Annotated in this window: 104 protein-coding genes and 12 pseudogenes (2 of these 116 cut by a window edge); 55 read left to right on the top strand and 61 right to left on the bottom strand. The window is 66.2% G+C overall.

Annotated features, from left to right (window positions below; translation table 11 throughout):
• The 5 genes in view from PIB19_RS06975 to PIB19_RS06995 are tightly spaced (at most 22 nt apart) and all read left to right on the top strand, a layout consistent with a single transcriptional unit that may run on beyond the window.
• Window positions 1-2,015, top strand: partial view of a type I secretion system permease/ATPase gene (locus PIB19_RS06975; RefSeq protein WP_271240931.1) — the 3' portion only. It extends 142 nt beyond the left edge of the window; only the last 2,015 of its 2,157 coding nucleotides appear in the window; its start codon lies beyond the left edge, outside the window; it ends in the stop codon at window positions 2,013-2,015.
• Window positions 2,012-3,199 (top strand): HlyD family efflux transporter periplasmic adaptor subunit, encoded by a 1,188-nt coding sequence (locus PIB19_RS06980; RefSeq protein ID WP_271240207.1) that lies wholly within the window; start codon window positions 2,012-2,014, stop codon window positions 3,197-3,199. The genes PIB19_RS06975 and PIB19_RS06980 overlap by 4 nt, the downstream gene beginning before the upstream one ends.
• Entirely contained in the window at window positions 3,196-5,862 is a 2,667-nt protein-coding gene (locus tag PIB19_RS06985; protein WP_271240208.1) for a Mur ligase family protein, read from the top strand. The genes PIB19_RS06980 and PIB19_RS06985 overlap by 4 nt, the downstream gene beginning before the upstream one ends.
• Window positions 5,838-6,305, top strand: coding sequence for a glutamate ligase domain-containing protein (locus PIB19_RS06990; protein ID WP_271240209.1), 468 nt, complete (start codon window positions 5,838-5,840; stop codon window positions 6,303-6,305). Before PIB19_RS06985 ends, PIB19_RS06990 begins: the two co-directional genes overlap by 25 nt.
• A 22-nt stretch (window positions 6,306-6,327) precedes the next feature.
• Window positions 6,328-6,774, top strand: a complete 447-nt coding sequence (locus PIB19_RS06995) for a winged helix DNA-binding protein (protein ID WP_271240210.1) — start codon at window positions 6,328-6,330, stop codon at window positions 6,772-6,774.
• Between the two features lie 7 nt (window positions 6,775-6,781).
• Here the strand turns inward: PIB19_RS06995 and PIB19_RS07000 are convergent, their stop codons facing one another.
• From PIB19_RS07000 to PIB19_RS23555, 3 genes and pseudogenes are all read right to left on the bottom strand, one after another.
• The gene (locus tag PIB19_RS07000) at window positions 6,782-7,180 is read right to left on the bottom strand and encodes a hypothetical protein (protein ID WP_271240211.1); all 399 of its coding nucleotides are present in this window, start codon (window positions 7,178-7,180) and stop codon (window positions 6,782-6,784) included.
• Window positions 7,181-7,242: 62 nt separating this feature from the next.
• Complete coding sequence (locus tag PIB19_RS07005) at window positions 7,243-7,368, bottom strand: hypothetical protein (RefSeq protein WP_271240212.1); 126 nt, start codon at window positions 7,366-7,368, stop codon at window positions 7,243-7,245.
• Window positions 7,369-7,415: 47 nt separating this feature from the next.
• A pseudogene (locus PIB19_RS23555) lies at window positions 7,416-8,234 on the bottom strand (C2 family cysteine protease); the annotation flags it as partial.
• A gap of 546 nt (window positions 8,235-8,780) precedes the next feature.
• On the opposite strand from PIB19_RS23555, the gene PIB19_RS07015 reads away from it, so the two are divergent.
• Both PIB19_RS07015 and PIB19_RS07020 read left to right on the top strand, forming a co-directional pair.
• Entirely contained in the window at window positions 8,781-9,425 is a 645-nt protein-coding gene (locus PIB19_RS07015; protein WP_271240214.1) for an Mbeg1-like protein, read from the top strand.
• 24 nt (window positions 9,426-9,449) lie between these two features.
• Window positions 9,450-10,343 (top strand): ankyrin repeat domain-containing protein, encoded by an 894-nt coding sequence (locus PIB19_RS07020; RefSeq protein ID WP_271240215.1) that lies wholly within the window; start codon window positions 9,450-9,452, stop codon window positions 10,341-10,343.
• Window positions 10,344-10,460: 117 nt separating this feature from the next.
• Here the strand turns inward: PIB19_RS07020 and PIB19_RS07025 are convergent, their stop codons facing one another.
• The 15 genes and pseudogenes from PIB19_RS07025 to PIB19_RS07090 all read right to left on the bottom strand — a co-directional run bounded on the left by PIB19_RS07025 (window position 10,461) and on the right by PIB19_RS07090 (window position 21,205).
• On the bottom strand, window positions 10,461-10,757 hold the full coding sequence (locus PIB19_RS07025; RefSeq protein WP_271240216.1) for a hypothetical protein: 297 nt from the start codon (window positions 10,755-10,757) through the stop codon (window positions 10,461-10,463).
• A 333-nt stretch (window positions 10,758-11,090) separates the two neighbouring features.
• The gene (locus PIB19_RS07030; protein WP_271240217.1) at window positions 11,091-11,549 is read right to left on the bottom strand and encodes a hypothetical protein; all 459 of its coding nucleotides are present in this window, start codon (window positions 11,547-11,549) and stop codon (window positions 11,091-11,093) included.
• Window positions 11,549-12,874, bottom strand: coding sequence for a FliI/YscN family ATPase (locus PIB19_RS07035; protein ID WP_271240218.1), 1,326 nt, complete (start codon window positions 12,872-12,874; stop codon window positions 11,549-11,551). The genes PIB19_RS07030 and PIB19_RS07035 overlap by 1 nt, the downstream gene beginning before the upstream one ends.
• Entirely contained in the window at window positions 12,867-13,475 is a 609-nt protein-coding gene (locus PIB19_RS07040; RefSeq protein ID WP_271240219.1) for a FliH/SctL family protein, read from the bottom strand. The genes PIB19_RS07035 and PIB19_RS07040 overlap by 8 nt, the downstream gene beginning before the upstream one ends.
• A complete protein-coding gene (locus tag PIB19_RS07045; protein WP_271240220.1) occupies window positions 13,472-13,990 on the bottom strand; it encodes a hypothetical protein in 519 nt (172 codons plus the stop codon). Before PIB19_RS07045 ends, PIB19_RS07040 begins: the two co-directional genes overlap by 4 nt.
• On the bottom strand, window positions 13,987-14,736 hold the full coding sequence (gene sctJ / locus PIB19_RS07050) for a type III secretion system inner membrane ring lipoprotein SctJ (RefSeq protein WP_271240221.1): 750 nt from the start codon (window positions 14,734-14,736) through the stop codon (window positions 13,987-13,989). Before sctJ ends, PIB19_RS07045 begins: the two co-directional genes overlap by 4 nt.
• A gap of 36 nt (window positions 14,737-14,772) precedes the next feature.
• Entirely contained in the window at window positions 14,773-15,168 is a 396-nt protein-coding gene (locus PIB19_RS07055) for a hypothetical protein (protein WP_271240222.1), read from the bottom strand.
• Window positions 15,169-15,179: 11 nt separating this feature from the next.
• Complete coding sequence (locus PIB19_RS07060; RefSeq protein WP_271240223.1) at window positions 15,180-15,377, bottom strand: hypothetical protein; 198 nt, start codon at window positions 15,375-15,377, stop codon at window positions 15,180-15,182.
• Between the two features lie 140 nt (window positions 15,378-15,517).
• Entirely contained in the window at window positions 15,518-16,636 is a 1,119-nt protein-coding gene (locus tag PIB19_RS07065) for a SctD/MshK family protein (protein ID WP_271240224.1), read from the bottom strand.
• Window positions 16,633-16,950 (bottom strand): hypothetical protein, encoded by a 318-nt coding sequence (locus PIB19_RS07070; RefSeq protein ID WP_271240225.1) that lies wholly within the window; start codon window positions 16,948-16,950, stop codon window positions 16,633-16,635. The genes PIB19_RS07065 and PIB19_RS07070 overlap by 4 nt, the downstream gene beginning before the upstream one ends.
• 82 nt (window positions 16,951-17,032) lie before the next feature.
• Window positions 17,033-17,320, bottom strand: a pseudogene (locus PIB19_RS23560) (hypothetical protein); the annotation flags it as partial.
• A gap of 37 nt (window positions 17,321-17,357) precedes the next feature.
• Window positions 17,358-18,500, bottom strand: a complete 1,143-nt coding sequence (locus PIB19_RS07075) for a secretin N-terminal domain-containing protein (protein ID WP_271240226.1) — start codon at window positions 18,498-18,500, stop codon at window positions 17,358-17,360.
• 14 nt (window positions 18,501-18,514) lie between these two features.
• Window positions 18,515-19,174: an FHIPEP family type III secretion protein gene (locus tag PIB19_RS07080; RefSeq protein ID WP_271240227.1), complete on the bottom strand. Its 660-nt coding sequence runs from the start codon at window positions 19,172-19,174 to the stop codon at window positions 18,515-18,517.
• Window positions 19,150-20,502 (bottom strand): flagellar biosynthesis protein FlhA, encoded by a 1,353-nt coding sequence (locus PIB19_RS07085; RefSeq protein ID WP_271240228.1) that lies wholly within the window; start codon window positions 20,500-20,502, stop codon window positions 19,150-19,152. The genes PIB19_RS07080 and PIB19_RS07085 overlap by 25 nt, the downstream gene beginning before the upstream one ends.
• A gap of 4 nt (window positions 20,503-20,506) precedes the next feature.
• Complete coding sequence (locus PIB19_RS07090; RefSeq protein ID WP_271240229.1) at window positions 20,507-21,205, bottom strand: lytic transglycosylase domain-containing protein; 699 nt, start codon at window positions 21,203-21,205, stop codon at window positions 20,507-20,509.
• A gap of 485 nt (window positions 21,206-21,690) precedes the next feature.
• Between PIB19_RS07090 and PIB19_RS07095 the strand changes: the two genes are divergently transcribed.
• The 14 genes from PIB19_RS07095 (at window position 21,691) to PIB19_RS07160 (ending at window position 31,555) form a co-directional block, all read left to right on the top strand.
• A complete protein-coding gene (locus PIB19_RS07095) occupies window positions 21,691-22,851 on the top strand; it encodes an EscU/YscU/HrcU family type III secretion system export apparatus switch protein (protein WP_271240230.1) in 1,161 nt (386 codons plus the stop codon).
• Window positions 22,851-23,132 carry a flagellar biosynthetic protein FliO gene (gene fliO / locus PIB19_RS07100; protein WP_271240231.1) on the top strand — a complete coding sequence of 94 codons (282 nt, stop codon included), beginning with the start codon at window positions 22,851-22,853 and terminating at the stop codon, window positions 23,130-23,132. The genes PIB19_RS07095 and fliO overlap by 1 nt, the downstream gene beginning before the upstream one ends.
• Before the next feature lie 43 nt (window positions 23,133-23,175).
• On the top strand, window positions 23,176-24,168 hold the full coding sequence (locus PIB19_RS07105; RefSeq protein WP_271240232.1) for a FliM/FliN family flagellar motor switch protein: 993 nt from the start codon (window positions 23,176-23,178) through the stop codon (window positions 24,166-24,168).
• On the top strand, window positions 24,168-24,830 hold the full coding sequence (sctR, locus tag PIB19_RS07110) for a type III secretion system export apparatus subunit SctR (RefSeq protein WP_056611202.1): 663 nt from the start codon (window positions 24,168-24,170) through the stop codon (window positions 24,828-24,830). Before PIB19_RS07105 ends, sctR begins: the two co-directional genes overlap by 1 nt.
• A 9-nt stretch (window positions 24,831-24,839) precedes the next feature.
• Window positions 24,840-25,109, top strand: coding sequence for a type III secretion system export apparatus subunit SctS (gene sctS / locus PIB19_RS07115; RefSeq protein WP_056611199.1), 270 nt, complete (start codon window positions 24,840-24,842; stop codon window positions 25,107-25,109).
• Window positions 25,110-25,126: 17 nt separating this feature from the next.
• Complete coding sequence (sctT, locus tag PIB19_RS07120) at window positions 25,127-25,882, top strand: type III secretion system export apparatus subunit SctT (RefSeq protein WP_271240233.1); 756 nt, start codon at window positions 25,127-25,129, stop codon at window positions 25,880-25,882.
• Window positions 25,879-26,247, top strand: coding sequence for a helix-turn-helix domain-containing protein (locus tag PIB19_RS07125; protein WP_025494935.1), 369 nt, complete (start codon window positions 25,879-25,881; stop codon window positions 26,245-26,247). The genes sctT and PIB19_RS07125 overlap by 4 nt, the downstream gene beginning before the upstream one ends.
• A 142-nt stretch (window positions 26,248-26,389) precedes the next feature.
• Entirely contained in the window at window positions 26,390-26,998 is a 609-nt protein-coding gene (locus tag PIB19_RS07130) for a hypothetical protein (RefSeq protein WP_271240234.1), read from the top strand.
• A gap of 74 nt (window positions 26,999-27,072) precedes the next feature.
• The gene (locus PIB19_RS07135) at window positions 27,073-27,996 is read left to right on the top strand and encodes a DUF6683 family protein (protein WP_271240235.1); all 924 of its coding nucleotides are present in this window, start codon (window positions 27,073-27,075) and stop codon (window positions 27,994-27,996) included.
• Between the two features lie 113 nt (window positions 27,997-28,109).
• Window positions 28,110-28,286: a hypothetical protein gene (locus PIB19_RS07140; RefSeq protein ID WP_271240236.1), complete on the top strand. Its 177-nt coding sequence runs from the start codon at window positions 28,110-28,112 to the stop codon at window positions 28,284-28,286.
• Window positions 28,287-28,415: 129 nt separating this feature from the next.
• On the top strand, window positions 28,416-28,835 hold the full coding sequence (locus PIB19_RS07145; RefSeq protein ID WP_271240237.1) for a hypothetical protein: 420 nt from the start codon (window positions 28,416-28,418) through the stop codon (window positions 28,833-28,835).
• A 64-nt stretch (window positions 28,836-28,899) separates the two neighbouring features.
• A complete protein-coding gene (locus PIB19_RS07150; RefSeq protein ID WP_271240238.1) occupies window positions 28,900-29,685 on the top strand; it encodes a hypothetical protein in 786 nt (261 codons plus the stop codon).
• A 143-nt stretch (window positions 29,686-29,828) separates the two neighbouring features.
• Window positions 29,829-31,160, top strand: a complete 1,332-nt coding sequence (locus PIB19_RS07155) for a phage tail tip lysozyme (protein WP_271240239.1) — start codon at window positions 29,829-29,831, stop codon at window positions 31,158-31,160.
• Between the two features lie 38 nt (window positions 31,161-31,198).
• Window positions 31,199-31,555, top strand: coding sequence for a hypothetical protein (locus PIB19_RS07160; RefSeq protein ID WP_271240240.1), 357 nt, complete (start codon window positions 31,199-31,201; stop codon window positions 31,553-31,555).
• Window positions 31,556-31,558: 3 nt separating this feature from the next.
• Here the strand turns inward: PIB19_RS07160 and PIB19_RS07165 are convergent, their stop codons facing one another.
• The 4 genes from PIB19_RS07165 to PIB19_RS07180 form a co-directional block, all read right to left on the bottom strand.
• Complete coding sequence (locus tag PIB19_RS07165) at window positions 31,559-31,963, bottom strand: hypothetical protein (protein ID WP_271240241.1); 405 nt, start codon at window positions 31,961-31,963, stop codon at window positions 31,559-31,561.
• A 150-nt stretch (window positions 31,964-32,113) separates the two neighbouring features.
• Window positions 32,114-32,515 carry a hypothetical protein gene (locus PIB19_RS07170; RefSeq protein ID WP_271240242.1) on the bottom strand — a complete coding sequence of 134 codons (402 nt, stop codon included), beginning with the start codon at window positions 32,513-32,515 and terminating at the stop codon, window positions 32,114-32,116.
• A gap of 91 nt (window positions 32,516-32,606) precedes the next feature.
• Window positions 32,607-33,431: a calcium-binding protein gene (locus tag PIB19_RS07175; protein ID WP_271240243.1), complete on the bottom strand. Its 825-nt coding sequence runs from the start codon at window positions 33,429-33,431 to the stop codon at window positions 32,607-32,609.
• A complete protein-coding gene (locus tag PIB19_RS07180; protein WP_271240244.1) occupies window positions 33,325-35,565 on the bottom strand; it encodes a pre-peptidase C-terminal domain-containing protein in 2,241 nt (746 codons plus the stop codon). The genes PIB19_RS07175 and PIB19_RS07180 overlap by 107 nt, the downstream gene beginning before the upstream one ends.
• Window positions 35,566-36,089: 524 nt before the next feature.
• Between PIB19_RS07180 and kdpF the strand changes: the two genes are divergently transcribed.
• Genes kdpF through PIB19_RS07210 form a run of 6 tightly spaced genes read left to right on the top strand, consistent with a single transcriptional unit; the run spans window position 36,090 to window position 43,890 of the window.
• Window positions 36,090-36,179, top strand: a complete 90-nt coding sequence (gene kdpF / locus PIB19_RS07185; protein ID WP_264941849.1) for a K(+)-transporting ATPase subunit F — start codon at window positions 36,090-36,092, stop codon at window positions 36,177-36,179.
• Between the two features lie 10 nt (window positions 36,180-36,189).
• Window positions 36,190-37,893, top strand: a complete 1,704-nt coding sequence (kdpA, locus tag PIB19_RS07190; RefSeq protein ID WP_271240245.1) for a potassium-transporting ATPase subunit KdpA — start codon at window positions 36,190-36,192, stop codon at window positions 37,891-37,893.
• A gap of 14 nt (window positions 37,894-37,907) precedes the next feature.
• A complete protein-coding gene (gene kdpB / locus PIB19_RS07195) occupies window positions 37,908-39,938 on the top strand; it encodes a potassium-transporting ATPase subunit KdpB (RefSeq protein ID WP_271240246.1) in 2,031 nt (676 codons plus the stop codon).
• A 12-nt stretch (window positions 39,939-39,950) separates the two neighbouring features.
• On the top strand, window positions 39,951-40,541 hold the full coding sequence (kdpC, locus tag PIB19_RS07200; protein ID WP_271240247.1) for a potassium-transporting ATPase subunit KdpC: 591 nt from the start codon (window positions 39,951-39,953) through the stop codon (window positions 40,539-40,541).
• Entirely contained in the window at window positions 40,538-43,198 is a 2,661-nt protein-coding gene (locus PIB19_RS07205; RefSeq protein ID WP_271240248.1) for a sensor histidine kinase, read from the top strand. The genes kdpC and PIB19_RS07205 overlap by 4 nt, the downstream gene beginning before the upstream one ends.
• Entirely contained in the window at window positions 43,195-43,890 is a 696-nt protein-coding gene (locus PIB19_RS07210; RefSeq protein ID WP_271240249.1) for a response regulator, read from the top strand. Before PIB19_RS07205 ends, PIB19_RS07210 begins: the two co-directional genes overlap by 4 nt.
• On the opposite strand, the gene PIB19_RS07215 is transcribed toward PIB19_RS07210, so the two are convergent.
• Window positions 43,887-45,809, bottom strand: coding sequence for a potassium transporter Kup (locus PIB19_RS07215; RefSeq protein WP_443018713.1), 1,923 nt, complete (start codon window positions 45,807-45,809; stop codon window positions 43,887-43,889). The two genes, PIB19_RS07210 and PIB19_RS07215, sit on opposite strands and share 4 nt — an antisense overlap.
• A 239-nt stretch (window positions 45,810-46,048) precedes the next feature.
• Between PIB19_RS07215 and PIB19_RS07220 the strand changes: the two genes are divergently transcribed.
• Window positions 46,049-46,276, top strand: a complete 228-nt coding sequence (locus tag PIB19_RS07220) for a hypothetical protein (RefSeq protein WP_271240250.1) — start codon at window positions 46,049-46,051, stop codon at window positions 46,274-46,276.
• A 24-nt stretch (window positions 46,277-46,300) separates the two neighbouring features.
• Here PIB19_RS07220 and PIB19_RS07225 read toward each other — a convergent pair whose 3' ends face one another.
• Complete coding sequence (locus tag PIB19_RS07225; RefSeq protein WP_271240251.1) at window positions 46,301-46,540, bottom strand: hypothetical protein; 240 nt, start codon at window positions 46,538-46,540, stop codon at window positions 46,301-46,303.
• Between the two features lie 97 nt (window positions 46,541-46,637).
• Between PIB19_RS07225 and PIB19_RS07230 the strand changes: the two are divergent.
• Window positions 46,638-47,797 (top strand): annotated as a pseudogene (locus PIB19_RS07230) (aminotransferase).
• Here the strand turns inward: PIB19_RS07230 and PIB19_RS07235 are convergent.
• Window positions 47,763-48,119 carry a hypothetical protein gene (locus tag PIB19_RS07235; protein ID WP_271240252.1) on the bottom strand — a complete coding sequence of 119 codons (357 nt, stop codon included), beginning with the start codon at window positions 48,117-48,119 and terminating at the stop codon, window positions 47,763-47,765. The pseudogene PIB19_RS07230 and the gene PIB19_RS07235 overlap by 35 nt on opposite strands.
• Window positions 48,120-48,399: 280 nt before the next feature.
• Between PIB19_RS07235 and PIB19_RS07240 the strand changes: the two genes are divergently transcribed.
• Complete coding sequence (locus PIB19_RS07240; RefSeq protein WP_271240253.1) at window positions 48,400-48,543, top strand: hypothetical protein; 144 nt, start codon at window positions 48,400-48,402, stop codon at window positions 48,541-48,543.
• Between the two features lie 53 nt (window positions 48,544-48,596).
• Here PIB19_RS07240 and PIB19_RS07245 read toward each other — a convergent pair whose 3' ends face one another.
• Window positions 48,597-49,376, bottom strand: coding sequence for a L,D-transpeptidase family protein (locus PIB19_RS07245; protein WP_271240254.1), 780 nt, complete (start codon window positions 49,374-49,376; stop codon window positions 48,597-48,599).
• Window positions 49,377-49,691: 315 nt separating this feature from the next.
• Between PIB19_RS07245 and PIB19_RS07250 the strand changes: the two genes are divergently transcribed.
• Window positions 49,692-50,345 carry a murein L,D-transpeptidase catalytic domain family protein gene (locus PIB19_RS07250; protein ID WP_443018739.1) on the top strand — a complete coding sequence of 218 codons (654 nt, stop codon included), beginning with the start codon at window positions 49,692-49,694 and terminating at the stop codon, window positions 50,343-50,345.
• Window positions 50,346-50,354: 9 nt separating this feature from the next.
• Here the strand turns inward: PIB19_RS07250 and PIB19_RS07255 are convergent, their stop codons facing one another.
• From PIB19_RS07255 to PIB19_RS07275, 5 genes are all read right to left on the bottom strand, one after another.
• The gene (locus tag PIB19_RS07255) at window positions 50,355-51,623 is read right to left on the bottom strand and encodes a glycoside hydrolase family 88/105 protein (protein WP_271240255.1); all 1,269 of its coding nucleotides are present in this window, start codon (window positions 51,621-51,623) and stop codon (window positions 50,355-50,357) included.
• A complete protein-coding gene (locus PIB19_RS07260) occupies window positions 51,605-51,727 on the bottom strand; it encodes a hypothetical protein (RefSeq protein ID WP_271240256.1) in 123 nt (40 codons plus the stop codon). The genes PIB19_RS07255 and PIB19_RS07260 overlap by 19 nt, the downstream gene beginning before the upstream one ends.
• A 231-nt stretch (window positions 51,728-51,958) precedes the next feature.
• Window positions 51,959-52,165 (bottom strand): cold-shock protein, encoded by a 207-nt coding sequence (locus tag PIB19_RS07265; protein WP_271240257.1) that lies wholly within the window; start codon window positions 52,163-52,165, stop codon window positions 51,959-51,961.
• A gap of 173 nt (window positions 52,166-52,338) precedes the next feature.
• On the bottom strand, window positions 52,339-52,809 hold the full coding sequence (locus tag PIB19_RS07270) for a chromate resistance protein ChrB domain-containing protein (protein WP_271240258.1): 471 nt from the start codon (window positions 52,807-52,809) through the stop codon (window positions 52,339-52,341).
• A complete protein-coding gene (locus PIB19_RS07275; RefSeq protein ID WP_271240259.1) occupies window positions 52,806-53,150 on the bottom strand; it encodes a hypothetical protein in 345 nt (114 codons plus the stop codon). Before PIB19_RS07275 ends, PIB19_RS07270 begins: the two co-directional genes overlap by 4 nt.
• Window positions 53,151-53,362: 212 nt before the next feature.
• On the opposite strand from PIB19_RS07275, the gene PIB19_RS07280 reads away from it, so the two are divergent.
• Both PIB19_RS07280 and PIB19_RS07285 read left to right on the top strand, forming a co-directional pair.
• Window positions 53,363-53,866 carry a CinA family protein gene (locus PIB19_RS07280; RefSeq protein WP_271240260.1) on the top strand — a complete coding sequence of 168 codons (504 nt, stop codon included), beginning with the start codon at window positions 53,363-53,365 and terminating at the stop codon, window positions 53,864-53,866.
• A 40-nt stretch (window positions 53,867-53,906) separates the two neighbouring features.
• Window positions 53,907-55,914: pseudogene (locus tag PIB19_RS07285) on the top strand (NAD(+) synthase).
• Here the strand turns inward: PIB19_RS07285 and PIB19_RS07290 are convergent.
• From PIB19_RS07290 to PIB19_RS07340, 11 genes and pseudogenes are all read right to left on the bottom strand, one after another.
• Complete coding sequence (locus tag PIB19_RS07290) at window positions 55,911-56,207, bottom strand: response regulator transcription factor (RefSeq protein ID WP_271240934.1); 297 nt, start codon at window positions 56,205-56,207, stop codon at window positions 55,911-55,913. The pseudogene PIB19_RS07285 and the gene PIB19_RS07290 overlap by 4 nt on opposite strands.
• The gene (locus tag PIB19_RS07295; protein ID WP_271240261.1) at window positions 56,093-57,499 is read right to left on the bottom strand and encodes an ATP-binding protein; all 1,407 of its coding nucleotides are present in this window, start codon (window positions 57,497-57,499) and stop codon (window positions 56,093-56,095) included. Before PIB19_RS07295 ends, PIB19_RS07290 begins: the two co-directional genes overlap by 115 nt.
• Window positions 57,500-57,595: 96 nt before the next feature.
• Window positions 57,596-58,624 (bottom strand): oxidoreductase, encoded by a 1,029-nt coding sequence (locus tag PIB19_RS07300; protein WP_271240262.1) that lies wholly within the window; start codon window positions 58,622-58,624, stop codon window positions 57,596-57,598.
• 224 nt (window positions 58,625-58,848) lie between these two features.
• A complete protein-coding gene (locus PIB19_RS07305) occupies window positions 58,849-59,166 on the bottom strand; it encodes a hypothetical protein (protein ID WP_271240263.1) in 318 nt (105 codons plus the stop codon).
• Window positions 59,167-59,195: 29 nt separating this feature from the next.
• Window positions 59,196-59,714, bottom strand: a complete 519-nt coding sequence (locus PIB19_RS07310) for a hypothetical protein (RefSeq protein ID WP_271240264.1) — start codon at window positions 59,712-59,714, stop codon at window positions 59,196-59,198.
• Between the two features lie 1,399 nt (window positions 59,715-61,113).
• Entirely contained in the window at window positions 61,114-61,524 is a 411-nt protein-coding gene (locus tag PIB19_RS07315; RefSeq protein ID WP_271240935.1) for a hypothetical protein, read from the bottom strand.
• Window positions 61,525-61,563: 39 nt separating this feature from the next.
• A pseudogene (locus PIB19_RS07320) lies at window positions 61,564-61,782 on the bottom strand (gfo/Idh/MocA family oxidoreductase); the annotation flags it as partial.
• The gene (locus PIB19_RS07325) at window positions 61,689-62,504 is read right to left on the bottom strand and encodes a Gfo/Idh/MocA family protein (protein ID WP_336297282.1); all 816 of its coding nucleotides are present in this window, start codon (window positions 62,502-62,504) and stop codon (window positions 61,689-61,691) included. The gene PIB19_RS07325 and the pseudogene PIB19_RS07320, both read right to left, overlap by 94 nt.
• Window positions 62,479-63,639, bottom strand: coding sequence for a Gfo/Idh/MocA family protein (locus PIB19_RS07330; RefSeq protein ID WP_271240265.1), 1,161 nt, complete (start codon window positions 63,637-63,639; stop codon window positions 62,479-62,481). The genes PIB19_RS07325 and PIB19_RS07330 overlap by 26 nt, the downstream gene beginning before the upstream one ends.
• A 10-nt stretch (window positions 63,640-63,649) precedes the next feature.
• Entirely contained in the window at window positions 63,650-63,991 is a 342-nt protein-coding gene (locus PIB19_RS07335; RefSeq protein ID WP_271240266.1) for a cupin domain-containing protein, read from the bottom strand.
• Window positions 63,992-64,207: 216 nt separating this feature from the next.
• Window positions 64,208-64,927, bottom strand: a complete 720-nt coding sequence (locus tag PIB19_RS07340) for a GDSL-type esterase/lipase family protein (RefSeq protein ID WP_271240267.1) — start codon at window positions 64,925-64,927, stop codon at window positions 64,208-64,210.
• A 343-nt stretch (window positions 64,928-65,270) separates the two neighbouring features.
• On the opposite strand from PIB19_RS07340, the gene PIB19_RS07345 reads away from it, so the two are divergent.
• Both PIB19_RS07345 and PIB19_RS07350 read left to right on the top strand, forming a co-directional pair.
• Window positions 65,271-66,707: a L,D-transpeptidase family protein gene (locus PIB19_RS07345; protein WP_443018740.1), complete on the top strand. Its 1,437-nt coding sequence runs from the start codon at window positions 65,271-65,273 to the stop codon at window positions 66,705-66,707.
• Window positions 66,708-66,721: 14 nt separating this feature from the next.
• Window positions 66,722-67,045, top strand: a complete 324-nt coding sequence (locus PIB19_RS07350) for a hypothetical protein (RefSeq protein WP_271240269.1) — start codon at window positions 66,722-66,724, stop codon at window positions 67,043-67,045.
• Window positions 67,046-67,174: 129 nt separating this feature from the next.
• Here the strand turns inward: PIB19_RS07350 and PIB19_RS07355 are convergent, their stop codons facing one another.
• The 5 genes from PIB19_RS07355 to PIB19_RS22930 all read right to left on the bottom strand — a co-directional run bounded on the left by PIB19_RS07355 (window position 67,175) and on the right by PIB19_RS22930 (window position 72,224).
• Window positions 67,175-68,206, bottom strand: a complete 1,032-nt coding sequence (locus tag PIB19_RS07355) for a cupin-like domain-containing protein (RefSeq protein ID WP_271240270.1) — start codon at window positions 68,204-68,206, stop codon at window positions 67,175-67,177.
• A gap of 5 nt (window positions 68,207-68,211) precedes the next feature.
• On the bottom strand, window positions 68,212-68,607 hold the full coding sequence (locus PIB19_RS07360; RefSeq protein ID WP_271240271.1) for a SapC family protein: 396 nt from the start codon (window positions 68,605-68,607) through the stop codon (window positions 68,212-68,214).
• Window positions 68,573-68,935: a SapC family protein gene (locus PIB19_RS07365; RefSeq protein ID WP_271240272.1), complete on the bottom strand. Its 363-nt coding sequence runs from the start codon at window positions 68,933-68,935 to the stop codon at window positions 68,573-68,575. Before PIB19_RS07365 ends, PIB19_RS07360 begins: the two co-directional genes overlap by 35 nt.
• 131 nt (window positions 68,936-69,066) lie before the next feature.
• Complete coding sequence (locus PIB19_RS22925) at window positions 69,067-70,617, bottom strand: TonB-dependent receptor domain-containing protein (protein WP_336297283.1); 1,551 nt, start codon at window positions 70,615-70,617, stop codon at window positions 69,067-69,069.
• Window positions 70,578-72,224, bottom strand: a complete 1,647-nt coding sequence (locus PIB19_RS22930) for a TonB-dependent receptor (protein WP_336297284.1) — start codon at window positions 72,222-72,224, stop codon at window positions 70,578-70,580. The genes PIB19_RS22925 and PIB19_RS22930 overlap by 40 nt, the downstream gene beginning before the upstream one ends.
• A 383-nt stretch (window positions 72,225-72,607) precedes the next feature.
• Between PIB19_RS22930 and lldD the strand changes: the two genes are divergently transcribed.
• The 4 genes from lldD to PIB19_RS07390 all read left to right on the top strand — a co-directional run bounded on the left by lldD (window position 72,608) and on the right by PIB19_RS07390 (window position 78,166).
• Window positions 72,608-73,765, top strand: coding sequence for an FMN-dependent L-lactate dehydrogenase LldD (gene lldD, locus PIB19_RS07375; protein WP_271240273.1), 1,158 nt, complete (start codon window positions 72,608-72,610; stop codon window positions 73,763-73,765).
• 42 nt (window positions 73,766-73,807) lie between these two features.
• Entirely contained in the window at window positions 73,808-75,271 is a 1,464-nt protein-coding gene (locus tag PIB19_RS07380) for a Gfo/Idh/MocA family oxidoreductase (RefSeq protein ID WP_271240274.1), read from the top strand.
• 610 nt (window positions 75,272-75,881) lie between these two features.
• The gene (locus PIB19_RS07385) at window positions 75,882-76,673 is read left to right on the top strand and encodes an IclR family transcriptional regulator (RefSeq protein ID WP_271240275.1); all 792 of its coding nucleotides are present in this window, start codon (window positions 75,882-75,884) and stop codon (window positions 76,671-76,673) included.
• Window positions 76,674-76,975: 302 nt separating this feature from the next.
• Entirely contained in the window at window positions 76,976-78,166 is a 1,191-nt protein-coding gene (locus PIB19_RS07390) for a dipeptidase (RefSeq protein ID WP_271240276.1), read from the top strand.
• Between the two features lie 92 nt (window positions 78,167-78,258).
• Here the strand turns inward: PIB19_RS07390 and PIB19_RS07400 are convergent, their stop codons facing one another.
• From PIB19_RS07400 to PIB19_RS07410, 3 genes and pseudogenes are all read right to left on the bottom strand, one after another.
• Window positions 78,259-82,953 carry a multidrug efflux RND transporter permease subunit gene (locus tag PIB19_RS07400; RefSeq protein ID WP_336297285.1) on the bottom strand — a complete coding sequence of 1,565 codons (4,695 nt, stop codon included), beginning with the start codon at window positions 82,951-82,953 and terminating at the stop codon, window positions 78,259-78,261.
• A gap of 78 nt (window positions 82,954-83,031) precedes the next feature.
• Window positions 83,032-84,300, bottom strand: a pseudogene (locus tag PIB19_RS07405) (efflux RND transporter periplasmic adaptor subunit).
• Window positions 84,297-84,695 carry a hypothetical protein gene (locus PIB19_RS07410; RefSeq protein WP_271240278.1) on the bottom strand — a complete coding sequence of 133 codons (399 nt, stop codon included), beginning with the start codon at window positions 84,693-84,695 and terminating at the stop codon, window positions 84,297-84,299. Before PIB19_RS07410 ends, PIB19_RS07405 begins: the two are co-directional and overlap by 4 nt.
• Window positions 84,696-85,136: 441 nt before the next feature.
• Here PIB19_RS07410 and PIB19_RS07415 point away from each other — a divergent pair, with 441 nt between their 5' ends.
• The gene (locus PIB19_RS07415; protein WP_271240279.1) at window positions 85,137-85,643 is read left to right on the top strand and encodes a hypothetical protein; all 507 of its coding nucleotides are present in this window, start codon (window positions 85,137-85,139) and stop codon (window positions 85,641-85,643) included.
• Between the two features lie 9 nt (window positions 85,644-85,652).
• Here the strand turns inward: PIB19_RS07415 and PIB19_RS07420 are convergent, their stop codons facing one another.
• Entirely contained in the window at window positions 85,653-86,264 is a 612-nt protein-coding gene (locus tag PIB19_RS07420; RefSeq protein ID WP_271240937.1) for a TetR/AcrR family transcriptional regulator, read from the bottom strand.
• Between the two features lie 160 nt (window positions 86,265-86,424).
• Here PIB19_RS07420 and PIB19_RS23565 point away from each other — a divergent pair.
• From PIB19_RS23565 to PIB19_RS07465, 10 genes and pseudogenes are all read left to right on the top strand, one after another.
• Window positions 86,425-86,520, top strand: a pseudogene (locus PIB19_RS23565) (CerR family C-terminal domain-containing protein); the annotation flags it as partial.
• Between the two features lie 6 nt (window positions 86,521-86,526).
• Window positions 86,527-87,045: a CerR family C-terminal domain-containing protein gene (locus PIB19_RS07425; RefSeq protein WP_271240280.1), complete on the top strand. Its 519-nt coding sequence runs from the start codon at window positions 86,527-86,529 to the stop codon at window positions 87,043-87,045.
• The gene (gene hlyD, locus PIB19_RS07430; protein ID WP_271240281.1) at window positions 87,042-88,049 is read left to right on the top strand and encodes a secretion protein HlyD; all 1,008 of its coding nucleotides are present in this window, start codon (window positions 87,042-87,044) and stop codon (window positions 88,047-88,049) included. Before PIB19_RS07425 ends, hlyD begins: the two co-directional genes overlap by 4 nt.
• Window positions 88,050-88,192: 143 nt before the next feature.
• Window positions 88,193-88,603 (top strand): ATP-binding cassette domain-containing protein, encoded by a 411-nt coding sequence (locus PIB19_RS07435; protein WP_271240282.1) that lies wholly within the window; start codon window positions 88,193-88,195, stop codon window positions 88,601-88,603.
• Window positions 88,600-89,916, top strand: a complete 1,317-nt coding sequence (locus PIB19_RS07440; protein ID WP_271240283.1) for an ATP-binding cassette domain-containing protein — start codon at window positions 88,600-88,602, stop codon at window positions 89,914-89,916. Before PIB19_RS07435 ends, PIB19_RS07440 begins: the two co-directional genes overlap by 4 nt.
• A 129-nt stretch (window positions 89,917-90,045) precedes the next feature.
• Window positions 90,046-91,176: an ABC transporter permease gene (locus PIB19_RS07445; RefSeq protein ID WP_271240284.1), complete on the top strand. Its 1,131-nt coding sequence runs from the start codon at window positions 90,046-90,048 to the stop codon at window positions 91,174-91,176.
• Window positions 91,177-92,280, top strand: coding sequence for an ABC transporter permease (locus PIB19_RS07450; RefSeq protein WP_271240285.1), 1,104 nt, complete (start codon window positions 91,177-91,179; stop codon window positions 92,278-92,280). It begins immediately after the preceding gene.
• Window positions 92,281-92,285: 5 nt separating this feature from the next.
• Complete coding sequence (locus tag PIB19_RS07455; RefSeq protein WP_271240286.1) at window positions 92,286-92,777, top strand: TolC family protein; 492 nt, start codon at window positions 92,286-92,288, stop codon at window positions 92,775-92,777.
• Window positions 92,726-92,974 (top strand): annotated as a pseudogene (locus PIB19_RS07460) (TolC family protein); the annotation flags it as partial. The gene PIB19_RS07455 and the pseudogene PIB19_RS07460, both read left to right, overlap by 52 nt.
• A 169-nt stretch (window positions 92,975-93,143) precedes the next feature.
• Window positions 93,144-93,602: pseudogene (locus PIB19_RS07465) on the top strand (TolC family protein); the annotation flags it as partial.
• Window positions 93,603-93,694: 92 nt separating this feature from the next.
• On the opposite strand, the gene PIB19_RS07470 reads toward PIB19_RS07465, so the two are convergent.
• Window positions 93,695-94,393, bottom strand: coding sequence for a FadR/GntR family transcriptional regulator (locus PIB19_RS07470; RefSeq protein ID WP_271240287.1), 699 nt, complete (start codon window positions 94,391-94,393; stop codon window positions 93,695-93,697).
• 221 nt (window positions 94,394-94,614) lie between these two features.
• On the opposite strand from PIB19_RS07470, the gene PIB19_RS07475 reads away from it, so the two are divergent.
• Window positions 94,615-94,872 (top strand): hypothetical protein, encoded by a 258-nt coding sequence (locus tag PIB19_RS07475; protein WP_271240288.1) that lies wholly within the window; start codon window positions 94,615-94,617, stop codon window positions 94,870-94,872.
• Window position 94,873: 1 nt separating this feature from the next.
• Here PIB19_RS07475 and nagE read toward each other — a convergent pair.
• The 5 genes and pseudogenes from nagE to PIB19_RS07500 form a co-directional block, all read right to left on the bottom strand.
• Window positions 94,874-96,569: pseudogene (gene nagE / locus PIB19_RS07480) on the bottom strand (N-acetylglucosamine-specific PTS transporter subunit IIBC).
• Window positions 96,566-99,025 (bottom strand): phosphoenolpyruvate--protein phosphotransferase, encoded by a 2,460-nt coding sequence (gene ptsP / locus PIB19_RS07485; RefSeq protein ID WP_271240289.1) that lies wholly within the window; start codon window positions 99,023-99,025, stop codon window positions 96,566-96,568. Before ptsP ends, nagE begins: the two are co-directional and overlap by 4 nt.
• Window positions 99,026-99,030: 5 nt before the next feature.
• Complete coding sequence (locus tag PIB19_RS07490; protein ID WP_271240290.1) at window positions 99,031-101,274, bottom strand: beta-N-acetylhexosaminidase; 2,244 nt, start codon at window positions 101,272-101,274, stop codon at window positions 99,031-99,033.
• A 173-nt stretch (window positions 101,275-101,447) separates the two neighbouring features.
• On the bottom strand, window positions 101,448-103,748 hold the full coding sequence (locus PIB19_RS07495; protein WP_271240291.1) for a TonB-dependent receptor: 2,301 nt from the start codon (window positions 103,746-103,748) through the stop codon (window positions 101,448-101,450).
• 124 nt (window positions 103,749-103,872) lie between these two features.
• Window positions 103,873-104,181, bottom strand: a pseudogene (locus tag PIB19_RS07500) (TonB-dependent receptor plug domain-containing protein); the annotation flags it as partial.
• Between the two features lie 221 nt (window positions 104,182-104,402).
• On the opposite strand from PIB19_RS07500, the gene PIB19_RS07505 reads away from it, so the two are divergent.
• The 4 genes and pseudogenes from PIB19_RS07505 to PIB19_RS22935 all read left to right on the top strand — a co-directional run bounded on the left by PIB19_RS07505 (window position 104,403) and on the right by PIB19_RS22935 (window position 107,313).
• Complete coding sequence (locus PIB19_RS07505; protein ID WP_271240938.1) at window positions 104,403-105,146, top strand: GntR family transcriptional regulator; 744 nt, start codon at window positions 104,403-104,405, stop codon at window positions 105,144-105,146.
• Window positions 105,112-106,181: pseudogene (locus PIB19_RS07510) on the top strand (SIS domain-containing protein). The gene PIB19_RS07505 and the pseudogene PIB19_RS07510 overlap by 35 nt, the downstream one beginning before the upstream one ends.
• The gene (locus PIB19_RS07515; RefSeq protein WP_443018714.1) at window positions 106,181-107,140 is read left to right on the top strand and encodes an N-acetylglucosamine-6-phosphate deacetylase; all 960 of its coding nucleotides are present in this window, start codon (window positions 106,181-106,183) and stop codon (window positions 107,138-107,140) included. The pseudogene PIB19_RS07510 and the gene PIB19_RS07515 overlap by 1 nt, the downstream one beginning before the upstream one ends.
• A complete protein-coding gene (locus tag PIB19_RS22935) occupies window positions 107,113-107,313 on the top strand; it encodes an amidohydrolase family protein (RefSeq protein WP_336297286.1) in 201 nt (66 codons plus the stop codon). Before PIB19_RS07515 ends, PIB19_RS22935 begins: the two co-directional genes overlap by 28 nt.
• 58 nt (window positions 107,314-107,371) lie before the next feature.
• Here the strand turns inward: PIB19_RS22935 and PIB19_RS07520 are convergent, their stop codons facing one another.
• The 4 genes in view from PIB19_RS07520 to PIB19_RS07535 are tightly spaced (at most 17 nt apart) and all read right to left on the bottom strand, a layout consistent with a single transcriptional unit that may run on beyond the window.
• Window positions 107,372-109,474, bottom strand: a complete 2,103-nt coding sequence (locus PIB19_RS07520; RefSeq protein ID WP_271240292.1) for a response regulator — start codon at window positions 109,472-109,474, stop codon at window positions 107,372-107,374.
• Window positions 109,440-112,421: a hybrid sensor histidine kinase/response regulator gene (locus PIB19_RS07525; RefSeq protein WP_271240293.1), complete on the bottom strand. Its 2,982-nt coding sequence runs from the start codon at window positions 112,419-112,421 to the stop codon at window positions 109,440-109,442. Before PIB19_RS07525 ends, PIB19_RS07520 begins: the two co-directional genes overlap by 35 nt.
• Window positions 112,422-112,426: 5 nt before the next feature.
• Window positions 112,427-113,566, bottom strand: a complete 1,140-nt coding sequence (locus PIB19_RS07530) for a HAMP domain-containing protein (RefSeq protein ID WP_271240294.1) — start codon at window positions 113,564-113,566, stop codon at window positions 112,427-112,429.
• 17 nt (window positions 113,567-113,583) lie between these two features.
• Window positions 113,584-113,659, bottom strand: the final stretch of a protein-coding gene (locus PIB19_RS07535) for a HAMP domain-containing protein (RefSeq protein ID WP_271240295.1). Its footprint extends 140 nt past the window's final position; only the last 76 of its 216 coding nucleotides appear in the window; the start codon falls outside the window, past its right edge; its stop codon occupies window positions 113,584-113,586.

The following is a 113,659-nucleotide window of genomic DNA, read 5'->3' on the forward strand; positions in this document are numbered from 1 at the left end:
CGGACCGGAGCGAGACCGAATGCGTCGCCGCGATCGCACGCGCCAATGGGCTCGCAGTATATTTCGTCGAGCGGAAGGCCATGCGGCTGACGAGCTGGCGACTGCCGGTGATCGCCTGCCTGTCGAGCGGCGATCTTGTGCTCATCACCGGGGTCGACGGCTACGACGCCGCGATATGCCATGTCGCCGGCGAGGGCGGGATGCAGACCCGCCTGCCCCTTTCCGAGCTCGAGGAATATGTCGAGCGCTACGCCGTGCTGCGGCCGCTCCGGTCCACGCCGGACGCGCGGGTCGACACCTATATCAAGCCGTTCGAGGAGAATTGGCTGCGCCGCATCCTGCTGCGCGACGGACGCGCTTATGGTCATGTCGCAGTCGCTTCGATCGTGACGAACTGCCTCGGCATCGCCGGAGTGCTGTTCTCGATGCAGGTCTATGACCGCGTCGTGCCGGCGCAATCGCTGCCGACGCTCTATATCCTCTTCACCGGCGTTCTGATTGCGATCGGCTTCGATTTCCTGCTCCGGCGCCTGCGCGTGAGCCTGATCGACATCCTGGGCAAGCGCGCGGACCTGCGCATTTCCGATATCGTGTTCGGCCATGCACTGCGCATCCGCAACCGCGCGCGGCCCACCTCGACGGGGTCGTTCATCGCGCAGCTGCGCGATCTCGATCAGGTGCGGGAGCTCCTGACCTCGACCACCGTCGCAGCGCTCGTGGACATCCCCTTCCTCCTGCTGTTCCTGACGGTGCTGTTCTTCATCGGCGGTTCCCTCGCGTTCGTGCCGATCTGCGGGCTGTTCCTGCTGCTGGTGCCAGGCGTGATCATCCAGCGCCGGCTGCGCGCGCTGGCGACCGAATCGATGCGCGAAAGCTCGCTTCGCAACGCGATGCTGATCGAGACGGTGCAGGGCATTGAGGACATCAAATGCCTCCAGGCCGAAGAACGCTTCCAGCGCCAATGGAACCACTACAACGCTGTCGCCGCAGAAGCGCAGCTCAAGCTGCGCGGACTCACCAACGGCCTCGCTGCCTGGACCCAGAATGTGCAGACGGGCGCCTATGCCACGATCGTGTTCGTAGGGGCGCCGATGGTGATCGCGGGCGGCCTCACGACCGGCACTTTGGTCGCCGCGGCGATGCTGGGCTCGCGAATGATGGCGCCGATGGCGCAGGTGACGTCGCTGCTCAGCCGCTTCCAGCATGCGCGTGTCGCGATGGGCAGCCTCGATCAGATCATGGCGCTGCCGGTGGACAGCCCCGACGCCGGGCATCGTATTCCGCTCGCCGCCGCAGCGGGCAGCTTTTCGCTCCGCTCGACGGTGTTCAGTTATGCCGATCCCAACGCGCCGCCGGCGCTGTCGATCGCGCAGCTCGATATCGCGGCGGGCGAGAAGATCGCAGTGCTCGGCCGCAACGGAGCGGGCAAGTCGACTCTGCTCCAGGGTCTCTCGGGGATGCTCGAGCCGACCTCGGGCGAGATCCTGCTCGACAATCTCGCGCTCCATCAGATCGACCCGGCCGATGTCCGCCGCGATGTCGGCCTGCTGACCCAGAACAGCCGGCTGTTTCATGGAACGTTGCGCGAGAACCTGCTGCTCGGCGCTCCCAATGCTACTGCCGCCGAGATCCAGGCCGTGCTGGCGTTGACCGGCTCCGATGCCTTTATCCGCCGGCTGCGCGACGGGCTCGAGCACGTGGTCCTCGAAGGCGGCATGGGCCTTTCGGGCGGGCAGGTCCAATCGCTGCTGCTTGCGCGGATGCTGCTGCGTCAGCCAATGGTGGCACTGCTCGACGAGCCGACCGCCGCAATGGACGAGACCGCCGAGCGCGAGTTCATTCAGCGCTTCCGCGGCTGGAGCACCGATCGCACGGTCATCGTCGCGACTCACCGGATGCGCGTGCTGGAGCTGGTCGACCGCATCATCGTCCTGGACAATGGCGCCATCGCACTGGACGCACCGAAGGTCGCCGCGCTCGAACGGATGCGCGCGGCGCCGAGGCAGGCCGCATGACCGCGCTCGCTTACCATAGTGCCGACGCGTTCGGCGACGAGGGCCGCGGGCGCCTTGCCGCCTCGACGCGGATCGTCTGGCTGATCGCTGCACTGTTTGCCGCGCTGCTAGCCTGGGCGACCTATGCCGCTCTGGACGAGGTCGCGACCGGCGCCGGCCGAGTCGTCCCCATCAAGAGCGATCAGGTACTGCAGTCGCTCGAAGGCGGCATCCTCGCGAAGCTGATGGTGCGGCAAGACGATATCGTGAACCCGGGCCAGATCGTGGCGCAGCTCGATCCCACCCAGGCGGGATCGACGATGGACGAGAGCACCGCCAAATATCGCGCGGTCCAGGCCAGCGTCGCCCGGCTCCATGCCGAGGTAAACGGCGTACCGCTCAAATTCCCCGCCGAGCTCGAGGAGTTCCCCGAGCTCAAGGCCGACGAGACTCGTCTTTACGGGGCCCGCCGCGGATCGCTGAACGACTCACAGGCGCTGATCGACAAGTCGATCTCGCTGGTCAGCAAGGAACTGGACATCGCCGAGCGCCTGTTCGCGGTCGGCGCCGCCAGCAGTGTCGAGATGCTCCGCCTCCAGCGGCAGCGCGCCGAGCTCGAACTCAAGAAATCGGACCTGCGATCGCTGTATGTGGTCGAGGCGCGGCAAGATCTCGCCAAGGCGACCGAGCAGATGGAAGCGCTCGAGCCGATCGTGCGCGGACGTTCCGATACGCTCAAGCGGCTGACGCTGCGCTCGCCGGTGCGCGGCATCGTCAAGAGCATCGAAGTATCGACGATCGGCGGCGTCGTTCCGCCCAACGGCAAGATCATGGAGATCGTGCCGCTCGACGATCGGCTGCTGATCGAAGCGCGCATGGCGCCGCGCGACATCGCCTTCATCCGGCCCGGCCAGCGCGCGAGCGTCAAGATCTCCGCTTACGACTATTCGATCTATGGCGGGCTCGAAGGAAAGGTGGTCAGCATTTCGCCCGATACGATCCGCGACGAAGTGAACCCCGACATCTTCTATTATCGCGTGTTCGTCCGCACGGGCGACGACGCTCTCGTGAACAAGGCCGGCAGGCGCTTCCCGATCAGCCCCGGCATGATCGCCACCGCCGATATCCACACCGGTAGCAAGACCGTGCTGCAATATCTGGTGAAGCCGCTCAACCGCGCCCGCGAAGGACTTCGCGAACGATGAACGCTCAGGAGCGCCTCGCGCGTCTGCGCGTCGCGACGCAAGCGGCGCCGGTGGTCACATGCGAGGCAGGCCCGCGCGTGATCCTGTTCCTGTCCTTCAGCGACGGGCGCACGCGGGCTCGCGTAGTGACGGGAACCGGCCCGGACGCCGATACGGCGTGGAACGTGGCGGCGGCGCGGCTTCCCGGCGAGGCGGATACACTGCGCTGGCTCCGTGCCGATTGGGTGAATGCCGTCGATCGCACGGACTGGCGCCAGCTTCGCGAACGTCTCGGGCGTACGAAGCGCAACTATTTCCGCCTCGGCGTCTCGCTCGACGGCGATCTCGCGCATGCGTTCCTGGAAACCGAGCTCAACGCCAATGCATGTTTCTACGGCGGCCGCACCGAGCCCTGCGCCACGCTAAACGAACGGAACTTCGCGACCTATGCGCAGCGCCGCCACGGCATCACGGCGATCGACTTCGCCGATGCGGTGCCGGTGTGGACCTTCTCGACCGGCGGCGCCTTTATCGGCGAGGACGGCGTGCTCCATCCGCTCGAACCGACCGGGCGCGACGGCGGGCGCCGCAGAGTCGCACAGCTCGGATCCGACACACTCACCGCCCTGATCGCGGACGGCAGCTTCTATCTGGCCCGTCAGGTCCGCGAGGATGGGCGTTTCGACTATGGCTGGCATCCCTGTTTCGACCGGCCGATCGCCGCCTACAATGCCTTGCGCCACGCGAGCTCGACCTATGCCATGCTCGAAGCGTGGGAAGTCACGCGCGATCCGGTGCTGCTGGCGGCGATCGAGCGCGCACTCGATGCGCTGACCAACCGGTTGATCCAGCAAGTGAAGCTGCCCGACGACGCGAGCGCGGCGTTCCTCGTCGATGAGGGCGACGAGATCAAGCTCGGCGGCAATGCCGTGTGCGTCCTCGCGCTCGCCAAATATGAGGAGCTGACCGGCAGCACCGCTTATCGCCCGCTGCTGGAGCTGCTCGGAGAGGGCATCCTCCACATGCAGGACGCAGGTAGCGGCCGATTCGTGCATGTCCTCAATCATCCCGCGCTCGACGTGAAACAGCCGTTCCGGATCATCTATTATGACGGCGAAGCGGCGTTCGCGCTGATGCGCCTCCATGATCTGACCGGTGACGGGCGCTGGATCGCGGCGGTCGAGCATGCCTTTGTCCACTTCCTCGCCGCGGGCCATGCGCGAGCGCACGATCATTGGCTCGCTTATGCCGCGGATGCCCTGACCAGGCACCGGCCCGACGATGCCTGGTTCCGTTTCGGCGTGGACAATGTCCGCGATTATCTCGACTTCGTCGCCAACCGCATCACCACCTTCCCCACCCTGCTCGAGCTGATGACCGCCAGCGAACGCCTGGTCTCGCGACTGCGCGCGGATCCTGCGCGGCACCCTCTGCTCGACGGCTTGGATCTGCCGGCATTCTACCGCGCACTGCACCTTCGCGCGCACTATCTGCTCAACGGTCATTTCTGGCCCGAGCTGGCGATGTTCTTCGCAAACCCTGCGCGGATCGCGGGAAGTTTCTTCATCCGCCACCACGGCTTTCGCGTACGGATCGACGATGTGGAGCATTATCTCTCCGGGTTGATCGCCTATCGCCGCTATCTGCTCGAACGGCCCCGCGGACACGAGACGGAATTGCCCCGCAGCGCGACCGGCTGGACCGCAGCCGGCGTCGCGGGTGCGACCGGCGGCCGATGGGTGACTCCGCCGCCCGACGGCTGGACCGCCGCGGGCTTGTGCATCTTCGCGCCCAGCTTCCGTCCAGGCGACATGGTGGTCGCCCGCAGCGGCGAGAGCGTGGCCGGCCTCGCGCCGCCCGCGCTCGCCGCGCTGCCCGCCGCACCCGCGGCGCTTCTCACCAGCGCGCCCGAAGCGTTGCCGCAGTCCGGCGTGCCGATCCTCGAGGTTGCCGACACCGGCGAGGCGATCCTGGCGCTCGGCCGTCATGCACGCGCGCAATATACGGGCAAGCTGATCGGCGTTACCGGAAGCGCCGGCAAGACCACCATGGTCGCGATGCTCGCACATGCGCTGACGCCCTATGGCGCAGTCGCCCAGACTCGTTTCAACGCGAACCTGCCGCACGGCACCGCGTGGAATCTGGCGTCGGCCGATTGGTCCACGCCGCACACCGTGCTCGAACTCGCGATCGGCCGGATGCGTCAGAATGCCGAACTCGCGCGGCCCGACGTGGCGGTCTTCACCAATATTCTTCCCGCCCATCTCGAATATCACCGCGACCTCGCGACGATCGCGTTGCGCAAGAGCGCAGTCTTCGAAGGCATGAGGCCAGGCGGCATCGCCGTTCTCAACCGCGACATGCACGAGTGGAACGCGGTGCGCGACCGCGCCCTCGCGCAGGGCCTCGAGATCCTTTCCTACGGTCTTGGCGCCGATGCCGCCTTCCGGCTGCTGCATTATGATGCGGCTTCCGGCGAGGTGCATGCGCAGACCCCGCCGGTGAAACCCGCTACCGGCTGGGCGCGCGCGGTGCGCATATGGCGCTCAACAGTCTCGCGGTTGCCGCAACGCTCGCCGCCCTCGGACAAGAAGCAGCGCCGGGCCTGGAGACACTCGCGCAGTTCGACTCGCTCGATGGACGCGGCGCCGAATGGCCGTTGGTCGTCGGCCACCGCCGCGTGACGATCATCGACGATTCCTACAACGCCAATCCGGGATCGATGGAGGCGGCGCTGCGCCGACTGGGCGATCTGCAAGGACGCGGTCGGGTCGCAGTGCTGGGCGAAATGCTGGAGCTCGGCCCCGAAGCCGCCGCCTATCACACCGCCCTGGCACCATTGATCGAAGCCTGCGGCATCCGCCAGGTGCACACGGTCGGAAATCTCTATGAGGAATTCCGCACGCGCGTCGGCCGGCAGCGCCATGGGCTCCACGTAGCGCAGGCCGAAATGCTCGAACCGGGGCTGCTCGCGATGCTTCAGGATGGCGATGTCGTGCTGCTCAAGGGATCGCACGGCAGCCTGATCCACCGCATCGCGGCGCAGCTGCGGCAATTGTCGCGGGAGCAGGCGAGCGCGGAGCGGATCGACCCACCCGTCCGTCCGGCCAAGGCTGCAGCCCGATGAAGAACCCCTCGATCCCGACGCGGTGACCCCGATACATGCCGAGGGTGCCCGGCCGGGCCAGCATGATCTGCTGCGGATGGCGCGCCATGCCCGCGATTCACGCAAGCGCATCGAGCCGCTCTTTCCCAAGAATCTCTTTCGCGATTCGGCATGGGACATGCTGCTCGAGCTGTTCATCGCCACCGAGCAGAACGAGCGGTTATGCGTCAAGGACCTGATCCAATTATCCGGCGACAGCTCGACCAGCGCGATCCGGCGGATCGACCAGCTCGAAGGTACGGGTTTCCTGAGGCGGCAGGTCGACGGTGACGATCAGCGCCGGGTCTGGGTACGCCTCACCGAAAAGGGATATCAGGCCCTGGCGGCGATGCTCCACCATCTTTTCGATGTGGACGATCGCCTTCCCACTTCGGGACCTCGCTCATTCGCACCGGAAACAAGGGGTGATTTATCCGATAGTCGAGAGTGAGTGGTGGCTATCGACCGTCCTTGAACTGCACCGCGAAATAAGCGACCGTTCCGCCCGTCGGCGAAGGCACCATCGCGACGAGCACACCGCGCCCGTCGCGGCCGCGCCATGCCTGTGCGAGCTTCTTGCCGGGATCGGCGCCGGGCAATGCGACGGAGCCGGCGCCGCGCTGGCGTGCCAGATTGTCGATGCGCTTGGCGATCGCCACCCAGGGAACGTCCTTGCCCACCTGAAACAAGCGCTCGCTTTCTATCGCGGCGGCGCCCTTGGACACGTCCTGCACCAGCGCATGCAGTGCCTGCCGCTCCGCCGCGCTTGCCCCCGGTTGCGAGCCCGCAGGCGCCGGCAGCGACGCGATGTCGAAGCCGCGCACGAGGCCCAAAAAGGCGAACAGACTCAAGAGCAACGCTTTCAGCAACGGTTTCCTCTAAGCCCAGCGTGCCCGCATATCGCGGGCGGCTCAACCCTTTAGCGTGGCGCGGGCCCCACGGTGAAGGCCTCGGCGCCGCCGGTATCGGCCAGCGTGCGCAACGGCACTTCCATCGTCGGGGACGCGGTATCGTGCCCTCCCCTACGTTCATGTTGGTGCTCCACGGATTGCGCACCGTCACCATCCACTCGCCGTCGGCATTCTTGTGGACGCCCTCGACGGTATAGACATGGTTGTCGACCAAGCCGTCCTGCGTGCCTTCATTCCCGCGGATCTTGTCCCACAGGCTGCGATTCTCGGGGACGGTCCACAATGTCACCGGGCGATCGTTGGAGAGTGCGGCGTCGACCTGCCCCGCCATCCGGTCGAGCGCCGAATTCTCGCTTTCGAAAAAGCCCTCCGAATAACGGATCTCGTCGCCGCGATCGCCGGTGATCGCCTGCATCGCGTCCTGCGGCCAGCCGCCATTGGCGATGGCGTTATAGCCCTCGGTCAGGCCGTCCGCCGGGTTGCTGTCATGGATCTTCGCATAGGCAGTCTCGGCGACCGCCGGCCAGATCGGACCGTCGAGGCCGCTATTGTCGGCGGTCGAACCGCCCTGCCGCGCGAGATTGTCCTCCAGCTCGGCTTGGGTGACCTGCACCGACTGGGGATTGCCGTCTCCATCGTGCAGCGTGACCGTGAAATTGCCGGTCTTCGCGTCGAAGCTGATCATGTTGCGGATCGCATCGGGCTGCTGCCGCGCCACAGCGCCCAGCGTCGCGACGAAATAGCAGTCGCCGAGCGCGTCCTGGCGAATGTCCGCCGCCTGCGGGCCCTTGGCACCATAGAGGTCGGCAGCGTCGAAGCGAACCTCGGCGGCCTTGCCCGCCGCACCGGCTCCGTCGATCGGTATCCGCATCCCCGGTATCGAGACCGAACTGCCCGCGAGCAGCGAATCCAGATTGAAGCGGTTTGCAACACCTGCTGCGGCGCCTGCGGCCTCGAGCATGCCGACTCTCCCATTCTTGCGCGGAGCTATGCCTTGCATGCACGTGCGCCGCGATAATCGGATCGATTATGGCGTGCGCCGCCCCCGCGCGGCATCTCCTGCACATCCGATCGAAGGACGGCGCGCGATGCAGGTAAACAGAGCAGCCCCCGTTTCTAGCGCGTCGACTCCCCGTCGACGCCGCCCTCGGCATCGAGAGGCGCCGAGGCCTATCGTTCGGATTGGCAGTCGCCGAGTGTCACGCCGGCGCTGCACACGACGCCATCGGTATCCACCTCCCCCGGGCCGATGGCGTCGACTCCTCCAGCAGCGGGTCGCGAACGATCAGGGCGCGGTCGTCCCGTTTGCGCCCGGCGCACGCAATGCCTCCGACGCCCAGCCGGTGCATCTCGCGGCGCTGTCGCCGGTCACCGGCGCAACCGCCCCTTCCGAACCGCGCCTCGCGGCGAACGATGCGCCCGATCTCGCACAGGTCCACACCAACGCGCTGCTCGCCAAGGACGTCTATAACGACGTCCCCAGCCCCCTTCGGGCTATCGCGCCGCCAGCGACGCCGATCTGGCGCGCCTGGGGCTCACTTCGGAGATGCTCGAGCAACCCGGCGAAAGCAGCTTCCGCGCGCGCGTCTATGTCAGCGGCGAGGTCGGGCAGGAACGCTACACCGTCGTCTTCCGCGGCAGCCAGGCCGGCGACGACTGGAAGAGCAATGCCCAGCAGGGCTTCGGCTTCAATTCGACGCATTATGCCAATGCGCTCGAAATCGGGAAGAAGCTCGCGCGCACCGATGCCGACGTGACCCTTGTGGGCCATTCGCTCGGCGGCGGCCTCGCGGCGGAGGCGGCGATCGCATCGGGCCGTCCCGCCGATACCTTCAACGCCGCGGGCCTCCACCAGAACACGATCGAGAAGGCGCAGGCAGTCGCGCAGGCGAACGGCCGCGGCCTCTCGTCGATCAACAATTACCGCGTTCCCGGCGAGATACTGACCACGCTGCAGGAAGGCGGTGATCGCGCGATCGGTGCCGGGCTCGGCGGGCTGATCGGCGGCGGCGGTGCGATCGTCGGCGCGGCGGTGGTCGATTTGCCCGAGGCCTATGGCGCGCAGCACGACCTGCCCAATGTCCGCCCCGAAGGTGCGCACTGGTGGGATCTCGATCAACCCGGTCGATCGCCACAGCATGGACTGGGTACTCGCCGGAACGGCGGCACAAGCCGGCCGTTGAGCGGTTGACGCACCGCCTGCGATAGGAAGAAGGTGCGGCGTGTGCGAAAACTGTTCCTGCTCAGCCCCGCGCTCCTGCTCATGACGATGGGCTGCGAAAGCGATGCGCGCGCCGATTGCTTTGCGTCGGGCACCGAATTGCCTTCCCGCCGCGATACGCTGACCGACCAGCGGCTGGGCGCCGCCGCCCGCAATTTCGCGGAGGCTTTGTTCGACGGCGATATCGAGCGCGCGGCGCAATTGCTGCGCAGCGATCCCGGCCTGGCCCGCCGTCGCGTGGGTGCGCATTACGAGATGCTGTCGGTCGCGCTCGCGACATGCCGGGCCGACGCGGTCGATCTCCTCATCCGCAGCGGCACATTGCTGAACGGCGTCGAAGAGCGCGGGATCCCGCTCCGGCTCGCGTTGCGTGCGAAGGATCCCGATCTCGCGCACCGCCTGCTCACCGCGGGCGCTAGCCCCAACCCCGCCGGCAATCCCAGCGGCCCGTTGCGGACCGCGATCACGCTCAACTCGCTCGGCGCGGTGCGCATGCTGCTCGATTTCCGCGCCGATCCGAACGTGATGGAAGCGACCGGCAACCGCCCGCTCCACACGGCGCTCGACATGGAGCATTTCCGCATCGCCGAACTGCTGCTCGATCGCGGCGCCGATCCCTGGGCGATCGACAGCGGCGGCGCCAATCTCGGCAGCGCGGCAACGACGCGGATGCTCACCGAATCCGCGGAAGAGGCCGAGGCGCAGCGTCGATTGGCGGCGCGGCTGAAGAAGCTCGGCTGGCCGGAGCCCGCTCCTTCACCCCGCGAGGTGCGCGAAGCAGCGGCTGGCGGCAAGTGGCCGCCGGCGGCGGCGCGGGCTGCAGGCGCGCAGCAGGTGCCGCCTGCGGTGTTGGCGCTGATCAAATCAAACGCCGCGGTCGCGCGCTAAGTCCCAAAATCCCCGTTCGTGCTGAGCTTGTCGAAGCACCATCCCTGCTTTTGCGGGCCGCCAGCGAGAGAAGAACTGCCCTTCGACAAGCTCAGGGCGAACGGGCTGGTTAGTGCCTCAGGCGAAAGTCGCCTCGGTCGAGAGGCTGCCCAGCGCGATCCCCGCGCCTTCGAACTGCGCCTCCAGTTCATGCAAGGTGCCGTCATAAGGCGGCGCGCGATCGCCGAGCAGCAGCGCCACGTCGAGCGTGCCCGCGGCGTTGCGCACCAGCCGCGCCCCGGTGGCCGGCCAGGCCCGGTCGCCGAACGTCACCAGGATTTCCTTCGCGCCCTTGCCGTTCTCGCGCGTCCAGAGATCGGCGAGCATCTGTGCGAATGCACCGGGATCGACATGCGCGGCGGGTACCGCCGGCATCGCCATGGGCTGCGGCTGGGCATGGCCGGCAAAGCCGAACAGGCCGTCCTGCCGGTCGCGCGCCTCGCGCTCCTGGCGCAGCGCCGTGTCGCGCGAGATCGCCGAACGCCTCGCGCTGCTGGACGATCGTCTCGCCCCGGCGTTCGGGCTGCGCCAGTCCCTTCAGGGATTTATGCTGGACGGTGCCGGCCGGCTGCTCCTTTTCCGGCAATCGTGCCTTGGCCAGCGCCTCTTTCATCGCCCGGATATCGGTGGGCGTGGGCTGGGCGCGGGCCTGCACCGGACCCTGTGCCGGCTGGCGCACCGGCTGCGTGTTCGGGGAGCTGACGCGGGTCATGATCGCCTCCGTGCTTCCATATTATCGAGCGCGGTGCGCTCTTCCTGCCTTCGGGCCCAGCGCCGCACTGCCTGCCCGGCATGCTCGGCCAGCAGGTCGTGCCGGGCGCGGGCGAGGATCATCGCCTTGCGCCGTTCGGCCTCGGCCTCGACGGAAAGCCGCTCAGCCTCGCGCGCGTCGTTGAGCGCGCTGCGTGCCACCGAGCGCCGGAACTGGCTGCGGTCGACCATTGCGAGCAGCCGCTCGGCCTCGGCCGGGTCGGTCGTCAGATCCGCCCGCGCCTGCGCCATCGCGGCGTCCGCCACGTCGGCGGCCGCATCGGCTTCGGCGCGCTCGCGTTCGGCCGCTGCGGTCGCGGCCCGGGCTTCGGCCAGCGCGGCTGCGGCGCTCTGCATCCGTACCTCGCGCAATCGGACCAGGACCTGTGCCTGCCGCCGCTGATCGCCGCCGCGCATCAGCCGGCGACTCCGCGCAGCAGCATCAGCGAGGTCTGGAAGTCTTCCGGCCGATCGGTGTCCTGCCGCAGCAGCGTATCGATCTCCGGCTTGGCCGCGATCGCGCGATCGGCGAGCGGATCGGCGCCGGCGCGATACTCGCCGACCTGAACGAGGAATTCGATCTCCGCGTGCTTCGCCAGCAACGCCCTCACCCGTGTCGCCGCTTCGCGATGCGCCGGCGTCGCAAGCCGCGGGAACAGACGGCTGAGGCTCGCGAGCACGTCGATCGCCGGATAATGTCCCGCCGCGCCGAGTTTCCGGGACAGGATCACATGCCCGTCGAGGATGGAGCGCACTTCCTCGCCGATCGGATCGTCGCCTTCCTCGTCCTCGAGCAATACAGTGTAGATCCCGGTGATCGACCCGACCGCGTCGTTGCCCGCGCGCTCGAACAGGCGCGGCAGTTCGGCGAAGACCGAAGGCGGAAAACCCCGGCGCACCGGCGGCTCGCCCGCCGCAAGCCCGATCTCGCGGAGAGCGCGGGCGAAGCGCGTCACCGAATCCATCAGCAACAAGACGTTGCGCCCCTCGCTGCGGAAGCCTTCGGCGACGGCCGTCGCGTGATGCGCGGCGCGCACCCGCTCCATCGCCGCGCGATCCGATGTCGCGCAGACGATCACCGAGCGCGCCAGTCCCGCCTCGCCCAGCGCATCCTCGATGAACTCGCGCACTTCGCGGCCGCGCTCGCCGATCAGCGCGATGACGATCACATCGGCTTCGGCGAAACGCGCGAGCATGCCGAGCAGGGTCGACTTGCCGCCGCCCGCCGCCGCGAACACGCCGAGACGCTGGCCACGGCCCAGCGTCAGCAGCGTATCGATCGCGCGGACTCCGGTCGGCAGCGGCGCGTCGATCAGCGCGCGCTCCATCGGTTGAGGCGCGGGCGCATGCAGCGGACGGCGTTTGAGATCAGCGGGAAGCTCGCCCTTGCCGTCGATCGGGCGGCCACGGCCGTCGAGCACCCGGCCGAGCAGCCCCTCGCCCCACGGTACGAGATCCGCGCCGCTGCGCACGATCACTTCGGCATCGACCGAGAGCCCGCGCACATCGCCGAACGGCGTCAGGATCGTCGCCTGCCCCGCGATCCCGACCACCTCGACGGGCACCACCCGTCCCGTCGAAGGTTCGATCACTTCGCAGAAATCACCGACGCGCGGCGCGATCCCGGTCACCTTGAGCGTCGTGCCCAGCACTTCGACCAGCCGCCCGCGCCGCTCGACTGTCGGGCTGCGTTGGAGCCCGGCAAGCAATTGATCGACCGTGGTAAGGGGGCCGTCAGCCATGGAGCGCCTCGCCCCACATCCGCTCGATCTGCGCGAGCTGCGTATCGAGCCCGGCATGCGTTCGGCCGAGCGCAGTCTCGATCACGCAATCCTGATCCCCGAGCAGCGGATCGGCCTCGACGCTCAGCCCGGCGCGTCCGTTCAGCCGGGCGCGCACGACCTCCGCCGCGGCCGAGGCGACGCGCACCACCGCACCGCTGTCCGGCGCGAGCTGGGCTGCCGCGCGCTCGGCGAGGCCCGCCACCATCACGCCGTCGTCCAATTCGCCGGCGATCCGCCGGACCACTTCGAGCGCAAGCCGGGCGATGTCCTTCTGCCGCTCGCGCTGCAATTCGCTGTCGCGCATCGCGATGCGGAAAAGTTCAGCCTGTCGTTCAATCTCCCCCGCGGCCAGCCCCTGCTCGCGGCCCGCAGCGAAGCCTTCGGCATGCGCTGCCGCGCGCGCGGCGTGGATCGCTTCTTCCACACCCTGCCGCAAATCACCGGCTTCGGCGAGCAATGTGAGCGCGTCCTGCACCCGACCGACATCGGCGGCAGGCACCAGGGGATCGTCGGTGAGCGCAGTCGCCAGCCGGTCGGCGTGCAGCACGAGGAAGCTCATGCGCGCCCCGCCTCCACCGCCGCGGCGACGAAAGCGTCGAGCGCATCGCGCGGACAGGACAGCGCTAGATGGTCGGCACGCCACGGCAGATAGCCCCGCAGCGCCATCGGCAATTGCTCGCGCAGCAACGAGAAGCCGTAAATCTCGAGCTCGCCGGGCTCGAGCCGCCGCGCAGGCGCAGGCGGCACCGCGGGAACCGTCTCGATCGCCCAGTCGAGCAAATCCTCGCCGGCGACTTCGGCCAGCCCGCCCAGCCACGCGCCGTCGATCGAGCCTGCCAGCGCGTCACCCATCCACAGCAGTGCGACGCGCAGCGCGAGCTTGTGCTGCACCGCTGCCGGCAGCCGCAGCCAGTCCGGGGCGTCGGGCAAATCGGTGAAACACGCTACCGGATCGTCGCTCCCGCTCAGATGCTTCAGCAGCAAGGCCGCCCGGCGATATCCCGGCCCGCCTTCGACCGCGACGAGATCGTTTCCGATGGCCGCGAGAGTGGCGCGTTGCTCGAAGGCTCTCATGCGCCGCCCTCCCGCCGCGCCACTGCGGCACGACGCTGCTGCCAGCGCCGCAGGCTCGGATAGCCGAGCGCGGCGATCAGCAGCAGGAGCCCCGCGATCCCGACACCGATCAGATTGGCGTTGAGCATTTCTCCGCCGTCCTTGCGTGCGACGGTCGGCAGGGGTTGCGCCGGGAACGTCTCGACCGACACATTCTCGTACTTCAGCCCCTGCACCGAATTGACGACCAGCGCCTTCACCTTGCCGATCTGGGTGTCGATATTGGTCCCGGGGCGGTATTTGATGAAAACCGACGCGGAAGCGGGCTGCCCCGTTTCGGCGAGCGGCTGATTGTCGGGCAGCACGAGATGGACGCGCGCCTGCACCACGCCGTCGATCTCAGAGATAGTGTGCGACAGCTCCTGGCTCATGCCATAGACCAGCCGCGCCTTCTCCTCGGTGGGCGAGGAGACCAGCCCCTCGCGCTTGAACACCGTCCCCAGCGAGGCGAATTCCTCGCGGGGATAGCCCTGCGAATGGAGCACTTCGACCGCGCGGCTGAAATCGCCCTTCTCGGTCTGCAGCGTCCAGCCGTTTTCGCCAGCCTCATTCTTGGTGGCCTCGATCCCGGCGCTGTGAAGCACCGCGATCATCTCGTTGGCCTGCGTCTCGGTGAGCTTCGAATAGAGCTCGGCCCGCCCGCACGCGGCGAGCAGCAGGCAGAGCCCGATCAGAGCCGGGCGCATCTTTCGGGCAGACATGCCCATGTCAGTTCTCCGCGTGCGGCCCGGACAGATCGGGCCTCACGATTGCTGCCGGAACAGCTGCTGGATGCCGTCCGAGGTGCGGTTGGCGATGTTCGAGGTCAGCTGGCAGTGGAACATGAACTCGTGGCACTTCATGGTCAGGTCGACCACTTCACCCGGAGTCATTTCAGAACCGCTGGCCTGTGCCGACTTGGCGTATTCGGACACGCTCTTGGCTTCGCCGTTCACACGCTCGATCTGGCTGAACATCGCCTGCATCGCCGGCCCGAGCGCGTCCGCGCCGCCGACGCCACCATTCCCGATCGCGGACAGCGATCCCTGGAAGCTGGTGATGTCGGCGACCGACGCGTTCGGCCCCGCCTGGATGATGTCGGGCGGCGTGGGGGCGAAGGCGGAACTCGCCATCGCCCCCGCAATTGCTTCGATGGACATCGCCGCCCCCGTCAGTTCTTGCGGGCCATCGTCTCGAGCGCCTTGCCGACGCTGTCGATCGAGCTCGACGAGCTGTTCGCCATGAACGACATCCGCATCGATTCGGCGGTCAGCTTGGTGATCTGCGAGGGGTTGTCGCTGCCGTTATTGCCGACTTCGTTCGACATCGCCTCGATCCGCGTCGCCTGCTTGTCGAGGGTCTGCCCCAAGAATCCGCCAGTGCCTCAAACCAGGTGCCGGGCGCCGAGCCCTTGTTCATCCGGTTGCCGGTCAACGGCGAGATCGAGATGTTGGTAAGCCCGGTGGTGATCGTATTCGACATGATCCTACTCCTTCACGCTACAGATGGTCAGAACTTCAATTGCGTCTCCCGGCCGTTCTTCTCGAAGAACACCGTGTCTCCCTGGATGGTGATCAGGCGATGCCCGCTCGGCATGATCGCGCCGGAGAAATAGCGCGCTCCGTCAACGGTCTGGATGTACGCCGGGTCGCCCGCGACCACGGTCGAAACCCTCTTCGTCGCATCGGCGATCGTTCGGATCGGCGTGTCGTCGAGCGGCGGCAAGTCGTCGCGAAAAACCAGCCGGCCCAGTTGCTTGACGTCCGTGCGGATCGCCTGCGCAAGCTTGAGCCGCTGATCGCCGTTGAGCCGGGTGACCCGCAGTTCGACACCGGTGCGCGAGATCGGGCGGCCCGTCGCCTGAAGGCCGTGGATGCGGGCGACGTCCGCCGCCGCCTGGGCGAGTTCAGCGCTGGTCTGGACGTTGACCGCCGCATCGATCCCGTGGTCGCGCAGCGCCTCCTGTGCCTTCAGCCGCTCGGCATCGTTCGCAACCACGCCGCTGACGATCACGCCGCCGGTTGCAGCGTCGGTCGCCGTGGTGAGCGGTGCGAGGCCCGCAGAATCGAGGACATGATCGGCACGCGCCGCCGAATCGCCGCGCAGGCCCAGCGCGTCCATCGTCGGTACCGCCAGCGCCGCGCCGGCTGCCAGCGTCGCCACCGCGCCCACCGCCATCGCCCGTCGCCGCGTAAACCAGCCGCTGACCTGCTCGCCCGCCTTGCCCAGCAGCGCCATCGCCTCGTCCTGCGCCGAAGGCGGCGGCAGCGGCGGCGCGGGCGTGCTCCCCGCGATGCCGCTCGCTTCGGCCCAGCGCGCGCTTTCGGGATCGCCCCATGCCAGCGCGACGCCGCCGATCGAGAAGGGTACGTAAGCCGGGAGGATCGCAGTCTGCCCTTCGCCCACATGCGAGCCGAGCAGCAGCGCCTCTCCGGTCAGCACCGTGATCTGCGCTCCGCCCTCGCCATCGACCTGCAGATCGACGGCAATGCCCTTGGTCGCAGGATCGCGGATGACGACATCCTGCCAGAACTGATGGCCGATCGACACGGTTCCGCTCGCCGGCAGCTGCTTCTCGGTGCCGGCGAGCCGGCCGTTGAGCACGCGAAGAACGGAAGCGTCGATCATTGCGTCAGGTTTCCGCTGGACGGAACCGGGATCTTCGCCGGCGGCTGGTTGGCCGCGGGCGGCGGCGCACCGGGGGTCAACGCAGTCGCGCGCGAGGCAAGCGGCACGAGCCGCGGCGTGATCAGGAACAGCCGCTCGGTATGCCCGCGCTGCTTGGTGCGGAACTTGAACAATTCGCCCAGCAGCGGGATATCGCCGAGCAGCGGCACCTTGGTCTCGTCGTTGATGTCGGCGTCGATCGTCATGCCGCCGAGCAACAGGCTCTCGCCATCGAGCACCATGCCCTGCGTCGCGACGCTGGCGCGGTCGACCACCGGGATTCCTTCCACCGCCGAGATCGGGGCTGATGCTGCCGTCCTCGATATTGACCAACATGCGGATCCGCGTTTGGTCATGATCGCGGAAGACATGCGGATTGACGCGCAGCACGGTGCCGGCGGTCACGTTGAACAGGTCGACTTCCTCGCGCCCCGCGACCTTGACGTAGAAAGTGCGCGTGCGGTCGAACACTGCCTCCACATTCGAGAGCGTCATCACCTGCGGCCGCGAGACGATCCGTGCCGCGCCCTTGTTCTCGAGCGCGGTTACGCGGCCGAGGAACTCGCGCTGGCTGCCGATGATCGTCGAGATCGTCCCGCCCTGCCCCGAAGGCGTGATGTTGCTGACATTGTCGCGCCGGCTCATGCCCGGAATCCGCTGCAACCGGCCGTCGCTATCGGCATTACCGCTGCCGAACAGGGCGCCGAACCCACCGCTGCCGAAGCGCCAGTTGATGCCGAGCCTGCGCAGCTTGTCGACATTGATGTCGATGATCGTCGCCTCGAGCTCGACGATCTGCGGCTCGACGTCGAGCGCGCGAGATCAGCGAGTCATAAGCCGCCATCCGCTCGGGCACGTCGCGCACGACGATCGCGTTGAGATAGGCGCTGGGCTCGATCCGGACGACGTCCTGCGAGAGCGGCGCGGCGAGGCCCATGCCGTCGCCGCCGCCCAGCACTTCGGTCGCGGCATAATTGCCGCCGCCGATCGGCGTTTGCGATGCATCGGCCGGAACCGCGTCGAGCCCCTGCCCCTTGAGCCGCGGCTGGCTCTGCCGGACGAGGCGCGCACCGAGCGACGGCACGATCGCACTGCCGCCCGGCTTCTGATCGAGCACGAGGTTCTGGAGGATCGACGCCAGCCCGGGCACCCGAGTCTCGCGCCCGCCCGCAGTGATCAGCGTGTCCTCGGCGCGGGCATAGCGCAGATAGAAGACGCGGAATTCGATCGGCTGGCTGATCGGCCCGCGCGGTGCGTCGTAATAGCCGCCGCCGCGAGCGCCGCCATAAGCGCCACCGGGTGCGGCCGGCGCGCCGTCGGCAAGCGCCCCGTCGCCGCGCGCCATTCCGGCAACCTGCTCGATGAAGCGCGGCGTGCCGCTGACGACCAGGCCGTCGGTGGTGATGCGCAGCAGATTGCGCTGGTCGGGCAGCCGCTGCGCCCGCGCCTGGCGCGCGACGCGCTCGGCGGAGGCGCGGTCGAGCGGCAGATTCTGCACGCCGAGCTCGGTGGGCGCGTACACATAGATCGCCGCGCCGTCATAATAAGAGATCAGGTTGAAGGCCTTGGCGATATCGCCATAGATCTTCTCGACGCTCCCCTGGAACACGCCGTTGACCGTACCGGTCAGCTTGGCGCTCGGCACCACCGGGCGCCCCACCTTCCCGAACAGATCGCGCAGGAATGCGGCGATCGGCTGGTCGCGCGCGACGATCGAAACCTGGTTGCGGGTCTGCGCCGGCGGCGTCTGTGCACTGGCTGCCAACGGCACCGGCAGAGCGGCAGCAAAGGCCAACAGCATCGACGGGTTCTTATAAAGCTTCAAACAGCCCTCCGTTGTCATTCCGCCGCCAGCGCGGCCTGCATCTCTTCCGCCAAAGCCCCTGGCGGAAGACCGATCTGACCGACCATCTCGACAGAAATGGTCGGCGAGAGTTCATTGAAGGCGAGCACCGGCAGCTCGAACAGATCGGGTTCGATCAGCTTGCGGATCGAACGCCGCACCTCGAAAGACGTGACCAGCGCATTGGCGCCGGTTTCCGCCGCGGTGCGGCCGATCGTCGCGACCAATTCGCGTGCCACCTCGGGTTTCACTGCAAGCCGCTCGACGCCGTCGACCATGCGCGTGGCCTCGCGCACCAAGGTCTCGAGTTCCGGCGTCACTACGAGTGCGCGGATGCCCGCGCCCTGCGCGACCGCGTCGAGCAGATAGCGCTTGAGTGAAATGCGCGTGAGATCGGCGATCCGCGCGATCTCACGTTCCTGATTGGCCGCATCGGTGAGGCCTTCGAGCACGTCGCGCATGTTGCGCAGCGGCACCTCTTCCTCGGCCAGCCGGCGCAATACATCGGCGATGCGGGCGGCGGGAACGGCGCGCACCGCTTCCTTGACCACCTCGGGATAATCGTCGCCGACGCGGTTGAGCAGCCCCACCGCCTCCTGCACGCCGAGGAAGCGCGGCAGGTTGCGGCGGATCAGTACCTCGACTTCGCGGACCAAGGTTTCGACATCGCTTCCTCGCCGGCGCCGACCGAAAGCTCGAAGGCGAGCAACCGCCACGCGCGCGGACCTTCGGGAGCGAGGAAATGGATCGCCAGCCGCGGCAGGGGCACGCCGCTGCGATATTGCAGCCGTTCGAGCATGGCCGTGAGGCCGGCGGAAAGCGCCGCCTCCTCGTCGATCGGAGGCTGCGGCCCCGAGATCTGGAGCAGCAGCGGCACTACGGCCTTGGGTGCCTCGGGTTCGGCGAGCAAGGTCACCGGCCGCGGCGCCTCACGCCCGCCGGTGAGCAGTTTGCGCATCGGCCCCGAGTGGCGGACCATGTGCGGCTTCAAGCGCGGGTGCATCGCCGCGCCGGAGAACATCGACAGGAAGCCCAGCCCGATGAACACCGCGGCGGGGAAGCCGGGGATCAGCGCCATCAGGAAGCAGATCCCGCCCACCGCGAGCAGCACCCGCGGATTGGCGACGAGCTGACGGTGCATCGCCTGGCCGAGATTGGAGTCGGTCTCCTCGTCGGTCGAGCGCGTGACCATCAGGCCCGCGGCCATCGCGCCGAGCAGCGCGGGGATCTGCGCGACGAGCCCCTCGCCGATCGTCAGGATCGAATATTTGGAGGTCGCCGCGCCGATCTCCATGCCCTGCTGCATCACGCCGATGGCGAGGCCGCCGATCAGGTTGACGATGACGATGACGACCGAGGCGATCGCGTCGCCTTTCACGAACTTCATCGCACCGTCGAGGCTGCCGTGGAGCTTGCTCTCGAGCTCGAGCGTGCGGCGGCGGCGGCGCGCCTCGTCCTTGTCGATCAGCCCGGAGCGCAGGTCGCTGTCGATCGACAATTGCTTGCCCGGCATCGAATCGAGGCTGAACCGCGCCGCGACTTCGGCGACGCGCTCGGCGCCCTTGGCGATGACGATGAACTGGACGATCGTGATGATCAGGAACACGACGAGTCCGACAACGATGTTGCCGCCGGCGACCATCGTGCCGAAGGTCTGGATGATGTGCCCGGCATGTCCCTCGACGAGGATCATCCGCGTCGTCGCGATCGACAGCGCCAGCCGGAACAGCGTCGAGATCAGCAGGATCGAAGGGAAGGACGAAAAGTCCAGCGGCCCGCGGATGTAGAGCGTGGTCAGCAACAGCATCACGCCGAAGGTGATGTTCACGCCCACCAGCATGTCGATCATCAGGGTCGGCAGCGGCAGGATCATCAGCCCGACGATCGCCACCACGCCGACGATCAGGAACAGGTCCGCGATGCGCGCCGAGAGCGGCAGCGGCTTGGCTGCGTTGCTGCTGGCGAGATACCGCTCGACGCTCACGGTCTCAGCGCGCCCTGCCGAACTGTGCGGCCTGATACCGGCCCACGACCTTTTTCACATAGGCCTGCGTTTCGCGATAGCGCGGCACCTTGCGGCCCGCCTTGATCACCGCGCCGGGCCCGGCATTATAGGCGGCGACCACCAGCGGCACGTTGTTGCCGAGCTGGCCCTGCAACTGCTTGAGATACTTCGCGCCAGTGTGCATCGCCAGCACCGGATCGTCGAGCAGTGCATTCGGGTTGCGCACGCCGAGGCCGCGTGCGGTGGCCGGCATCACTTGCATCAGCCCCAGTGCGCCCTTGTTCGACACTGCCCGCTGGCGACCGGCGGACTCGGCGTTGACCATCGAGGCAAGCAGATGCGGATTGATGCGATAGCGATAGGCGACCGACGTGATCAGCGCGTCGTTGGCACCGCCGCCGCGAGTACGCACCGCGCGTGTCGCCAAAGCGAGCCGCTTCTGGAACCCCGGCATGCTCACGCTCACCGAACTGCGTTCCGGAAGGACGACCGAGTCGGGTTGGGCAGACGGAGTCTCGGCAGCCGGCGGGCCGCAGAAACGCAGTGCCTCGGTATATCGCGTGCCGATCGCCGCAGCGTCGCAAGTGCCCGCCTGTGCGGGAATTGCCGCCACGGCCGCACCCCCGAACGCGACGAGCTTCAACGCGAAGCCGAGCGACGAGGCAGAGCCTGAAAAGCGCATACACGATCCTCCCTGCAAGCCCATGAGGGGCTCTGCTGACGATCGTCTGGCTCGCATTGGGTCCTGCGATCCGGACCTTGATCCGGCTAGTAAAGGCTACGCCGATCGGCTGGTCCCGGACACCCCCGATTTCGTCAAGTCATCGCGGATTTTGCCCGACCCATCCCGGACAAATGGCGCTTCATCGCGTCCGCGCCTTTCGTATCGAATGCGAAACGGTCGGCAGAATGCCGTCCTAATCTAAGTGATTCGAGGCGGTTTAATTACCACTTTACTTCGCTTTAGTGACGACTCTGCACATGTCGCACCAGTTGACCCTGGCCCTCGCATTTGGGAAACAGGCGTTAGTTTGGCACGCAACAGGGTCCTGCGCTCCAACCACGAAGCATAGCTGCCGCGCCTCTTCGGGCGTGGTCTGCGAACGCATCCGGCGCTCTCCTCTCGTCCGTCGTTCGGGCGGGGCTCGAGTATGGCTGGAGGCGCGATTGGCCGAGAAGAACGAAGGCGGCGACAAGACCGAAAAGCCGACGCCCAAGCGGCTGGCCGACGCGCGCAAGAAAGGCGACATCGCCAAGTCGCGCGACATCACCGCGACCGCGACTCTGTTCGTCTGGCTGCTCGTCCTGCTGTTCGGCGCAGGCTATGCGGGAAACCAGGTCATCGCATTGTTCGACGAAGGCTTCGTGCTGATCGGCGGCAACACGCCATTCCCAACCGCTTTGTCGCAGCTCGGCTGGGGCGCGATCTGGGCATTGCTCGGCATCACCGCCGTCGCGCTGCTTCCCGCCGCGATCACCGGCGTGATGAGCGAATTCCTCCAGGCCGGCGGCGTGTTCACTACCGAGAAGATGAAGCCTACGCTCGACAAGATGAACCCGATCGAGGGTTTCAAGCGGATGTTCAGCGTCGACAATCTCGTCGAGCTGGCCAAGACGCTCGCCAAGGCCGCATTGATCGTGTTCGTCGTCTGGCTGGTGCTGCGCGGCTCGCTGGCCGAGATCATCGAACGCACCGGCCCGACCTTGCTGCCGGTGGCCGACACCGACGGGCGCGCCGCGGCCGCCTCGATCCTGGTCTTCACCGGCGCGCTGGTGCGCACCGCTTTGCTCTGGACCTTCGGCGTCTTCCTGCTCGTCGCGGTGCTCGACATGGCGTGGCAGAAGCACAGCTACACCAAGAAATTGCGGATGAGCATGCGCGACATCCGCGAGGAGTCGAAGGAGAACGAAGGCAATCCGCTCATCAAGTCGAGCCGGCGCCAGCTCCACGAGGAATGGGCCAACCAGAACGCGGTCGGCGCCACCCGCGACGCCAATGTCCTCGTTGTCAATCCGACGCACATCGCCATCGCACTTGCCTATGACGAAGCGAGCTGCCCGGTCCCGATGATGACCGCCAAGGGCGAAGGCCCGCTCGCCGCGGCGATGCGCGCCGCCGCGGAGGAAGCCGGCATCCCGATCATCCGCCACGTCCAAGTCGCGCGGAAACTCTATGAGGACGGCGCACCCGACGATCTCATCCCGCGCGACATGTTCGACGCGATTGCCCAAATCATCCTGTGGGCGAAGCGCGTCCGCGACGGCCAGCCCGCGCCCGATCTCACCGAACCCGAACTGACAAAACACGAACCGATGGGGCCGCATTGATGGATTCGACGATCGGCGCTGCGCTTTCCGGACTCCTCGGCACGATCATCGCGCTCGCGGTGGTGCTCGGGCTGGCATGGGTCAGCCTGCGCGCGCTGCGGCGCTGGCAGGACCGCGGGCTGGGCGGACGCGACGGCACGGCCGAGCGCCAGATCCGCTTCGTCCGCGCGCTTCCCGTCGGCCAGCGCGAACGGCTGGTGCTGGTCGAGGCCGAGGGCGAGCTGATGCTGGTCGGAGTCACGCCGGGATCGATCTCGCTGTTGCGCAACTGGGGGCGGTGAAGGATGCCGAAGCTGTGTCGTCGCCCGCGTCGGAGACGATCCAGTGAACGCGCAACCCGAACCGCTCCGTAACAATCTGCGCGCGATCGACCAGAATCGCGCACAGCTTCAGACCACGCTGATCGGCGCGCTCAACCGCCGGCTCATCGACGAGCTCCAGACCGGTGCCCGCATCGCCACCGAGCGCGACCGGCGCGCGGCGATCGCATGGATCCAGTTCCGCAGCGGCGAGCATCTCGTCCAGATCGCGCCCTTGCTGGTCGATGGTGCGCTCGCCCGCGTCTCGGGCGCGCAAGGCAGCGTCGACGCCGCCGCCGCCGCCGCGACCCTGGGCCGGATCGAGCCGCTGGTCGGCGCGCTGGAGTTGGTGCTCGGCTGCGAACTCCAGCCCGCGGGGCTGCACAAGAGCTATGCCGGCGATCCGGTTTTGCTGCGGCTCGACGCGACGACCGGCAGCGGCGCCATCCAGCATCGCCTGCTGCTCGCGGTCCCGCCCGAGATGGCGGTCGAGCCCCTCGCCGAGATCGAGCTCGCCGCCACGGCGATCGGCGGATTGAGGCTGCGCTGGACCGCACGTTTCGGCGGCCCCGCCATCCGCGCCGCGCGCATGGCGGCGATCGCGCCCGGCGATCTGCTGCTGCTCGGAACCGGTGCGCCGGTCGCGAAGTTGTCATTGCCGGGCCGCAACGATGCGCCACGCGCACGCATTGCTTTCAATAACGGGGTGCTGGTTTTGCAGGATGATGCCGCAATGGACGGATCGCAGGAGGCGTCCGCGCTTGCTTCGGCGGACGGCGAACCCGGCTGGGCCGATGTCCGGATTCCGACGACGATCGAGATCATCGGCGCGGGCATGACCGCCGCCGAGCTGGCGACGCTCGGCAAGGGTAGCGTGCTCCCCTTGCCTGCCAATGGCGGAACGCTGCCGGTGCGCCTGATCGCCGGCGAGCAATGTGTCGCCGAGGGCGAGCTCGTCGCGGTCGGCGAGGGCTTCGGCGTATTGGTCACCGGAGTCACTGCCGACGGGGAAGCGTGATGGAACTTTCGAGCTTCACGCCCGGCTCGGCGCTCGTCGTCGTCGTCGCGCTGGCGCTGGCGCCCTTCTTCGCGGTGATGGTGACCTCCTTCACCAAGATCGTCGTCACGCTGAGCCTGCTGCGTAATGCGCTCGGCCTCCAGCAGGTGCCGCCCAACATCGTCCTCAACGGCCTCGCGCTGATCCTGACGCTCTACGTCATGTATCCGGTCGGGCAGCAGATGCAGGATGCCATTGCCGCGCGGCAGGTCCAGGGCAGCGTGATGCAGTCCACGGCATCGATCTCGACTGCGATCGATGCCGGCAAGGAGCCGCTGCGCGAGTTCCTGATCAAGCACAGCGACCCCAACGAACGAACCTTCTTCCTGCGCACCGCGCAGCGCGTCGGCAATCCCGAGCACGCCAAGGAGATGACCGATCGCGACCTGATCATCGTCATCCCCGCGTTCGTGGTGAAAGAGCTGAGCCTGGCGTTCCAGATCGGCTTCCTGATCTTCCTGCCCTTCCTCGTCATCGATCTCGTCATCTCGAACATCCTGCTCGCGATGGGGATGATGATGCTCTCGCCCACCACGATATCTCTGCCCTTCAAGCTCTTGCTGTTCGTGCTCGTCGACGGCTGGGTGAAGCTCAGCCACGGGCTGGTGCTGTCCTATGCCTGAGGTGTCCCCATGAACGGCGACTTCATCAGCCTCACCAACGACGCGCTGTGGCTCGTGCTGATCCTCTCGGCGCCGCCGATCATCGTCGCCTCGGTGGCGGGGCTGCTCGTCGCCATCATCCAGGCCGCGACGCAGATTCAGGAACAGACGCTGCAATATACCGCCAAGTTCTTCGCGATCGTGCTCACCCTGTTCGTGACCGCGTCGCTGATCGGCGCGTCGCTCTATCGCTATAGCGACCGCATCTTCAGCGAATTCCCAGCGATGATCCGGCGGTGACCGGCTGGAGTGATCCGATGCTCCTGCTCGGCGTGGCGACTGCGCGGATCGCGGTCGCCTTCATGCTGATGCCGATCTTCTCGCCCGATCTGATCCCGGCGATGGTGCGCAACTCGATTCTCGTCTCGCTGGGCATCGTCTCGCTGACGCTCCAGCCCACGCTCGACGTATCGATGATGGGCCCGGGCCAATGGGGTGCGATGTTCGCCAAGGAAGTGTTCGTCGGCCTCGTCATCGGCTTCTTCTTCGGCTCGGTGCTCTGGGCGCTGGAGGCCGCCGGGCAGATCATCGACACCAAGGTCGGCGCAACGATGGCGCAGATCGTCGATCCGCTCTCGGGCCACCAGACCTCGCTAAACGGCGCGTTCCTCGGCCGGCTCGCCGGGATCGTCTTCATCTTCTCTGGCGGCCTCTCCTTGCTCGTCCATGTGCTGATGGAAAGCTATGCATTGTGGCCGGTCGCCGCGCCGATGCCCACGCTCGACGCGCGCGGCCTTGGACTGTTCGAGGCCGAGTTCGGCCGGCTGATGGTCCTCGCCACCTTGTTCGCCGCGCCGGTGCTGACGGTGCTCTTCCTGATCGATGTCGGGCTCGGGCTGATCAACCGCTTCGCCCAGCAGCTCAACGTGTTCACTTTGTCGATGTCGATCAAGGCGTTCGCCGCCACAGCGATCGTGCTGCTGCTGATCGGCTCGTTCATCGAGGCGATCACCCGTGACATCCTCAGCCGCCCGGACCTGATCCTGAACATCCTGCGCGGGCTGGCCCATTGAACGCCGCCGCCCCCGCCCCCGCCCCGATGACCGAGGACGAGCGCCTCGCCGCCATCGCCGAATTGCTGCGCAAGGCCGATGCGATGCCCGGCGCGCCCGAGCGCGTAGCCCTGGGCGAGCACATGATCGAAGCAGCGCGCGTGCCGAAGCGCCACCGCGAGGCGCTGTTGCGGCTCACCCCCACCGAAATCACCTGCATCCGCTTCCTCGGCTGGGGCCGCTCGAACGGCGACATCGCCACGCTGCTGCTGATGGCGGAAAATACCGTGCGAGTGCATTTGTCGAACGTCGCACGCAAGCTCGAGCTCGACGGGATGCGCGAGCTCGCGGCGCTGGCGGGGCTGCTTTTCTACCCTTCGGACTGAACCCTAATCGGATCGACTAGCCGTCCCTAGTCGTTTCGCGGAGAGCAACGCCCGAGGAAAAATGCTGAAAGGTGATGGTCGATCAGGAGCATCGGCACCTGACCATCCGGCGGCGGCGCCGCCCTCGTGAAGGAGTAATGCGATGTTTGGTGGCATTCTGAGCAGCGTTGTGAACCCGAGCAATCTGGCGATGCTCGCAATGGGTCCGGGCGGCTGGGCCGGGCTGGCGGCGAAGACGCTGATGTCGGCGGTCGGCCAGCAGATCATTCAGCAGCTCGGCGAAAAGCTGGGCCTGCCGCAGTCGACGATCGATCTCGCGCAGGGCGCCTTCTGCGCCTCTGTCGGCGACACCCGCGGCGCGACGCGCAATATCGGCGAAGTGGTCTCGGGCATCGCCGACCGCACCGGGGCCAGCCCGTTCGAGGCCGCCTCGGCCGAACGCGATCTGGGCAACATCATCGACAAGATGTCGACCAGCCTCGCCGAGAGCCGCGAAGCCAAGGAAGCCCGCGCGAGCGGCGGTGGCAAGAGCTGGCTGATGGCGATTGCCGAAGCGCTCGGCCGCACTTCTGACAAGCTCGCCAAGGAAATGGACGACATGAGCAAGACCCTCGGCGAGGGCGAGAACAAGTCGTCGCAGAACCTCAAGTTCGGCGCCAAGTCGCAGGAGTTCAGCCAGTTCTTCAGCTCGGCCAACACCGTGATCAAGACGCTGGGCGAAGCGCTTTCGCAGGGTGCGCGCAAGCAGTAATCCGCGCACTCATCACACTCTCTCACCCCGGGGTCCCGAGCCCCGGGGTGAGTATCTGTTTTGGGAGAATGTCGATGCGATTCCGGAACCGCCAAAGCCGCCTCGCCGCGCTTGTCCTGCTGCTCGCGGGGTTCGCCGCCCCGGCCGCGGCGCAGGAATTCAGCGCGATGGATATGACCGGAATGGGCATCTACGCGATGGAAGACAGCGTGATGGACGCGGCCGGGGAAAGCGTATCGAACAACCGGCGCGGCCATGCGCGGCAGGCTGTGCAGGCACCGGCGGTTCGGCTGACCTACACGCCATCGATGGAGCGGCGGCGCGCCAATTTCGCTCAGTTCGTCGCCAAGTCGCGCAAGAAGGATCCGAAGGGCGCGGCAATGCTCGAGAAGGAGCTCGCCTCCTCCGACGTGATCGCCAAGATGGGCCGCGAGCTCTCCGCCTTCGGGATGCGCACCGACAATGTCGGCGACGCTTATGCTGCGTGGTGGCTCAACGCCTGGCTCGCCTCGCGCCAGCGCACCGATACGCCGTCCGCCCGCCAGATCGCCGCGGTCCGCGAGCAGGCCGCGCAGGCGATGAAGTCGGTGCCAGAAATGGCCAACGCCAGCGACGCGGTGAAGCAGGAGATGGCCGAGGCCAATCTGGTCCAGGCCGCGTTGATCGGCGCCTATATGGAACATGCCAGGGGCAATCCGGGGCTTTCCAAACAGGTTGCTGCGGCAGTCCGCAAGGGCGCGCGCGCTTCGGGGCTCAACCTCGACGCGATGGAACTCACCGATGACGGGTTCGTGCCAGGCGGCGTCGGCGCCGTCGAAGACGAATCGGACGGGCAGGTCGCGAGTACACCGAAAGACAAGCCGCAGCTGGCGGCGGCGCGTGAAAAGGACGGCAACGACACGATCGTCTATGCCGTCGGCGCCGCCGCGGCCGCGGGACTGATCGGCGGCGTCTGGTTGGCGCGCGGTCGCAAGTCCGACATCGGCCGGCAGGGATAGTCGTTGCGATTATGGCGCGCGAGCCTTCCGCAGACCAGATAAGCGGGGAAGATGGAGGCGATTATGTCGATCGAGATCGGCGTGCGAATTCCAGGACCAATGCCGGCATCGACGTGGCCCTGGCCTCGCGTTCGCAGCAGAAGAACGACATGGCGGTGGAGAGCCAGCATGAAGCCGGCGACGTAGTGCGCGATGCAAACCGCGCCTCGCCGCTGTTGCAGGAAGGCCCGCTCGAACGATTGCTCGACACGCCCTCCCCGCTCGACCGGCTTTCGGAGGCGAGGAAGTGACATGCCGCCGGCCCGGCCGGACGCACATGGGAACAGGATCATGACCAGTATCGACCGTATCTCCGGGGCCTCACCCTCTCCCCCGCCAGCAGCGCGTCCACCGACGCGCGCGGTGCGGCGATCGAGACCATGGGTGAGATCGGTCACCGCGTCCTCGCCTGGGTCGATGCCGCCAGCCGCGGCAACGGTAGCGGCGCGCAGGCGTGGAGCCAGACCGCCGGCAACGGCAGCGGTTTCGCGCCCGACATGGGCGAGCTCGCCCGGCGCGGGGACGTTTACGGCCTGGGCGACCTGACGCGCGACCTCTCCGCGCGCTTCGGCGGCAGCCCCGCGCAGGAAGGCGAACTGCGCCGTGCGCTCGACGATTTCACGCGTCAGGCAGTGGTCCAGATCGCCGGCCTGTCAGGGGCGAGCGGCGACCAGCAGATCGGCGGCGTCCGTGCGGCACTCGACAGCGCGTCGCATGCCGATGCGCTCGGCGGTCTCGACGGCGTGATCGCGCACTTCGAAGCGGCGACCGCCGATCTCTCCGCGCAAAATCGCAGTTGAGGCGGAACCCGACGCGCCTTTGTGCGTGCTAGCGCCGTACACTCCCGCTCTTGAGAGGTCCTCGATGCCCAGGCTGTTGACGTTGCTCGCCGCTCCCTTGTTGTTGTCGGCGGGCGGAGCAGCGCATGCCGCCGACCAGAAGGCAGTGGTGGTATCGGCAGGCAGCGAGCAGGCGGTCAAGTTAGGCAAGACCGTGATCTCGCGCCCGTTCGGCGCCGAATTGGTCGACCATCTGTCCGTAGTGGGCAGCTATACGGTGCAAGGCGCCCAACTTCACGTGATCCGCGGCAAAGCCGGCGCGGAATGCCCGGCGCGCTACGCCGTGATCGTGACGCGTACCGGCCAGGAACCACTGGTCACCGAAGCCTTCGGGACGTGCAGCGCGGCCGCCAAGCCCCAGCTGCGGCGCGGCGTGTTCACTGTCGCCATGCCCGCCACCGCGACTGGCGGTCCGCTCGTCCAGTTCCGCTACGCCAATGGCCGCATGCACCGTCCCGTCGCCGCGCTCACCCAGGGCGCGGGCGCGATCAGTCGCGCAGCCCCGGCAACGACCTCGGCATGCAGGTCGGCCAATTCCGTCGACGCGGCGGACCAGGCGGCTGCGCTCGACGCATTCGAACGCGACTGGCCCAAGGCATATCGCCGCACGGGATCGCTCAAGAAAGTCACCTTCGGCCAAGGCGAGATGCGGCGGCTGACCACTGATCTCGCCTGCATGGCGAGTTGGCCAGCCGGTGAGCGCCGCGTGCCCGAACTCGCGACTCCCTGTTCCGCAGCAAGCAGCATCGCGCCGCCGCCTTCGCCGCGCTCGAGTCCATCCAGCGCGATCCCAATGCCGACGCCAATCTGAAGGCAGTGGCCCGCAGCTTCTCCGCCGAGATGCGCTACCGCGTCGCGCTCGATCCGCCGCTGCTCTAAGCGTTCCGATTAGCGACCCGCTTTCCGCGCTCGGCTATCAGGCTGAGGTGTAACAGGATCTGGCGGAGCAAAGCCATGACGGGCGTCTCTTCGGTTCAGCAGTCTCAGACCAATTCGAGCGGTAGCAGCGGCGATAGCGGCTATATCGTCAAGACGGGCGACACGCTGAGCGCAATCGCACGCGACAAGGGCGTATCGCTGAGCGCGCTCATCAGCGCCAATCCGCAGATCCTCCATCCCGATCTGATCCGCCCCAACCAGCATCTGAACATCCCCACGGGCGGGGGCGCGAGCGAGGCGCCGCGCGAATACAGGATCAATCCCGGCGACACGCTCTCCGCCATCGCCGAACGCTTCGGCACGACGTGGCAGGCGCTGGCGCAGGCCAACAACATCGCCAATCCGAACCTGATCTTCCCCGATCGGATGCTGACCATCCCGAACGGCACCGGAGGCAGCGGCGCGGTCGAGGGCGGGTCCCCGGTCGGCGGCACTACCGGCAGCGGATCGAGCGACGTCGCGGCGATCGCCGAGAAATATCTCGGCCAGAACGCCTCTTCGCTCAAGGTGAACCGCAACGACAATCTGCCGATGAACGCCGGCGTGCCGTCGGACGTGTGCTGCGCCAATTTCGTGTCGGCGGTGCTGACCGAGGCGGGCAAATTGCCCGGCAATCTCCACACCGATTCGGTCGCCCAGCTCAACACCACCTTGCGCAATCGCGGCTGGACGCCGGTCCCCGCATCCGAGGCGAAGCCGGGCGACGTGGTGATCATCCAGGGCGGCGGCGTCTCGCATACGGAGATCGTCTCGGGTCCCGGCCAGATGATCGGATCGAACAACGTCAATGCCGACGGCAGCCAGAAGATCTCGCACAACAATCTCAGCTGGGCGCTCAGCCATGGCGGCGTGATCCTGCGCGCGCCCGGCGGCAATGATGGCGGCACGACGACGGGCACGCAGAGCACCGGCTCGGTCGTCCCCACCGGCCAGGGCGGCCAGCAGGCGCGGATCGATCAGGCGATCAGCTATTTCGAGAGCCAGGGCTGGAGCCGCGCACAGGCGATCGGCATCGTCGCCAACCTCGATGCCGAGAGCAACATGGAGCCCGGCATCCGTCAGATCGGCGGCGGCCCCGGCTATGGCCTCGCGCAATGGGAAGGCCCGCGCCAGCGCGACTTCGCCGCCTGGGCAGGCCACGACATTCACGGCTCGTCGTTCGCCGAGCAGCTCCGCTTCGTGCAGTACGAGCTGACCCACAGCGAAGCCGGCGCGGGCCGGGCGCTGCGCGGCGCGACCAATGCGCGTTCGGCCGCGGAGATCGTCACGCGGCTCTACGAGCGGCCGGCCGATACTGCCGGCGAGGCCGCACGCCGCGGCGATCGCGCCGCCGCGATGGCGCGCTGACCCGGGAACGGTCGGCGTCGCCCCGCGTTCGACGGGCCATGCGAATCATCACCCCGATCGCGCTCGCCGCCGCGACTCTCCTCCCCGGTTCGGTGGGTGCGCAGGACGCCGCTTCACGCGGGCCCGTGCGCTGCTCGTTCAACGACGGGCCCGAGCGCGCCTGCGTCCTCACCGATCAGGCGAGCCGGAACGGGTCCCACCGCATGACTTTCACCGGCCCGGGAATCCGCGTCACCTTCGTCGGCCGGGCGAACAGCGGCTGGTGGTCCGGCCAGCTCAACGGCAAGCCGGCAATGGGGTTCGAGCGCAACCGCGGCAACACCGTGTTCAGCACCACCGATCTCGGCACGCGCTTCGCCTGGTGGTATCCCCAGAACGCCCATGGGAGCTATTGAGAGTCAGCCTCCGGTGAACAGCCGCGCGGGCACGCCGTAGCGCTTCGGCCAGTCCTCCCACGCCACGTCGCTCGGCCCGATCGCCTTGGCCACGACCTGCCAGCCGCGCGCATCGTGGCGCAGCAATGCCGCATAGGTGCGCGAGACCATGCCCTGCTGCGCGGCGTCGGCCAGCGGCGTTCCCTTATAGTCGAAAGGCTTGCCGTCGGCGTCCTGCAGCGTCGCCAGCAGGAACGCCCAGTCGCCGTCGCGGTGAAGCTGGTCGACGCGGAATTTCGGCGCCTTGCCGAGCTCCGCCTGAACAGGCGCCCGCGCCGCTTCGAGCAAGGCGGCGCGCGCATTCTGATCGATCATCGCATGGGGCCCCGCAAAACCGATCGATGCCGCGATGAGGATCGTATGCAACATGCCGGTTACTCATATCACCAGCGTCACAACGGAGGCAGGTCCGCACGGTTCCGGCGCCCCGGCTAATCGGTTCGAGTATGGCGGCGCGACCACGGCGGGTGGCGCACCGACGCCGGACCTAACGCAGCGCCGGCTCCGTCCTGAACGCCACTATCTCCCCTCGCCCCGAACCGTGCAGCTGAAGGTCCACCGGCCCGCGGCGCGGTTGGTAGAACGGCGGCGTTCCTCCCGGCTGGGCACGATGGTCCCGGTGACGAGAAACGTCTGGCGCCCGGCCAGCCGCAGCTCCTTGTAGGTTGCTTCGCCGTGACGCGCCGCGCGCGTCCGGCACGCCGCGATCGACAGGCTCTCCTTGCTCACCCGGCCTTGCCGGCCGCCGGGCTTGACTCCGTCGGTAGCGATCGTCGGGGACGTCCGCTGAAAACCCGCGGCAGGGTGCGCATCCGCCGCGACAGCGAGCGACAGTGAAATCCCGGTGGCCAATATCGCGAACACCATGCCCTCGTCCCTGCAAATCCGGCCGGCGCGGCAGCCGGCATCGTTCCGCGCCATCCTGCGCCGATCATCCTGAACCTGAGACGACTCGCCCGGACCTGCATCGATCCGAACGCCGGCAAGGAGAGAGCCCTCGCCGGCATCCCGGTCAGAACAATATGTCGCTCTGCTGGATCTGGACATTGTCCAGCGAGATGATGAAGTCGGCCAGCCCGTCGCCATCCACGTCACCGGCGAGGAAATAGTCGCCATGCTCCTTGTAGCTGCGCACTTCCCCGGCGTGGCCGCCGAACGCCTTCGAGCCGATCCACTTGAACGCGTCGTCTGCGGCAGTGCTGCTGATCGCATCGATTCCGCTCAGGTCGATCTTGTCCTGGCCGCGGCGGAAATCGGTGATGCTGTCTTTGCCGCCCAGATCGGTGAACGCGAAGACGTCATTGCCCGATCCGCCTAGCAGGATGTCGTTGCCAGCACCGCCGTTGATCCGGTCCGCTCCGTCACCGCCGCTCAGCGTGTCGATATCGGTGCCGCCGAACAACAGGTCGGCACCGTTCCCGCCGAACAGCGTGTCGCGCCCGTCGCCGCCATAGAGCGAATCACTGCCGTCATCCCCGTAGAGGATGTCGCTGCCGCCGCCGCCGTTCAGCACGTTGGCGATGTTGTTGCCGAACAGCGTATCGCTGTGCGCCGAACCTGTGATGTTCTCGAAGTTGAGCAGCCGGTCGCCGGTCGCATAGCCGCCGACGCCATCGGGCAGGAAATCCTCGATCGCGCCGCCGAGCTTGTCCCAGAAGGAACCCGATCCGGTGCGGACATTGTCGAGGCGGACGAGGACCCCGGCATCGGACGCCTCATAGCTGACCGTGTCAACGCCCGCGCCGCCGTCCAGCACGTTCCTGACGTCGTTGGCGATAATCAGATTGTCGAGTGCATTGCCGGTGCCCTTCTTCGCGGTGCCCACGAGTTCCAGCACCTCGAGATTGGCGCCCAGCGTATAGTCCACCGAGCTGACCACCCGATCGGCACCGCCTTCGCCGGCCAGTTCCGCGATCGCCTCGCCTGCCTCGTTCACCACATAAATATCGTCGCCGGCACCGCCCTTCAGCAGAATCGGCGAGGCCATCCGAACCGCCTTCGAGGTGGTCGTTCCCGGCGCCACCGTCGAGCGTGTCCAGGCCCGCGCCGCCGAGAAGCACGTCGTTGCCGTCGCGGCCGAGCAGCGTGTCGTCGCCGTCATTGCCGGTGAGCGTATTGGCCGCGGCATTGCCGATCAGCACGTCGGCCGCGCTGCCGCCGGTGGCGTTCTCGATCACCACGCCCCGCGCAATGGTGTAGCCGCCATAGACGCCGTCGGCATGCGAGATCACGCCCGCCCCCGTCAGGGAGAAATCGATGGTCGCCGCGGTGAGATCGATCAGTGCCGACTGGGTGCCTTCATGCGCGATCGTATCGGTGCCGCCGGTGTCCCAGATCGTCTGGAAAAAGGCGTCGCCGGCATTCACTGCCGGCAGGACATAGACGTTGTCGCCGGGATTGGTGTTGGTTCTCGCGCCGTATTTGATCTGGAGCAACGCGATGTCGAGCGCGGAGAGCGAGCCGTTATAGGCCTCGTCGATCTCGAGCCAGGTACCCTCGCCGTCGATGTACCACGGCACGCCATAGGGATCGTTGGCCGGGTCGAGCGGCCAGCCGGGATTGTACCCCATGATGGTGTAGACGCCCTGGTCCAGATTGAACGCGCCATAGGAATCGAAGGCACCGAACACGCCGGGAAGGATGGTGGAGCCGCCGCCCGTATCGTGCGGATGGGCCATGCCCATGCCGTGGCCGAACTCGTGGACCAGGGTGTAAAAGGCATAGCCGCCCTGTTCGAGACCGCCATTCTCGCGATTGGCGGTGTCGACGTCCGGGCCGTCCTCGTCCCAGCCGAAGCCGTCGCGCCAGAACACGCCGACACCGGCATTGGTCTCTCCCGGCGGGTTGAAATAGCCCAGCACGCCCGCGGTATCGCCCGGTGTCGTGTTCTTCACCACCAGTTTGAAATCGGCTTCCGCGGCATTGGTCGTCACGGTGTAGTGGACGGGCAGCGCCTTCTCATATTGCTGGAAGGCGAGCATCGCCTGCTGCTGCTCGTAAGCGGTCCAGCCGAGCGAAGTCTCGCCGTCGAAGGTCTCGCCGGCCTGCGCGAAATAGACCTTGATCTCGCCGTCGGCGGCGCCGGGCACGACATTGTCGTTGCCGCCCCAATTGATCGCGTCCAGCGGGTTCATGCCGCTGAGGTCGAAGGTCTTGACGCTGAGTTCATAGCCCGCGTTCGGCGACGCGCCGGCCGCCCGCGCCGAGGCGACGTCATGGCTGACGCGCAGATAATAGGTCCCGCTCTCCGCGGGCACGAACGATACCGCGGCATTCTGGTCGCTGCTGGAGATATCGCCGCTGAAGCCGACGACCGTCGCGCCGTCCGGGCCCATCACGTGCAGCCGCAGATCGCCTTCGGGGCCGGTATAATAATCCCAGCCGCCCGATGCCTGGAATTCATAATATTGGCCGGCGACGAGATCGACCTTGAAGAAGTCCACGTCGTTGAAATCCGTGGCGCTCGCCGCGTCCATGAAGCCGAGCGTGGACGAGCCCACCGCGACAGCCTGTGCGCCCGCGGCGGTGTTGGAAACGTCGGCGCCGCGCTGCGCGACTGCGAGCGTGTAATCGCCCGGGATGCCGGGATTCGCCGCATCCTCCCACGCGCCGGCTTCGATATAGACCACGCCGGTATAGGTCGCGGTGTAGGTCATCAGGGCGTTCGATCCGGTGCCGCCCTCGTCATCGGCGGCGATCGCGGTGCCGCCATTATTGTAGAGGAAGATCTGCGGGTCCGGCATCGCATTGGGGCCGGTGCCGTTCAGCGAAATCACATAGGTTTGGCCGGCCACGACGTTCAGCGTGTAATAGTCGTAATCGCCGCTGGGATTTATCTGGCCGCTCTTCGGCGTTCCCGGAAGGATCGGATCGAAATCCGGCTCATCGGCCAGCGCCGTGTCCACGGTCAGTGCCATCGCGGCATCGACGTCCACTTCACGCTCGATTTCGCTGATCGAATACTTGGCCATCGCTGATTCCCCTGAAAGAATTGAACGCATCGCCGGCAGCGATGACGGCGTCGTGCAGCATCCCTGGATACTGCCGAATATTCAGTCCGTTTGTTGGGGCAGGAAGGAAGTTGATTGTTTGGTTTCTGCCCCGTTAAGTCCTAACTATCGATTCTGATTGCACTTTCTCACGCAAAAAGCCCCTCCGCAATGCTGTCGGTCGCTCGTGTCGACCAATTCGGCGCGAAGTTGCGGTTCTGGTGCGTATCGAGATCACCCACGCAACTCCCTCCCTGCAAGGGAGGGAATCTCAATGTCGATACCGCTTCGTGAAACCGCTCGCGCATCGAAAACTGTTCGAAGCAAACGCGATTCATATGCCGCGGGCGGTTTCCCGTCTCGCTTCCAAATGGCGGCGGCACCTAATCACGCATCTCCCGGATCTATGGAGATGCATCAGGTGCAAGACCTTTTCTGGATCGGCCTCGTCCTCGGGCTGCTGGCGCTCACGCTCGGCTATGCCCGCTTGTGCGACGAGGCCTGACATGACCCTGGATCTCTGGCTCGCCGGCGCGACTGCGCTCGGCCTTCTCGCTTATCTCGTCGCAGTGCTGCTGCGGCCCGAGCGCTTCTGAGGAGCTGCCGATGACCTGGCAAGGATGGGCCCTGATCGCCCTGTTCGTCGCGATCCTGCTCGCACTCACCAAGCCGATGGGGATGTGGCTGTTCGCCGTCTATGAAGGGCGGCGCACGCCGCTGCACCGCGTGCTCGGCCCCGTCGAACGCGGCTTCTACAAGCTCGCCGGTGTGGATCCGAACGCAGAGATGGGCTGGCGGCGCTACGCCGTGCACATGCTGCTGTTCAACACGGTGCTGCTGCTCTTCACGTATGCGATCCTGCGGCTGCAGGCTTTCCTGCCGCTCAACGCGCCGGGTATGGCCAATATCGGACCCGACGGCGCGTTCAACACCGCGGTCAGCTTCACCACCAATACCAACTGGCAATGGTATTCGGGCGAGGCGGCGATGTCGAACCTCAGCCAGATGCTCGGGCTGACGATCCACAACTTCCTCTCCGCCGCCACCGGCATCGCGCTCGCCTTCGCCTTCTTCCGTGGCTTTGCGCGGCGGCAGTCGGCGAGCATCGGCAATTTCTGGGCGGATTGCACGCGAGTCACGCTTTACGTGCTGCTGCCGATCTGCGTGGTCTATGCGCTCTATCTGATCGCCGCCGGCGTGCCGCAGACGCTCGACCAGCAGGTCGTCGCCACGACGATGGAGGGTGCGAGGCAGACGATCGCACTGGGCCCGGTGGCTTCGCAGGAAGCCATCAAGATGCTCGGCACCAATGGCGGCGGCTTCTTCAACGCCAATTCGGCGCATCCGTTCGAAAATCCCGATGCGCTCACCAATCTCGTCCAGATGCTGTCGATCTTCGTGATCGGCTTCGGCCTGACCTGGTGCTTCGGCAAAGCGGTGGGGAATACGCGGCAAGGCTGGGCGATCCTTTCCGCCATGCTGGTGCTGTTCCTGATCGGCACCACCATGGCTTATTCGCAGGAAGCCGCGGGCAATCCCGTCCTTCACCAGCTCGGCGTCGCCGGGGGCAATATGGAGGGCAAGGAAGTCCGCTTCGGGATCGCCGCCTCGTCGCTGTTCGCCACGGTCACCACCGCCGCCTCGTGCGGCGCGGTCAATGCGATGCACGACAGCTTCACGGCCCTCGGCGGACTGGTCCCGCTGTTCAATATCCAGTTGGGCGAAGTCGTGGTCGGCGGCGTCGGCGCGGGGATCTACGGCTTCCTCCTGTTCGCCATCCTCGCGGTGTTCGTTGCCGGGCTGATGGTCGGGCGTACGCCCGAATATGTCGGCAAGAAGATCGAGGCGCGCGAGGTCAAGCTCGCCGTGCTGGCGATCGCAGTGCTGCCGCTGGTGATCCTGGGCGGGACGGCGCTCGCGTCGGTGTTGCCCGCGGGATTGGCCGGGCCGCTCAACAAGGGGCCGCACGGCTTCTCGGAAATCCTCTATGGCTTCACCAGCGCCGTGGGCAATAACGGCTCGGCGTTCGCCGGGCTGAGCGCGGGCACGCCCTTCTACAACGCTGCGCTCGGCATCGCGATGTGGCTGGGGCGGTTCTTCGTGATCGTGCCGATGCTCGCCATTGCCGGCAGCCTCGCCGCGAAGAAGTACACGCCGGAGACGGCGGGCTCCTTCCCCACTACCGGCCCGCTGTGGATCGGACTGCTCGTGGGGACGATCCTGATCCTCGGCGGCCTCACCTTCCTGCCGAGCCTCGCGCTCGGCCCCATCGCCGATCATCTCGCGATGATCGGCGGCCACCTCTCGTAATCGGAGCGCCAACCATGGCACGCACCGCAAACACGTCGCTTTTCACGGCAGAATTGATGCTCCCCGCGCTGGCCGACGCCTTCCGCAAGCTCGACCCGCGACAGCTGATCCGCAATCCCGTGCTGTTCGTCACTGCCTGCGTCGCGGCACTGCTGACGCTCCTGCTCGTGCTCGGCCACGACACACTTGGGTTCAGCTTCAAGGGCCAGCTCGTCCTCTGGCTGTGGCTGACGGTGCTGTTCGGCACCTTTGCCGAGGCGATTGCCGAAGGCCGCGGCAAGGCGCAGGCCGCGTCGCTGCGCGCGACCAAGGCCGAGCTCACTGCCAAACGGCTCAACGGCAACCGCATCCAGCAGGTCGCGGCAAGCGAGCTCCGCGCGGGTGATGTGGTGCTCGTGGAGACAGGCGATCTGATCCCCGCCGACGGCGAAGTCGTCGAAGGCGTCGCCTCGGTCAACGAAGCCGCCATCACCGGCGAGAGCGCGCCGGTGATCCGCGAGGCAGGCGGCGATCGGTCCGCCGTGACTGCCGGTACGCGCGTCATTTCCGATCAGATCAAGGTCCGCGTCACGGTCAATCCGGGTCAGGGCTTCCTCGACCGGATGATTGCGCTGGTCGAAGGCGCCGAACGGCAGAAGACCCCCAACGAGATCGCGCTCACGATCCTGCTGGTCGGGCTTACGATCATCTTCCTCGTCGCAGTGGGCACGATTCCCGCCTTCGCCAGCTACGCCGGCGGGGCGATCCCCGTCGCGATTCTCGCGGCCCTGTTGATCACCTTGATCCCCACCACCATCGCCGCGTTGCTGTCGGCGATCGGCATTGCGGGGATGGACCGGCTGGTGCGCTTCAACGTGCTCGCCAAATCGGGCCGCGCGGTCGAGGCGGCAGGTGATATCGACGTGCTGCTGCTCGACAAGACCGGCACGATCACCGTCGGCGACCGCCAGGCGAGCGAGTTCCGGGCGGTCAACGGCGTCCCAATCTCCGAACTGGCCGAAGCGGCACTGCTCGCGAGCCTCGCCGACGAGACGCCCGAGGGACGATCGATCGTAACGCTCGCGCGCGACCGGTTCGACGTGAAGCACCAGGCCCTGCCGCACGAAGCGGAGGTCATCCCCTTCACTGCCCAGACCCGCATCTCGGGCGTGAAGATCGGCAGCGCGCTGATCCAGAAGGGGGCAGTCGATTCGGTGCTCAGGGCCAATCCCGGCATCGGCGAGACACCCGCCGCCGCCGAATTGCGCCGCGCCACCGACGAGATCGCGCGCGCCGGCATGACGCCGCTTGCAGTGGCCAAGGACGGGCGCATCCTCGGCGCGGTCGCGCTCAAGGACGTGATCAAGTCGGGTATTCGCGAGCGTTTCGGCGAGCTTCGCCGGATGGGCATCCGCACGGTGATGATCACCGGCGACAACCCACTGACCGCCGCAGCGATCGCCGCCGAGGCCGGCGTCGACGATTTCCTCGCGCAGGCGACGCCCGAGGACAAGCTCGAGCTCATCCGCAAGGAACAGGCCGGCGGCCGGCTGGTGGCGATGTGCGGAGACGGCACCAACGACGCCCCTGCCCTCGCGCAGGCCGATGTCGGTGTCGCGATGAACACGGGGACGCAGGCGGCGCGCGAAGCCGGGAACATGGTCGATCTCGACAGCGATCCGACCAAGCTCATCGAAGTCGTCGGGCTCGGCAAGCAATTGCTGATGACGCGCGGCAGCCTCACCACCTTCTCGGTCGCCAACGACATCGCGAAGTATTTCGCGATCATCCCCGCGATGTTCATGACGCTCTATCCGGGGCTTGCGGTGCTCAACGTCATGGGGCTGGCGACGCCGCAATCGGCGATCCTGTCGGCAATCATCTTCAATGCGCTGATCATCCCCGCGCTCGTCCCGCTCGCGCTCAGGGGCGTCAAATACCGCCCGATCGGCGCCGGCCCGCTGCTCCGGCGCAACCTGCTGGTCTACGGGCTCGGCGGCGTCATCGTTCCCTTTATCGGCATCAAGGCGATCGACCTCGCGGTCAACGCCATCGGCCTCGCCTGAGGAGCTGCAATCATGGGCAAAGACATAGTTTCCGCGCTGCGTCCGGCCTTCGTGCTCACATTGCTGTTCGCGCTGCTGCTCGGCATCGCCTATCCGCTCGCACTGACGGGCGTCGGCCAGTTGCTGTTCCCGTGGCAGGCCAATGGCAGCCTGATCCGCGATGCCAAGGGCGAGGTCGTCGGATCGGGCCTGCTCGCCCAGGGCTTCAGCGGTGCGCGCTATTTCCATCCGCGTCCGTCGGCGGCCGGCAAGGGCTATGACGCGCTGGCCTCGGCGGGCTCGAATCTCGGCCCTGCCAGCCAGGCGCTCGCCGATCGCGTCAAGGCCGATGTCGCCGCGGTCTCCCCTGCACCAGGACAGTCGGTCCCCGCCGATCTGGTGACTGCCTCCGCCTCGGGGCTCGACCCCCATATCAGCCCCGAGGCGGCCTTTTTCCAGATACCACGCGTGGCGAAGGCCCGCGGCTGGCCCGAGGCGCGGCTCCGGGCGATCGTCGGCCATGCCACCGAGCATCCGCTGCTCGGTTTCCTGGGCGAGGAACGCGTCAACGTCCTCCTGCTCAATCGACAGCTCGATGCGGAGAGCGCACAATCGGCGCCGTGAATCAGCCCGACCGTCCCGATCCCGAGGCCTTTCTGCGCGCGGCCGCGCAGGAGGGCCGCGGCCGTTTGAAGGTATTCCTCGGCGCCGCGCCGGGAGTCGGCAAGACCTATGAGATGCTGCTCCGCGGCGCCGAGCGGATCCGCGCCGGCACCGACGTCGTCATCGGCGTCGTCGAGACCCATGGCCGTGCCGAGACCGAGGCGCTGACGCGCGGCTATGAAATGGTTCCGCGGAAGGACATCGCGCATCAGGGCCATGTGCTGCGCGAAATGCACATCGACGCGATCCTCACGCGTCATCCGCAGCTGGTGCTGGTCGACGAGCTAGCCCACACCAACGCGCCGGGCAGCCGCCATCCCAAACGCTATCAGGATGTCGAGGAGCTGCTTGCCGCCGGCATCGACGTGTTCTCCACGATCAACATCCAGCACATCGAAAGCCTGAACGACGTCGTCGCGTCGTTCACCCATGTCCGCGTGCGCGAGACCGTTCCCGATCGCATCCTCGAACTCGCCGAGATCGAAGTGGTCGATCTGCCGCCCGACGAGCTGATCGAGCGGCTGCGCGCCGGCAAGGTCTATGTTCCCGAGGAGGCGACGCGCGCGCTGGCGCATTTCTTCTCCAAATCGAACCTCTCGGCGCTGCGCGAGCTCGCGTTGAGACGCGCGGCGCAGGCCGTCGACGTGCAGATGCTCGATTATCTCAAGAGCCATGCGCTGGCCGGCAATTGGGCGGTCGGCGAACGGCTGGTGGTGGCGGTGAACGAACTGCCGAGTTCGGAGGAGCTGGTGCGCGCTGCGAAGCGCAGTGCCGATGCCCTGCGCGCGCCATGGACCGCGCTGCATGTCGAGACGCCGCGCGAGCAGCATTTCGGGGAGGACGAGCGCCGCCGCCTCGCCGCCGCGCTCAATCTCGCCAGCCAGCTCGGTGCGGCGGTGGTCTCGGTGCCGGCGCATTCGGCCGTCGAAGGGATCAAGGCCTATGTCGCGGAAAGCCGCGCAACCCAGCTGATCGTCGGCAAGTCGATGCGCTCGCGGTGGTTCGAGCTGCGGCACGGCTCGGTGGTCGATCGCCTCGTTCGCGAAACGCCGGGGCTCGCGGTCCATGTCCTGCCGACTGCGGCGGCGATGCCGGCGCCTGCGCAAAAACCGAAGCGCGCCCTCGGTGCGCCGTCGAGCTACGGCTGGACCGCACTGATGGTCGCCGCAGTTACCGGCGGCGGTTCGACGCTGTCTCATGTCCTCAATCTCGCCAATGTCGCCTTGCTCTATCTGCTGCCGGTGATGGTGGCGGCGAGCCTGTTCGGGCGCTGGCCGGCGCTGTTCGCCGGCGCATTGTCGTCGCTCGCCTATAATTTCTTCTTCCTGCCGCCGACCGGCACGCTGACGGTCCAGAACCCCGAGAATGTCATCACCATCATCGTCCTGCTCGGCGTCGCGGTGGTGACCAGCCACTTGTCGGCGCGGGTGCGGGCCCAGGCCGATCTGGCTGCCGGGAGCGCGCGGCAGAACGCCGCGCTCGCCGGGTTCCTGCGCCAGCTCGGCGACGCGTCGAACGAGGAAGAGCTGATGCAGGCGGTCTGCGCCGAGATCGCGCGATTGCTCGACGTGCGCACGACGATGCTCACCATGTCGCCGGACGGTCCGCAGCTGCGCGCCGCCTATCCGCCCGAGGACCGGTTCGAGACGATGGAGCGCGCCGCCGCGCAGTGGACGCTCGAGCGCGGCATGCCGGCAGGGCGCGGCTCGGATACGCTGACGGCCTCGGACTGGCTGTTCTACCCGCTCAAGACCAGCGAGCGGACGATCGCAGCGATCGGACTCGCCCGCGACGACGCCCGCGACACCGTCCGATCGGACCAGATTCCGCTGCTGATGAGCCTGCTCGATCAGGCCACACTCGCGCTCGAGCGGATGCGGCTGGGCGAGGAAATGCGCGGGGTCGCCGAACTGCGCGAGCGCGATCGGCTGCGTGCCGCTTTGCTCTCGTCGGTAAGCCATGATCTGCGCACGCCGCTCACGTCGATCCAGGCGGCGGTGCGCGAGCTGAAGCATGCGCCCGCGCCGGGCCTGATCGAGACGATCGAAGCCGAGTCGCAGCGCCTCAACCGCTTCGTCGCCAATCTGCTGGACATGGCGCGAGTCGAAGCCGGTGCGATCAAGCTCAGGGTCGAGCCGATCGACCTTACCGACGCCGTCGCCAGCGCGGTCCACGACACCCGCACGACGCTCGAAGGACACGCCATCACCCTCGACGTGTCGCCGAACCTGCCGCTCGTGCGAGTCGATCCGCAGCTCTTCCACCATTGCCTGATCAATCTGCTCGACAATGCCGGGCGCTATGCCGACCCGGGCACGGCCATAACCGTCGCGGCCAGCCGCATTGCCGGCTCGCTCGCTTTGTCGATCCTCGACGAAGGTCCGGGCCTTCCGCCGGGGCGCGAACGCGAAGTGTTCGAGACTTTCCGCCGCCTCGAAGGCTCCGATCGCTCGAAGACGGGAACCGGCCTCGGCCTCGCGATCGTCAAGGGCTTTGCCGAGGCGATGGGGCTGCAGGTCGAAGCTTCCAACCGCGGCCAACCAAAGGGCGCGATATTCACCTTGCGCGTTCCCGAAGAACTGCTGATCCACGACCTGGAGGAACCCGAGCCCGCATGAGCAACGCGTCCACCATCCTGATCGTAGACGACGAACCCCAGATCCGGCGGCTGCTGAGCGGAACGCTCGAGCGCGCGGGATACCGGATTGCCGCGGCCGCGTCGGGGCGTCAGGCGCTCGAAATGCTGGGCGACACCCAGCCCGATGTGGTGCTGCTCGATCTCGGCCTCCCCGATCGCGACGGCATCGAGCTGATCCCCGCAATCCGCAAGCACTCCAGGGCAGTCATTCTTATCATATCGGCGCGCGACGCCACCGAGGAGAAAGTCACCGCGCTCGATCTCGGCGCAGTCGATTATGTGACCAAGCCGTTCGACACCGAGGAACTGCTCGCCCGGGTTCGGGCCGCGCTGCGCGGACGGATCGGTGCCGATGGCGGACGCACCAGCCTCACCGCCGGCGGCGTGACTTTCGATCTGCTCGATCGCCGGGTGACCCGCGGCACAGAGGAGATCCATTTGACCCCAAAGGAATTCGCGGTGGTCGCCGAACTGGCACGCTTTCCCGGTCGCGTGATCACCCACCAGCAGTTGCTGACTGCGGTGTGGGCGCAGGATTACGAGCGCCACATCGAATATCTGCGCGTGGTGATCCGCAACATCCGCCAGAAGCTCGAAACCGATCCCGCGCGACCCGAGATCATCGTCAACGAACTCGGCGTCGGCTACCGCCTGATGGGCGCCGAGAGCTAAATCTCGAGCTGGCTGCCGAGCTCGACCACCCGGTTGGTCGGTAGCTTGAAGAATTCCATCGCGCTTTCGGCGTTGCGCACCATCCAGGCGAACAGTTTCTCGCGCCAAAGCGCCATCCCCGGCCGGCTCGATGCGATCAGTGTCTGTCGTGCGAGGAAATAGCTCGTGTCCATCGGCTTGAACGGCCCGCCACAGCCTTCGAGCGAGGCGAGCGTCGCGGGAATATCGACATCTTCCATGAAGCCGTGGCGGATGATCACGCGATAGAAGCCCTCGCCCAACTCCTCGACCGTGCTGCGCGCCACGGTGACGATATGGGGAACCTGCTCGGTCACGACGGTGAGAACCAGCACGCGTTCGTGCAGCACGCGATTATGCTTCACATTATGGAGCAATGCGGGCGGAATATCGTCCGGGCGCGAGGCGAGGAAAACCGCGGTTCCCGATACGCGCTCGAGCGAATGTGCGGCAGACTGGATGAACAATTCGATCGGGACCGCACCCTCGTGCAATCGTTCGAGCACGAGCCGACGGCCGGTCCGCCACGTCGTGAGCACCGTGAACGCCACCGTCGCGACGAGCAACGGGAACCAGCCGCCGTCCGGGATCTTCGTGATGTTCGACGCGAAATAGAGGCCGTCCACCAACAGGAACACGCCGATCACCATCGCCGCCAACGGGCGCGGCCATTTCCACACCGCGAAGACCAGGACGGCCAGCATGCCGGTGGTGATCAGCATGGTCCCGGTGACGGCGATGCCATATGCCGCGGCGAGATCGCCCGAGCTGCCGAAACTCACCGCCAGCAGGACGACCAGCGCCAGCAGGGCCCAGTTGACCAGCGGCACATAGATCTGCCCCGCCGCCTTCTCGCTGGTATGCGTGATCCTGAGCCGGGGCAGGAAGCCGAGCTGGACCGCCTGATGGGTGACCGAGAAGGCCGCGGAGATGACCGCCTGGCTGGCGATGATCGTCGCCGCGGTGGCGAGGATCACGAGCGGCAGCCGAAACGCCTCCGGCGCCATCAGATAGAAGGGGTTCGCCACTGCCGCGGGATCGCGCAGCAGCAGCGCCGACTGGCCGAGATAGTTGAGCATCAGGCATGGAAATGCCGCGTAGAGCCACGAGATCATGATCGCGCGGCGGCCGAAATGGCCCATATCGGCATAGAGCGCCTCCGCTCCCGTAACCGCGAGCACCACCGAACCCAGTGCGAGGAAAGCGAGCTTGGGATCGATCAGGAAGAAATCGACTGCATAGACGGGATTGAGCGCCCAGAGAATCTCCGGGGCCGCCGCGATGCCCATGATTCCGAGCATTGCGAGCACGGCGAAATAGACGAGGATCACCGGTCCGAACAGCTTGCCGACGGCCGCGGTGCCCCGCGACTGGATCGCGAACAGTCCGACCAGGATCACGATCGTGATCGGCAGGACGAGCGGAGCCATTCCGTCGTGCACCACGGTCAGCCCTTCGACGGCGGAGAGAACCGAGATCGCCGGCGTGATGATCGCGTCGCCATAGAACAGCGCGGTCGCGAGCACGCCCAGCGTCACGATTACCGGCGTCAAACGGTTTTCGCCGAGCTTGCGCATGATGAGCGCGAGCAGTGCCAGGCTCCCGCCCTCTCCCTTGTTGTCGGCGCGCAGGATGACGAAGACATATTTGATCGTGACGACGAGCATCATCGTCCAGAAGATCAGCGACAACACGCCGAAGATATGTGCCCGATCGACCGCCAGCGGGTGCGGGCCGATAAAACTCTCCTTGAGCGCGTAGAGCGGCGACGTGCCGATATCGCCGAACACCACGCCGATCGCCCCGAGCGTCAGAGTCGACAGCCGTTCCTGCGGATGATGCGGCTGCCCCGCATCCTGATGGGTCGAGGCGTTCACTTGAGGTCCTTCCGGAACCCGCATCGGGCTATCCGGCAAGTGCCTTACCACACATATACTTTCGAGCGGGATTGGCGCCGTGACGCATTTGTTTTCCATATGCGCGGCCGGTTCGGGGCCGAATACGGACGCATTCCCTATGCGAATCCAATGCGCCGGCGCCCTTTCCCGTCTCGCTTGCCTATGCGCGCGCCGATAACTCCCAAGGCTCAAGGGATTGTTCGAGACGCTCCATGCCCCGGTACGAACGAAAGCCAATCGGATTGTCCTTGCGGCTCGGCGGGCTCGCGCTGCTCGTGCTCGCCTCTCTTGCGGCGCGCATGTTGCGTACGCGGGCGACAGCGGGAGCGATCGACTATGACGCGACTGCCTGGCTGCTCGCCGCGATCACCTTCCTGTGCAGCAGCACCGGCGCGGCGTTCCTGTTCACTGGCCCGCATTTGTTCGCCCCGGTGAGGATCGCCAAGCGCTGGCGCCGCCGCGGCGATTGAGCGGAACGGACCTTTAGGCCCGCCCTATTTTCCGTCCTTGCGATTCCCCCGCCAGAACAAGAGTCCGGCGACGATCGCGGCCGATCCGATGCCTACCGCGGCACCGATGCCGAGCTGGCGTGCGCTGCGCGCGCGGCGTGCCTTCGCCGCGGCGATCTCGCGCACTGCCGCCACGGTTTCGTTGTCGTGGCTGTGATCGTGCGGAGGCTCCTCGATCGGATAGGGAGACTGGTTCTCGGCGGGTACCGGCGGCTTGGTGGTCATGGTCTTCCTTCTGATGCGCCATGCGTCAACGAATCCGCTAATGCGGCGGTTGCATGCCCGGTTGCAAGCCACCTGAAGCCAGCCCAAAACCCGCAGCATGAACCCGCTCTACGCGCAGATGAGCACGACGATCTTCGAGGCGATGTCGGCACGCGCCCGCGAAACCGGCGCGATCAACCTCGGCCAGGGCTTTGCCGACGGACGCGGGCCCGAGGAAGTGCTCGAAGCCGCCGCCCGCGCATTGCTCGAAAAATCCAACCAATATCCGCCGATGCCCGGCCTGCCCGAGCTGCGCCAGGCGGTCGCCGATCATTATGGCCGCCATCAGGGTCTCGATCTCACGCCTGAGGAAGTCATCGTCACTTCGGGCGCGACCGAAGCGCTGGCGGCATCCCTGTTCGCGCTGATCGAGCCAGGCGACGAAGTCATTCTCTTCCAGCCGCTCTACGACGCCTATGTCCCGCTGGTCCGGCAGGCGGGCGGCGTGCCCCGCTTCGTCCGGCTCGAACCACCCCACTGGCGGATCGACGCGGCGGCGCTGGAGGCGGTGGTCACGCCGCGCACCCGGATTCTCGTTCTCAACAACCCGCTCAATCCCGCTGCGACGATGTGCAGCGCCGCCGATCTCGCGATGATCGCCGATTTCTGCGTCGCCCATGATCTGATCGCTGTCTGCGACGAAGTCTGGGAGCATGTCACGTTCGACGGCGCGCGGCACCTCCTTTGATCGGCTTTTCCGGCATGCGCGAGCGCACCGTCAAGATCGGCAGCGCCGGCAAGATCTTCGCGCTCACCGGCTTCAAGGTCGGCTGGACATGCGCCGCGCCGCCGCTCGCGCGCGTCATCGCCCGGGCACACCAGTTCCTCACCTTCACTACGCCGCCCAATCTGCAATGGGCCGTCGCAGAGGGGCTGGCGACGCAGGACGCATGGGTTCAGGGCGCGCGAAATCGCTTCCAGCACGGCCGCGACCGGCTCACCGCCGGGCTGGCAGGCGCGGGCCTGACCGTCCTGCCGAGCGCCGCAACCTATTTCCTTTCGGTCGATCTGGCCGCGTCGGGCGTCGCGCTCGACGACGTCAGGTTTTGCAATCGGCTGATCGACGCGGCCGGCGTGGTCGCGATCCCGATCTCCGCTCTCTATGCCGAAGACCCGGTGACCAGCATCGTGCGCTTCTGCTTCGTCAAGGACGACGCCACGCTCGATGCGGCGATCGAACGGATTATCGCCGCAAAAGCTCGCCTGATCGGCGCATAAGCTCGCTTCGTCGCCGCAGCAGCAACTCCTTGCAACCCGTAGCCGTTCGCTGGCCGGGGAAACAAGGAATTACCAAATGCGAACTATGGCAATCATCATGCGCGGCGTCGGAATTTCGGCGCTGCTGATCGCGACGCCGTCGCTGGCCCAGAGCCGGATCGACCGCGCGCGCACCGCCGTCGCCGAAGCGACCGCCAAGGTCGAGGCCGCCGAGAAGGCAGGCGCCACCACGCACGCCGCCGAGACCATGGCGCGCGCCCAGGAATCGCTGCGCGTGGCGCGCGACCAGCTCGCCCGCGACCACCGCGATCTCGACGATCAACGAGGCGCGCCGCGCTTCGGGGCTGGCCGACCAGGCGCTCGAGGAGGCCGAGCGCGACAAGACCCAGCAGGCCGCGGCCGATCGCGACGCGCGGCTGAACGCCGAAGCGCAGGTCGCCGCCGAAGCCAGCCAGCGCGCCGCCGCGCAGGATGCGGCCGCAGTCGCGCAGAGCGACGCCGCTGCCGCACAGGCACGCGCGCAACAGGCGCAACAGGCCGCCGCGAGCGCGGCTGCCGACGCCGCGGCAGTCCGCGCCGCCGCCGCGCAACCGACCACCACCGTGACGACCGTCGAGCGCTCGACCGCCCCGGCACGGAGCTATTCGAGCGCGCGCAAGAAGACCACGGTCCGCAAGACCACCCGCAGGGCCGCGCCCGCCGCGACCACGACGACCACCACCACGGTCGAAACCAAGAACAACTGATCGTCACGCCCGCCCGGTGATCCGATCGATCGCCGGGCGAGTGCCCCGCCGGGCTAGCGCAAACCGCGCTGGCCAGGTCGCGTCTCACCAAGTGGTGCCTCGGTCGCCGGCCCCGTCACCCACGACGCAGGCCGCCGCCGCGCCGCATCCGCCGGCGGATCCCCGCCCAGCGTCAGCACGTCATAGGCCGCACCGCCCAGATTGCTGGTATCCGCCATCAGCAGCGGCGCCGTATAGCTCGTCGCCGGCGTGGTCAGCCCGCGCGTATCGGCAGTCAGCACCGGCTCCAGCGGCAGATACAGCGGCGCATCCATCACGTCGTCGACCACCAGAACCGTCCCGCCCTTCGCCGTCAGATCGTACAGCTCCCGCGCGAACCCCTTGGGCAGCCGGATGCAGCCATGCGATGCGGGATAGCCCGGAAGCTGCCCGGCATGGAGCGCGATCCCGCCCCAGGTGAGCCGTTGCATATAAGGCATCGGCGCATTGCTGTAGAGATTGGAGCGGTGGAACGCCTTCTTCTCGAGAATGGTGAACTCGCCCAGCGGCGTCTCATAGCCCGGCGCGCCGGTGGAGACCGTGCTGACTCCGACCAGCCGATCGCCGCGATAGACCAGCGCCTGCTGCTGCTGGATCGCGATGACGATGCGAACGGAGCTTGCCGCGGTGCTCGCCTTGATCAGTTCGGGCGTCTCGAACCACACCGATTGCCCGGCCCTGAGCTTCGGGATCGCCGGCTGGGTCATTTCCTCGCGCACCTGCGCGGCGACGGGCGCCGCTGGGACAAGCGCCCATGCCGCCAGGAACAATGCGCCGCGTACGCCAGACATCATCGTCAAAGCCTTTCTGAAGCCGCGGAAGCTTCGCGCCTCGCTCCTCTTAAATTCTAATTAACCTGAATCGTGCCGAGAGGCGAATCACCGGCCTGGCCACGCCCTTCGCGCGATTTTGTTGCCACATCCGGCACTTAACTCGGCGAAGCGGGCACAGGATGCGGTGAGTCGCACGCGCCGGCCCCGATGTTCATCCCATATGAAAGGAGCTCTGATATACACTCGGGGCATAAGAAGCGGGTTAGTGGGTAAAGAGTGATCGAAAATCCGAACTCGGCGCAGACGCGCCGTGCGCTGATCAAGTCGGCGCTTGTCATGGCCAGCGGCGCGGTGGTTTCGGCTTGCGCGACCCGGACCATGAGCATCGCAGCCGCACCGCTTCCGGTGCCTGTTCCTGCTCCCGTGCAGCCGATTCCGCCCGCACCGGTGGTCGCCAAGGCCGCCCCCAAGGTCCCCGGCAACATCCGTCCCGAGCTGTTCAAGCGCGCGGTCGCGGCGCTGAACCGCCATTCGATGCACGTGCCGTCACACGATCGCATCGCCATCGCCGATTTCTCGACGCCTTCCTATCGTCCGCGCTTCCACATCGTGAACCTCGGCAGCGGCGAAGTGCAGAGCTATCTCGTCGCGCACGGCATCGGCTCGGACCCCGAACATACCGGGCTGCTCCACAGCTTCTCGAACGCGATCGATTCGGAGGCGACCAGCGAAGGCGCCTTCCTCACCGCCGATTATTATGTCGGCAAGCATGGCGATTCGCAGCGCCTGCTCGGCCTCGATCCGACCAACAACAACGCCTTCGATCGCGCGATCGTGGTCCATTCGGCCTGGTATTCGAATGCCGACATGATCGCGAAGCACGGCAAGCTCGGCCGCAGCCAAGGCTGTTTCGCGGTGGGCGAGAACGAGCTCGCCAAGGTGTTCGAACGCCTCGGCCCTGGCCGGATGATCTATTCCGCCAAGGTCTGATCCCCGCGCTTAGTTGAACAGCATGTTCGCGCGCGGTCCGTCGGGATCCTTGCGCAACAATGCGATGATCTCGGCGCCCGCCAGCAATACCGGCCCATAGCCGTGCGCCGCCCGCACGTGGCGCGGACGGTAATAATAGAATGCCGGCTCGAACCCCATGCCGGTGCCGACGCACACATCCTCGACTTCGCCCGCCGCATTGACCTTGGTCGTCACGGCATTCCACGCCAGCACCGCCACCGGCGCATAGACGCGGCGATCGAGCCAGCCGCGGTTGATCGCACGCGCAAGCGCAAAGGCATAGATCGACGTCGCCGAAGTCTCCAGATAGCTGTCCGGCCGGTCGAGCAATTGGTGCCACAGCCCCGTGCCCGATTGCATCCTCGCCAGCCCGGCAGCGTGCGCACGCAGCTGCGCAAGGATCGCGGGCCGCCCGGGATGATCCGCCGGCAGCACTTCGAGCAACTCGACCGTCGCCATGATCGCCCAGCCGTTTGCCCGCCCCCAGAAAAAGCTGGGATGCGGGTCCATGCCGTCGACCCAGCCGTGCCGGTAGAGCCCTTCGTCGGCGACGAACATGCGCTCCGAGAATTGCAGCACCTGACGGACGGCATCGTCGAACCAGCGCCGTTCCCCGGTCAACGCGCCCATCTGCGCCAGAGCGGGCACGCTCATGTAGAGATCGTCGAGCCACAGGCTGTTGGGCATCGGCACCTGCCGGGCGAGCGTGCCGTCGGACAGGCGGAACTGGTGGTTGGAGATCCAGTCGAGATACACCTGGATCTGCGCCCCGCCCTGCGTGATCACTCCGGCCCGCTGCGCCTTGATCAGGGCCGCAGCCATCGCACCCGAATCGTCGAGCCTGCCAGGCGCCAGCATCTGGTGCACCGGCGTCTGGTCCGCCGCCGTCTTCTGCGCACGATAGCGGTTGGCCGTATCGACCACCGCACCGAGCCGGCCCGCGACATAATGCGTATAGCGCTGGTCGCCGGTCACCTCGCCGGCGAGGAGCGCGCCCGAATAGGTGACGCCCCATTCGTAGCTGGTCAGGCGATAGGCCGAACGGAAGCGACTGCCGGGCGCCAGTTTGCCGCCGGGCCCCTGCGCCTTGCCGGCGACGTCGATGAGAGTGGCCGGCGTCTCACGCTCGATATAGCCGAGCACCCGGTCCATCACTGCCTTGACCGCGGCTTCGGAGGGCCGGCCGTACGGCACCGGATAAGCGGGCTTGAGCCGGGTAGGCGCGTCGGCCACGTCGCTCACCGGATCGCGATGCATGCCCCCGCCGGCGCGGCGAGCTGCGCCTGCACAGCCGAGGCGAGCGCCAGCGAAAGTACGAAGGTAAAAGGCAGGACCGCAGTCCGGATCGCTGCGCGCGCCATATCCCCTCCATTTGGTCGCCGGTTGTCCGGCCGATACCGTCCGACACGCTCAATCTATGACACCTGGTGCCACATGATGGCACCACACTCCTCCGCCAAACGCAAGCGGCAATGATGCGGATCGCGACGAAGCGGCAGACCTTATAGCCAGCGCCTGCAAGCCTGGGCCAAATGAAAACGGGGCGGCCCGGCTCTCGCCGCGCCGCCCCGCAATCACTTACGCAAAGTGCGTCAGAGGGCTTGGAGGTTGACCGCCGAAGCCTTGCCGCGCTGGTCGTTCTCGACATCGTACGAGACGCGCTGGTCGGTCTGCAGCGTCGTCATGCCCGCACGCTCGACGGCGCTGATATGGACGAAGCTGTCGCTGCCGCCATCCTCGGGCGCAATGAAGCCATAGCCCTTGTCGACGTTGAAGAATTTAACTTTGCCGATCGGCATGTAATGTTCCTTTCCAGAACATGGAAAACTGCACGAAAAACCGCACAGCAGGGGCCAATAATCTTGAAAAGGATATCTTGCCCGAAGGCATCAATTTCCGTCGCAGGCGACGATTAGCGCGTCACTCTTAGCCGCAAGTCACCAAATAAACAACGCATCCATGGCGTTCACTCTCATGCCCGCACCTCGCGCGGCTTGTGGGAGGTCCAGTCATGGGCCTCTCCCCGCGCATCGCGGCACCAGCGGTATAGTGCGTCATAGACGAGCATCCCTGCATCGAGCTGTGCGATATCGTCCGCATACATGCGCGAGAGGCCGAGCGAGACGGCGAGCAGCCCCGCCGCCTCGGGCACCAGATCGGGCCGGGCCGTATCGGCGCCGCGCACGATCGCTGCGAGATAGTCCATCGCGGGGAAATCGCCGAGGCCGAATTCATCGACCATCAAATCGAACGTGCAGCGCTCGCCGCGATGGCTCCAGAATACGTCCTCATGGGCAACGTCGAAGGGCGCCGCGCCAAGTTCTCTGGCGACCGTCAGCACGTCCGCCGCCGGCACGAACAGGAATCGTGCCTGCGGATCGACGAACCGCCGGATCAGCCACGGACAGCCGATCCTGTCCACCTTGGGTCTGGCACGCGTCACCCAGACGGTCCGCTGCTGCGCATCGCGGCGCGGGAGCCTGTCCGTGGCGAGAAGCGGAAGGCCCGCCGCCCGCCAAGCCGCGAAGCCGCCTTCCAGGGCTTCGGCATCGACTCCTCGGTTCGAAGCCAGGCGGCGATGCCCTGTGCCGAGGACGCGCCGTCCTCGTCCACCACCACGGCGGATCCGGCGAGAGCGCCGCTCCAGGCCTCAACCGCCTGCGGAGCGAACCGAATGGACCCGGGTATCATCCGGCTGGTTTCCGCCGCCCGCACGTCGACGATGACGGGTGCACCGGGCACGCCGATGAGGCGGACGAGCTTTTCCGGAGCGATGCTGTTCAACGAAGGCATGTGCGTCCTCTGGCAAAAGAGAGTCAGGACGCGATTCTTCGGCTGTCGCCTCACGGGGAAACCGCCGTCCCCATACGTGGCAATTCACCCGGATGGCTGGTCCTTGTCAATCACCGGAAGCGAACGCGGCGCTTCACCCCGAAGGAAACCATTCGCTTTATGCCGGGTTGGCATTAGCCCGCGCCCCGGACTAGGACCATTGCATGACCGAAACGCTCTCGCCGGTCCTCCCCGATGAGGTGGACGCTGCCGTGCGCAGGCTGCTCGAGCGTGCGTGCGACAAGCATCTCTCGATCGCCACCGCGGAAAGCTGCACCGGCGGGCTGCTCGCCTCACTGTTCACCGATGTCGAAGGGGCCAGCCATGCCTTCGAGCGCGGCTTCGTCGTGTACACCAACGAGGCCAAGGCCGAGATGCTGGGCGTCCCTCCCGAATTGATCGAGGCCGAGGGCGCGGTCAGCGAAGCGGTCGCCCGGCGAATGGCCGAGGGTGCGCTGCGCTACAGCAAGGCGCAGGTCGCGCTCGCGGTGACCGGCTTTGCTGGACCCGGCGTGCCGGGCGACGAGCCCGGGCTGGTCCATTTCGCCTGCGCGCGGAGTGGCCGTCCCACTGCGCACCGCGAAGCGCATTTCGGCGATATCGGCCGCGGGCCGGTGCGGATTGAATGCCTGCGCGTCGGGCTGGAAATGCTATCGGAGGCGCTGTGATGGCGAAGTCCCACCCCTTTTCTTGCTCCACCGACAGGGAATGATCCGCGCGGGGGTATGCACCCCTCGGTCACTGTCGGCGATCCCGCCGCCAACGCCGCGTCGACGATCGCACTGGCGCAGCAGGGCGATGCCGAGGGTGCCGACCTGCTCGTCTTCCCCGAGCTCAACGTCACCACCTATGCGATCGACGACCTGCATCTGCAGGACGCGATCCTCGACGCGACCGAGGCGGGTGTCGCCGCGATCGTCGAGGCGAGCGCGAAACTGAAGCCGGTGCTGCTGATCGGCGCGGCGCTCCGCCGTAACGGCCGGCTCTACAATTGCGCGCTGGCGATCGCGCGGGGGCGCATCCTCGGCGTGGTGCCGAAGCAATTCCTGCCCAATTACCGCGAATATTACGAGAAACGCTGGTTCGCCTCGGGGCTGGGCCTCACCGGGCTCGACATCACCGTCGCGGGGCAGACCGTGCCGTTCGGCGCGGACCTGGTCTTCGCCGCATCCGACCTCGAGGATTTCGTCTTCCATATCGAGATTTGCGAGGATTATTGGGCGCCCACCCCGCCCTCCACCGACGGCGCGCTCGCCGGGGCGCTGGTGCTGTGCAACCTCTCCGCCTCGAACATCGTCATCGGCAAGGGGCGCGAGCGCGAATTGCTCTGCGCGTCGCAATCGGCACGCACGCTCTCGGCCTATCTCTACTCGGCCTCAGGTCCCGGCGAGAGCACCACCGATCTCGCCTGGGACGGCCAGGGACTGATCTACGAATTCGGCGAACTGCTTGCCCGCTCCGAACGCTTCGAGCTGACCACCGAGATCGTTTGCGCCGATCTCGATCTCGAACGCCTCCGCCTGGAACGGATGCGCGACGGCACGTTCAACGACAGCACGCGCTACGCCAACCACCCCGAAATGCGCTTCCGGCGCATCGCGTTCGAACACCAGCCCGACATGGCCGATCGCGGACTGGTTCGCCCGCTCCGCCGCTTTCCGTTCGTGCCCAACACACCGTCGCGGCTCGAGGAGGATTGCTATGAAGCCTTCAACATTCAGGTCGAGGGCCTTCGCAAACGGCTCGAATCGACCGGCAGCAAGCACCTCGTCATCGGCGTTTCGGGCGGGCTCGATTCGACGCATGCGCTGATCGTCGCGTGCAAGGCGATGGACCGGCTCGGCCGGCCACGTTCGGATATCCTCGGCTTCACCATGCCCGGCTTCGCGACCGGGGAAGCGACGAAGGCAAATGCCTGGGAGCTGATGCGCGCGCTCGGAGTCACCGGGGAGGAGATCGACATCCGCCCGAGCGCCCGCCAGATGCTCGCCGATCTCGGCCACCCCTTCGCCTCGGGGGAGCCGGTCTATGATGTGACCTTCGAGAACGTCCAGGCGGGCCTGCGCACCGACTATCTCTTCCGCCTCGCCAATCAGCGCCAGGGCTTCGTCGTCGGCACCGGCGATCTGTCCGAACTCGCGCTCGGCTGGTGCACCTATGGCGTTGGCGATCAGATGAGCCATTATGGCGTCAATGCGGGCGTGCCGAAGACGCTGATCCAGTATCTCATCCGCTGGACCCTGCAGACCGGTCAGTTCGAGGGTCAGGCCGCGACGACGCTGAACCAGATATTGAACACGGAGATCTCCCCGAGCTCGTCCCGGCCGATGCCGAGGGCAAGATGCAGAGCACGCAGGACCGCATCGGCCCCTATGAGCTCAACGATTTCTTCCTGCATTATGTGGTCCGCCACGGCCTCAGGCCCTCGAAGATCGCCTTTCTCGCCTGGCACGCCTGGCGCGATCGCGAGGCCGGGCTCTGGCCGATCGACTTCCCGCAAGCCGGCCGCAACGAATATGATCTCGCGACGATCGCGAAGTGGCTGGAGAGCTTCCTGTTCCGTTTCTTTCAAACCAGCCAGTTCAAGCGCTCGGCAATGCCCAATGGTCCCAAGGTCTCGGCCGGAGGCGCGCTCAGCCCGCGCGGTGACTGGCGCGCGCCTTCGGACAGCGTCGCGACGACGTGGATCGAGGAATTGCGCCGCGCCTTGCCCTAGCGCGAAAGCAGCCCGGCGACTTTCCGCAGCAATTCCTGCGCCTCGAACGGCTTCCACAATACCGCGACCTGCGGCCCGGTGACGGCGTCCAGCTTCGCCGACTCCGCGAAGCCGGTGACCAATACGACGGGCAGCCCCGGATGCTCTTCGCGCACTTTCCGGACGACGTCGGCGCCGGTCATGCCCGGCATTGCGAAGTCGACCACCAGCAGGTCGGGCCGCAGCCGCCGGACGAGCTCGATCCCCGCCCCGCCCTCGGCCGCTTCCTCCACCGTCGCGCCTGCCGAAGCCAGCGTGTCGTAAAGTGAGCCGCGGACCTGCGCATCGTCGTCGACCAGCGCGATCGTGTAGCCCGAGAGATCGGTGCGCATATCCGAGCGCGCATCGTCGCCGACGACGCGCCGCGGCTGGCTGGTCGCGACGCGCAGGAGCAGGATGATCGACGTGCCCTGCCCTTCCGTGCTCTGGATGACGAGCCCCCTCCGGCCTGCCGCGCCACTGCCGCAGCCATGGCGAGCCCCATGCCGGTGCCCTTGCCGACGCCCTTGGTCGTGAAGAACGGCTCGATCGCGCGGGCGCGCACGTCCTCCGTCATGCCCGTGCCGGTGTCCGACACCGTCAGCGCGACATAGTCGCCGCGCGGAAGATCGCCGACCAGATCGCCGCTCGCATGCCCGGCGGCAATCGTCAGCATGCCGCCCTCTGGCATGGCATCGCGCGCATTGAAGGCGAGGTTGAGCAATGCCAGCTCGAGCTGGAGCGGGTCGACTTCGACATTGAGCGCCGGATCGATCCGCTCGACGCGCAGCTGGCCGAGCGGCGCGACGGCGCGCTCGATCAGATCCTTCACGCCGCCCACCAGTTCGGCGAGCCGCACCGAATTGAGATCGATGCGCTGCTTGCTCGAAAAGGCGAGCAACTGCCCCGTCAGCAGCCGCCCGCGTTCGACCGCATTGAGCGCACTCGCGCTCCAGCCGATCACCCGGTCGATATCGTCGGGCTTGCGTGCGATCAGTTCGAGATTGCCCGCCACTGCCTGCAGCAGATTGTTGAAATCATGCGCGATGCCGCCGGTGAGCTGGCCGACCGCCTCGAGCTTCTGCGACTGGAGAAGCGCCGCTTCGAGCTCCAACCGCTGCGCCACGTGCTGGCGCAAATCCTCCAGCGCGGCGTCGCGTTCCCTGACCAGGGCTTCCAGCTCGGCATTCTGATCGCTGAGCTGCGCGCGCGAGGGCATCGCGATCACCTTGGACAGCAGGGGCCAGAATGCCACCGCCGTCGCGATCGTCCCCACCGCGGTCAATCCCTTGAATATCACTGCCACGCTGCCGAGCGGATCCCAGCCCGTCAGGCTCATCAGGTGCATGATCCCGCCCGCCGCAAGGAACGCGGCGAAGCACCAGAAAATCCAGCGAAAGGCGAAGTCGCGCCGGCGGCGGATCAGGAACGCCAGCCCCAGCGCGATCGAGAAATACGCGAGCGCCAGCACGGATTCGGCAATGGCGTTCCCCCAGAACAGCTCCGGGCGCAAGGCCGAGGATGCTCCGCGCGTGCCAGTCGACAACGCAGCCAGGAGGCTAAGCATGCACGATCCTACCTCTGCCTATGCGACGGTGGAAATAACTTGGTATAATCAGCGCCGCAGTGCCCTGGAACCTAAGGGAAATGCCCGAGCCCGATTCTATCGGAAGGGTAACGAACGGCCTTCCGCCGCGCTTTGCCGGGCGAGCTCGATGATCCTGAGGCCGGCAAGCGCGTCAGCGGGCGAAACCGGCGGCGGCACCTGATCGGCGATCGCCCGCGCCACACCCGAATAGAAACGCCGGTAATCGCCGCGTTCGGACACGATCGATTGCTTCGTCCCGTCACCGCGCACCAGCACGCCGTGATTGGCGGGATCCTCCACGCCGTGGTCCGGGTCATCGGCATGCCCACCACTGCGCAATTGCGCCTCCTGCGGATCGAGCCCGTGCTTGACGAAGCTCGCCCGCGTGCCGTGCACGGCGAAGCGCGGCCGCGGCGCCGGGATGATCACGGCCGAGGAGAGCAAGGCGCGCATCCGCCCGTATTGCAGGGTCAATTCGAAATAATCGTCAACCAGCGAACCTTGCCGCTGGGCGACGATATCCGCGCTCACGCTCTCCGGCGGGCCGAACAGCGCAAGCGCCTGGTCGATCAGATGCGGGCCCAGGTCGATCAGCACCCCGCCGCCGGGCCCCGCCGCCTCGTGCCAGCTGTCGCGCAAGGCAGGGCGGAAGCGGTCCCACCGCCCCTCGTAGAGCGCCACCTCACCCAGCGCGCCTTCGTCGAGCAGCTTCTTCAGCGTCAGGAAGTCGCTGTCCCAGCGGCGATTGTGGAACACGCTGAGCACCCTTCCCCGCGCCTCCGCCAGCGCGAGCAAAACTTCCACCTCGGCGACGCTGTTCGAGAAAGGCTTGTCGATGACGACATGCTTGCCCGCCTCGAGCGCCGCCTTGGCGAGCGGGAAATGCGTGTCGTTGGGCGTGCAGACCACGACGAGCTCGATCGCCGGATCGGCGAGCAACGCCGCGGCATCGGGCACCACGTGCACCCCGGGATAATGCGCATGCACCGCATCGGCGCGCGACGTGACGATCGCCGCGAGATCGAGTTCAGGGACGGCGGAGATCAGCGGCGCATGGAACGCCGTGCCGCCAAGGCCGAAGCCGATCAGTCCGGTGCGGATCATGCGAAACTCCTCTTGCCGGTCGCGCGGTCGCTTTATGCGGGATGGATGGACTTTCCAATCGGGGCCGTGCGGTGGCGAAGCAAGGCGCCCGGAGACGGTGCTGACAGCTATGCGCCCAATGTCGGCCATTCCCGAGCGGCGCGCGAGTTCCCGAAATCGGCCGTTCGTTCAGCCAAAGGTGGCGCTATACGCTATTGGGTGGTTGGGGCCGGCTGATTGCGCCCCTATAACATCCAGAACGGCTTCCACTCCGTCTTCTGGCTCGGCCGCTCGGAATAGTTAGTGTGCTGCTCGCCAAGGTCGTCGAGCGGTTGATCGTTGACCTGGGCGAACACGGCTTCCATCGCCCGATCCCTGCCCGCCGTCCAATCGGCAAACCGGAGCGGGACCAATATGTCGGGCATGGTCCAGATCCGCTTGTCATAGGGGTGGGAGTCGAACCACGGCAGGGTCGACACGTATGCGCTGAACCCGTCGCCCTGAAACGGCCTGGCATCGCCCTCGTGATTGGGGGCGCCCCCGGAGGGTTCGCCCACGAACACAGCCCAGGTCTCCCGCTCGATCCTCGAGGTCAGGTTCTGGGCGGCCGAAAAGTGTGAGGTCCGATCAGCACATAGAGCCCGCCGGGCCGGTTGAAGCGGGACCGTTCGAGATGTTTCCTCAGACCTTCGCCCATGCGGTTGTCGCCGCCGTCGTTGCGGCGCAGGTCGAGTACGACCCGTTCGATCGCGGGGGCCTCCATAGCCGCAAAGGCTTCTCGCACGAAGGCCAGGATCGACTCCTTGCTGGCGAACAGGCGGTCGAACGCGATGACCAGGACATGGCCTTCTGCGTGGACGAAGTTGGGCGCGAGCCCCGGCCGCCAGGTTTCGACCGGGAACGGCTTTCGGGGGAGCGGGACTAGCCCCTCGCGCCCGTCCGCGCGCGGGATCAGCACGGCCTTGACGAGCGAGCCGCCTATCTCAGCCTCGACGGTGACCGGCGCCGAGACGCCGGCGGGCGGGGCCAATCGCGCGCCGCGCAGGACCGCAGGTCTCAGGATCAAATCTGCGTCATGGTGGGCCCGGGTGGCGTTGTTGCCGGGCCACATTGCCGCGAAGGACCTCAGGACCTCCTCAATGGCGACCCCATCCACACGCGTGATCCGTGCACCAAGCAGAGGCGCGCCCTCTCCCTTGGCTGCGGTGACGTAGAGTCCGTCGAAGAAGGGGCGGCGGCAATCGGAAGGGTGAGGTCGAAGCCGGGCGCCTTGATCATTCCCGCTGGTCCCACACGCCCGTCCACGTACATTGTCGTGTGGCCGTCATGGAACCAAGCCAACCGCGCCATGAGGCGCATGAGATAGGCCTCGGGGCTCATGGCGTCGGCCTCAGCGGCGAGGCGATCCCACCCTGCTCGCCAAACCGGGTCTGCGGCGGCTATCCAGCCGCGCGGGTGGGTCGCCTCAGCGTACCTGCGCAGTCGCGCGGCTTCCGAGCGGCGGGGTTTGGAAACGGCTGCCGTCGCCGGCGCCGCAAAGGCTCCTGACAACAGGATGGAGAACTCGCGTCGCGTAGGGCCATATGATCGATTCATGTTCCGATGTCCCTTGGTGGCTTGCTTGGACGGACGAACCTCACCTTAATGCGGCGTGGATCACGCCAGGGGTGATTGGGGACGGCGCATCGCGTCGAACGTCACGGCTTCCTCCCGATAGGGAAGCGGAGTGGCGGTGATCGCCGCGTCTTGCGGGCGCGAAGACGCGGAAGGGACGGCCTGAGTTTGCGCAGCTGCCGTCGTTGTGAGGAGTGTGCCGACCGAAAGAGCAAAGATCGGTGACCGCATGGAGCCTCCGGAGGAAATGTTGCGCGGTTGGCGGCCCCCTCTCCTGCCAGCCGTATTGGTGATATATGTATGCAATACAGTCAAGAGTGTAGGTTCTCACTTCTCTCGCCACACGCCGAGCGCATCGGCGCGATGCGTATGTCGGCTTCAAAGTGACGGACAGCCTTGAGCGGCTGCTTTCGAGAGTGCGCAGATCGCGAGCGAATAGCCGACATTGGGCCGGCAGTTGCCATTCCGGGTTTGGCTTTCCGAATGTCCGTTTTTCCGACCCAAGAGGCTGAAGCGGACAGGCAGCTAACAATTGCGGCCGCTCCTCTCTTGCAATGTAGGATTTCGTCTGCTTGCCTCAGGCGGTCGGCCATGCCGTCGCGCTCTTTGACACCGTCGATCGATCGGACACGCAAGACTTGGTCAACGCGCATGGCGCGTACCTGCGGCCTTGGTGGCGCCAAACCGGCGCGTGGGTGTGGCTTTGGTGGCGCCTGACTGCCGCGTAGGTGTCGCGTAGGTGTCGCGTCACAGGCGCGTCGGGCACACCCGTGCCAACCACGCCACGAATTTTATCATTGTATATCATTATCTTGATGAGATAGCGCCCCACCAAAAACCCGAACCAGTGTCAACCTGGTGTCAACTTAGCGTCAACCAACTCGCCCCCACGATCTCTAGATCGCGTATTTCGCCCTCTGCGGCCGGCTGAGCATCGCATTCGCCTCGTCGTCGCCGATGAAGCGCTCGGCCTTGGGGTCCCATTTGAGGCGGCGGCCGGTCTTCATTGCGGTCCAGTGGAGCAGGCAGGTCGAAAGCGAGCGATGGCCGATTTCGGCCGGCGCGCTCACCGGCACGCCTGTCTTTATGGCATCCAGCCAATTGCGATGCTGCTCGGGGACCTTGAGCAAATGCACTTCGTTCGGGCCGATCACGCTGGTGAGGATCTTCGGGTCGCTCGCCTGGAGCGGATCGATCTGCGGCCCGCCCGGATCGCTCGCCGTCACTGCGCCGCTGCGGGTGACGAAGATCCAGCCCTTGTCGCCGATGAACTTCACGCCGTTGGGCAGCGCGCCGGAAACCGTCATCGTCACGCCGTTCGCATAGCGCGCATGCGTCTCGAACGCCCCGTGGACGTCCCACAGCCCGCTCTTGGGGAATTCGGCCTTGCCCCAGATCTCGACCGGGCCCGAATGCTCCATGTCCATGCCCCAATGGGCCGTGTCGATATGGTGCGAGCCCCAGCCGGTGATCATGCCCGCGCCGAATTGCTCGATGCGGAGCCAGCCGGGGCGGTTCTCGAACGAGTCCTGCGGGTGGACGCCGATCTCGGTATAGGGGATCTCGGGGGTGGTCCCGAGCCAGGCGTCGTAATTGAGGTTCGACGGCACCGGCATCGGCGGCGCCTCGGGGCCAGAAGGATCGCCGGGCAGCCCCACTTCGACCCGAACGATCTTGCCGATGCGGCCGTTGCGGACCAGCTCGCAGGCGCGGTGGAATTGCGGCCAGGGTCCTGCCCGCGCTGCTGCGAACCGATCTGGACGATGCGCCCGCTCGCCTTCACCGCATCGGCCATCGCGCGGCCTTCCGAGATGGTCAGCGCCGCGGGCTTCTGGAGGTAGACATGCTTGCCTGCGCGCACCGCGTGGACCGCCTGCGGGGCATGCTGGTGGTCGGGCGTGGAGATCAGGACCGCGTCGATCTCCTTGTTCGCGAGCAGCTCGCGATAATCATGGTACATCCGCGTGCCGGAATAGGGCTTGCCGGTGCTGGCGGCGTAGCGGGTGTCGACCAGTTCCTTGCCCGCGCCGAGGCGGACCGTGTCGACATCGCACACCGCGACGATCTGGGCGTCGGCGTGCTTGTGGACTTCCTTCATGTCGTGGCTGCGCGAGATCCGCCCGACGCCGATCGCGCCGATGACGATGCGGTTCGACGGGGCGTTCTGGCCGAACACGCTGGAAGGGACGATCGTCGGCGCCGCAAGCACCGCGCCGGTCTTCAGGATGCCGCGTCTGGACAATTGCATGCTCCGTCTCCCCTCAGGCCAGCTTGGGCCGCGTGGCATTCTTCTGCGCGGTGAGCACCAGTTCGGCGGCAAGCAGCGCTTGGTCCTGGTCCTGGGCGATCGACGAGCGCTCGACAACGTCGGTGACGAACTGCGGACCGAATGGCAGCGGCACCTTCGAGCAGTCCACGTAGCGCACGCCCTTTTTGTCGGTGATGAAGAGGTGGTTGCCGCCCGGCCGCCCCGCCACGTCGACATATTTCCGCAGCTCGATCGAGCCCTCGGTGCCGACGAGGAACAGGCGTCCGTCACCCCAGGTCGGCAGCCCGTCGGGCGTAAACCAGTCGACACGGATATAGCCGGTGCCGCCGTTGCCGGTGGCGATCATGTCGCCGAAATCCTCGAACTTCGGCTTGTCGGGCCAGTTGAGATTGCCGGTCTGCGAGGCGACGACCCGCGCCGAGGTCGAGCCGGTGTAGAACAGGAACTGATCGGCCTGATGGCTGCCGATATCGGTGAGGATGCCGCCGTAGCGCGCTTTGTCCCAGAACCAGTCGGGGCGGCTGGGCGCGCTGACCCGGTGCGGGGCGAGGTTGACGGTCTGGATCACCTTGCCGATCGCGCCCTGGGCGACGAGTTCGCCGGCGTGGACGGCAGCCCGCACCTCGAGCCGCTCCGAATACAGGATCGCGAATTTCCTGCCGGTCTCCTTGATCGCCCGGCGGACGTCGGCAAGCTGCTCGAGGCTGGTGATCGCCGGCTTGTCGCCGAGATAGTCCTTGCCGGCGCGCATCGCTCGGATGCCGAGCGGTGCACGCAGATCGGGGATCGGCGCGCCGATGATCAGCTGGATCGCCTTGTCGCCGAGGATCTCGTCCTCGCTGCGCGCAAGCCGGACGCCGTTGCCGTACCGCTTGCTGAAAGTCTCGATCTGCTTCGGGTCGGTGGCGAAAAAGGCGACCGGGGTGCCGCCCCCACGGATCATCGCATCGGTCATGCCGTAGATGTGCGCATGATCCAGTCCGATCACGCCGAACTTGATCCGATGCTTCGCGGTCGGCTCCGGGCCGGCCGGCGCCACGTCGGCGGAGACGGCATTGCCCTGGGTCTGCGACTGGGCAGCGAGCAACTCCGGAGGCAGCGCGGCGGTGATTCCGGCCAGTCCGGCGCCGGTCAGCATCGTGCGACGGTGCATGCGGTTCTCCTCATTTCGCCGGCGTCCTCGCCGTCTGCCAGTTGATCACGTGATAGGTCGCTGGTGTTTCGCCGACATTGCGCAGCGCATGCGGCGAATTCGAAGCGTTGAAGATCACCGAGCCCGGCCCGAGGCGCTTCCATATCCCGCCGTTCAGCACTTCGACCGTGCCTTCGCGGACGATCACCAGCTCTTCGTTCGGATGGGTGTGCGGCGGGTGCGAGGCGAGGCCCGGATTGAGGGTGGTGACGTGCATCTCGAGCTCGTCGAGCGTGGCGGTGGGCTGGCGGACAAGATTGCGGATCGCGCCGACATCAGTCTTCTTCGGCTCCATCTTCGTCCAGTCGAACACTGCCGGGCCGAGCTTCGCCGAGGAGTCTGCGCAATCGCACCGGCTGTGCCGCCGATCAGCAACGCACCCAGCGCCACCGTGATGTCACGGCGCGTGATCGCCATAGTCGCTCTCCTCCATGTCGGGTCTTCGCCGCTTCGGCCCAGATCTATCGCAAATGCCGCAACTGTGAACCCCATTTGTCTGAGAATATTGCCACAGTCGCGGCAGCCCGCCTCAAATTTTCCGGGCTCTAAGGAACGGCTCGATCACCGTCGCCATCATGTCATAGCCCTGCTCGGTCGGATGGACGCCGTCGGTCGCCATGCCCGGTTTCATCGCGCCCTTCTCGTCCGCAAGTACCGGCCAGTAATCGATCCAGGTGGCGCCGGCACTCTGGGCATAGCTCTTGAGCCAGGCATTGATTTCGCGGATCGGCTTCACTGTCTCCAGCCCCGGCCGCCATGGGAAATGATCGGCGGGCGGAACCGATGCGATCAGCACCTCGATCCGATTGGCCTGCGCAATCGCAGTCATCATCCGGAAATTGTCGAAGGTCTGCGCCAGCGTGATCGCCCCGGTATTTCCGGCAATGTCGTTGGTCGCCGCCATGATGTGGAGGTAGCGCGGCTTGAGCGCCACGACGTCCGCCATCATCCGCAGCACCATCTGCGGCGTGGTCTGGCCGCTGATCCCGCGTCCCACCCGTCCGGCCTTGAAGAAATCGGGCCGTTTTTCGCGCCACCCCTCGGTGATCGAATCGCCCATGAAGACGATGTTGGTCTTCGCCCCTGATGCCCGCAGCTTCCGGTTCTCCTCGGCATAGCGGCCGAGCCACGGCCAATCCTCCTTGAGCTGGCGCTGGTGCTTGTCTTCCCAGCTCTCCTGCGTCTGGGCACGCACCGCGAGCGGCAATACGAGCGCGCCGGCCAGAAAGCCGCGACGGACGATCGACATGGTGATCTCTCCTGTCTCAGCGGTTGGGCATCCCTCCCGCATTCCGGGCAAGCTTAGCGGCCGCAAGAAAGCAGGCAAGCTTGGCCGCGCCCGGTCGTTCCCGGGATTGAGCCCGGTACGGGCGCGGGTTCCGGGCTCCCGTTCGGACAGCATCGCGCGCCCCTGTTCAGCCCGCGGTCGAGATATCTCGGCCGCGGGCTAATAGTTGCTCGCACTCGCACCCGAAATTCGCCTATTAGCACCTTGATTCAGCTGAATTGCCGGGGGGCGAAGCAGCCTGGCAGGAGTATTGAGTGTGATATCGCGAGCGATTTTGGGCAGAACTGTGCGACTGGGCACCGCAATGGCGAGCGTCACTGCGCTGCTGGCTGCCCCGGGCTTCGCGCAGCAGCAGACCCCGCCCGCCGTGCCGCTGGTACAAATCGTGCCGCCCGTCGTTCCGGTGCAGGTGATTCCGCCGCCCGTGCTCAGCGCTGCGCAGACAACGCAGCTGGCCCAGCTTCTCTCCGATGCCGGGTTCGCGCACGGCCTGCGCCACGACGGCACTCCGCAGCCGCGCCCCGAGAGTAATGATGCCGTGGTGCGTGCTGCGCTCGATTATGCCCGCGCGGTCCATTCGGGCCGGCTCGATGTCAGCGATTTCCAGCAGGACTGGGGTCTGCGTCCGGCCGCCTATGATCCGCTTCCCGCCTTTGCCGATGCAGTGAAGCGCGATCGCATCGCCGCCTGGTTCCGCGCACTCCCGCCGCCTTATGCCGGCTATGACGGGCTCCAGAAGGGCCTCGCCAACTACCGCAAGATCGAAGCGTCGGGCGGCTGGGCCCCGCTCCCGGCCGGTCCTGACATGGCGGTCGGCGCGAGCGGCCCGCGGGTCGCCGCGCTGCGCAAGCGGCTCGCGGTCGAGGACGGGGATGTCGTTGCCACGGGCGACAAGTTCGATGCGGCGCTCAAGGAAGCCGTCGTTCGCGCCCAGCGGCGCTACGGCCTCAATCCCACCGGCCTGGTTTCGAAGGGCACCCTCGGCGCGCTCAACGTGCCCGCAGCCGATCGCGTCCGCCAGATCATGGCGAACATGGAGCGCTGGCGCTGGCTGCCGCAGGAGCTTCCTGCCAAGCGGATCCAGGTCAACATCGCCGCAGCGGTGCTCACCGTGTTCGAGGGTGACGCCCCCATCGCGTCGATGAAGGCCGTTACCGGGCGCCCCGGCAACGAGACGCCGATGCTCCAGTCGAAGATCCATTCGATCGTGCTGAACCCGCCATGGAACGTCCCTGCCGGGATCGCCGCCAAGGAGCTGTTCCCCAAGGGGGCGGCTTATCTGGCGCGCAACAATTACAAGATCATCGGCACAGGCGCGAGCCGCCGCATCCAGCAGCAGCCCGGTCCGAAGAGCGCGCTCGGCCTCTACAAGTTCGACTTCGCCAATCCCTATGCGGTGTATCTCCACGACACGCCGGCGCAAGCGCGGTTCGCGAGCTTCGACCGGCTCGACAGCCATGGCTGTGTGCGGCTGGAAAAGCCCGGCCCACTCGCGCAGTTGCTGCTGCGTAACGATCCCGCCTGGCAGCCCGAGCAGATCCAGGAGGCGCTCGCCACCAGCAAGACCCAGCGCGTCCAGCTCCAGCCGCAGGATCAGGTCCATGTCTATCTGCTTTACTGGACCGCGTTCGCGAGCGCGAACGGCCAGATGAACTTCCGCGGCGACCCCTATGGCTGGGACAAGACGCTGGCGGCGAAGATCGAAAGGCGCTCGGCGATCACCGCCGTCGCCGCACGTTGAAAAGGGAGAATTCAATGAAACTCAAGCGTATCGCAATGTTCGCTTCCGTCGCCGGCGCGCTGGCGCTCGGCGCCTGCGGAGGCGGCAAGGACGAGGCCGAGACGCCGACGGCCAACGTCGGAAACATGGCACCGATCGAAGTCGATAATAGCGCCGCCACGGTGCCGACCGAAGCCCCGGCGGCACCGCCGATGGACAATACGAGCACCGCGAGCGAGCCCGCGCCGACCGCCGATCTCAGCGCAGACGAACAGACGCAGGACGACGCCGACGCGACTGGCATGACGGCACGCGTATCGCGCGACGAGGGCGGCAACGAAGCCCAGCCGGCGCAATAAGCTCAGGCGTCGCCGGCAGGGAAATATCTTTGAGGAAGTCGGCGTGGCGGGGCATGGTCTGCACCGCCGCGGCAGCCGACCCGTCCGACGGTGCCCCCGCCCGCGATCACCGTTTCATGCGTTGCTCGGTCATCGATTGAGCTTGTTCAGGAGTTGTGCGCGGAGCCGCCGCGCCTTGATGTCGTCGATCGGCGCCAGATTGCCGCGCGCTTGTTCGGGCAGGTGCGCTCCCGCGCGATCGGCGGGCCCGAAGACGTAATAGTCGAACAGCGCCTTCCACCCTTCTTTCTCATGCTCCGGACGGTCGCGCAGGCTGAGCAGCGCGTGTAGCAAGGTGGTCTGCGGCGTGTCGATGAAACCGGGCGAAGTGTTCCACCAATAGTTGATCATCGCATTGAACGGATCGAGCGCCTCCACCTGATGCCACCACAATGCCGGGTAGATCAGTGCATCGCCCGGCTCCATCTCCGCCACTTCGGCGGCGGCGAGCGCCTGGGCAAAGCCAGGATGACGGGCGAAGTCTGGCGCGTCAAAATCGACTGTGGAAACCACCTGACCCGCGGGCGTCAGGTCGAGCGGGCCGGGATAGAGATTGGCGACCTGATCGGGCGGGAACAGCGTGAAGCGCCGATGCCCCACCAGCGTGACCGCGATGTTGTTCGACATGTCGTAATGCGCGGACGCGGTGGTCCGATTGCCGATCCAGATGCTGACCAGCGGCGGATACTCGGCCAGTTGCGGATCGTCGAAGGGCAGCGCAGCCTGCGCACGAAGGCCGGGCAGATACTGGTCGATATCGGTGGAGCCGATATAGATGGCCTGCGCATCGGGATCGTCCAGGCCGGCGAGAAGCTGGTCGAGATAGCCAGACAGCGATCCGCGTTCCCTGGCGAAATTGAGCGCAGTCCAATCGTCGGTATAGCCAAAACGGCCACCGATCGCCGGATCGCCGACATAGGCCGTGACGGGGCGACCGCCGTCGAACCGCTTGAGCCAGGCAATTGCCGCCTCAGCGCTTTCCAGCCCGGCGGCGACCAGCGGCACATCGCGCGCAATCCCGCGCAGGATCGCGGGGCGGCCTTCGGCGATGAGATCGGCAACCGGCAGGCTGGATGCATGCATGCCTTCGATCACGCGTGTCCGGCGGGTGACGGCAGGCATCGCGATCAGCCGACTGCGTTCGGCAGTGCTTGCTTGCGTGCAATCAGCTGCTGGATGTTGCCGAGCGATGCTATGACCAGGATGGCGAGGCGCAACACGCCCGAGCGATGCAGCCGCTCCAGCGGTTCGCCGGTTAGGGTGGCGAGCCGCTCGACGTCCACCACGAGCACGTCGGGCACGGTGTAACGGCGATCCTCGTTCACATCGATGGTGAGCGTGACCGGCGTGAGCAGCCCGGCTTCGTCGAGCGCGGCATAAGCGGGCGGAGCGCTCTCCATTCCCTCGTACAGCAGCCGCAGCACCCCGGAAATATGGTCGAGATACGGCGCATTGCCGCCATGCTCGAGGAACAGCGGCAAGCCCTCGTCATCCCCAACGCGCGAGATCGTCCATGTCGACATGGATCATCGGCTCGCCGGGCTCCGGGTCGGCGGAGCTCCGCGCCACACCTATGGAGAAGGGACCGCGCCGGTGACTGGCGGGCACATAGCGGCTCGTCCAACGGTCGCCGGACAGGAACAGGTTTTCGTCGCGGTCCAGCCCCAGCAATGCATATGCCTGAAGCCCGGTCTCGCGACGACGGAATATGATTGCGAACTCGCGCTGCAGCTCCTCGAACTCGGCGGGAAACACCAGCGCCTGATTGGCGGCGTCGCCGAACTCGGCGCCCGCCCTCGGGCTGACGCGCAGATTTGCCTGGTCGATATTGTTGATCTGTACGGGGTTCATCCGCTCCGGTCCTGTTTCCGCTCGGGTCTAGCAGCGCGCGTGCGACGGACAAAGAAAAAGGCCGCTGCACAATGCGCGGCGGCCTTTCTCCCCTTTGTCGGGAGCGGACCATGGCCCACTCCCGAATTCGGTCAGAAGCGGAAGCGCCCGCCCAGATAGAAGCGTGGCTTCAGCTCCTGGACATAGACCAGGTTGGTCTCGGTGCGGGCATACTGACGGAACGGTTCGCTCGTCAGGTTGACCGCCTCGAGCGACACCGAGAAATTCTGGGTGATGTCGTAGCTGATGTTCGCGTCCAGCGTCCCGAAAGTGTCGGTGAACAGCGGGTTGCGGTTGCCGCCCTGGTTCGTTCCCGACAGATACTTGTCGCGCCAATTATATGCGACGCGGGCCGAAAGACCGCCCTTGTCGTAGATGGCCGTAAAGTTCGCGCTGTCGCCCAGACCCGTCAGCGCGAAGATGTTGACGTTCGGGTCGGCATAGGGATCCACGTTCACGTCACCGTCCACCTTGGTGTACGATGCCGAGAAGCCGAAGCCGGTTTGCCCGAAGAAGTGGGTCCACGCGACTTCGAAGCCGTGGATATTGCCTTCACGGTTGTTGACCGGGCCGCTGATCGCGAAGTTGACCAGCGGATCGTTGGCATCGCCGACGATGTCGACCGCGGCGGCAAGGTTATTATAAAAGCTTCCGCTGATCCTATCGAGATTGCCCGTGACGGGGTTATAGTTCGCCTGGAACGCCGTGGTTGCGGCCGCAGCGTTCCCGTTGTTCTGCACCAGAAGGGCAGTGTAGGCGAACATATTGATGTCGCTCAGAGCAATTCCGTTGGCCCTGAGGTAATTCAGCGCGACGCCGGAACGTGAGCCCGCGGCGCCCGAGCCTGGATCCCGCAGGCCGAACAGGTTGCCGTTGGTTACCTGGTTACCGATGAAGTTGCGCACGTTCTTGTTGAAGAAGCCGATCGAGACGAAGCTCGAAGGCTTGTAATACCACTCCAGCGACACGTCGAAATTATCAGATTCCAGCGGCAACAGCGCCGGATCCTGCCTGGTTGCGCCCGCGGGCGCCGCACCGAGCGCCGTCGGGCGGTTCGGCGCGTTCGCAGTCACGGATGCGAACAGACTGCCATAGTCCGCCCGGGCCAGCGTCTGGCTGAACGAGGCACGCGCCTTCACGTTGTCCAACACCTCGATGTCGAAGTCGAGCGACGGCAACAGGTTATCGTACTTCGCCTTTACGACCACGGCACCGCCAGCAGGCCCACCATCGACGTTGAAGTCGTTGTCCTGCGTCCAGCGCATCGCCGCCGGCACCGACTGGAGACTGAGCGAATTGACCCTCGTCTGCTCGTAGCGGACGCCGATCAAGGCGTTTGCACGGCGTCCACCGATTTCGCCGCTCCAGTTCATCTGGCCGTAGACCGCCCAGGTCTTCTCGCCCACCGTGTCGTCCGCGGACCCCTGGTCCATGACCCCTCTGCCGGCGATCCCGCTGTTCGCATAATAAGGCGAGAAGACATCGAGCAGGTCGACTGCGTTCCCGCGGAACGCGACCAGCGCCGAGCCGGTCGATTTCGGATCATATTTGTCGAACTTGCAGGTCATGCAATAGGTCTTGACGAGGTCGCCCGCCATCGAGCTTACCAGCCCGGTGTCGGTGATGCCCCAGTCGCCCAGCATCTGCTGGGTATTGAAGTCGCCGACCGCATCTTCGCATCGACATAGTCACCGCCGAAGACGAAACGGCTCCCCTCGCCCAGATCCCAGGCGAACTCCGCACCGTATTGGTTTATCCGGGCTTCCTGCTCCGCGGTGATCGTACGCGCGATCTGCGTTCCCATATCGCCGATGTCGAGCTGGTTGTTGCAGTTGCCGCCACGGCCACCGTTTGTCGCATTGCAGTCGTTGATCGTCTCCGACTGCTGCGGGAAGCCGCTGGTGAAGTCGACGCGGTGCGTCGCGCGAACCGGCGCGCCGATCGAGATCGTCGTCGCCGAAGAGCCGTTCGAATTGTCCGGATTGGTCGTCGACTTCGAGTGATTGGCGTCGAGCGTCAGCGAGAGGTTGTCGGTGAAGTTCCACTTCAAATTGCCGCCGATCGAGTACAATTCGGTGTCGGTGGCAAATCGCTGCTGCTCGTATCCCTTATCCGCCTGCTTTGCCTCTGCCAGGATGACCGCGCTCTGCATGTGCTTGTTGTCGTCGAACGTGACGTCGCTGAACGGCCGCTGGAACCAGTTGGTCTGCTCGCTGCGCTCGTCGCTCAGCTTGTTGCGGGCATAGAGGCCGTCAATCGTGATCTCGAGAGCATCCGACGGCTTGAACTGGACGACCGCCTGGCCGTTCAGGCGCTCGCGGCGATTCTCGGAGAACTGATAGCGGCTGTCGTTCGGGATCTGAACATACGGCGTTGTCGGCGTGTTCGTGATGTTCGTGGCCGCAGTGGTGTAGACGCCGTCTCTGGCCATGAAAGCAGCCAACGGCACAATGTTCCAATAGTTCGGATTCGACTGGATCGAGGTCGATTCGCGCAGCTGATAGCTGCCGAACAAGGTGACGCCGAAGGTTCCGGCGTCGTTCTTCCAGTTGATCAGGCCGGACACTTCGGGCGTGATCTTGCTCAGATCGCCCTCGGCATTCTCGACCGTGGTGTCGTAGAGCGCCTTGGCGCCGATCGAGCCGGACAGGCCGCTCTCGCGCGCATCAAGCGGTCGGCGGGTGATGATGTTGATCGCCGCACCGATGCCGCCCGACGGAATGTTGGCGCGGCCGGTCTTGTAAACCTCCAGCGTGGCGACGCCTTCCGACGCCAGATTCTGGAAGTCGAACGAACGCCCGGTGCCACGCGCAAAGGCGTTGCCGGTGCTCGTGTCGATGCTGGTAGCCGGCAGCTGGCGGCCGTTCACCGTCACCAGGTTGAAGCCGCCGCTGAAGCCGCGGACCGCGACCTGCGAGCCTTCGCCGTTGGCGCGGGTGATCGACACGCCGGTGATGCGCTGCAGCGACTCGGCCAGGTTCGTGTCGGGAAACTTGCCGATGTCTTCAGCAGAGATCGCGTCGACGACGCCGGCGGAGTTGCGCTTGATCGCGATCGCCTGGTCCAGCGATGCGCGGATGCCGGTAACGACGATCTCGTCGCCGGTGGCCGTCTCGTCCTGCGGTGTCTGTTCTGCCTGCGCCGCCGGGGCGTCCTGCGCCGCTGCGATGTTTGGAAGCATCAGGCAAGCGGTGATTGCGATTGCGGAAGCCGTGCGCGCGAGCGCCGGCGTGAGCCGTGAGCTATTCATATGTCCCCTCCTCGTCAGCATGCCAAAGGCACGCCGCATGGTTTTTTATACGAGCCGGCGTGGTCGCCACTCGATGTTAACGCTACCAAATTGTCTTACGTTGTCAACATCCGACAGTCATAAAATCGACCCTGTAGTTTCCATTTAATATCAATAGTTTATGCATGTAACGCAGTCTAACGCTCGCGAAATTTTATGCGTGCGATAAAAATAGCACAGCGTCATTCTAACATGCGTTCACGGGCACCGAACTCGCTTCCGCCGCGGACAGCTTCGGGTATCGTCACTTAACTGCTGGTCACCGCCGAGCCTTGCGCGCATCGTGCCGACAGCCGAAGCTGGCTCGACAGCGGGTTCCATCTTATGGCACTGCATATCACGCGATGAGACAAGCAGCTTCCACACTCGATTATCGCGAGCTTGCTCGCCGACGCCTTCCGCATTTCCTGTTCGAATATATCGACGGCGGCTCCTATGCCGAAGTGACTCTGAAGCGGAATGTCGATGATCTAGCTGCGATCGCGCTGCGCCAGCGGATCCTGCGCGACGTGTCGTCGCTGGAGCTCTCGACCACGCTGTTCGGCCAGAAGCTGGCGATGCCGGTGGCGCTCGCACCGATCGGACTCGCGGGCATGAACGCGCGGCGAGGCGAAGTGCAGGCGGCGCGCGCGGCGGAGAAAGCGGGTATTCCCTTCTGTCTGTCCACCGTCTCCGCCTGCCCACTCGGCGAAGTCGCACGCGGGACGAATGTGCCTTTCTGGTTCCAGCTCTACATGATCCGAGATCGCGGCTTCATGCGTGAATTGCTCGATCAGGCGACCGCGGCGGGCTGCAATGCCCTGGTGTTCACTGTCGACATGCCGGTGCCGGGATCACGCTATCGCGACTATCGCTCGGGCCTCGCCGGTGCGAGCGGCATGTCCGGAGGCCTGCGCCGGATGTGGCAGGCAGTGAAGCGCCCCGGCTGGGCGTGGGACGTCGGCGTGCACGGCCGACCGCACCAGCTCGGCAATGTCGCGCCGGTGCTCGGCAAGAATACCGGGCTCGAGGATTTCTTCGCATGGATGCGCAATAATTTCGACCCGACGGTGGGCTGGCGCGACCTCGACTTCATCCGCGAACGCTGGAGCGGCCCGCTGATCATCAAGGGCATCCTCGATGCCGAAGACGCACGCGCCGCCGCCGAGCTGGGCGCCGACGGGATCGTCGTCTCCAACCATGGCGGCCGCCAGCTCGACGGCGTGCCTTCGACTGCGCATGCCCTGCCCGCCATTGCCGACGCGGTGGGCAACAAACTGACGGTGCTCGCCGATGGTGGCGTCCGTTCGGGGCTTGATGTCGTCCGCATGCTCGCGTTGGGTGCGAAGGGTGTACTGCTCGGCCGCGCCTGGGCGTTCGCGCTGGCGGCGCGCGGCGAGGCGGGCGTCAGCCACATGCTCAAGCTGGTCGAGGCCGAGATGCGCGTCGCGATGGCGCTGACCGGCTGCACCAGCATCGACCAGATCACCCGCGACGCGCTGGTGGAGACGACACGCCGCTGACGTTCGAAAAAGGGCGCAAAGCCCGACAGGAGAGGATTGAGGATGGATCGTAGCGAAGGACCCGCCGTTCGGCGACGTGACGTGCTCGGCGGACTTGCGGCGGGCACCGCGCTCGCGACCGCACTCGACGCCAATGCCGCGGGCGTCGCGGCGGACAAGCGCAAACGCTATGTCGCAGTAGGCGTCGGCAGCCGCAACCGCATGTACCAGCAGGCTTTATGGGGTCCGCACAAGACACACGGCGAGCTGATCGCCGCTTGCGACACCAATCCCGGCCGGCTCGATTATGTGGCCCAGCAGGCGATCAAGGCCGGCGCCAAGCCGCCCCGGCCCTATCTCGCCGCCGACTTCGACAAGATGCTGCGCGAGCTCAAGCCCGATGCGGTGATCGTCACCACCCCCGACGCCTTCCACGACGATTATGTCGTCCGCGCGCTGGATGCCGGCTGCGACGTCATCACCGAAAAGCCGATGACCACCACCGCCGCCAAGGCACAGCGCATCCTCGATGCGGTCAAGCGCAGCGGCCGGCACATCCGAGTGACCTTCAACTATCGCTATTCGCCGTTCCGCAGCCAGGTGAAGGAGCTGCTGATGTCGGGCGAGATCGGCGACATATTGTCGGTCGATTTCCAGTGGCTGCTCAACACCGTTCACGGCGCCGACTATTTCCGCCGCTGGCACTCCAACAAGACGATCTCGGGCGGGCTGATGGTGCACAAGGCGACGCACCATTTCGACTTGGTCAATTGGTGGCTCTCGGACCTGCCGGTGAGCGTCGCTGCCACTGGCAAGCGCGAATTCTACACGCCGGAAATGGCGCGCCGTTTCGGGCTGCAGGGTCCGCACCAGCGCTGCCACACCTGCCCCGAAAAGGCCGAATGCAGCTTCTTCTTCGACATGGCCGCCGATCCGGGATTGAAGGCCCTCTATCTCGATAACGAGAAATATGACGGCTATTTCCGCGACCAGTGCGTATGGCGTCCCGAGATCAGCATCGAGGACACGATGAACGTGATCGTCGGCTATTCCGGCGGCACGACGCTCAGCTACAGCCTCAATGCATTCAATGCGTGGGAAGGCTATCACATTGCCTTCAACGGGACGAAGGGCCGGCTCGAGCACAGCCTGGTCGAGCAAGCGGGCGTCGCCGGCGCGAGCAACCAGGACGAAGGCGATCGCATCAAGACCCGGATCGTGCCGATGCGCGGAAATCCGCGCGACATCGTGCCGGAGACCGGATCGGGCGGGCATGGCGGCGGCGACGCAGTGATGCTGGCCGACATCTTCGATCCGAACGCCCCGAAGGACCCGCTGCAACGCGCGGCGGACGAACGCGGTGGTGCGGCCTCGATCCTGATCGGGATCGCTGCCAATCGCTGCTTCGAAACAGGCGAGCCGGTGAAAATCGGCGAGCTGGTGACCGGGCTCGACTGGCCGGACTATCCCAGGATGCCGGGCCACAAGGATCCGGTGGCGATGCCGCCGCGGATGCAACGCGCCTGAAATGCGCGAGGGCGCCGCCTGACGCGCGGATCGCTAAATGACAACGGGCGGGATGGGAAAGATCGTCGGGACCCCGCTCGAATCTCTCGAAGTTCACGCCGCAGAAATCCGTCCGCTGGCCTGAATTGTCCCACTACGGGGAATCTGCGTACTGGCCGCGGGACGTATTCAGGAGTATGCAGGTTGGGCTCCGGAGGGTTCCCCCTAAGGGGTGCGGTCGGGCGGCGTTTAACTCCCTTTTCCGCCGCCCGATCGTCCAGTCGGCAGCCGGTAGACCCATCGCGCATTGGCATCGAACACTGCGGCCTACGCTCCGCCGGCACGGGCGATCGGACTATTTCCAGCCATTCGCCATGACTTGCGGCGAGATTGACGACTGGCCAGTCGCTCCTCCAGATCGCATCGATGCGTCGGCGATCATGACGTCTCCGTAACCGGCAGTGCCAGCTTGCAGCGGACCTTGGGAAGCCGCGCGATCGAGTCGATCTCCCGTTTCCACGAGTCGAATGGGCCGGAATCGGGCACGTCACCGGGCGGTCTGTGCGCCCCATCTTCATTCCGGGACCAGCAACAGATACAGGTGCAGGCAAGAACACCATGAGGGGGTGCCGTGAAGAAGGCCGTCGAAGACAAAAGCGAGATCGATTCGCGTTATCGGGCCCCGGCGCTCGAAAAGGGGCTCGACATCCTCGAGCTGCTCGCAACCGAGGCGCGGCCGATGACGCTCACGGCGATCGTCAACCGGCTCGAGCGCTCGCATGGCGAGCTGTTCCGCATGGTCCAGGTGCTCGAGTTCCGCGGCTATATCGAGCAGGATCCCTCGAACGAAGGCTATCGGCTCACCGATCGGCTGTTCTCGCTGGGCATGCAGCAGCCGCGCACACGCAATCTGATCGAGGCGGCGCTACCGGTGATGCGTCAGCTCGCCTCTACGGTGGGCCAGTCCTGTCATCTCGCGCTGCATACACAAGGCGAAATGGTGGTGGTGGCGCGGATGGAATCGAGCGAGCAAGTCGGCTTCTCGGTGCGCGTCGGCTATCGCCGGCCGCTGGTCCAGGCGGCGTCGGGGCTGGTACTTTACGCGTTCCAGCCCGAGGATGTGCGGCGGCGCTGGGAGAGCCTGCTCGATCCGCAGCTTTCGGCCAAGGAGCTCGCCGCGTTCCGCGCGCATGCCGACAAGATCCGTGAACGGCAGGTTGAACTCACGCCGAGCAAGTTCGTCGCGGGGGTCACCGATATCTCCGCGCCGGTGATGCGCGGCGGGATGGCGGCGGCGGCGCTCACTGTGCCGTATCTCAAGAAACTCCAGCCCTCTGTATCGCCGGAGGAGACCGGTGAACTGGTTCAACTGGCCGCAAGGCAGATCTCCGAGCAACTCGTCGAAGGCGATAGCCGCGCCTGAGGGGCGGCCGAAGGACCGGAGGGGATCGATGATTCGGATGATTGGGCTGTTGACGGCGCTGCTGCTCGCGGCGACCACACCGATTATTGGTTGAACTTCACGGATACGCCGCGAGTGTTGAAGGTGAAGCTGGAGACCTGGGCCTTGATCGCGTCTTAACCAGGCGCGCCCCTCAGTAAACGCGGGGCGCCAGAGCCGCACTATGCCGAGGGGCTATGGCGCTCGCATTTCCGGCAGGCTGTACGGCGGTCGCGGCCCGCGCCATGCTACGGCAAGTTGTCGCTGATCCGAGGTCGCCCCCGATGAAGAAGCTCGCCCTGCTTGTCCTGCTCGCCACCACTGCTTCCGCCTCGTCGTACGCCGCGCCGGGGGACGACGAGGACCTGCACAAGAAACTGCTGACGCTCGACACGCATCTCGACACGCCGGCCCATTTCGCCCGCCCGGGCTGGAGCTTCGGCGATCGGCACGATCACGCGACCGATCCGGTGCAGGTCGATCTTGGCCGGATGGACGCGGGTGATCTCGATGGCGGGTTCTTCGTGATCTACACCGCGTCCGGTCCGCTGACGCCCGAGGGCTATGCGGCCGCCAAGGAGTTTGCATTCAAGCGCTCGGACGAGATCCATGCGACGTTCGCCAAATTCCCGGACCGGATCGGGCTGGCGACCAAAGCCAGCGATGCCGCGCGGCTCGACAGAGCGGGCAAGCGCTTCGGCTTCATCAGCATCGAAAACAGCTATCCGCTGGGCGAGGACCTGTCGCTGCTCGGCGAATTCTACAAGCGCGGAGTGCGGATGGCGTCGCCAGTGCATTTCCGGAACAACCAGTTCGCGGATTCGGCGACCGACACGCCCAAATGGAACGGCCTCAGCCCGCTGGGCAAGCAATGGGTCGCCGAGATGAACCGGCTGGGCATGGTGCTCGACGCGAGCCACGCCTCTGACGCTGTGCTCGACCAGATGATCGAATTGTCGAAGACCCCGGTGATCCTGTCGCATTCGGGGTCGAAGGCGATCTTCGATCATGCGCGCAATCTCGACGACGCGCGCCTCCGCAAGCTCGCCGCCTCGGGCGGCGCGATCTGCGCCAACGCCGCGTATCTCGGCAAATCGAACCCCAATGCCGAACGCTCGGACATCGCCGACAAGCTCGAGGATGCCGTCAAACTGGGGCTGACCACCGAACAGGTCGCCGCGCTCACCCGGCGCCTGCGCGCGATCGAGGCGACGTCTCCCTCGCAGCAGGCCGATTTCGAGACCTATATGCGGCTGGTTCTCCATTTGATCGAAGTAGCGGGCGTCGACCATGTCTGCTTCGGCGCCGACTGGGATGGCGGTGGCGGTGTCCCCGGCTTCGAGGATATCGACGCACTGCCCAAGGTTACCGCGCGGCTGCGTCAGGCGGGCTATTCGGCGACCGACATCGAGAAGATGTGGAGCGGCAACGTGCTGCGGCTGGTGCGGACGGCGGAGGAGAAGAAGGGGCGATAAGGTTTGAGTGCAGTGCTCCTGCGAAAGCAGGAGCCCAGAGCCACAAGCCTTATCCCCCGTGATCCTGGGCTCCTGCCTTCGCAGGAGCACGGTTACGCTTGTGGCGTCTGCCAGCCGCCGCCCAGCGCCTTGAACAGATCCACCTGCGTGTCGGCGATCTGCGCATCGGCGGTGGCTAGCGCCGCCTCGGCATCGGCGAAGGTGCGTTCGGCGTCGAGCAATGCCAGCGAGTCGATATCGCCTTCGCGCTGGCGGGCACGGGCGATATTGACCGCCGCCTGAGCCTCGGTCCGCGCCGCCTGCAGCGCGGCACGACGCTCGAGCGCATGGGCATAGGCCGAGAGCGCGGTCTCGGTCTCCTGCAACGCGCCGAGCACGACGCCGTCGAAGGTCGCGAGCGATGCCTGGGTATCCGCTTCCGCAGCGGCGACGCGCGCGCGGGCCGGTTCGGGATTGACCGCCCAGTTGATCAGTCCGCCGAGCAGCCAACGCAGCGGGCCGCCGGTGAAGATCTCGCCCACATCGTTGCCGGTCGAACCGATAGAACCGCCAAGGCTGATCTTCGGATAGAGATCGGCAGTGGCGACGCCGATCCGCGCGGTGTTGGCAGCAAGCCGGCGCTCGGCGGCGCGGATATCGGGACGGCGAGCGAGCAAGGCGGCGCCGTCGCCGACGGGGATCGGCTGGTCGAGGCGGAGCGTCGCGGTGCGCGCGCGCGCCGTTTCCGGAAGGTCCGCGGGAGCACGGCCGGTGAGCGTGGCGAGGCGGAACAACGCGGCGTCACGCTCGGCCGCGAGCGCGGGGACTTCGGCCTGGCGCTGGTTGCGCAAGGCGCCGATGCGCGCGGTGTCGAGCCTCGTGGCGAGGCCGACATTGCGGCGGCGCTCGGTGAGGTCAATCGACTGGTCGAGCAGCTTGACGATGCGCTCCGCCACCGCGAGTCGCTCGCCTGCGGACGCGGCGTCGGCATAGGCACGCGCAGTTTCGGCGGCGACGATGACGCGGACCGCATCGGCATCGGCCTCCGCGGCGGCGACGTCGCCGCGCGTCGCTTCGACATTGCGCGATACGCGGCCGAACAGGTCGACTTCGTACGAGACGTCGAGCCCGGCATCGATCTGCCAGTCTTCGCGCGCGGCACCGGGCGGGCGCTGGCCCTCGGGCAGGCGGCCGTAATTGGCGCCGGCGCTCACGCCTGCTTGCGGGAGCCGATCGGCGCGGGCGCCGCGCAGCGCCGCGCGGGCACGGGCGATGCGGGCGACCGCGACGCGGACGTCGGTATTGGCGGCGAGCGCGTCGGTGACGAGCTGGTCGAGCACCGGATCATTGTAGAGCCGCCACCAGTCGCCCTTGACCGGTTCGGGCGTGACCGCCGGGCTGGCCGCGATGAAGTTGCCGGCGGCGGTCTGGGGGTGGACCGGGGCGACATAGTCGGGGCCGGCTGCACAGGCTGCGAGCGCGAGTGCGGAGGCGGTGGCAAAAAGTGTGCGGTAGGTCATTTCGTTTTCCTTCCCTCCGTCATCCCGGCGAAAGCCGGGACCCAGAGTCACGAGCGATGTCGTTTCTGGCTCTGGGCCCCGGCTTTCGCCGGGGTGACGGCCATGGTTACTCTGCCGGTTGCAGCACGGGTTCTGGCGCCTCCCCGATCCACGCCGCCTGCGCGCGAGACGCTGTCCAAGCCCGCGGCAGACGACGTAGAAGGTTGGGGTGAAGAGCAGGCCGAAACCGGTCACGCCCATCATCCCGAAGAACACCGCAGTGCCCAAAGCCTGGCGGAGCTCGGCCCCTGCCCCGCTCGCGATCAGCAGCGGCACCGCGCCGAGGATGAAGGCGAACGAAGTCATCAGGATCGGCCGCAGGCGATCGCGCGCGGCACGTACCGCGGCCTCCACCGGAGACAACCCGTCCTGCGCCTCGGCCTGCTGCGCGAACTCGACCACGAGGATCGCGTTCTTGGCGGCGAGCGCGATCAGCACGACCAGTCCGATCTGGGTGAGGACGTTGTTGTCCATCCCCCGCAAGTTCACTCCGGCCATAGCCGCGAGCAGACACATCGGCACGATCAGGACGATCGCGAGCGGCAAGGTCAGGCTCTCATATTGCGCCGCCAGCACGAGGAAAACGAACAGGACGGCCAGCCCGAATACCAGGCCCGCGGTGCTCCCCGCCATCTTCTGCTGGAAGGCGATACCGGTCCATTCGGCGCCGTAGCCGGGTGGCAATTCGCTCGCGAGCTTCTCCATCGTCGTCAGCGAGCGACCCGAGCTGTAGCCCGGCGCGGTATCGCCATCGACCTCAACTGCCGGGAACAGATTGTAGCGCGTCACGCGATACGGCCCGGTCTTGTTCTCGAAGGTCGATACCGACCCGATCGGCACCATCGCCCCCGAGTTCGAGCGGGTCTTGAGGTTGGCGATGTCGGCTTCGGTGGCACGGAACGGCGCGTCAGCTTGCGCGGTGACACGATAGGTGCGCCCGAGCATGTTGAAGTCGTTCACGAAGGTCGAGCCGAGATAGACGTTGAGCGCCTCGAACACCCGCTCCGGCGGCACGCCGAGCATATTGGCCTTGCGCCGGTCGATATCGGCGAAGACGCGCGGCGTGGCGGTGTTGAAGAAGGTGTAGATCTGGTGGAGGCCCTCGGTCTGGTTGGCCTTGCCGATCAGCCCATAGGCAGTCTTGCCAAGCGCGTCATAGCCATGCTCGCCGCGGTCCTGGATCATCATCCGATAGCCGCCGGCCGAGCCGATGCCCTGGATGAGTGGCGGCGGCACCACAAGCAGCATCGCTTCGTTGATGTCGGCAGTGCGCTTGCGCGCCTCGTTCATGATCTCGGCATAGCTGACGCCGAGCTTCTTGCGCTCCTCGAACGAAAGCAGAGGCACGTAAGCGGCGGCGCTGTTCGGCGCGAGCGTCTGCGACGGACCGTCGAAGCCCGCGAGCATCACCGATCCCTTCACGCCCTTGATCGGCAGGATGCGCGCGACGACCTTGCGCATCACCTGGTCAGTGCGCTCGAGCGACGAGCCCGGCGGAAGCTGGATGACGGTCAGGAAATAGCCCTGATCCTGTGCCGGTATGAAACCGACGGGCGTCACCCAGAACAAGCCGATCGTCGCCGCGATCAAACCGGCATAAGTCACCATCATCCGCTTGGGCCGCGTCACCAGCGCGCGGGTGAGCTTCGCATAGCCCTCGCTCATCCGTTCGAAGCCGCGGTTGAACGCGTCCGCCCCGCGCCGCATCACGCGCGAGATCGGACCCTTCGGCTCGCTTTCGTGCCCTTTCAGCAACACGGCGGCGAGCGCGGGCGACAGCGTGAGCGAGACGAGCAGCGAAATCGCAGTCGCGACGGAGATCGTCACTGCGAACTGCTTGTAGAAGGCGCCCGACAGACCGTTGAGGAACAGGGTCGGCAGGAACACCGCGAGCAGCACCAGCACGATCGCTACGAGCGCGCCCGACACTTCGTCCATCGAAGTCTTCGCCGCCTCGAGCGAGGACATGCCCCGCGCGAGGTTGCGCTCGACATTCTCGACCACGACGATCGCGTCGTCGACAACGATGCCGATCGCCAGCACGAGGCCGAACAGCGAGAGGTTGTTGAGCGAATAGCCGAGCGGCAGCAGCACCGCCATCGTGCCGATCAGCGAGACCGGGATCGCCACGACAGGAATGATCGCCGCACGCCATTTCTGCAAGAAAACGATGACGACGAGCACGACGAGCAGGATCGCCTCGCCCAGCGTGTGATAGACTGCGTCGATCGACTGAGCGATGAACTCGGTCGGGTTATAGATGACGCGATATTCGAGGCCCTTGGGGAAGTTCTTCGAGATCTCCTCCATCTCGTGCTCGATCGCTTTCGCGGCAGCGAGTGCGTTCGAGCCCGGCCGCTGATAGGCGGCGAGGATCACGGTCGGCTGGTTCGAGAGATAGGTATTGGCGTTATAGTCCGCCGCGCCGAGTTCGACGCGGGCCACATCGCTGACGCGGACCTGGCGCCCGTCACTATCCGTGCGGATCACGACCTGTCCGAACTCGGCAGGGTCCTTGAGGCGGCCTTGCGTTTCGACGTTGAGCTGGAAGGCATTGCCGCTGGGCGTCGAACCCGGCTGGCCGAGCGAACCTGCTGCGACCTGAATGTTCTGCCCTCGCAGCGCCTGGACGATATCGCCCGCGGTCAGGTTCAACGCCGCGGCACGGCCCGGATCGATCCAGACGCGCATCGCATAGTCGCGCGCACCGAACATGCGGACGTCGCCCACCCCATTGATGCGGGCGAGGCGGTCCTTCACCTGCGTCAACGCGTAGTTGGAGATGTAGCTGCGATCGATCGAATTGTCGGGCGAGATCAGATTGACCACCATCAGGAAGTCAGGGGTCGTCTTGCGCGTCACCACGCCGAGCCGCTGCACTTCCTCTGGCAGGCGCGGAATGGCAACCGCCACGCGGTTCTGCACCAGTACCTGCGCGGCATCGAGATTGGTGCCCGACTTGAACGTCACGGTGATCGTGACGCTGCCGTCGCCGGTCGATTGCGACGACTGGTAGAGCATGTCGTCGACGCCGTTGATCTCCTGCTCGATCGGCGCGGCGACGGTCTCGGCGACCGTTTCGGCCGAGGCGCCGGGATAGCTGGCGGAGACCGTCACCGTCGGCGGGACGATGTCGGGATATTGCGAAATCGGCAGCGCCAGATAGGCGATCGCGCCGATGATCGTGATCACGATCGCGATGACCGCCGCGAAGATCGGGCGCGTGATGAAGAAACGCGAGAGGCGCATGGGCCTACTCCTCGCTAGAGGGATTTCTGAAAAAGGGTCCTGCCGCCGGGCCTTGGGGACCGCCCGGCGGCAGGTCGGTCAGCGGGCGAAAGTGGCCTCGCCCGTGACCGGAGCCGATACGACTGGCGGTGCGGCAACAGTCTGGGGTTCGATCTTGCCCGGCTTGACCTGGACCTTGCTTCCCGGCGGCGACATCTGCGCTCCGGCGAGGACAATGCGGTCCTGCGGAGTCAGTCCCGAGCGGACGATGCGCAGTCCATCGACGACGGGTCCGACCGTAATCGGCTTGGGCTGGAGCGTTCCGTCCTTGCCTACGGTCATCACGATCTTGCGCGCCTGATCGGTCGAGACAGCCGAATCGGGGATCAACAGCGCCTGCGCGGTGCCGCCAGCCGAAAGCCGCATGTTGCCGAACATGCCCGGAGTGAGGAACATGTCCGGATTGCGCAGCACCGCGCGGCCGCGGATCGTTCCCGACCGCGGATCGAGCCCGTTGTCGGTGAAATCGAGTCCGCCCTTCCAGCGATAGTCAGTTTCGTCCTGCAGGCGGATTTCGACCGGCGACTGGGTATTACCCTCAGCCTGCGCGCGCTTGGTCTTGAGGAACAGGGCCTCCGAACCGTCGAAGGTGAAGTAGATCGGATCGAGCGCGTTGATGGTGGTGAGCAGCGAGCCGCCCGCCCCTCTCCCGCCGCGACCAGATTGCCGGCATCGACCTTGCGGTCCGAGATGCGGCCGGCGATCGGCGCGCGGACTTGGGTGAACTCGACATCGAGCGAACGGGCACGAACCCGGGCCTCCGCCGCAGCGACCGAGGCACGCGCCGCACGGACCCTTGCCTGGAGCCGCTCGACATCGCTCTTCGACACCGCTTCGGCCGCGACCAGCCGCTCGGCACGGCCGAGATCGGACTGAGCGAGTGCGAGATCGCTCTGCGCGGTGGCGAGGCCCGCCCGCGCTTCGGCGAGCGCCGCGGCGAACGGGCGCGAGATCGAGCGTGAAGAGCAACTGGCCCTTCTGGACGATCGCGCCGTCGGTGAAGTGGATGCCGACGACCTGCCCCGAGACGCGCGGGCGCACCTCGACGCTGCGGCTCGCCTCGAAGCGACCGACATAATCGTCCCACTCATTGATCTGGCGGACCAGCGGCTGCGCCACGGTGACGGTGGGTGGTGGCGGCGCGGCGATCGCCGGCGACTCACGATTGAAGAAGCCGACACCGCCGGCCACGAGCAACACCGGCAGCGCGACGAACGCGCCCTTCTGCCAGAGCGGGCGGGGCTTGCGGTCGAGCTGACCCGACTCGGTCTCTGGCTCGACCGAATCGATACGCGTGATCATGTTCATGCACGATTTCCCTGATTGAGGGCTGCCCGGCCCCGGCTGATGCTGGCGAGCAGCGTTTCATATTGTTCGGTGGTGAAACCCGCCTCGTGGAAGGCGCGGATCGCGGCGCGCGGCACCGTGTAACCCTTGTGCCATGCGAGGACCGCGAGACGGCGAAGCGCCTCCAGACGCGAATCCGCAAGTTCGGGGTTGGGCCGCTGCCCGCCGAAGATCATGGTGAGCGCAGTGGCGAGCTTGCCCGGTTTTTCGAGCGACGAGAGCCGATCGTGCTGGGCGATCGCCACGACCTGCCATTCGAGCGCGGAAAGACCCGTCCGTGTGCGCGGCACTGCGGTCACGTCGTCAGGGGTCACGATGGGGCTGCCCTGCAATGTGGCGAAGTTCAGATAAGCCATGGTACTTCTCCCTTCTGGCCGGCGGCGGACGTACCGCTTCCCTGCCCGCGGCGCTTGCACCACGGGATCACCGGCGAATTGCTGTCGCTGAGGCGCAGATCACCCTCGCTCGAGCAGCGCTCGTGCGGCGGCAGGCCGGGCCTGGAATGTGGATCGGCGCGCGGGGCGCCGATGGTTCAGGCCGTGGCCCGATCTCGATGTTTGCAAGGCTGGCGCATAGGCAGCTCCTTCGTCTGGTCCCGGTTGCGAAGGTGACGGATCACTTCCATACCGACTGGTATAGAAATCGTGCTGCGTTGCGTCAAGGGCTTTCTATACTGGCCGGTATCTTTTTTGTCGAGAGGGTGGCGACGGATTTTCGGAGGGGATTTGCGACCGTGCCGCGCTCCGTCAGGTAAGCCGGGCAACATCTTGTTAAACACCGGCATTTATTCCCAGGGAATGCTCATCGCTCCACAGCCGCTTCGCTTCGGCCACCATGCGCTCGCCGTGCTGGCCAGCGCGCTGCTCGGATCGACCGTCTTCGCGGTCCTGACGACCGTCGCCATCGCGATCCTGTCCGGAGACTCGCTCCCCGGCGGAGCCTGGCTCGTCTGGCTGGCGATCGCCAGTTGGTTTGCGGCTTTCGTCCTGGCACTTCCCGGCGCTGCGATCCTGTTCTCGCTGCTCTGGCCGACGACTCGCCACGGCACCGCGGCGGGCACATGGCTCTGCGTGATCGGTGGAGCGGTGGTCGGTATCCTCGCAGCGCCCCTCGCCAGCGCGCGTCACGTTAGTGCGAGTCCGAGGCAGATGATCCTTTTCGCGGTCACCGGCGCCGCCTTCGGCTTGCTGTATGTGTTCTTCGCACGCCGGCTAGCCCGTTCGTCGGGCCCGCATCGCGCCTCTTCCCGCAGCTTCCGGCATCGCTTGTCGGCAGTGGCGATCGACGGCGAAGCGTCGGAATAAGCTCTCAGCTTATTTCGTCGGCCACACCGAGAGGCTGGTTTCGACCAGCCGCTCGAGTTCCTCGAAGCTGGCCCCTGCTCCGGCTTGCAGCGCGAGCCCTTGCAACAGCGCGACAAGATAGCCGGAAAGCGCCTCGGCATTCATATGCTCGGGCAGTTCGCCCGCCGCTTCGGCTTTTTCGAAGCGCGCGATCAGCGCGTCCGACGAGGATTTGCGCCGGGCGATGACTTCGTCGCGGATCGATTCGGCTTCGACGCCGCACGCGACCGAGCTGATCACGCGCAGGCATCCGCGGGGTTCGCAGTCGCTGGCCTGCATTTCAAGCGCCCCACGCAGCAGCCGCTCGGCGACGCCGCGCGCGGTGGGCGCATCGAGCGCCTGCGCCATGTAGCAGAGCTTCTCGCGCTCGTAGAGATCGAGCGCCTTGCGGAACAGCGCCTCCTTGTTGCCGAACGCGGCATAGAGGCTGGGGCGTGTGATCCCCATCGCATCGGTCAGGTCGGTGAGCGATGCGCCCTCATAACCCTTGCTCCAGAATACGCGAAGCGCCTGGGCAAGCGCCTCGTCGACGCAAAATTCGCGCGGGCGCCCTTTGGCAGTGGTGTAGGTGGCAGTTTCCATAATGATCGGTACATAATCACAAAGTGTGGAAAAATCACTAGTATTAACGCGTAGGCGCCAAACAGGGTGCAAATCCGCCCGCAATCCGACCGCACAAGGGCCTTGCCAAGGCAAGGATGCAAGCATATGCACTGTTCGTTCGAACGAACAAAGGGCGACCATGGTCTCTGCGACGCTCCTCGACACGGCGATCGACCAATTTGGCCGACTCGGCTTCGAGGGGGCGAGCACGCGTGACATCGCTCGTGCGTCGGGTACGGCGATGTCTTCGATCACCTATCATTTCGGCGGCAAGCAAGGGCTGTACCTCGCCGCCGCGGAGCACATCGCCGCCGCGATTCGCGCTCTGCAGGGCGAGAATGTCGCACGCGCTGTCGCTGCCGGGCAGGAATCGCGCGAAGCGGCGATAGAGGCGCTGGCGACGATCCTCGACGGGTTCGCGCAAATGATGCTGCGGCCCGAAACAGAGGCGTGGTCGCGCTTCATCATCCGCGAGCAGCAATTCCCGACCGAGGCATTCGACGTGCTGTTCAACCGCGCGATGCACCCGGTGCTCGATGCGTTCATCGAACTGATCGGACGTACCCGCCCCGATCTCGCCCGCCGCGAGGCGGTGGCGATGGCGATCCTGTTGTTCGGCCAGGCGATGATATTGCGCGCGGGCCGCGCCGCGGTGTGCCGGGCGCTGCAGGTCGACCAGATCGATGATGAGACTGCCCGCCTGCTGCGCGCGAGGCTGCGTGCGAACGTGCTCTGCATCCTTTCGGAGAAGCCGCAATGAACCGACGCCGCCTGATCGTGATCGCGCTGATCGTGGTGCTCGCCGTGGCGGCGTTCGCCACGCGCGGCTTCGGCCTGATCCCGCACCGCGCCGATACCGAGCTGACGCTCTACGGCAATGTCGACATCCGCGAAGTCGACATGGGTTTCCGCGTCGGCGGCCGGATCGCGGGAATCGGCGTCGAGGAAGGTGCCAAGGTGACGCAGGGTCAGTTGCTCGCGACGCTCGATACCGCGTCGCTCGACGACCGCATCGCCGAGGCCGACGCCCGCGTGGCGCAGGCACAGGCCAATTACGACAAGGCGCGCAACGGCGCACGCGCGCAGGACGTGGCGCAGGCACGCGCCCGAGTCGCGGCGGCGCAGGCAGTCTATGCCAATGCCGAGCGCGATTATGTCCGGCGCCAGGCGCTCGTCGAGCCCGGCGCGATCAGCCGCGATATCTGGGAACAGACCCGCGCCGATCGCGACCGTGCCGCAGCGCAGCTTGCCGAAGCGAAGCAGGGGCTGTCGCTGTTGCAGGCGGGCAGCCGGCCCGAGGATATCGCCGCTGCCGCTGCTGACGTGCGAACGGCGCAGGCCGCGCGCGCGGGCGTTGCCACCGATCGTTCGGACACCCGGCTGGTCGCCGCCACCGGGGGTACCGTCGTCACGCGTGCGCGTGAGCCGGGCGCGATCGTCCAGCCGGGCGAGACGGTGCTGACGCTGTCGATCACCCGGCCGATGCGAGTCCGCGCCTATGTCGCCGAGACCGATCTCAGCCGGATCAGCCCGGGAATGAAGGTGCAAGTGACCGCCGACGGCAATGCCAAGACCTATCGCGGCACGATCGGCTACATCGCGCCGCGCGCGGAGTTCACCCCGAAATCGGTCGAGACGGAGAATCTGCGGACCGACCTCGTCTATCAGCTCCGCGTGATCGTCGACGATCCCGACGACGCGCTGCGCCAGGGGCAGCCGGTGACTATCCGAGTCGTGGGTGCACGGGTGCGGCATGAGGATTGAGGCCCATACCCGTCACCCCCGCGAAAGCGGGGGCCCATCTCCTGCGCTGTCCCGGCAAAACAACGGCTGTTGTGCCCGCTGTGTATGCCGGAGATGGGCCCCGCTTTCGCGGGGGTGACGAAATCGGCCGAGTGTCCTCGCGCGTGACCGACGCCGTCGCCCGTACCTCGGACCTGGTAAAGCGCTTCGGCGCGCTAACGGCGCTGGACGGCGTCAGCATGACCATCGAACCGGGCAAGGTCACCGGGTTGGTCGGCCCGGACGGCGCGGGCAAGACCACGCTGATCCGCATCCTCGCGGGACTGATGGCACCGGGCAGCGGGGAAGTGGAAGTGCTCGGTGCCGCGCCCGGGCAGAAGCTCGACGATCTCGGCTACATGCCCCAGCGGTTCGGGCTCTACGAGGATCTCTCGGTGATCGAGAACCTTACTCTCTATGCGGAAGTGCGCGGGCTCCCGAAAGCGGAGCACAGGGAAAGCTTCGACCGGCTGCTCGACTTCACCGATCTCGCGCGCTTTCAGGATCGGCTGGCGGGCAAGCTTTCGGGGGCATGAAGCAGAAGCTCGGGCTCGCCTGTGCATTGGTCAAGACGCCGAAAGTGCTGCTGCTCGACGAGCCGGGCGTCGGCGTCGATCCGATCTCGCGGCGCGAACTCTGGGCAATGGTCGGCGACCTGACCGATCAGGGGATCGGCGTTTTGTGGTCGACTGCCTATCTCGACGAGGCCGAGAAGTGCGACACCGTCTATCTGCTCAACGAAGGCAAATTGCTGTTCGACGGGCCGCCGGCCGATCTGACCGGCAAGGTTGCCGACCGCGTGTTCCGGGTTACCGGCTTCCAGGACCGCCGCCGGCACTTCCTCACGCGCACGCTCGATCGCGACGAAGTGATCGACGGCACGATCCAGGGCCGATCGGTGCGTCTGCTGATGGCAGAGGGCGCCCCTGCTCCCACGCCCGAGTCGCTCGATGCGGAGGGCGGCGCGGTCGAGCCCGCCCCGCCCCGCTTCGAGGACGGCTTCATCGAGCGGCTGGGCGGCGGGCCCAAGGGCACCAGCGCCCTCGCCGAACGCTATCGCGAGATTCCCGAGAACAGCGAATGCGCGATCGAAGCCAAGGGCCTCACCAGACGCTTCGGCGATTTCGTCGCGGCTAGCGATATGCAGTTCGCAATCCCGCGCGGGCAGATCTTCGGACTGCTCGGACCCAATGGCGCGGGCAAGTCGACCACCTTCAAGATGTTGTGCGGGTTGTTGACACCGACCAGCGGCAGCGGCGCGGTGGCGGGGCATGATCTGCGCCGATCGCGTGCCGATGCGCGCGCCTCGCTCGGCTATATGGCGCAGAAATTCTCGCTCTATGGCGACCTCAGCGTCCGCCAGAATCTCGATTTCTTCGCCGGCGCCTATGATCTCGATCGCGAAGCCGCCAAGCGCGCGATCGAAGCGATGATCCACATCTTCGAGCTGAAGGGGAAGCTCGATGTCAACGCCGGGACGCTACCGCTCGGCTTCAAGCAACGGCTCGCATTGGCCTGCGCAGTGATGCACGAGCCGCCGGTCCTCTTCCTCGACGAGCCTACTTCGGGAGTGGACCCGGTGACGCGACGCGAATTCTGGACGCATATCAACGGGCTGGTCGAGAAGGGCGTGACCGTGCTCGTCACCACGCACTTCATGGACGAGGCCGAATATTGCGACCGCGTCACCCTGATCTACCGCGCCGAGCAAATCGCCACTGGTACGCCGGACGAGCTCAAGGCGCAGGCCGGCAAGCTGGCGGGCCTAGACGATCCGACGATGGAGGACGCCTTCATCGCGCTGATCGAGGAATTCGACCGCAAGCGCGGCGAAAGGGAGGCGGCGTGAAGCGCACTTCTTTTCTAAAGCCCCTCCCCTTCAGGGGAGGGGTAGGGGTGGGGCCTGGCCGTCTCACCGAGACTTTTCGCCTGCCGCACCGCCCCACCCCAACCCCTCCCCTAAAGGGGAGGGGCTTATATGAATATCCGCTTCTCCCTCCGCCGCCTGCTCGCGCTGGTCCGCAAGGAAGGCGCCCAGATCCTGCGCGATCCTTCGACCTTTCTGATCGCCTTCGTGCTGCCGATGATCCTGTTGTTCCTGTTCGGCTATGCCGTGTCGCTCGACTCCAGCCGGACACGGATCGGCGTGGTGCTGCAGGATTCGAGCGCGCCTGCGCTGCGGCTGGCACAGGCCTATCAGACCTCGCGCTATTTCGAGGTCCGGATGGCGCGAACGATCCAGCCGATGCGCGAGAAGATGGTCTCGGGAGACTTGCGTGCGATCATCGTCATCCCCTCCGATTTCGGCGAGGGCGTCAAACAGGGCCGCGCGCCTGCGATCCAGATCATCACCGACGGATCGCAGCCCAACACCGCCAATTTCGCGGCGGCCTACGGCGAGGGCGTCCGCGCGCAATGGGCAGCGGCCGAAGGGCTCGAGCGCAACCCGGGAGCGTCGGAACCGCCGGTCGGCCTGTCGTCGCGCTTCTGGTACAATCCCGAGCTCAAGAGCCGCTATTTCCTCGTCCCCGGATCGATCGCCAACGTGATGACGATGATCGGCACGCTGCTCACTGCGCTCGTCGTCGCGCGCGAATGGGAACGCGGCACGATGGAAGCGATGATGGCCACGCCGATCTCGATGGCCGAGTTCATCGCGAGCAAGGTGATTCCCTATTACCTCCTCGCGCTCGCCTCGATGGCTTTGTGCACCGTAATCGGCGTGTTCGTGTTCGGTGTGCCGTTCCGGGGATCGGTCTTCGCCTTGTTCGTCGTCGGATCCGCGTTCCTGATGCCGGCGCTGGGGCTCGGCCTGTTCATCTCCTCGGCGACCAAGAACCAGTTCGTCGCCAGCCAGATCGCCTTGCTATCGGCATTCCTGCCCACCTTCCTGCTCTCGGGCTTCATCTACGAGATCAGCTCGATGCCGTGGCCGATCCAGGCGCTGACCTATCTGGTGCCCGCCCGCTATCTGATCCCCAGTCTGCAATCGGTGTTCCTCGCGGGTGACCAATGGGCGCTGCTGCTCCCCAACATCTTTATCATGCTCGGCTTCGGGCTGGTGTTCTTCCTGCTCTCGTTCCGCGTCACCCGCCGGAGCCTCGATTAGATGCGCCGGCTCTGGGCCATGATCGTCAAGGAGATGTGGGCGGTGCTGCGCGATCCCAAGTCGCGCATCGTGCTGTTCGTACCGCCGTTGATGCAGCTGTTCATCTTCACCTTCGCGACCACGCTCGACGTCAAGAATGTCGACGTCGCGATCCTTGACCGCAGTTTGGGCGTGCATTCGGCCGAGATCGTCAGCCGGATCGCGGGCAGCCCCAATTTCCGCGAGATCGTGCCGCTCCGGAGCCCGCATGAGCTGCGCGACGCGATCGACAACCAGAAGGTGATCGCCGCTTTGGTGATCGACGAGGATTTCGACCGCCGCATCGCCGCGGGCAAGCCGGCGGTGGTCGGGGTGGTGCTCGACGGGCGGCGGTCGAACGCGGCACAGATCGTCAACGGCTACCTCACCCAGATCGTCGCGGGCGTCGGCGCCGACACGGTGACGCGGCCGGGCCCGCAGGCGCCGCCGGGGAGCGTGGTCACCAACTGGTACAATCCGTCGCTCGACTATATCTGGTTCACGCTCCCCTCGCTGGTCGCGATCATCACTTCGGTCGCCGGCCTCGCCATCACGTCGCAATCGGTGGCGCGCGAACGCGAGCTGGGGACCTTCGACCAGTTGATGGTCTCGCCGCTGCGGGTCCACGAGATCCTGATCGGCAAGATGGTCCCGCCCTTCATCATCGGGATGATCAACGGCAGCCTCTATCTGATCATCGCGCCCCTCGTGTTCGGAGTGCCGTTCACCGGATCGCTTTTGCTCTTCTTCCTCAGTCTAGCCATGTACATGCTCGCGCTGATCGGCCTCGGCATGCTCGTCTCGGCGATCGCGAAGACGCAGCAACAAGCCTTTCTCGGCGTGTTCCTCATCACCACGCCGCTGATCCTGCTCTCGGGCTATGCCAGCCCGATCGACAACATGCCCGATTGGCTGCAGGTCGTGACCTGGCTCGATCCCGCCCGCTATTTCCTCGTCATCGTCCAGGGACTGTTCCTCAAGGCGATGCCGGCCGCCGCCGTGTTCCACCAGCTCTGGCCGCTCGCGCTGATCGCCTGCGCGACGCTCTCCGCATCGGCCTGGCTGTTCCGCGCGCGCATGGAGTGACCGCGATGCCTCGCCTGCCCTTGCTCATCCTGTTCGCCGTCGCTGGCTGCACCGTCGGTCCGGATTACCAGCGCCCCGCGCCGACCGCGGCGAGTCAGGCGTCGTGGCTCGAACCCGGTACGCCCGGCGCAGTCGACCTCGCCTGGTGGGACAGCTTCGGCGATCCGCAGCTCTCGGCGCTGGTGAACCGTGCGCTGGCGAGCGCACCCGATCTCAAGGAGGCCGAAGCGCGCCTCGCCGAAGCGCGCGCGAACCGCGATGCCGTGGCGGGCGGCCGTCTGCCGAGCGTGCAGGCGACCGGCTCGGCCACCGAGAACCGGTTGAGCGAGAACGGCCAGCTCCCGATCGGCAACATCCCGGAGTCGACCGCGAGTTCCGGCTCTTCGACCTCGGTTTCGACGCGAGCTGGGAACTCGATTTCTGGGGCCGGCGCACCCGCCAGACCGAGGCGGCGAACGCGCGCGCAGACGCGGCGCTCTCCGGCCAGCGCGACGTGATGCTGACGCTGATCGGCGAAGTCGCGCGGAGCTATTTCGATCTGCGTGCAGCACAGGCGGATGCCGCCACTGCGCGGGCACTCGCCGCCTCCGACACCGAGCTGGCCCGCCTCACGCAGTTGCGCTTCAACGCCGGGGAAGCGTCGCGGCTCGAACTGGAACGCGCCGAAAGCGCCGCCCGCACCAGCGCGGCCACCGTTCCCGATGCGGAGGCGCGGGCAGCAGCGGGGGCGTACCGGATCGCGGCGCTGATCGGCGCGGCGCCCGAGGAAGTCGCGCCGGAGCTGCGCAAGACAGCCCCTGCCCGCCAGCCCCGATCGCATCCTCGTCGGCATCCGCTCCGAACTGCTCGAACGCCGCCCCGACATCCGCCGCGCCGAGCGCGAGCTTGCCGCGGCCACCGCCGATATCGGCGTCGCCACTGCCGATCTGTTCCCGCGCTTCAGCCTGTTCGGCAGCATCGGCCAGCAGGCGCGCACCCCGGGCGACCTCTTCTCGGGCGACAGCACCCGGCTGCAGATCGGCCCGAGCTTCTCCTGGCCGATCTTTTCGGGCGGCACGATCCGCGCCCAGATCCGCGCCGCCGATGCGCGGGCGCAAGGCGCCGCCGCGCGCTACGAAAAGGCCGTGCTCGGCGCGCTTTCGGACAGCGAGGCGGCGATCAACCGCTTCCTCAATGCGCGCACCGCAGAGACGCAGGCGAGCGCCGCGCTGGAGCGCGAGCGTTCCGCTTTTGCACTAGCCGAGAAGCGTGCAACCAGCGGCGAGGACGACCGGCTGACCTTGCTCCGCGCGCGGGAATCGCTGCTGGCGGCCGAACGTCGGGCGGATCAGGCAAAGGCCGCCAAGGGCCAGGCGGCCGTGGCACTCTACAAGTCGTTGGGTGGGGGTGGCGGTAACCGTCGCCAGAAATCGCCTTACGGCATCAACCGTTTCCGCCCCTGCGACAAATGCCAGCGCATCGCCAGCGCGGCGCCGTCGGCATCCTGCGCGCGGATCGCCTCGACGACCATCTCATGCTCGGTGATCATCGCGCCGATCGCCTCGGGCGGCCGATCGCGCGAGATATCCACGCCGGCGCGAAGGATCCGGTAGATGCCCTCTTCGAGGTGATCGAACGCCGCGACGAAAGCCGGGTTCGCGGTTGCCTCGAAGATCGAGCGATGCAGCACCCAATCCTCTTCATGCGCCGGACCGTTGGAAAGCAACGCGGCGCGGAGCCGTTCCATCGCCGCCTGGATCGTCTCCATCTGCTCGGGCGAACGCCGCATCGCCGCCAGCCGGCACGCCTCCGCCTCGAGCACGAAGCGCACCTCATAGGTACCGAGCGTCGCCGACAGTTCGGCCATCGGCATGTGCGCGCCCAGCCGTTCGGAGGGGCGCCGCATGACATAGGACCCGGCGCCGCGACGCGATTCGGTGATGCCGTCGGCTGCCAGCCGGACCAGCGCCTCGCGCACCACAGTGCGCGACATGCCGAACATCTCCGCTAGCCGCGGCTCGGACGGCAGCCGGTCGCCGATCTGGAGATCGCCGCCGTTGATGATCTCGACGATCTGCGAATAAGCGCGGTCGGCAAGCCGCCCTTCGCCCGCTTGTGCAATTCCCTGTGCCAATCCGCGCCCCTTCCCCTGATGCGAACTAGCCATAACCCAGCCGCCTTGCCAAGCCTGTGTCGGACAAATTGGTTAGACAAGTCGGTCGAATTTCGCGTCCATTGTCCATTGACCTACCGATTTGGGGCGGCATACTCCAAACCTGTCCAACCGATTCATGGACTCGGCCATAAGAGCCGCGGGGATCGGCAAGGATCAGGGACGGAAACCTGGGAGGGGTTATGGACACGATCTGCAGCGCTGCTGCCGTGAATCTGCCGCCGATGAACGCCTTTGCCGAAGTCTATGTACACCGGCCTTCGGCACGCGGCGGGCCCGTGACGGCGCTGTTCGGCCCGTTCGGCGACTGTGCCTTCGTATTGGTCCGCCAGGGCGGCTATGGCGATGCCGAATGCTGGATCGAAAGCGCGACCGGCCGGGTCTCCTATGCCGATTTGCTCGCGGCCGACCGCGCCGGACTGATCCAGCGCGCGACCTGAGCTAGGTTGCCGGCTGAAGCGCCGCCGCAAGCCGCGCGGTGCCGTCGCCGGCGATCAGGTGCACTGGCCGGGCAGCGTCGGCCGGAATCACGATTCCGAGAATGCCGCCGCGCCTGAGCGACGCTTCGTCGAGCTTCGCCGGATCGTTCAAATCCACCAGCAGACGCGTTCCGCGCGCGCGCACCGAGCGCACGTTTCCGGCGCCCAATGCTTTGACGATCGCCGCGACATCGAGCTGCGGAACACTTGGCGGTACGACGGGTCCGGAAGCGATCGCCTGGCGCACTTCGCCCGCAATCTGATCGGCGACGGGACCGAACACCACTTGCAGCCCGCCATTATCGAGCTTGAGCACGCCGCGCGCGCCGAGCGCCTTGAGCCCCCCTCGTTCACTGCCGCGAAGTCCGCCACCACCAGCCGCAATCGGGTGGTACATGCGTCGACGCTGCGGACATTGGCAGCGCCGCCGAGTGCCGCGAGCACTGCGGGTCCGCGTGCGCCCGGTGCACCCTGCGCCGCCACCGGCATCGCTTCGTCTTCCCGGCCGAGAGTCTTCAAATTCCAGCGCCGGATGCACCAGCTGAACGTGGCGTAGTAGATCCAGAAATACACAGCGCCGACCGGCAACAGCAGCAATGGCTTCGTGGCGAGGCCGAAGTTGAGCACATAGTCGATCATGCCGGCCGAGAAGCCGAAGCCCAACCTCACGCCCAGCGCGTCCATCACTACCATCGCGATGCCGGTGAGCACCGCGTGGACGACGAAGAGCACCGGCGCGAGGAAGATGAAGGTGAATTCGATCGGCTCGGTGACGCCGGTGAGGAAGGATGTGAGCGCGAGGCTGAGCAGCAGGCCGCCGACCGCCTTGCGCCGCTCCGGCAGCGCGTTGCGATACATCGCGAGGCACGCCGCGGGCAGGCCGAACATCATCACCGGGAAGAAGCCCGACATGAACGCGCCCGCGCTCGGGTCGCCGGCGAAGAAGCGCTTGATGTCGCCGGTCGCACCGTTGAAGTCGCCGAGCAGGAACCACGGGATGTTATTGAGGATATGGTGGAGGCCGGTGATCAACAGCAGCCGGTTGAGCAGGCCGTAGAGAAACAGCCCGATCGGCCCTGCGCCGAGCACCCAGCGGCTGAGCGTGTCGACACCCACTTCGAACCACGGGAAGCCGATGCCGAACAGCGCCGCACCGAGCAATCCGGCGAGCCCGGCGACGATCGGCACGAAGCGGCGCCCCGCGAAGAAAGCGAGATAATCGGGCAGCTTGATGTTCGAGAAGCGGTTATAGAGCACCCCCGCGGTGATTCCGGCGAGGATACCGGCCGCGACGCTGAGCTTGCCGATCTCCTTGGCGCGCCACGCAGCCTGCTCGATCGCAGGCGCCGAGGCGATGTCGGGCGGGAGATGCAGCAGCACCTTGGCACCCTCGACCGCGACCAGATAGGCGACCACGCCGGCGAGCGAGGCGGCGCCGTGATTCTCGCGCGCGAGACCGACCGCGACACCCGCCGCGAACAACAGGCCGAGATTGGAAAAGATCGCCTCACCCGCCGCAGCGACGAACGGAATGCCGAGCATGTCGGCCTGGCCGAGCCGCAGCAAAGCGCAGCAATCGGCAGCACTGCGATCGGCAGCATCAGCGCGCGGCCGAGCGGCTGCGCCTTGGCGAGAAGGGTTGCGGGTCGAAAGCTCATGCCAATGCCTCGCGGGCGAGCGCGCGGACCTCGGCAGGAGAAACGGCATCACACGCCTTCTCCGCCAAAGCCACGCACGCGTTCATGTCGAGTCTGCGGACGACCGCCTTGATCCCTGGAATGGTGGCCGGAGTCGCCGAGAGTTCGGTGATGCCGAGCCCGATCAGGATAGGCGCAGCCAGCGGATCGGACGCGAGGCCGCCGCACATACCGGCCCAGCGCCCGGCCTCCTTCGCGCCTCGCCCCACTTCGCGGACCAGCCGGAGCACGGCGGGGTGCATCGCGTCGATCCGCTGCGACACTGCGGCGTTCCCGCGATCGGCGGCGAGCGTGTATTGGGTCAGGTCGTTGGTCCCGATCGAGAGGAAGTCGGCCTCGCGCGCGATCTGCCCGGCGAGCATCGCCGCGGCGGGAGTTTCGATCATCACGCCGAGCTGCACCGGTTCAGCAATGCCGAGTTCGGTCTGAACCTCGGCGAGCAGCGCACGGACGGGGCGATAGTCCCCCAGATCGGCGACCATCGGCAGCATGATCCGGCACTGGCCGGCAGGCACGCCGCGCAGGATCGCGCGGAGCTGGAGCCGCATCAGGTCCGGGCGGGCCAGGCTGAGCCGCACGCCGCGCAGCCCGAGCGCCGGATTCTCCTCGCCGCCCATCGGTAGATAGGGCACCGGCTTGTCGCCGCCGATGTCGAGCGTGCGGACGATCAGCGGGCGGTCGCCCAGGGTGGCGGCGATCCGCGAATACGTCTCGCGCTGCTCTTCCTCGTCGGGCGCGGTCTCGCGCTCGAGGAACAGGAACTCGGTGCGCAGCAATCCGCACCCCTCGGCCCCGGCGGCGACCGCGGCGGCAGCGTCGGTGACCGAGCCGAGATTGGCGAAGATCTCGATGCGGGTGCCATCGGCCATGCGGCACGGCTCGTGCGCCTCGGCCGCCTCACGGGCGCGGCGCTCGCGGGTGGCGAACAGGCGCTCGCTGGCTTCCGACAGCGCATCGGGGCTCGGATCGGTGACGATCGAGGCGACATCGGCGTCGAGGATCACTGGCGTGCCGTCGGCGATCGCCAGCACGCCTTCGCCCGCGGCGACCAGCATCGGGATCCCGGCCGAGGCGGCAAGGATCGCGACGTGCGAAGTCGGCCCGCCCGCCGCCGTGCAGATGCCGGCAAGGTTGGCGGTATCGAGCGCGAGGAATTGCGACGGCAGCAGGTCGTCGGCGATCAGGATCGTGCCGGGGCGCAGGGTGGGTGTGCCGGCGCCGGACGTGCCGAGCAATACGGCCACCACCTGGCGCTCGAGGTCCTTGAGGTCGGCGACACGCTCCATCAGCAGCGCATCCCCGGTGGCGCGGATCGCGTCGGATGCCTGCGCGGTGGCGGCACGCCATGCATAAGCGGCGCTGCGGCCTGCGGCGATCTCGGCCTCGGCGGTGCGCAGCAATTCGGGATCGGCGAGCAGCGCGCGATGCGCCTCGGCGATCTCCGCGGCGGTGCCGCGCGCTCCGGCGAGGGTGTCGGCGATTTCGGCGAGCGCCTGGTCCAGCGTCGTGCGCTCGACGGCAATGCCGGCGCCGTCTTCCGGTACGTCCTGGTCGGCGGCGCGCAGTTGCAGCGCTTGTCCGATCGCCAGCCCGGGCGATGCACAGACCGGCCCTTGCGAACGCATGAGGGGCGCGGCTGGCGCATGCGAATGCTCCTCGCCCAGCCCCGACAGGATCAGCTCTGCCACTGCGTCGACCGCGGCGCGCGCGTCTGCACCGACGCCGGCGACCTGCACCTTGCTGCCTGAAGTCACGCCCAGCCCAAGCAACGCCACCGTGCTCCGCGCATTGGCGCTTTTGTTGCCGGCGACCAGCGCGACCTCGGCGACGAAGGGCCGCAGCGCCGCCGCGATCCGCGCGGCCGGACGAGCGTGGATGCCGTGTGCAGCATCGACGGTCACTTCGCGCTCGAAACGTTCCTCGACTGCGGCGCTGCGGACCGCCTCGCGGACTTGCTTGCCAACAATGCGCGCGACCGGGGCCCCGGCCTCCACGAACCGGCCTGTCGCTTCGAGCGTCAGGACATAGCCGTCACTGGCGAGGACCACGGGCGTGATCAGCGCCTTGGCGCCTTCCGCGACGGCGTCGAGATCGAATTCGATCAGCGGGTCGCCCGCGGCTACGCGCTGCCCGGCCACCACCTTTGCCGTGAAGCCCTTACCGCCGAGTGCGACAGTTTCGAGGCCGATATGCAGCAGCAGCTCGGCGCCGTTCTCGAGCCGCAGCGTAACGGCATGCGCGGTATCCGGGACCGATAGGACCTCGCCCGCCGCCGGTGCGCGCAACACGCCCTCGACCGGATCGATCGCGAAGCCGTCGCCCATCATCCGCTCGGCGAAGACGGCGTCGGGCACTGCTTCGAGCGGCGCGAACCAGCCGGCGAAGGGGGCTACGAGTGTGATAGTATCGGCGTTCATATTACTCACGGGACCAACTCGACGGCGTCGATCGCCCAGAGCGGATCGACGCCCTTGGCGGTGTAGGTGATGCACAGAGTTCCAGTCCCGGCGCGCGGCGCGAGCGGGGCGACCAGCCGGGTCAACCCCGGATTGCCAGTGGCCGATGCAAGTGGGAGTACCGCGATGCGCGGGCCCTCGCATTTGTCCGCATATACCACGAATTCGCCTTCGGGCGTCGCCGGCGGCTGGAACTTGATGCCATCGCGATCCTTGCCGACCTGGAAGTTGAACGGGATCTGCCCGACGGTGATCGCGATCTGCTTCGCGTCGCCGACCGGTGCCTTGTCCCACAGCCAGCACGGATTGAAGATATCGCTGACGAAGACCGCGCGCTTGCCCGTCGCCGGATAATCGTCCTCGAGCGCGAGCACGACGCGGTTGGTGCAGGTCTTCAGCGCCTCGTCGCTGCGCCAGCGCACGCTTTGCTGCGTGACCTTCTGTGCGATCGCGCCGATCACGCCGCGGCCCTCATGCACGCTTTCCGCCTTTAGCTCGAACGGCAGCTTCGCCTTGAACGGGCCGGCATAGACCGGCGACTTCGCACCGATCGCGCTGCCGTCGATGGTATAGCGCATCTCCAATCCCGCCTGATTGGCGAGCGAGACGGTGACGCTGTCGCTGCCGGGCGTGTAGTCGACATCGGGTTTTACCTCGAACGCGCTGATAGCCGCGTTCAATCCCAGACCGTGCATCCGCGCCATTTGCGGGATCACCCGATCGATGAAGCCGCCGAAATCGCTCGCGCCCTTCGCCGACCAGCCGATCTCGGCGACCGCCGAGGCCCGCGGGAAGGTCATCCACGCCGCGCGTTCCTCGGTACGCACATGCTCGGTCCACAGATTGGCCTGAAGGCCGAGGACGTGATGCTGCTGCGCCGCGGGGATTTCCGCCGGCACCGGATCGAAGCCATAGATCGTCTTCAAGTCCATCACGTCGAGGCGGCCCGGCGGCTCGCTGTCCCCGGCGCCCTGGCGATGATCGAAATAGAGCGTCGGCGACGGGCTGAGCACTGCGTCGTGCCCCGCTTTGGCGGCAGTAATCGCGCCTTCGATGCCGCGCCACGACGTGATCGTCGCGTCAGCCGGGACTTCGCCGCCTTCGAGGATCTCGTCCCAGCCGATCAGTTTCCGCCCGCGCTTCGTCAGGTGTTCGCCGATCCGGTGCATGAACCAGGCCTGGAGCGCGGTCTCGTCCTTGATGCCGAGCGCCTTCATCCGCGCCTGGATCTCGGCCGATCCCTTCCACTGGTCCTTCACTGCCTCGTCGCCGCCGACATGGATGTACTTCGACGGGAACAAGGTGATCACTTCGTCGAGCACATTCTCGAGGAACTCGAAGGTCTTGTCGTCCACATTGTAGAGCCAGGGGAAGACGCCCCAGTCGCTCTCGGTGCCCGGCGGGATCGCCACGCCGGTGCCGAGTTCGGGATAGGCGCGGATCGCCGCGAGCGCGTGGCCGGGCATCTCGATTTCGGGGACAATCGTGATGTTACGCTGCGCAGCATAAGCGACGATGCTGCGGATCTCATCCTGCGAGTAGAAGCCACCGACCCGCGGCAATTGCGGCGCGCCGGACGCGGTCGCCGGATGGCGCCAGCCCGAGATTTCGGTGAGCTTGGGGTATTTCTTGATCTCGACCCGCCAGCCCTGATCGTCGACCAGATGCCAGTGCAGCGTGTTGAGCTTGTTGACCGCCATCCAGTCGATCAGCTTGCGCACATATGCGGGCGACTGGAAATGCCGGGCGCTGTCGAGCATCAGCCCGCGCCAGCCGAACCGCGGGGCGTCCACGGCGCCGAACGCCGGAATTTCGACCGCGCCCTTTCCCGGCACCTGCGTCATCGCCTGCCACAGAGTGACGGCACCATAGAGCAACCCGGCATCGTCCCCCGCGGTGATGACAGCGCCCCGCGACGTCACCTCAAGGCGATAGCTTTCGGGCTTGCCGCTCGCGGCGCGGACGAAATGGATCGACGGCCCCGATGCCCGCGATCCGACCCCGAGCTTGAACCCGCGCGATTCCGCGATCAGTTCGGCAAGGCGCTCGGCCGCATTGCGTGCCCCGGCGTCCCCGTCCGGCGCCACCAGCGTCGTCTTCTGGCTAACCGCGAGCGCGCCCTTCCCCGCATGCAATTCGGCTGGCACCGGCAATAGCCTGGGCACCTGCGCCAGCGCAGGCGTTGCGGCCAGCACGGCACCGAGCGCCACCAGTGATCGAGCAAAGGAAATCAAGCGCGGCTCCCGACGATGATGCGCGACGAGCTTAGGCGGTTTCGCGCCCCGCTCAATCGGCTGCCCGCCATTTCGACGGGGCGAAAAAATGGGCGGCGGAGAGACGATCCCTCGAATCTCCGCCGCCCTGTCATGCACGTGCCGCCATCTCAGAAGTTGACGTTCACGGAAGCGAGTGCCCGGCGCCCGGTGCGATACACTCCGCGCGGCAGGCGCTGCGTGTTGGCATAGGCGTAATACTCGCTGTCGGTCAGGTTCATGCCCGAGATCGTCAGGCCGATATTCTGCGTGATGTTGTAGGTCGCCGAGACATCCACATTCGCCGTGTCGCGGACGAACATCTGGTCACCGCGATCGATGCCGGTGAAGTATTTCGACCGCCAGGTATAGGTCCCGCGGATCGACACCGGTCCGCTCTCGAAGAACGGGCTGAAGCTCACTTGGTGCCGCGAATTATACGGCAGGTCCGCGCCGTCCTGCCCTTCGCCGTCCGAATAGGTGTAGTTGGCGAGGACGCCGAAGCCGTATGGCAGGCTCTGCTGATAGGCGAGTGCAAAGCCCTTCACCTTGGCTGAACCCGCATTGTACGGCCGGCTGATATTATAGGTCGTGACGCGGCCCTGCGAAGTGTTGAAGAAATTCTCGGGCGCGGTCTGCCTGAGGATATAGTTGGAAATGTTCTTGTAGAAGACCTCTCCGGCGAGGATCGCGCGGGGCGCGAAATACCATTCGAGCGACGCGTTGAAATTGTCCGATTCATACGGGTCGAGATCGGGGTTGCCGCCTTCGCCGGTGAGGATCTGGTCCGACAGCCAGAAGGAGTTGGTCATGTCGGCATAATTCGGCCGCGCGATCACCTGCGTCGCCGCGAAGCGGAAGATCAGGTCCTTCTTCAGATCGATCGCGATGTTGATCGTGGGAAGGACCTTCTCATACTTCTTGTTCGTGGTCTGCCACGTCCAATTCGCTGCGGCGTTGCACGGTGTGCCCAAGGTGCAGACATAACCGGCGCTCTCGCTGGCGGTGTTGACGTAGCGCGCACCGACATTGCCGCGCAGCGCGCCCTGCTCGAAGTTGACCTGTGCGTAAGCCGCGTGGATGTCTTCGGTCACATCCCAGTTTCCGGCGGCGAATTCGATCGCGGCGAACGGCGACGGCGTCGGGACCGCCCCGCCCCCGGGCACCCAGCTGCCGCCTTCGACATAATCGACCATCGAATTGCCGTCGATCTTGAAGCGACCGGTCATCTGGTCGTTCACACCGTTGAAGCCGCGCAGGTAATTGTCGCTCACCTGGCTCGCGTCGAATTGCGAAGCCGGCACGTTGACGCCCGCGACCGTGACGCCGGCATAACGCTGGCCGGTCTCGTGACGGCGATACTTGTAGCCCAACTGCAGGCTCTTCAGCGAACCGTCGAACTTGAAGGTCAGGTCGGCCTGGCCATAGCGCTCCTTATCGCTGGTCGGCTTCTCGACAAGGTTGCCGCTCCAGCCCGGATCGGTCCGAAATGCCGCGGGATTGCCGAGCACGTCGGTCGTATAGCTGATTGTGCCCGGGCTCTTGGGCGCGCCGCTGATGTCGACGGTGTAATTCGCCCAGTTGAGGAATTCGAGGAACACCTGCTTCTTGGTGCCGCCATCGGCGTCGGACATGCCGCCCTCGACGTTGAGCGCCCAATTGTCGCTGTCCCAGCCGATCTGGCCGTGCCAGGTTTCGGAGTGCATCTCGGCGGTGCGGTATTGCGCGTCGAGCACCGACAGTGCGTTGTTGAAGGTCGCGCCGGTGACGATCCCGTCCTGCACGGTAAGGCCGGTAAGCCGGCCTGCGCTGTTCCAGGTGTTGCCCGGGAAGGCGTACATCGACTGGTTTAGGTTGTCGTACGTCGCGTCGATGCGGAGATAGTCGACGCCGATCGTCAGCTCGGGCACCGGCTTCCACTGCGCCGCCGCCGAATAGGTCAGGCGCTCGCGGCCCTGCTCAAAATAGGACGTGCCGAACGCGTTGGGAAATTTCGCGGTCGGATTGGCGGCGAGCGTCGTCGCGCAGGCACCGACGCACTGGCCGGTTCCGGTGATCTGATCGGCGGGATTCGGCGCGACCGGAATCAGGCTCTGCGGCAGCGAACTCGTCTTGGCGTCGTTCACGCCGTTCCAGAAATTCGCATTTATCGTGCCATAGGTTTCGATGCCATCGCGCCGAAGCCGATCCTTGGCGCGCTGGAACGAAGCGAGCAGGCCGATCGTCCCAGCTTCGTTGTGCCAGCTGACCAAAGCCGAGCCCTGAACATCGCCCTTTTTGGAACGGTCATTGTAGAGATAGCCGAGCGTGCCGGCGACGGTGAACGGCTTGAGGTCGAGCGGCTTGCGCGTGACGACGTTGACGGTGCCGCCGATCGAGCCTTCGTCGATCCGCGATTCGGCCGACTTGTACACGTCGACGCGGCTGACCAACTGCGGCGCGAGCAGTGCGTAGTTGAAGGTGCGGCCGGGCAGAATCAAGGATGAACCAGTCGGCCGAAGCGACCGTCTGGCCATTGAGGAGCGTGCGATTGAGCGCCGGATCGGTGCCGAGGATCGAAACCTTCTCGCCCTGGCCGAACTGACGGTCGACAGTGACGCCGGGAACCAATGTCAGCGCCTCGGCGACGTTGGTGTTGGGAAATTTGCCGACGTCTTCGGCCGAAACCGAATCGACGATCGAATTGGCGTTGCGCTTGGTCTCGATCGCCGCCGCCAGCGAGGCGCGATAGCCGGTGACGACGATTTCCTCGCCGTCCTGCGCCTCAGCCGATGCCGGCGTTTCGTCTGCTGTCTGTGCGTGGGCGGCCCCCGAAAGCAGCGCGATCGCGCTGGCGGTGCCGACGAGAAAAGTCCGAATCCCCATGTCTCATCCCCTTAAGATGAATTTTTATGGCATGTCTTTTTTATACCATTTGCATACCATTGAGCAGACCATCCGTCAGACCACTACACTCGTCAAGAGGGAATCTTTCACAAATATGACGAGCAGATGCGCAGGGAAGGCGCATTTTATGGCTAGCATGTGGTATGTTATTGGTATTAGTATTGCTTCTAACGCACGCAAGCCCAATGGTGGGAGCCGACATGCCGCTGCTGGCCGAAAAGATACGATCTCTCGATGGAACCGGTGGCGGCCCGCTTTACCGGCGGCTGGAAGACGCCCTGCGCGATGCGTTGCGCGATCAGGTGCTCAAGCCCAACGAGGCGCTGCCAGCCGAACGCGACCTCGCCGCCGATCTCTCGGTATCGCGGATCACGCTGCGCAAGGCGCTCGATACGCTGGTCAACGAAGGCCTGCTGATTCGCCGCCAGGGCGCGGGGACTTTCGTCGCCGGCCGCGTCGAAAAGCAGTTCGCCAAGCTCTCGTCCTTCTCTGAGGATATGGCGGCGCGCGGTCGTACGGTGCGCAGCGAATGGCTCGCGCGATCCTCGGGTGCCGTGACTCCGGACGAGGCGCTGACCCTGGGGCTGAGCCCAGGCACTCCGGTCTATCGCTTCAACCGGATCCGCTTCGCCGACGATACGCCGATGGCGCTCGAATATTCGACGATCCCCGGCTTCGGCCTCGACAGCGAGGAAGTCGTCGGCGCTTCGCTTTATGCTGCGCTCGAAGTCACCGGCAATCGTCCGGTTCGCGCGCTCCAGCGGCTCCGCGCAGTGCTGTTCAATGCCGAGCAGGCCAAATTGCTCGGGATCGAAGCAGGCGCTCCGGGACTTTATATCGAGCGCCGGGGTTTCCTTTCCGATGGTCGGGTGATCGAGGCGACGCGGAGCTGGTATCGCGGCGACGCCTATGATTTCGTCGCCGAACTCGACACGCGAGGCTGATGCAGTGACGAGTCCCGAGACGACGAAGATGTTTCACGAGGCCGGTGAGGCCGCGACGGTCGTACGCCGCCAGCTCGCCGCCAATCAGACCGCAGTGACGGCGCTCGCCACGGATCTGCGGGCGGCGCATCCGCGCGGAGTGCTCACCTGCGCGCGCGGCAGCTCGGATCACGCCGCGACTTTCGGCAAATATCTGATTGAAACCCGGTTGGGCGTGCTCACCACGTCGGCAGCACCTTCTATTTCGTCGGTCTATGGCGCCGCCGCGGACCTGACCGGCATGCTGGCGATCGGCATCTCCCAATCGGGCAAGAGCCCCGACATCCTCTCGGCAATGCGCGCGGCGAAGCAGGGCGGGGCGCGCACTGCGGCGCTGGTCAACACGGCCGATTCGCCGCTGGCGGATGATGTCGACACCTTCCTGCCGCTCCACGCCGGCGCGGAAATCAGCGTCGCGGCGACCAAATCGTACATCGCCAGCCTCGCCGGCTTGCTCCACCTCGTCGGCGAATGGGCCGGCGACGGCGAGCTGCTCGAGGCACTGTACGGCGCGCCCGCGTTGCTCGAACAGGCCTGGGCCTCCGATTGGTCCCCGATGGTCGATCGGCTGGAGCATGCGCAGGGCCTCTACGTCATCGGCCGCGGCCTTGGCTTCGGCATCGCGCAGGAAGCTGCGCTCAAGTTCAAGGAGACCTGCGGGCTCCATGCCGAGGCGTTCAGCGCCGCCGAGGTCCGCCACGGCCCGATGGCATTGGTCGGCCCGGACTTCCCGCTGCTTGTCTTCCGCCAGGGCGACGAAACCGCCGACGGCGTTGATGAACTCGTCGCCGATGTGCTAGCGCGCGGGGGCGACGTGCTGGTGAGCGGCGGCGAGGTACCTGGTGCGGTCCAGCTGCCGCACCCGGCGGCGCATCCGGCGATCGAACCGATGCTGCAGATCCAGGCCTTTTATCGCGCGGTCAACGCGCTATCGCTGCGTCGCGGGTTCGACCCCGATCGCCCTCCCTGCTCGCCAAGGTCACCGAAACCGTCTGATGGTCACTGCTCTGGTCAATGGCCGCGTGCTTCGCGCGGGTGTCCTTCGCGACGGCGAAGCTGTTCTGGTCGATGGCGATCGCATCGCCGGCGTGGTTCCGGCGAGCGAGGTTCCCGCCGACGCGGCACGGCATGACCTTCGGGGCGCGACGCTGCTCCCGGGCTTCATCGACACGCAGGTCAATGGCGGCGGCGGCGTGCTGTTCAACGAATCTCCGACGGTCGAGGGGATTGCCGCGATCGGCGCCGCGCACCGCCGGTTCGGCACCACCGGCTTCCTGCCGACGCTGATCAGCGACGATCTCGACGTGATCCGCCGTGCCGTGGCTGCGGTCGATGCGGCAATCGCCCAAGGCGTGCCCGGCGTACTCGGCATCCATATCGAGGGGCCTTTCCTCAATGTCGACCGCCGCGGCATCCACCGCGCCGACAAGATCCGCGCGCTCGACGACGAGGGCCTTGCCGTCCTGACCCTGCTGAAGCGCGGACGCACGCTGGTGACGCTCGCGCCCGAGCAGACCAATCCCGCGACGATCCGCCGCCTGTCCGATGCCGGTGTGATCGTCGCCGCCGGTCACAGCAACGCTACCTATGAGCAGTCGATCGCCGCGGTCGAGGCGGGAGCGACCGGAATCACCCATTTGTTCAACGCCATGTCCCCGCTCACCTCGCGCGCGCCGGGGCTGACCGGCGCCGCGCTCGAGCGACCCGAGCTGATCTGCGGGATCATTGTCGACGGCCACCATGTCAGCCCGACGACGCTCAAGATCGCACTGCGCTGCAAGCCCCCGAGCAGCTCATGCTGGTCACGGATGCGATGCCCTCGGTCGGCAACCATGTCGATGAATTCATGCTCCAGGGCCGCCACATCCGCGTTGTGGGCGGGATTTGCAGGGACGAGGACGGCACTATCGCCGGATCGCATCTCGACATGGCCGCGGCGCTCGCCAATTGCGTGAAGATGCTCGGTGCTTCGATCGAGGCCGCAGCCTGCATGGCCGCGCGCGCGCCGGCCGGGTTCCTCGGCCTCGGCGACAGCCTCGGCACGATCGCGCCCGGCTACCGCGCCGATCTGGTGGCGCTGGACGATCTCGTTCGGAGTCACCGGCACGTGGATCGGTGGTGTGCATGACAGCGTCGCGGCCGGACGGATCACCGCCTCCGCGAATTGAGATTTTGCGGCCGACGCCTCAGCGACGTTCGCGCAACGCCGCCTTGAGCTGTTCGGGCGTGAATGGCTTGTCGAGGACCCGCACATCCTCTTCGGCGGCGCCCATATCGGCTTCCGCATAGCCCGTGATGATCAGCGCAGGCAGGTCGGCGCGCTCGCCGCGGACCTGCCGCACCAGCTCGGTGCCAGACATGCGCGGCATCGCGTAATCGGTGATCAGCAGGTCGAACGACGCCGGATCCTTGCGGAACAGGTCGAGCGCCTGCGCGCCTTCAGTGACGTGCATTACCGAATGGCCGAGATCCTCGAGCAGCGCCGCGGTCGTGGCGCGGACCCCGTCATGGTCGTCGACAAGCAGGATCCGCATCGCGGCAGTGACGCCGTTGAGCGTCTCCTCCGCGGCTTCCTCCTCCTCGGCCTCCATTTCGGCCTCCGGCGCGCGCGGGAGCCAGATCTCGACGCAAGTGCCGCGGCCGAGTTCGCTGTCCACCCGCACCTCGCCGCCCGATTGCTGCGCGAAGCCATAGACCATGCTGAGCCCGAGCCCGGTTCCCTTGCCCACCGGCTTGGTGGTGAAGAAGGGTTCGAGCACCTGTTCGATCATCTCGGGCGCGATGCCGCAGCCGGTGTCGCCCACGCCGATCACGACGTAATGGCCCGGCGTGAGCCCGGTGCGGCCGACCTGTTCCGTGATCTCGCGGTCCTCGGCGGCGACCGTGACCATGCCGCCATCGGGCATCGCGTCGCGGGCGTTGATGATCAGGTTCATCAGCGCGAGTTCGAGCTGGGCGGCGTCGGCATAGACCGGCGACAATTGGTCCGAGAGCTTCCATTCGAGCTCGACCAAGCCGCCCAGCGTATGCGCGAGCAGGTTGCTGACTGATTGCGCAAGGCGGGGGATCTGGACCGAGGCGGGTTCGAGTTTCTGGCGGCGCGCGAATGCGAGCAGATGCTTGACCAGCTCCGCGCCCTGCTCAGCGGCATGGCGAGTCATCGCGACGATATTAGCCTGATCATCGCTCAGCGGCACCCGGCGCTCGATCATACCGAGCCCGCCCAGCACTGCCGCGAGAAGATTGTTGAAATCGTGCGCGATGCCGCCGGTCAACTGCCCGATCGCGTCCATTTTGCGGGCCTGAGTGAGCTGGCTCTCCAATTCCTTGCGGTCGGTCACGTCGAGCAATGTGCCCGCGAACTCGACCGGGTTGCCGAAGGCATCGCGCAGCAGCACCGCCTGATCGAGGAAGTGCTTGTACTGACCATCGGCGCACTGCCAGCGATACTCGACCGACAGCGACTGCCCCGAACTGCGCCCCGCCATCGCCTCGACCACGCGCTCGCGATCCTCCGCGTGGAGACGATCCACCCACAAAGTCGGGGTTTGCTGAATCTCTTCGAATGCATAGCCGGTGAGCGCGTGGAAGTTGCCGCTGACGAACTTCGGGATGCGCGGCTCCGCGTCGACTTCCTCGAGATAGAGAATGATCGGCAGCGACTGGATGATCGCCGCCTGACGCTGCTCGGCGAGGCGCAATTCCTGTTCGATCCGCAGCCGCTCGGCATTGGCGCGCAGATTGGCGTCGAGCAATGCCTGCTCCTGCCGAGCCTTGCGCTGGATCTCCTTGGTCATCATGAACAGATCGACGAACACCGCGACCTTGGACTGCAGCACCACCGCGTCCACCGGCTTGAACACATAATCCACCGCGCCCATCGAATAGCCGCGCAGGAGATGCTGACTCTCCTTGTTGACCGCGGAGAGGAAGACGATCGGCACGCGCTTGGTCTGCTCGCGCGAACGGATGATCTGGGCCGTCTCATAGCCATCGATGCCAGGCATGTAGACGTCGAGCAGGATCACCGCGAATTCGCCCTTGAGGAGCTGGCGCAGCGCCTCCTCGCCCGAATTGGCGACGACGACCTCGGCGACATCCTCGAGCACTGTCCGGATCGCGAGCAAATTGCGCTCGTCATCATCGACGACGAGTACCCTGGCGCGATCCTCGATGGCTTCGGGGTCTGTCACAAGTGCGGCCTCGGCGATCGTCGCGGTTCGGGTCGGCGGAATCCTGGAGCGCATCCGCACCTCAGCTCGGTTCTGCCACGACCACATCGCCCGCATGCGAGGCCTCCCGCGAGCGGCCGATCCAGACGCGCAGGAGCGCCAGCAGCAAATCGATGTCGACCGGCTTGGCGATATAATCGGAAGCACCCGCGTCGAGGCACTTTTGCCGATCGCCCTTCATCGCCTTGGCCGTCACCGCGATCAGCGGCAGATCGGCCAGCACCGTGCGCTGGCGGATCTGCTGCATCGTCTCGTAACCGTCCATCTCCGGCATCATGATGTCGATCAGCGCGATATCGATTCCCGGCGTCTGCTCGAGGATGAGAATGCCGTCCTTGCCGCCTTCGGCGTGGAGCACTTCGACGCCGTAGCTCTCGAGCACGCTGGTCAGCGAGTAGATGTTGCGGATGTCGTCATCGACGATGAGGATCTTGGCATCGGCCAGTTCAGGCACGCCGCGGCCGGCCTGAACTACCTGCTCGGTATGCTCGGGCACCAGTTCGATCACCGGCGGATGCTTCTCGACGCGCTCGGCAAGGTCACGGAACACCGCGACCAGCGCCTCCTTCTCGGCCGGCTTCTCCGTGACGCCGAACGCCCCGAGATCGATTGCCTTGGCGACCTTGTCCGCGCCCGAGATGACGTGGATCGGCACGTGCCGGGTCTGCGGATCGTGCTTGAGCAGATCGAGCAGCACGAAGCCGTCGATGTCGGACAGGCCGAGGTCGAGCGTGATCGCGTTCGGCTGGAGCTTCCGGACCATTGCCAGCGTCCCCGCACCGGCTCCCGAGATCACACCCTTGAGCCCTGCACCGCGCGCGATATCCAGCAGGATCGAGGCGAAGGTGGGGTCATCCTCGACGATCAGCACGAACGGATCGCCGTTCAGGCTGTCGCGATCGTCGCTGAGATCGAACGCGCCCGCGCTGGGAAGTGCATTGGGCACCATCGCCCCGCTATTGTCGTAGCGCGCGGTGGTGCCGATCTGGCCGGAGGTCGCCGGAGCGATCGCCTGGAGCGGCACGAACAATGTGAAGGTCGAGCCTTCGCCCGGGGTCGAGCGCACCTGCAACTCGCCGCCGAGCAGACGCGCGATCTCACGGCTGATCGACAGGCCAAGGCCGGTGCCGCCATATTTGCGGCTGGTGGTGCCGTCCGCCTGCTGGAACGCCTCGAAGATCAGCTTCTGCTTGTCCTGCGGGATGCCGATGCCGGTATCGGTGACGGCGATCTCGATCGCGGTATCCATGCCGCGCAGCACCGGATGGTTGGTGCTCCACCCCTTGGTCGCCGCCCGCACGGCGAGCGTGACGCTGCCGTGCGCAGTGAACTTGAACGCATTCGAAAGCAGGTTGAGCACGATCTGCTGGAGCCGCTTCTCGTCGGTACGGATCGTCGCCGGCAAGCCGGCATCGAACTCGACGTTGAAGGCGAGACTCTTGTCCGCCGCGAGCTGGCGGAAGGTGCGGTCCATATGCTGGCGCAGCGCCTGCATCGGCATCTCGCCGACCTCGATCGACACCGTTCCCGACTCGATCTTGGAAAGGTCGAGGATGTCGTTGATCAGATTGAGCAGATCCGATCCCGCCGAGTTGATCGTCCGCGCGAATTCGACCTGTTTCTCGTTGAGATTGCCCTGCGGATTGTCCGACAGCAGCTTCGAGAGGATCAGCAGCGAATTGAGCGGCGTGCGCAGCTCGTGCGACATGTTGGCGAGGAATTCGGACTTGTACTTGGAGGTCAGCGCGAGCTGCTCGGCCTTCTCCTCCAGCGCACGGCGGGCCATTTCGATCTCGAGATTCTTGGCCTCGACCTGCTTCTTCTCGTTCTCGAGCAGCTGCGCCTTTTCCTGCAACTCCTCGTTGGTGTTGTGCAGCTCTTCCTGCTTGGTGGTCAGCTCGGTCTGGCGTGCCTGCAGCTCCTGCGTCAGCAGCTGCGACTGCTTGAGCAGCCCCTCGGTGCGCATCGTGGCGGCGATCGTGTTGAGCACGATGCCGACCGATTCCATCAGCTGATCGAGGAAGCTCTGGTGCGTCTCGTTGAAGTCGCCGAACGAGGCGAGTTCGATCACTGCCTTGACCTCATCCTCGAACAAGGCCGGCAGGATGGCGACATTGGCCGGCGCCGCCGCGCCCAGCCCCGATCCGATGCGCAGGAAGTCCGCGGGAACGTGCTCGAGCAGGATCGGGCGCTTGTCCGCCGCCGCTTGCCCGACCAACCCTTCGCGCAACGCGAACTTCGGCTTGAGCTGCTCCTTGCTCTCGGCGCCATAGCTCGCGGCGAGTTCTAGCACGGTATCGTCGCCATCGCGCGTGGTGACATAGAACACGCCATATTGCGCGTTCACCAGCGGCGCGAGCTCGGACATGATCAGGTTCGAGACGGTGGTGAGATCGCGTTCGCCCTGCAGCATGCGGCTGAAGCGCGCGAGGTTGGTCTTGAGCCAATCCTGCTCCGCATTCTTCAAGGTCTGATCTTTGAGGTTGCGGATCATCTCGTTGATGTTGTCCTTGAGCGCCGCCATCTCGCCCGACGCTTCCACTGCGATCGAGCGGGTGAGATCGCCCTTGGTCACCGCAGTCGCCACGTCGGCGATCGAGCGAACCTGATTGGTGAGATTTGCTGCCAGCTGGTTCACGTTATCGGTGAGATCGCGCCACAGGCCGGCGGCGCCCGGCACGCGCGCCTGACCGCCCAACCGGCCCTCGATACCCACTTCGCGGGCCATGTTGGTCACCTGATCGCCGAAGGTGGACAGCGTGTCGATCATGAAGTTGATCGTCTCGGCCAGCGCCGCGATCTCGCCCTTGGCGTCCACGGTCAGCTTGCGCTTCAGATTGCCCTGCGCCACCGCGGTGACCACGTCGGCGATGCCGCGCACCTGGTTGGTCAGGTTTGTCGCCATCAGGTTGACGTTGTCGGTCAAGTCCTTCCACGTGCCGCCGACGCCGGGCACCTGCGCCTGACCGCCGAGCTTGCCCTCGGTGCCCACTTCGCGCGCCACGCGAGTCACTTCGAAGCGAAGCCGTTGAGCTGGTCCACCATCGTGTTGATGGTGTCCTTGAGCTCGAGGATCTCGCCCTTCACGTCGACCGTGATCTTCTTGGACAAGTCGCCGCGCGCCACCGCAGTGGTCACGTCGGCGATGTTGCGCACCTGACCGGTCAAGTTCGCCGCCATCAGATTCACATTGTCGGTGAGATCGGCCCAGGTGCCCGCGACGCCGCGCACCTGCGCTTGCCCGCCCAATTTGCCTTCGGTGCCCACCTCGCGCGCCACGCGTGTCACTTCCGAAGCGAAGCCGTTGAGCTGGTCCACCATCGTGTTGATGGTGTTCTTGAGCTCGAGAATCTCGCCCTTCACGTCAACGGTGATCTTCTTGGACAAGTCGCCCAGCGCCACCGCGGTGGTCACCTCGGCGATGTTGCGCACCTGACCGGTGAGGTTCGCGGCCAGATCGTTCACATTGTCGGTGAGATCCTTCCACGTGCCGCCGACGCCCTCGACCTTGGCCTGTCCGCCGAGCTTGCCTTCCGAACCCACTTCGCGCGCCACGCGCGTCACTTCCGACGCGAACGAATTGAGCTGATCCACCATGGTGTTGATGGTGTTCTTGAGCTCGAGAATCTCGCCCTTCACATCGACGGTGATCTTCTTGGAAAGATCGCCCTTCGCCACCGCGGTGGTCACTTCGGCGATGTTGCGGACCTGGCCGGTGAGATTGCCGGCCATCAGGTTCACATTGTCGGTGAGGTCCTTCCACGTGCCGGCGACGCCTTCGACCTGCGCCTGCCCGCCGAGCTTGCCTTCTGAACCCACTTCGCGCGCCACGCGGGTCACTTCGGATGCGAAACCATTGAGCTGGTCGACCATCACGTTGATGGTGTTCTTCAGCTCGAGGATTTCGCCGCGCACTTCGACGGTGATCTTCCTCGAAAGATCGCCCTTCGCCACCGCAGTCGTCACGTCGGCGATGTTGCGGACCTGGCCGGTGAGGTTCGCCGCCATCAGATTGACGTTGTCGGTCAGATCCTTCCATGTGCCGCCGACGCCGGGCACCTGCGCCTGACCGCCGAGCTTGCCCTCGGTGCCGACCTCGCGCGCCACACGCGTCACTTCCGAAGCGAAGCCGTTGAGCTGGTCGACCATCACGTTGATGGTGTTCTTCAGCTCGAGGATCTCCCCTTCACGTCGACGGTGATCTTCTTGGAAAGGTCGCCCGACGCCACCGCGGTGGTCACT

This window comes from Sphingomonas sp. 7/4-4, assembly GCF_027941955.1.
Lineage (GTDB): Bacteria > Pseudomonadota > Alphaproteobacteria > Sphingomonadales > Sphingomonadaceae > Sphingomonas.

What these genes read in the sequence shown, in the direction of transcription:
- PIB19_RS06980 (WP_271240207.1), top strand. Translation starts at nt 2,012, where the DNA reads ATGACCGCGCTCGCTTACCATAGTGCCGACGCGTTCGGCGACGAGGGC.
- PIB19_RS06985 (WP_271240208.1), top strand. Translation starts at nt 3,196, where the DNA reads ATGAACGCTCAGGAGCGCCTCGCGCGTCTGCGCGTCGCGACGCAAGCG.
- PIB19_RS07015 (WP_271240214.1), top strand. Translation starts at nt 8,781, where the DNA reads ATGCTCGAGCAACCCGGCGAAAGCAGCTTCCGCGCGCGCGTCTATGTC.
- PIB19_RS07025 (WP_271240216.1), bottom strand. Translation starts at nt 10,757, where the DNA reads ATGCCGGCGGTACCCGCCGCGCATGTCGATCCCGGTGCATTCGCACAG.
- PIB19_RS07030 (WP_271240217.1), bottom strand. Translation starts at nt 11,549, where the DNA reads ATGCGCGGCGGCGATCAGCGGCGGCAGGCACAGGTCCTGGTCCGATTG.
- PIB19_RS07035 (WP_271240218.1), bottom strand. Translation starts at nt 12,874, where the DNA reads ATGGCTGACGGCCCCCTTACCACGGTCGATCAATTGCTTGCCGGGCTC.
- PIB19_RS07040 (WP_271240219.1), bottom strand. Translation starts at nt 13,475, where the DNA reads ATGAGCTTCCTCGTGCTGCACGCCGACCGGCTGGCGACTGCGCTCACC.
- PIB19_RS07045 (WP_271240220.1), bottom strand. Translation starts at nt 13,990, where the DNA reads ATGAGAGCCTTCGAGCAACGCGCCACTCTCGCGGCCATCGGAAACGAT.
- sctJ (WP_271240221.1), bottom strand. Translation starts at nt 14,736, where the DNA reads ATGGGCATGTCTGCCCGAAAGATGCGCCCGGCTCTGATCGGGCTCTGC.
- PIB19_RS07055 (WP_271240222.1), bottom strand. Translation starts at nt 15,168, where the DNA reads ATGTCCATCGAAGCAATTGCGGGGGCGATGGCGAGTTCCGCCTTCGCC.
- PIB19_RS07065 (WP_271240224.1), bottom strand. Translation starts at nt 16,636, where the DNA reads ATGATCGACGCTTCCGTTCTTCGCGTGCTCAACGGCCGGCTCGCCGGC.
- PIB19_RS07090 (WP_271240229.1), bottom strand. Translation starts at nt 21,205, where the DNA reads ATGCGCTTTTCAGGCTCTGCCTCGTCGCTCGGCTTCGCGTTGAAGCTC.
- fliO (WP_271240231.1), top strand. Translation starts at nt 22,851, where the DNA reads ATGGATTCGACGATCGGCGCTGCGCTTTCCGGACTCCTCGGCACGATC.
- sctR (WP_056611202.1), top strand. Translation starts at nt 24,168, where the DNA reads ATGGAACTTTCGAGCTTCACGCCCGGCTCGGCGCTCGTCGTCGTCGTC.
- sctS (WP_056611199.1), top strand. Translation starts at nt 24,840, where the DNA reads ATGAACGGCGACTTCATCAGCCTCACCAACGACGCGCTGTGGCTCGTG.
- sctT (WP_271240233.1), top strand. Translation starts at nt 25,127, where the DNA reads ATGCTCCTGCTCGGCGTGGCGACTGCGCGGATCGCGGTCGCCTTCATG.
- PIB19_RS07130 (WP_271240234.1), top strand. Translation starts at nt 26,390, where the DNA reads ATGTTTGGTGGCATTCTGAGCAGCGTTGTGAACCCGAGCAATCTGGCG.
- PIB19_RS07135 (WP_271240235.1), top strand. Translation starts at nt 27,073, where the DNA reads ATGCGATTCCGGAACCGCCAAAGCCGCCTCGCCGCGCTTGTCCTGCTG.
- PIB19_RS07145 (WP_271240237.1), top strand. Translation starts at nt 28,416, where the DNA reads ATGGGTGAGATCGGTCACCGCGTCCTCGCCTGGGTCGATGCCGCCAGC.
- PIB19_RS07150 (WP_271240238.1), top strand. Translation starts at nt 28,900, where the DNA reads ATGCCCAGGCTGTTGACGTTGCTCGCCGCTCCCTTGTTGTTGTCGGCG.
- PIB19_RS07155 (WP_271240239.1), top strand. Translation starts at nt 29,829, where the DNA reads ATGACGGGCGTCTCTTCGGTTCAGCAGTCTCAGACCAATTCGAGCGGT.
- PIB19_RS07160 (WP_271240240.1), top strand. Translation starts at nt 31,199, where the DNA reads ATGCGAATCATCACCCCGATCGCGCTCGCCGCCGCGACTCTCCTCCCC.
- PIB19_RS07165 (WP_271240241.1), bottom strand. Translation starts at nt 31,963, where the DNA reads ATGTTGCATACGATCCTCATCGCGGCATCGATCGGTTTTGCGGGGCCC.
- PIB19_RS07170 (WP_271240242.1), bottom strand. Translation starts at nt 32,515, where the DNA reads ATGGCGCGGAACGATGCCGGCTGCCGCGCCGGCCGGATTTGCAGGGAC.
- PIB19_RS07180 (WP_271240244.1), bottom strand. Translation starts at nt 35,565, where the DNA reads ATGGCCAAGTATTCGATCAGCGAAATCGAGCGTGAAGTGGACGTCGAT.
- kdpF (WP_264941849.1), top strand. Translation starts at nt 36,090, where the DNA reads ATGACCCTGGATCTCTGGCTCGCCGGCGCGACTGCGCTCGGCCTTCTC.
- kdpA (WP_271240245.1), top strand. Translation starts at nt 36,190, where the DNA reads ATGACCTGGCAAGGATGGGCCCTGATCGCCCTGTTCGTCGCGATCCTG.
- kdpB (WP_271240246.1), top strand. Translation starts at nt 37,908, where the DNA reads ATGGCACGCACCGCAAACACGTCGCTTTTCACGGCAGAATTGATGCTC.
- kdpC (WP_271240247.1), top strand. Translation starts at nt 39,951, where the DNA reads ATGGGCAAAGACATAGTTTCCGCGCTGCGTCCGGCCTTCGTGCTCACA.
- PIB19_RS07210 (WP_271240249.1), top strand. Translation starts at nt 43,195, where the DNA reads ATGAGCAACGCGTCCACCATCCTGATCGTAGACGACGAACCCCAGATC.
- PIB19_RS07215 (WP_443018713.1), bottom strand. Translation starts at nt 45,809, where the DNA reads ATGCGGGTTCCGGAAGGACCTCAAGTGAACGCCTCGACCCATCAGGAT.
- PIB19_RS07225 (WP_271240251.1), bottom strand. Translation starts at nt 46,540, where the DNA reads ATGACCACCAAGCCGCCGGTACCCGCCGAGAACCAGTCTCCCTATCCG.
- PIB19_RS07245 (WP_271240254.1), bottom strand. Translation starts at nt 49,376, where the DNA reads ATGATGTCTGGCGTACGCGGCGCATTGTTCCTGGCGGCATGGGCGCTT.
- PIB19_RS07250 (WP_443018739.1), top strand. Translation starts at nt 49,692, where the DNA reads ATGGCCAGCGGCGCGGTGGTTTCGGCTTGCGCGACCCGGACCATGAGC.
- PIB19_RS07255 (WP_271240255.1), bottom strand. Translation starts at nt 51,623, where the DNA reads ATGCATCGCGATCCGGTGAGCGACGTGGCCGACGCGCCTACCCGGCTC.
- PIB19_RS07260 (WP_271240256.1), bottom strand. Translation starts at nt 51,727, where the DNA reads ATGGCGCGCGCAGCGATCCGGACTGCGGTCCTGCCTTTTACCTTCGTA.
- PIB19_RS07265 (WP_271240257.1), bottom strand. Translation starts at nt 52,165, where the DNA reads ATGCCGATCGGCAAAGTTAAATTCTTCAACGTCGACAAGGGCTATGGC.
- PIB19_RS07280 (WP_271240260.1), top strand. Translation starts at nt 53,363, where the DNA reads ATGACCGAAACGCTCTCGCCGGTCCTCCCCGATGAGGTGGACGCTGCC.
- PIB19_RS07295 (WP_271240261.1), bottom strand. Translation starts at nt 57,499, where the DNA reads ATGCTTAGCCTCCTGGCTGCGTTGTCGACTGGCACGCGCGGAGCATCC.
- PIB19_RS07300 (WP_271240262.1), bottom strand. Translation starts at nt 58,624, where the DNA reads ATGATCCGCACCGGACTGATCGGCTTCGGCCTTGGCGGCACGGCGTTC.
- PIB19_RS07310 (WP_271240264.1), bottom strand. Translation starts at nt 59,714, where the DNA reads ATGTGGCCCGGCAACAACGCCACCCGGGCCCACCATGACGCAGATTTG.
- PIB19_RS07315 (WP_271240935.1), bottom strand. Translation starts at nt 61,524, where the DNA reads ATGACGGTTTCCGGCGCGCTGCCCAACGGCGTGAAGTTCATCGGCGAC.
- PIB19_RS07325 (WP_336297282.1), bottom strand. Translation starts at nt 62,504, where the DNA reads ATGCCACGCGGCCCAAGCTGGCCTGAGGGGAGACGGAGCATGCAATTG.
- PIB19_RS07330 (WP_271240265.1), bottom strand. Translation starts at nt 63,639, where the DNA reads ATGCACCGTCGCACGATGCTGACCGGCGCCGGACTGGCCGGAATCACC.
- PIB19_RS07340 (WP_271240267.1), bottom strand. Translation starts at nt 64,927, where the DNA reads ATGTCGATCGTCCGTCGCGGCTTTCTGGCCGGCGCGCTCGTATTGCCG.
- PIB19_RS07345 (WP_443018740.1), top strand. Translation starts at nt 65,271, where the DNA reads ATGGCGAGCGTCACTGCGCTGCTGGCTGCCCCGGGCTTCGCGCAGCAG.
- PIB19_RS07350 (WP_271240269.1), top strand. Translation starts at nt 66,722, where the DNA reads ATGAAACTCAAGCGTATCGCAATGTTCGCTTCCGTCGCCGGCGCGCTG.
- PIB19_RS07355 (WP_271240270.1), bottom strand. Translation starts at nt 68,206, where the DNA reads ATGCCTGCCGTCACCCGCCGGACACGCGTGATCGAAGGCATGCATGCA.
- PIB19_RS07360 (WP_271240271.1), bottom strand. Translation starts at nt 68,607, where the DNA reads ATGTCGACATGGACGATCTCGCGCGTTGGGGATGACGAGGGCTTGCCG.
- PIB19_RS07365 (WP_271240272.1), bottom strand. Translation starts at nt 68,935, where the DNA reads ATGAACCCCGTACAGATCAACAATATCGACCAGGCAAATCTGCGCGTC.
- PIB19_RS22925 (WP_336297283.1), bottom strand. Translation starts at nt 70,617, where the DNA reads ATGCTGGGCGACTGGGGCATCACCGACACCGGGCTGGTAAGCTCGATG.
- PIB19_RS22930 (WP_336297284.1), bottom strand. Translation starts at nt 72,224, where the DNA reads ATGAATAGCTCACGGCTCACGCCGGCGCTCGCGCGCACGGCTTCCGCA.
- lldD (WP_271240273.1), top strand. Translation starts at nt 72,608, where the DNA reads ATGAGACAAGCAGCTTCCACACTCGATTATCGCGAGCTTGCTCGCCGA.
- PIB19_RS07380 (WP_271240274.1), top strand. Translation starts at nt 73,808, where the DNA reads ATGGATCGTAGCGAAGGACCCGCCGTTCGGCGACGTGACGTGCTCGGC.
- PIB19_RS07390 (WP_271240276.1), top strand. Translation starts at nt 76,976, where the DNA reads ATGAAGAAGCTCGCCCTGCTTGTCCTGCTCGCCACCACTGCTTCCGCC.
- PIB19_RS07400 (WP_336297285.1), bottom strand. Translation starts at nt 82,953, where the DNA reads ATGCGCCTCTCGCGTTTCTTCATCACGCGCCCGATCTTCGCGGCGGTC.
- PIB19_RS07410 (WP_271240278.1), bottom strand. Translation starts at nt 84,695, where the DNA reads ATGGCTTATCTGAACTTCGCCACATTGCAGGGCAGCCCCATCGTGACC.
- PIB19_RS07415 (WP_271240279.1), top strand. Translation starts at nt 85,137, where the DNA reads ATGCTCATCGCTCCACAGCCGCTTCGCTTCGGCCACCATGCGCTCGCC.
- PIB19_RS07420 (WP_271240937.1), bottom strand. Translation starts at nt 86,264, where the DNA reads ATGGAAACTGCCACCTACACCACTGCCAAAGGGCGCCCGCGCGAATTT.
- PIB19_RS07425 (WP_271240280.1), top strand. Translation starts at nt 86,527, where the DNA reads ATGTCTTCGATCACCTATCATTTCGGCGGCAAGCAAGGGCTGTACCTC.
- hlyD (WP_271240281.1), top strand. Translation starts at nt 87,042, where the DNA reads ATGAACCGACGCCGCCTGATCGTGATCGCGCTGATCGTGGTGCTCGCC.
- PIB19_RS07440 (WP_271240283.1), top strand. Translation starts at nt 88,600, where the DNA reads ATGAAGCAGAAGCTCGGGCTCGCCTGTGCATTGGTCAAGACGCCGAAA.
- PIB19_RS07445 (WP_271240284.1), top strand. Translation starts at nt 90,046, where the DNA reads ATGAATATCCGCTTCTCCCTCCGCCGCCTGCTCGCGCTGGTCCGCAAG.
- PIB19_RS07450 (WP_271240285.1), top strand. Translation starts at nt 91,177, where the DNA reads ATGCGCCGGCTCTGGGCCATGATCGTCAAGGAGATGTGGGCGGTGCTG.
- PIB19_RS07455 (WP_271240286.1), top strand. Translation starts at nt 92,286, where the DNA reads ATGCCTCGCCTGCCCTTGCTCATCCTGTTCGCCGTCGCTGGCTGCACC.
- PIB19_RS07475 (WP_271240288.1), top strand. Translation starts at nt 94,615, where the DNA reads ATGGACACGATCTGCAGCGCTGCTGCCGTGAATCTGCCGCCGATGAAC.
- ptsP (WP_271240289.1), bottom strand. Translation starts at nt 99,025, where the DNA reads ATGAACGCCGATACTATCACACTCGTAGCCCCCTTCGCCGGCTGGTTC.
- PIB19_RS07505 (WP_271240938.1), top strand. Translation starts at nt 104,403, where the DNA reads ATGCCGCTGCTGGCCGAAAAGATACGATCTCTCGATGGAACCGGTGGC.
- PIB19_RS07515 (WP_443018714.1), top strand. Translation starts at nt 106,181, where the DNA reads ATGGTCACTGCTCTGGTCAATGGCCGCGTGCTTCGCGCGGGTGTCCTT.
- PIB19_RS22935 (WP_336297286.1), top strand. Translation starts at nt 107,113, where the DNA reads ATGGCCGCGGCGCTCGCCAATTGCGTGAAGATGCTCGGTGCTTCGATC.
- PIB19_RS07520 (WP_271240292.1), bottom strand. Translation starts at nt 109,474, where the DNA reads ATGCGGGCGATGTGGTCGTGGCAGAACCGAGCTGAGGTGCGGATGCGC.
- PIB19_RS07530 (WP_271240294.1), bottom strand. Translation starts at nt 113,566, where the DNA reads ATGGTCGACCAGCTCAACGGCTTCGCTTCGGAAGTGACGCGTGTGGCG.